The sequence below is a fragment of the Idiomarina abyssalis genome, assembly GCF_900116625.1.
Taxonomy (GTDB): domain Bacteria; phylum Pseudomonadota; class Gammaproteobacteria; order Enterobacterales; family Alteromonadaceae; genus Idiomarina; species Idiomarina abyssalis.
In genome coordinates, this window is sequence record NZ_FPBE01000004.1 from 1 (window position 1) to 115,343 (window position 115,343).

The following is a 115,343-nucleotide window of genomic DNA, read 5'->3' on the forward strand; positions in this document are numbered from 1 at the left end:
GTCGCCAGCTTCGCTAACACCTTATTGCTGCGCAGCTTTTTATTAAAAACTTCCTGCTCATTTTCATCCAGCGCCAAAACCTGAATAAAATCCTTTGCCAAATCCAGGGCAATTCTGTTTACAATAGCCATTGGTCCTCTCCACTCCGTTCTATAGAATCTTCGAAACTCTATATTGGCACATTGCGATGCCGCTTAGGAGGGAGGGGACCATCTCATCAGGCTACATCATCTCATTCTCTGAATTATTGCATCCGTACTTTCGTCAAAGGACTCATCGCTTTCGCCATCCAGTACGCTCAGTAAATCCATGGCAATTTCCTTACCTCTCTCCACACCCGGCTGATCAAAGCTGTTCAGGTTCCAGATAACCCCCTGAGTAAACACTTTATGTTCGTAAGTGGCTATTAAGGCACCAAAACTTTCCGGTGTCAGTTCATCCATTATTAATAAGTTAGACGGATGCCCGCCCGGGTAATTGTCACGTGGTGAAGTTTTATTCTCGCTACCTTCCCACATTAAACGACGGTGCGCCAAACAGTTGGCTACTGCCAGCCGCTGCTGCTCTGCCAGGCCGTCCTGCACCGCTTTCTCAAAACCCGGGGCTTCGCGTTTTAGTACCGCGACAAAGTCCGCGGTAAATTCATCGTAGCCCTGGTGCAAGTGCTGAAAAAACGCATGCTGCCCGTTTGGCCCAAAACCGCCCCAAATAATAGGCCCGGTTGGGTAATCAATAGCTTTATTATCGGCCGTTGACTGCTTACCGTTACTTTCCATATCCAGTTGTTGCAGGTAGTTAGGCAACATACGTAAGCGGCCGTCATACGGCAAAATAGCCAGGTTGTTTATGCCCAGTTGTTCGCGGTTATACACCCCATAAAGCGCCAACAACACCGGCAAGTTGTCTTCCAATGGTTCTTCTAAAAAGTGTTCATCCAGGGCTTTTGCACCTTCCAGCATGCGCTCAAAAGGTCGCATACCTGTGGTTAAAGCAATGCTTAAACCTAATGCCGACCACAATGAAAATCGCCCGCCAACCCCTTCACCAAAAGTGAATTGTTGAGCCGGTGGTATGCCATAGTCAGTCATAGCCTGTCCATTAGCCGACACACCAATTACATGCTTTTCCAGCCATTGTTCCTGAGTGAGCGCAGGCTCTATCCACTTGCGTACGGTGTCTACATTGGCAAAGGTATCAACCGTGCTAAATGACTTAGAGGAAACAATAAATAAGGTCGTTTCCGGATCAACAATAGGCAGAACAGCATATAGCTGGCCGCCGTCCATAGAGGACACAAAATGCACCTGTAAGTCATGCAAAGCGGCATCATTCGCGAATTCGCGCAAGGCAAAGGCCCCCATTTGAGGGCCTAAATCAGAACCGCCCACACCAATGTTCACCACATCGGTAATGGGTTTCCCGGTACTGCCTAACCAACGGCCGGAACGTAGCTTTTGGACGGTATCGACAAAGCGGGTTTTGCGGTTGCTTTGTTTGGCTACAGCATGAACAGAGCGGCTGAGTACATGGGTAACCGGGCGATCTTCACTGAGGTTTCGGTATTCACCACAGCACAATTGCTGACGGTATTCATCAAAGTTCTTAGGTAAGCGCTCGCCAACAGCGTCAATAAGCTCATCGACTGAAAGTTTTTGATAACTGGTATCTAAGGCTAAAAAAGGTCCGTTTTTAATCATTGTTTCATCCATTTCCCATCACGCAACATCGGTCTCATCATCACTGCAGGTACGGTGTTTATTCCAAATTACGTCACAAATATGGTCATCAAGCGGTGCATACCCAGTTGGAGCATCCAGTAGTAACTGGCGTAGCTCATCAATAGCAAAACGCTGGCAGGCGTCGTCTAATAGCCCCAGCAACTTCTCCATTTCATCCCAACTTAAAGCCTGTTCATTGGCACGCAAAATACGGGGGTGGTCGCTGGCTTCTACGTTGTCACCAATTAACAGCTCTTCATAGAGCTTCTCGCCGGGGCGTAAGCCGGTAAACTCAATAGCAATGTCACCGTGCGGATTTTTCTCAGTCTTCTCTTCAAGGCCGGAAAGCCGAATCATTTTACGGGCTAAATCCACAATTTTGACTGAGTCGCCCATATCCAGCACAAATACCGAGCCTGAGTGGCCCATAGTTCCAGCCTGAATCACTAGCTGCGCGGCTTCTGGTATGGTCATAAAAAAGCGGGTAATGTCGGGGTGAGTCACGGTTACCGGGCCACCATGTTCTATTTGTTCTTTAAACAACGGAACCACCGAGCCTGAAGAGCCCAGAACATTACCGAAGCGCACCATAGAAAACCGTGTTTTAGGCTGCCGCTGAGCCAACCCTTGAAGAACCAACTCTGACAGGCGCTTAGTTGTACCCATTACATTGGTAGGTCGAACAGCTTTGTCAGTAGATATTAATACAAACTGCTTAACACCGGCTGAAATAGCTGCTTCTGCCGTATGCCAGGTGCCAAACACGTTATTGCGCACACCTTCGACCATATTGTACTCAACCAAGGGTACGTGTTTATAGGCTGCTGCGTGGTAAACGGTGTCGACAGCAAAGGTTTTCAGAACCGTTTCTATGCGGTTGCGTCGCTGTACTGTGCCTATTACCGGAATGATTTCGGCACCTATGCCCTGCTGTCGGCATGTTTGAGTTAACTCACGTTCAATGGCGTATAAAGCAAACTCTGACAGCTCATACAAAACCAGGGCTTTAGGTCGCTGTTTTAATATCTGTCGGCAAAGTTCCGAGCCAATAGAACCACCGGCACCGGTTACCAGTACAGTTTGCCCTGTAATGTGCTTTTCCATTAACTGCGGTGCGGGAGTCACCGGGTCACGCCCCAGTAAGTCTTCGACTTTAACGTCCTGCAACTGATCAATGGACAAGTCCCCATTTACCATGTCGGCCATACCCGGCACAGTTTGCACTTTTACGGGTAAAGTTTCTAAGGCGTCTAGTATTTGACGTCTGCGCGAACGCAAGGTACTGGGTAACGCCAGCAGAATACGGTGAATGTCTAAATCACGAATAGCGCACTCTATATCCTTTGGCGCAATAACTTTTAACCCCAGCACAGAGGTGCCCTGCAAACCACTGTCGTCGTCCACAAACAATACGGGGTGAAATTCGTCACCGTTTGACAGCGCCTGGGCCAACTGGCGGCCAGCAGAACCTGCTCCGTAAATGGCTACTCGGTCTTTTTGGCGGCTCATAACCCGTTGATAGGCTTCACGAACAATCAAACGGCTGCCACCAGTTAACAAGAACGCTATCAATACGTAGTTCACTACGGCGGAAACCGGCAAAGCAATACCCATCCATAGCGCGCCTAAAACCAGCAAAGCACCGCTTAATATGACCGTAAAAAACACCAGGCTCAGCACTTTAAAGCCAACATAACGCACTACCGCGCGATAAAGCCCGAAGCGAATAAAGGCCAGCAAGGTGATACCCATTACCAAACCAGCCAGAATTAACCATTGAGACCACCGCAGCGGCATAATGGCATCAAAACTCAGTAGGTACGCGGCAAGCATGGCTACGGTAATTGACGCCACGTCAATTACCAGGCCAATGCCACGTTTTACATTACGCGGTAACTGCATTAACACTTTTAATGCTTTCAAAAAGTGCTCCCTTCCTTTAAAAGCCTGAAAAGATCATACCACATTAACGGTTATAAAAAGGTGATCTGTCATCGGTATAGTCGTATAAGCGAGCCCTTCGATGCAACTGTTGGCCACCATTACGTGACAATGGAATCCAACTGAAACCAACACGCTCACGGGTATTCCGTACACTCATTAAGTCAAACGGAATACTAATGAAGAAGCCTTTAGTAAAGCTGCCTTCGCCGTATTCCTCGGAAGACACATCGGTAAATGCCGCAAAAGCTCCGGCTACCACACCACTGTCAAACCGCTTCTGTAAGGTTACGTTAACACCTTGGTCACCCGCTAGGAATTGCCCAAAATCTAACTGTAGTAAGGTATCTGACAACCAAGGCATTTGATAATAAGCACTGACAAAACCAGTCGTCACCTCATAGTCTAAGAAACCGCTACCACCGGTAAAGTTTCGCTGACGCACCCGGTTAACGTGGGCGCCGAACGCCCATGGGCTGTCTATGGGTCGATACAGTACTTCGGCACCGGCACCACCAAACATCCGCTCAAGGTAACCAGCATAGGCCATAGCAAACCAATCCTGCCCCAAACGTTTATGATAAGTTACCTGAGCAGAGTCTAGCCAAACATCGTTTTGAACGTAGCGGCGCACCTGCGTACGCACTTCTGGTAGCTGAGAAGGGCCACCACCCAGGAAGTTAAACTCGTCGTAGTTATTCGCGAGGTTGATCCCAGCTTCAGCAAACACTTCCAAATTTTCTGTTAGCCAACGCTTACCAAAAGCATAAACGCCTAACTGGTAGGTATGAAAGTTTTCAGGGCTACCAAAGTCCTGCTGGAAAAAAGGCTTTAAGCCATAACTATTGCTAAAGTGGTAATCTGGGTTGAGCTTCCATTTTTCGCTGTCTTTATCTGGTTTTCCTTCCGGATAAACGCGAGTGAACAGCTCTTCGGTTTCCTCAACGGTTTTACTCGGGTCCTCGTTACGAATGCGGCGTTTAAAATCTTGCGCCTGAACTTGAGTGTTAACGTTAGGCTCAAACAGCACCTGGTCCACAATATTGTATGTCTTTACTGAGTCCGGCAGTTCAGCAGACAAAACCCTGGCGGCGCGATCATAAGCCTCATTACTATTACGGAAACGATGGTGGTATGCATACATCGTCACTTCATCATCTGTTGCTGCAAAGCGCGCTCCACTAAAGGCACCCTGCTTACGCAGCTCACTGCGAAGCGCTGTCCAACTTACATCGCTTAACTTGTCTGCTTTTGGCTTTTGTGGCGGAGTTTTATCCGGCATAGTTTTAACCTGATTCAACTCGTTAAAGTTTGTTCTCAGACTAAAGTTAAACATTAGAGTATCGCCACGCTCGTAACTTAGCTGCACATCGAAGTACTCGGTTACCTGGTAGTTCGCACCAAAATTCCAACGACTGTCCGGTTTAATGGGGACACCAGCCTGGTCATCACTGTAGTCATTACCTTCATACTCGGCTTTTAAACTCAGAGGCTCCCAAGGAGTCTGGTACTCTATACCACCAAAAAACGAAGTAGTACCAGTGAACCATTGATCATACTCGAGTTTTCCGCCTCGTCCGCTAAAACGAGGCTCTCTGCGACAGTAATCATCAGCTAATTCACAAAATGGGTTTGTTATATTATCGTACGTTCCTAAACGACCAAACCCTAACCCCAAGCTAATATCAACGGGACCAAAGCGCTTGCTGCCAACAATATACTCCGCATCGAACAGCCCTGTCCCGGCTAAGTCACGGAAACCAAGGCTAACTTCAGGTAACCAATAGCTTTCTTTCCAAAGCCTAGCTTTTACATCAAAGCCCTTGTCCGTCAATATATTATCCCCACTAAAGCCCGGAAACTCACTATATAAGCGATTAGGGAAGCGTGTATAAAATGCTGTGGCTTCCAGCCAAGGTAAAAGTTGCAAATTAACAGTGTAACGGCGGTACTCTTCTATATCACTGTAGGTAATGGCTAGTTGGCCCTCTTTTGCCATACGAGCTGTCGGGTTTTGCATTAAACCGACTGAACCGTAGTTGTTATAACTCGGCTGCAAATCTAGACGCGACCAGTGTCTTTCCGGCGTAGGGGCAAAACGCACTTTATGTAAAGGTGCATTCGTTTCAGCACTTACAGATTCGTTTGTCACAAAGTGCGTTAATAAATCACGAACGTTCTTATCTAAATTTTTGAACTTAGGAGGCAACTGATTCTTTTCAAAACCCAACCACAAAATGTCACCCGGTAATAGCTCTGTATTATCCTGTTTATAATAACTCCAGTTACTTTCTTTTTGCTCCGCAACAGATACCTTTACCGCTGTTTCTTTATTATATGATTCAAGTAAAGACACTTGCTCGTCAATGCTATCTAACCAGTTGGCTACTGTTTTCCCGGTATGAAACTGATAACTCCCGGGCTTTGAAACTAAACCAAATACGTAAATTGAATTAGGCCTTTCAGAGACCACTAACTCGTAGTTGCCCTCTGGTAGCAAAGGGTTATCTGCCAAGCGTTGCCTTGCCTGCTCTATGCTTATTTCTCCCCAAGGCTGCTTACCAAGTTGCCAACCTCTTATTTGTCCTGACAGCATAGCAGCGGCCTCTGCTTTGCTCGCTTCTCTTCGACTTTGCCAATAACGCTCAAGTTCAGCCAGTTGTGCCAGCACCTCTCTTTTCTGCTGGCTTACATCATCCTGTTCATCTGTTTTAACTAGCCGAACCGCTGGCCAATAAACATTCTCCAGAAGCCCCTGTTCTTGCAGGTCAGATAACGCCTGCTGCAAACGAACTGGGCCTTCAAATGCAATCTTTTGTGTTTCGGCCTTAACTGGCACTATAGACATCAAAAACAAAGTTAATGCGGAAAAAACTAGCAAGGTATTTGTCATGGATTGGCTCATTCAGCTTCGTTATTAGAATAGTCACGACCTATCCAGGTCACCTGAGTTAATGTTAATGGCTCTCTATCGGCAAATAATTGCTGCTGGCTTTTTACCACGTGGCCATCTTCTTCAACCCAAAAGCGATTGGTAAAAGCCTGGCCCGTTAATTCGTAATGACCCTTTTCTTCTACCAAAGTAACTCTAACTTTGCCAAAAGGAAGTTCAAGTACTTGTTTTTCTTTTACATAAAACTTAGAGGCCACTTTCCGGCTTACCGATTGACCATCTAGTTGGTAATCATATTCACGCTGCCAAGTGGTTTGGCAGTTAGCAGGTTCAGTAACAATACACTTCAGTGGGTCTTTGCTGAGTTTCGATATTGCCAATAAATTATGTTTTAAGTCTTGTGTCCGAATAACTCGCCCATCTCTCAAAACTAGCGTCTCTTTTTCGGCCGTAATAAAGTGCCAGTCATCTGGCTTATCCACAAACCCAAGTACCACTAGTATTCTTGGTTCACCCTGCCATTGCACATATAAAGAAGTATAAGGAAATGTCTTTATTCTTTTCGGTGACAGCTCAGCGTCTTGGGCTTCAGAAAAGGCATACTCAACCGTTTTGCGTACTTCGTCGGTCACCGCAGTACAGCCATAGATCATGGCAACAAAAAAGGTCAGCAGGCAGTAACGAATTAACATTTGTGAATCTCTTGTTTAGCCAAAGTTTATTTTTGGTGGATAAAAAAATACCGCCCAACGGCGGTATTTTATCACTATTCATCTTATCGGTGTTACTGAAGCGCTTCACTAACACCCCTAGGTGTTACATACCTGTAGTAGTAACAGTCGATGTAGTAGTAGATGTTGATGTAGTAGTTGGCGGTGTTTCATCATCATCATCATCGTCATCATCGTCATCATCATTGATAGCGTTAGATGAACTGTCAGAGATAACAGCTACAGTAGCTGCCGCTGCAACACCAGCAAATACCCATGCTTCAGTTGATAAGCCGCCTGCGCCGCTTTCAGAAGCGTTCGCGCCAGCAGCACCTTGCTGTGCCATTACTGGCGTTACTGCTAAGCCTAACGCTGCAGCAATTGCTAATGCTAAAGTTTTCATAATATTCACCTCACTCCAGAGATATAGATACATGTATCGCTGTGACTGAAAACATTCCAGTTAACAGCAACTTTCATAGTATGCCGCCACGCATTAAAATGCAAACGGCATTTACATGACTTTTCACTTAAAGGCCGTTAATAGCCGCAATAGCCACAGCTGAGTTATAGATAATTCCAGTCACCTGTGACCAAAGCTCCAGATTCTCAGTATAAGTTGTATCCATAGGCACAATAATAGTATCACCAGGACCTAGCTGAGAATTACTGCTAAAGCTAAACCAACTGCTGCCGCCTTCATAACGCTCTATAGCGCCATTGGCTTTAACAATATAAATCCGCCCCTCGTCAGCTTTTTCTTTGGTACCACCACTACGACTAATATACTCGTCAACGGTAAGTTCCGGATCAAATCGGTACGAAGTAGCCATCTGCACTTCGCCCATTATACTAATGGAGTCTTTTCGGGATGGTACATGCAAAGTATCGCCGTCTTTCAGCTGCACATTATTGGCTCCGTTACCAGCCAGCAGCTTGGGTAAGTCCATAATTAAACGGCCAACGGGCTCTGCCGATAGTAAATCAGCCAGTAAGGTCCGAACTTCGCTGTAGGAAACTCTGCTATCACCCGTACCGGTTAGCATATTACTGACTACTTCTCGCTGCAGTTCCTGCGCCAGAATCTTCTTACGTTCCTGTTCTTGCTTGCGCAGTTCTTCACGAGTGAACACAGCGCCTTCTATAAAAGCATGGTCAGTAAAACCACCGGCTCGCTCAATAAGCTGCGTTAAAGTTTCGCCACGCTTTATGGCATAAGTGCCCGGGAAGCGAACTTCACCTTTTAAAGTTACCTCATAAGTATTCTGCCACTCTGGAATACTCAACACGTTTAAACGGTCACGACCTTGTAACGGCACATCCGCCTCCCCATTTAAAACGTCTTTCAAAGCAACGGAAAGATAATCAGTCTGGGCGGTATCTTTGTTAAATTCAAAACGAGTCACCTCGGCACGTTTAAGGTAAGCCGAGTCTTTAACTCCACCAGCTGCATCTAATAAACGGCTGACACTGGCATTTTCCACTAAAGGATACACCCCCGGGTGGTTAACCTCACCCGCTACGTACACCAGTGGCGTATTACCATTACTGGTGCGCTGGCGTTCAATGCGCTGCATAATAGGCTCTAACAGCTTATCGCGAGAATAAAGCGCTAAATCTTCATCAGCAATATCCACATCGTCTTCGTCAGGCGAGCCAAACAAATCAGCTAAAGGTGTCCTCTGCCGCTCTTCCTCTAAGCGCTTACGCTCGTCTTCTTCACTGGCTGTCTTCGACTGCACTAAATCTTTCAAAAAGGCCTGCCGATATTCAGCTAACATTTCTTGCCTTTCGTCGGCCTGGCGTTCTTGCTCTGTTAAAGTAAAGCGCGACAGTTGTTGCTCTTCTTGTTCTTCGGTTTGATAGCGACTAAAAATAACAATTTGATCACGCTCTTCTAGTACGAGATTCTCTTCTGTTATACCGCTAATAGCCTCCGCCACGTTAAACTGGTACAAGCTTAGATCACGTTGGGGGCCAGTTTCACGTACTACCAATCCGTAGGCTAAATCTGCCTGCTCTAAAAGGTCATGACGACTGTCCCGCAAAACATCATTAAGTCGTATGCCTTCATACCACTCATAATGCCCAGGCCGAGTAACCGCGCCAACCAATAGTAAGCTGTTATCTAAAGAATCCGAAACCTCACGCAATGTTAAAACATCACCGCCTTGTAGCTCTTTGTTTAGGTGCCTTTCAGAAGTTAAGTCCACCGTGCTAATTAGCCGTTTACCTTTAACAATACGTTGCAGTTGTGCAGACGATAAATAGGCGCTGTCTTCACTTCCGCCTGCGAAACGAATTGCATCTTTTAGAGTTTCATCGCCTTTTAGCTCATACAGTGCGGGGCGTTTTACTTCACCTTTAACAGTAACCATATCGCCACGGGTAGGTATAAAGACCACATCGCCACTTTGCAGCATTTTGTCGTCCGAAGCGTCGCCTTTTAGTAACAGGTCGTATAGATCGAAGTCTGAAACCACCTCACCCGCACGCATCAAACGAATAGAGCGTAACGAGGCAATATCAGAAAAGCCGCCAGCCAAGTATAAAGCCTGGCTAATGGTCGACAGAGAGCTAATAGTATAAGAGCCCGGTTTATAAGCCTCGCCAGCAATAAACACCTGAATAGAACGCAGCTCACCCATAGAAACAGCGGCGTTAAAGCCAATTAAACGTTCCTTAACCTGGCTTTGAATAAGCTCTTGCATAAGCGTGTAGCTTAAACCGGCAACATTTAGCTCACCTAAGTCCGGAATAACGACTTTACCTTCGCGATCTATCGTTAAGTCATAACTACGGTTTTCCTTGCCAAAAAGCTGCACTTTAATGGTATCGCCCACACCCATAATATAACTGGAAGGCACAGGGGCATAACCGGTAGGAGAAAATGACTTTGGTTCACCAGCAAAAAGTTCATATCCAAAGGGCTTTAGCTCATCTTTATCACGTGTAAATTGCTCTTCCAGGTCTTCTGGTATTATCGGGTCACCGTTATCGTCAAAACGCGTACCTCTAGGGAAAACGACGCTTTCTTGCTCTTGCTTTTGGTCTGATGAGCTAGATGACTGATTATTAATTTGATCCAGCATACTTGGGTCAATACCAAACTGCCTCGCCAAAGCTTCCTGCTGTGATCGAGGTAAGCTTTTTAACTGCTCAATTTGGGACTGGCTAGGCATAGATTGCGCGTTAACGCTATCTATTGAGCCTAAAGTAGATGCAACTAGGACCAAAAGTGCCCCATAAGACACAATACTAGACATGAAAGATTTCAACGAGTGCAACGTATTTCCCCTTTTACGTGTAACGCTCTAAATAACATCGTATGGTATAAGTTGGCTTGGTAAAAAGCTATGTTAACTTACAATACATTGACCATACTTTAATCGTTTCCAAATAAGTCCCGTGTGTAGACCTTGCTAGCAACATCTTGAAGCTCCGGCGCCATGCGATTCGAGACAATCACTTCCGCTTCAGCTTTGAATGCTTCAAAGTCATTCACAACACGCGAATTATAAAACTTATCTTCTTCTAATACTGGCTCGTACACTATGACTTCAATCCCCTTGGCTTTAATACGTTTCATAACGCCCTGAATTGCTGAAGCACGGAAGTTGTCAGAATCTTGTTTCATCACTAAGCGGTATATACCCACCACTTTAGGTTTGCGAGCAATAATGCTGTCGGCAATAAAATCTTTTCGGGTGCGGTTAGCGTCTACCACGGCTCGCATTATATTTTGTGGTACATGTCCGTAGTTCGCTAACAGCTGTTTAGTGTCTTTCGGTAAGCAGTAACCGCCATAACCAAAGCTTGGATTATTATAATGACAACCAATACGTGAATCTAAGCCGACACCTTCAATAATCTGTCGCGTATCCAACCCATGCACTTCTGAGTAAGTATCTAACTCATTAAAGTAAGCAACACGCATCGCCAAGTAAGTGTTAGCAAATAGCTTAATAGCCTCAGCTTCGGTACTGTCAGTACACAGAGTTGGAACGTCTTCTTTAATCGCGCCCTTCTTCAATAAGTTCGCAAAAGTTTCAGCGCGCTTTGAGCGCTCACCCACAATAATGCGAGAAGGATACAGGTTGTCATAATAGAGCTTTACCTTCACGCAAAAATTCCGGTGAGAAAATGATGTTATCGGTACCCATTTTTTCTTTCAGCATTTGGGTATAGCCAACCGGTATGGTCGACTTAATCACCATAACCGCGTCCGGATTAATTTGCTTAACTTGAGCAATAACCGCCTCTACGCTACTGGTATTGAAATAGTTGGTTTCTGGATCGTAGTCGGTTGGCGTAGCGATGACTACATAATCAGCATTTGTATAGGCTCCTTCCGGGTTTAGGGTTGCCTTTAATCGCAGATGTCTATTGCTCAAAAATTCAGTGATTTCCTTATCTTCAATAGGAGATAGTCCAGCATTAATCAAATCTACTTTGTCACTAACAATATCAACTGCTGCCACTTCATTATGCTGTGCAAGTAACACTGCATTTGATAACCCCACATACCCTGTTCCTACTACGGCTATTTTCATACCGACATCCTACTTATTTTTGTGCCTGAGAAAGCACGTCTTTAATGACGGAACAAGTTTTTTCTACTTCTTTTTTAGTTAAGGTTGGATGCACTAAAAACATTAGACTGGTTTCACCAAGCTCTTTAGCAACTGGTAATCTCTCACTTGGGCGAAAACCAGTACCATCAAAAGCCCTTTCTAAATAAACTTCGGAACATGAGCCTTGCATGCAGGGAAGGCCTCGCTCAACTATTTCATTAACTATACGGTCGCGTGTCCAACCTTTTGCTAAATTCTTAGGTTCTACAAAGCAGTAATGCTTATAACAAGCATGCTCTATATACTCAGGCACGGTTGGAGTTCTAACACAGTTGAATTCACTACATACAGCGGTAATGGCTGCAGCATTGTTTTGACGCTTTTCCATCCACCAATGCATTCGAGTAAGCTGAATACGCCCTATAGCAGCCTGAACTTCAGTCATACGCCAATTCGTACCAAAACTTTCATGCAGCCAGCGAAACCCTGCCGGATGCTCTCTCTCGTAAACTGCTTCGTAACTCTTTCCGTGATCTTTGTATGACCACATTTTCCGCCATAACTTCTCATCATTAGTGGTGACCATTCCACCCTCACCACCAGTTGTCATAATCTTGTCTTGGCAAAATGACCAGGCACCAATATGTCCAATACTTCCAACTGAACGCTCTTTATATTTAGCTCCATGCGCTTGAGCACAGTCTTCAATCACATAAAACCCGTGCAGCTGAGCTAACTCCATTATCGGATCCATATCCGCTGATCGGCCAGCCAAGTGTACCACAATAACGGCTTTTGTTTTTTCTGTTATCGCACCTTTTATATTTTCAGCTTCAATATTCTGACTATCACGATCAACATCGACAAACACTGGCTTCGCCCCAGCTATTACTACCGATGATACCGACGCCAAAAAGGTACGAGGCGTCACTATAACTTCGTCACCATCACCAACACCTAATGCAATTAATGCTAAATCTAACGCTTGCGTACCATTACCTAGCGCAACGGAGTATTTACAGTCGGTATATTCAGCAAACTCTTTTTCAAAGTTTCGACCCTCTTGGCCAGTCCAATAATTTACTTTATTCGATAAAATAATATTTTTCGCAGCTTCAGCTTCTTCTTTCGAGAAATTAGGCCAAGGCGAAAAAGGTGTATTTAACATAAATTACCCGTTTTATTTATTAGTAGGCTTCGCAGGGATACCTATTACCGTTTGATTATCAGCAACTTTATGTATAACGACAGCTCCCGCCCCAACTGTCGCGTACTCACCTATCAAGACGGATTGAATAACTGAAGCTCCAATCCCAATCCAGCTGTGGCTTCCAATAGTGACCCCCCCAGCAATCGACGCATTTGGACATACGTGGACAAAATCACCAAGACAACAATCATGTTCTATTACAGCGCCACTATTAATGATTGCTCCAGAACCAATTTGAACGCCGGCGTTAATTATCGCACCGGGCATTACAACAGTTCCCTCACCTAGATGAACATCACTACCTATAACGGATGCCGGATGTACAATAGCTGACGAGACTTTAACTAGTTGCTTCTGAATTTTTTCTCTTGTTTGCGCATTGCCAATAGCAACAATAACAGAATCATAAAGCCCCGAATCTTGGATAGCGTCACCTGTGTTACCAACAACTTTAAATTGACCAAGTCTTTTTATATCAGGTGCTTTATCATCATAGAAAGAAATTGAGCCAACTCCAGCAGCGATTGCTACATCAGCAACAACTTTGCCGTGCCCGCTAGCCCCTATAATAGCAAGACGCTTCATTTATTATCAGAACCCTTAAATTTTTCAGCAGTAATATGATCGGAAGCAGAAATACCCTCCCGTATAAAAACTTTTTTAACCGTCATGAAAAGAATTTTGATATCCAGCCAAAATGATCGATTATCAACATACCAAACATCGAGTTTAAACTTATCTTCCCAAGAAAGTGTATTGCGTCCATTTACTTGTGCCAAACCGGTTATTCCTGGCCTAACTTCATGACGACGAAACTGTTTTTCAGAATAAAGTGGTAAATATTCCATCAACAGGGGGCGCGGTCCAACAAGGCTCATGTCACCTTTTAATACGTTCCATAACTCCGGCAATTCATCTAGGCTAGTTGAACGTAAAAGTCGGCCAAAAGAAGTCATTCTTTCTGAGTCAGGTAATGGATTACCATGTTTATCAAAAGCATCCCGCATAGTTCGAAATTTAATCATTTCGAAAGGGTGAGCGGAAAGCCCTGGTCTAATTTGTTTAAATAAAACGGGCGCTCCTAACTTACGCGCAACTTGCCAATATATTATTAGAATTATTGGTGACAATATAATCATGCAAGTAGATGAGATGAGAATGTCAAATAATCTCTTTAGCATAGTTGTGTTTACTTATTTCTAGTCTTAAGCATAATTGCCTGGAGAAATTGCTTCAGCCTTATAGCCTTCTTCCTGCGACGCTACTTTTAGAATATCCATCAGCTGTTTTGCTAGTATATCCCGAGCAAAATATTCTTCAGCAAGTTTTCGAGCTGCTTGCCCTGTTTCTTCTAGCCAACGTAAGTCATGCATTTTAACATCTAATATTTTAGCTACTTCCTTAATTGGCACTCCCCACATAGCTAAACCACACTCCTTTTTATTCACTATATCGTGCATCCATCCACCATGGTTCAGAAAAACAGGCCTTCCAGATGCCAACGTATCAAAAAACTTATTTGCGGAGTTAGCCCTTGCTTCGGGTAAATCTATAACAAGATTCGATGCCATTGTCGCAGCACTAAACAGTGAGGCGATCTCTTTTTTCGGGAGGGGAGGTTCAATAAAAAGGTTTACTTCGTAAACATTTGAACTTTTAGCTGCACTTATAACACCTTCTCGTTCACTCCCATCACCAACCAAAATAATTTTAATATCCGACCCAATGCCCAACAATGCTTTAGCAAGCTCAACCATATAGACAACACCATTAACTTGCCCAAAAGTGCCGGCATAGACAAGTAATGGCGCGTCGCCTAACCATTCGCGTTTAGAGCGAAAACGAGCGGCTCGCTCAATATCATAAGAGAATTCTATGTTATCGCTACCGTTCGGAATTACACCAATTCTATTGGCGGGATACCCAGTTCGCATTACACCTTCTTTCATTCCTGGGGACAAAGCCACGACTGCTTCAGAACTATGGTAGGCCCAATATTCCAGCTTCTTAGCAAAATACCGAAGCACCGGATGTTTTAGCGCCCCTATTGCGATAGGCATTTCAGGCCAAAGATCTCTCACTTCAAACACTAGTGGAATATTTTTCTTTCGCGCAGCAGGTATAGCAGGTAAAGCTATAGTTAGCGGGGTGCTGGTTGCAAAGATAAGATCCGCGTCTATTTCTAAAGCCTTCTTACGTGCAGCCAACGCAAATGTAAAAAAAGCTTTAATTCTATTTACAAAACCCATGCTATTTGAGTAGCGAACAGGGTACCAATGAACTTGAATACCTTCTTCATCCGTTTGAAACCATTCCTTTCTCGGAGGCTTCTCTTCTCGAAAACTTGTAATTATATGAACGCTATGGCCCGCTTTTACCATTCGGCGAGCCATTTCATAAGAACGAGTTCCCCCAGGCATATCAGGGGTATTGAAATACTGGTGGAGATATATAATTATCATTATTAGTTAAGCTTTTACTACATTACTATTATTTCCACGGAATCGACCCCGAGTATCGATAATTAGGGATGCATTTTCCGCGATTAAATCGTAATCGAACTTATCGTGATCAGTTGTTAACAACACAGCATCATATTCAGAAAGAGTTTTTGCTGTAATGTCCTTAGAAGTTAAGGAGTAATTGTAAGCTTTTAACGGACCAAAAGTTGAGACATAAGGATCGGAGTAATGAACCTCAGCTCCTTTCTTTCGGATTAGATCCAAAATTTCTACTGAAGGCGACTCTCTCATATCATCAACATTTTTCTTGTACGCAATCCCAAGTACCAATATTTTACTCTTACTTAATGCTTTTCCTAGGTTATTCAACCCATCCATCAATTTGCCTATAACAAACTCAGGCATAGCTCTATTCACTTCTCCTGATAGCTCAATAAAGCGCGTGTTTAATCCATACTCTCGTGCCTTCCATGTAAGGTAGTACGGATCGATTGGTATGCAGTGTCCGCCTAAGCCTGGTCCCGGATAGTATGCGGTAAAGCCAAAAGGCTTTGTCGCCGCAGCATCGATAACTTCAAAAATGTCAATTCCCATTTTATCCGCAACAACTTTCATTTCATTCACCAGACCAATATTAACTGCTCGGTGGATATTTTCTAAAAGCTTTGTTAATTCAGCTACTTTTGTTGAACTGACCTGAACAACTTGGTCAATAGCCTGTTCGTATAGTGTAACCCCAAGACTCTGACATTGTGCCGTAACGCCACCAACAATTTTCGGTATCGTGCGTGTTTCAAAATTAGGATTACCAGGATCCTCTCTCTCAGGCGAATATATTAGAAAAATAGACTTTCCTACAATTAAGCCATTCTCTTCAAGCCGCGGCTGCAATATCTCTTCTGTCGTTCCTGGATAGGTTGTACTTTCTAATGAAACTATTTGGCCCTCGCGCAAATATGGCTTCATCATATCTGCTGTTTCTATAATAAAGTTCATGTCCGGTTCGCGATAGCGGTTCAATGGTGTAGGAACACATAGTATTAAAGCATCACATTCCCTTACACGGGAAAAATCGACACTCGCTTCAAACCCCGAATTTACTGCTTTTCTGACTCTTTCATTATCTATATGCTCAATACTACTTGAACCACTATTCAACTGTTCAACTTTATTAACATCTATATCAAAACCAATTACGTTGTAGCCAAGTTCGCTATATCTAAGCAATAATGGCTGGCCTACATAACCAAGACCTAATATACCAATGACGGCGCTTTTCGATTCAATTTTTTTTCTTAATTGATTAATGGATTTTGACATTTAGCTACTCTTCCCTTGTAAAATTTCAAGATACCTGTCGGCGATACTTTCCCAACTAAATTTATAAACCAACCTTTCAACATCCAACTTCGAGACTCCACTGGGATAATCTATTACCAAACTCTTTATCGAAGATGAAATACTAGTTATCGAGTGAGGGGAAACTCCTCTAATAAATGGCTCATTAAATAAACCATCAATCCCTTCACCTCTTGAATGAACTATACAGCACCCTTGGCTTAGGGCTTCTATATAAACTAAGCCAAAAGTTTCACTAAAAGAAGGCATCAAGAAGACTCTCGACCGCCGCATATACTTTCCAATTAGCTTCCTATCATTTATTCGGGGAAGAACTTCGATCCAATTAGGAAGCACACTCAACCCGGTCACACTAAGAAATTGTTCTACCTCCCCTCCAATTGCGATAAGACCAATTTCTAAACCTTCATCTCGTAATTCTTTAATTGCGAGAACACTACTTCTAAGGTTTTTGTTTTTAACAAAAGAGCCCACATAACAAGCCTGAGGCTTTCTCATTGAGTCTGGTGAATGTTTGCCAATTCGGAACCACTCACGATTAATTCCGTTATATATTATGGAGCAGGAGAGTATTTTATTAAAAGTGGAAGGGTATATATCTCTAACTCTTTTCTCATATATTTTATTAACGAAAACAACCCATTTTGACTTAGACACTAAACAGTTCACTAACCACCGATAATGCGGAAGTTTAGGAATGAAAAAGTTAACATCAGTATTTCTAACCGCTACTATAAATGGCGTACCGGTAAAAAAATTATAGAAAAGAGCTACTAGGCCATCAGACCAGAGGTTATGCGCAATTATAAAGCTAGGTTTTACTTTTCTCTTTTTTACTAAAAAACAAAATATTAAAAATGAATACAATACTTTAAAAAGAGGGAAATAACGGATAAACCTGTTAAATACTCTTGGAGATGCTACAATTACTGAATCATGGTTCTCCACCAACTTATTACATTTGAAACCCCTCTGTAAAGGACAGTAAACGAATTGGGACTCAATCCCCTTTCTCGCTATTGCAGCAGCCAACTCTGAATGAACTGTTGACCCTAAGTAATTATTGCTAATATGAGTAAGCATAGCTTTCTAATCATTCTTAATAAAATTAATAAACTGGTGGAAAATGAAAGTCATTGAATGGCTTGGTGGATTATTGACATATAAGAGTATTCACCTACAGGCACAACAATGACCTTAAAAACATATGGAGTCAAGGCATACAGCGCTAAGATTAAAACCTCAGCTTTTCTCCTTTTACCGAAAAAATATTTAATTAAATAATAAAATGGGACAATGCTGAAAATAGCAAAATAGTGATACCCTCGAAAGAAGTTATCCCAGTATAAAAAAAGAAAATAAAAGTTAGCCGAAATAGACCAAAAGAAAACAAGCACACTCTCATATTTACCTAAAATATTAACCTTATTCCTTAAATAGATATAAATAAAGACAAAGTGAACAGGCATATAATACATTTTTGATAAAATATTTAATAAAGATGCACCGCTCATCTCCATCTCCAAATAATGAGAGTAAAATGGCAAGAAGACAGAGACAATAAACTCAATAAAATAGAATGGGACGCCTAAAATAAATAAAGATGTCGATATAATATATAGCGGCAACATTTTTTCACTTAGGCTTTTATATAAAGAAGCTGGAATTAATAAGAAAATTGCAAATGGGATAATAGTTTGATGCCATAAAACGCCCATTAAGTAAAGCGACACTGATATTTTATTACGGCCTTCAAATCTATATAGAAGAGCATTTACAAAAAGATATACAGAAATATATGTCCTAATTCCATTTAGTTGGTTATGGTACATTCCTGTTATAAAAAGGAATGTAAATATAAGAACAGCTAGATCTTTACCACCCCCAAGCTTTCTAAAGAAGTTAACTATCAAAACAGACATAAGAAGACTAGTAAAGAAAAATAAGGATTGACTTGGAAATCCAATACTTGTTAAAAAATAAACTAAGTAATAAAAAAAATACTCACCTTTATAACTATATTTTGAAAGCTCTTCCGGATTTTCAACAATGCTTATATAACTGAAGTAATCAGTACCAACACCAAACTGAAGGCTTGGTAGAAATGCTAACCACATAATAAGCAATACATATATGAGTAGCCTTTCAACCTTATTACTACAGAGAGATATACTTTTTGAGTAAATTAGTGCAATTATATGTGAAACTAAGAAGTACAAAGCATTTTACCTTAAAACGGCAACAAAACTTACCGATAAATACTATCCGACAATATCTCTCAAAAAAGACTTAAATCCATTAGATCTATTATAATCACCTTTGACAAGTAGCTTAGATGCAAAAAAAACTCTAGCTAGCCCCCCTTTTTTTATAATTCTTAACCTCTCCTTTTGGTGATCAATCTCTAGCAAAACAGAAATTTTCATATTCTGGAGTTTATTAATATTATTACTTTCAGCATTTAATAATGCTCTATCAACACCATAATAAACTAGATATTGTTGGTTTAGTTTATCTTCGTAGTCTTTTCTATTATCTTCAGTGAGGATACGACTTATATTAACTTTAAAGGATTGAATACGTGAGACTGGTGTAATGCTATTTGCAATAAATTGAGATTCATTAGAGTCATGTCTACGGTAATATTGTAAAGTTTTTCTAACTACTATTTTTTTCGCTAATCCCTCTGCGAAAGTTATCAACCAGTTATCGTGCCCTTTTGTTTTATCAGGAATAGGTAAACATAAATCCAATAATTCGCGACGAACAGCGCAGCAACAACCCATTACATATTTATTAACTCCGATACCAGCTGATTCCATTTGTCCAAGTTTGGTTAACCCCACCGGGTTGAGTTTTCCGTCTGTAAGTTCAGCATCATTCATAACAGCCAAAGCATCAGGATTCTTCTCTGCAACTTTCGTCATAAATTCGATTTTTTCAGGAAACCAAACATCGTCTTGATCACTCAAAAAAATTAAATCACCCGATGTATTCGTCAATGCAGCATTGAAATTGCCGCAATATCCAAGATTTGCGTTATTACGATAAAACTCGACGTTAAACGGTGCTGTTTTAGCAAACTCGCGTACAATAATTTCTGTATGATCGGTAGAACAATCATCTGTGATTATTACCTCATCAGGTTGACGGGTTTGCTTCACGAAACTTTCAAGTTGTTCGCTTAAGTATTTAGCACCGTTATAGGTAGCCATTGCGATGGAGATTTTCATAATTTTTTAAAGTATTTAATGACTTGAATAGCGGTCAAAACTTAGCTATTAGTGAAGAAAAAAGCACTTGTAAGATCCAAATAAAAGACTCAGGATAAAATATAATCTTTTTAGAAAAGTCTAATAAACTTCTCCAATTACGTTCTTTCAAAGCAGCAATAATTGCGTTTGCAATGAATTTGGAGTTAATTTTCCTTGGATTGGAACAATATCGTTCGGCCACTTGACGAACCCGCTCATAATGCACGATAAGATTTCTAGATGTATTATCACCATGGAGATTGCGAATAAAACATATACTGGGTTCGAAATCAAAGTCGCCGCCACATTCAACCAAAACATTGAAAACCTTTATATTGAAGACCCAGTCATCAGCGATTAAGTCAACATCGAAAGGTTGAATTCGCTTTAAAAAATCTGCTTTGGCGAGCACTCCCTGAATGAACAAAATAGGAGTCTGCGATGTAAGGTGCTTGTATACCTCCTCAGCATTCCCACTTCTCATCAAATCAACGGTTTCTGCTGAATGGCAACGCTGACCAAGCTCACCATCTATGCAGTTAACGCCATCCGAATAGCTAATTTTTAGATTTGGATTACCAGCAAACTTTTTCAGTTGCAAATCAAAGCGATTCTGCGAGAAAGAATCATCACCAGCCAAAAATGCAATAAACTCTCCATTAGCCAGATTAATCATTGATAATAGATTCTTTGCAATTGCCGTCACGCCCTCATGCTTTTTTGCCAAAACTTTTATTGGAACAGAGGAAGTCTCAACAAAGCGCTCAATTACATCAACGGTTCCATCTGATGAGCCATCGTCAGTTACTATAACCTCCAGTTCGTAGTTATTGGACTGCTGTTCTACAACACTTTGCATCGCTTGTTGTATGAACTGAGCCTGATTGAAGGTGAGAATAAGTACACTAATTTTTGGTTTGGTAGTCAACAAATTCTATGTCCTTACTTTTTCATCCATGAAGAGAGATCTCTATCCAAGACAGTCTCTAATATTTTTATTTCTCCCTGAAACATTTCTCTTAATCTGCCTACTTCATCATCCGGAATTATCACCGGCTCAGATAGTGCCCCTTCGAATTTTTCTCTCAAAGAAACCTTAAATCTCTCAGGCAACCACCTCAATAGCAAACGCCCCGCTCTTCGTGCCTTCTGTACAATCAGAGGATACTTCAGCTTCTTAGCATCGGTTGAAGCGTTTACAACCTCGAAGCCGAACTCTGGCAACTTTGTGCTATTCACCTCTAGAAAACTACACAGGTTTTCCAGAAGCTTCCTAGGGCTTTTTTTCAGCTCATCATAAAGGCACACGTGTACGTTGTTGAAGTTTCTCAGATAAAATTCCACCTGTTCTGAATACTTCGACACATCCTTATAAAACAAGTCTGGAAGTAACTCATTCTGCTTCACCCGATCAGCTTCAGCTTTGAGTGATTCTGAGAAGCTTAAAAATTCCGGGTCCAATTGTTTTTTGCATACGAATCGATACTGGGAAACAATCCGACTTACAGGTTCTCTAAGGATGATGATGATCTTTACGTTTCTCCAGTTTGTGTGGTAGAGCTGGAGATTTCGAAGAACATGATCATGGAAATACAAATAAGACGGGCAAGCCTCGCCCGTTACCTGACCTTCGCAGGCACCCTCGAAGTACTCCAGATACTCCTCCAATCGAGTTGGTATGTTAGTTTCTCCGGCATGTCTAATTATTGAACGATTCGTATTCGTTGCTATATGCCAAAAGTAGAGCTCTTTTCGTTTTTTCGGCATGTAGATATCCGGATGCTTACTCAAATAGCTGTGTAATGAGGATGTCCCTGATTTTGCAGCACCCACAATTAAAAAATCAGGAGTTTTTGTTACATCGTTAGTCATAGAACAATCCATTAAGCAGAAACTTTACGTTTCCAAGGAAGGTAAATCATGTTTATGCCGAGCTTTCGGTAGACAACATAAACGCCGATAAAATTACCGAAACACATATTGAAGAAGTAACCGATGGCAACACCAAAGACGCCAAATTGTCGGATCGCGAGAAAGGAGATCACAATAGTTAGTACAGCATTAACAAAAAGAATATTTTTTCTGACTTTATGCCCCCCCGTCATGTCCAGAAGATTGCCCGAGGCTCCAGTGGATGCATTCACAAAGTTGGCCGCAGCCAGTATTACTAATACTGGCCAAGCAGTTACAAATTCGGGACCAAAAATTAGCAGTAAGGGGTAGCTCAGAAATGCAATGGCCAGGGATGCTGAGCCACTCGCCCAAAAAATCATCTTCGAGCTCTCTTTTATTGACGCTTCAAGCTTGGCTCGATTTTCAGAGAAGTCCCGCGAATACATGGGGGCAGAAACAGTGACCACCGACGCAAAAATAAAGTTTGCTAGGTTCGCTATTTGCAATGAAACGTTGTATTTCGCAACTTCCGCAGGACTCTCGAAGTAAGCGAGTATATATATCAGTGCCTGGGTAGACGCATAAATCAGCAATGCAGATTGATACATAGGCAATGACTGACCAAGACTTTGTTTCAAGTTCAACATTTCCACGAATGATGAGGAGGTTTCTTCACCACCACTATATTTTTCTTGAAACTTTTTCAATACAAAAAAGGAGACAAGCACGAATCCCGAGAGAGTCGCAACAATAAAAGACCGGAATACAAAATCGACATCTTTTCCGAAAATAACTATCAATAAGCCTAAGACCAAAAAATTGATAACTCTAACGTGAATACTTCGCAGGTACTCACTCAGTGAAATCAATCCAATGCCGCGAAAAAGCTCACAAGCAAGGTTCGTTAACACTTGAAATGGCACAAGGATACTGGCTAGAAGAATGTATTGCGTCGCTTCTGGCCCACCAAAAAATTGCAACGCAATATCCTCAGCAAAAACAACCAAAACAATTGAGCTTGCTAGAGCCGCCGCAATAGCTAGGCTAACCCACTGCTTGCAAAGCTTATGCAAAGCTCTCCAGCCTTCTTCAGACGTTTTCAGCCGCGAAGCGTATTTCAGTATGAGTTGATTAAAGCCCAAAGCAGAGAGCAAGCCACAGGTTCCAATAATCTGAATAGTCAGTTGATATTGACCCAACGCTGTAGCCCCAAATACACGAGCAACCATCAATACAAATGCATAACCGATCAAGACCCCAAGAATTCTCAGACCGGCTACACTTGCGACACCGCGGAGAAGTTCTGAGGAATATTCTCCCAAAATTTTATGCATATTTAACACGACCCGACTGATTCATTTCCAGTCATTACATAACATAGTGATCTTATTATATTCATGGGCGAGTAACGTTGGTCCCATAGGCAAGCTGAGTACTGTTTGATGAATGCTCTCAGTCAAAGGATGATGCTGAGATTGCCAGGCATGATAAGCCTTCTGCTGATGCGGTGGCACTGGGTAATGAATCAATGTCTGGACACCTTGTTCCATTAAATACTTTTGTAACTGGTCCCGTTTGGCAGAACGCACAACAAACAAATGCCAAACATGCCTTTCACGACTATCCACTGATGGTAACTGGATACCAGGATTGTCAATATGCGTTAGGTAATATTCCGCTACTTCCCGGCGGCTTTCTATCTCCTTGTCCAAATGGCGCAGTTTTACCCTGAGCATAGCAGCCTGTATTTCATCCAGCCTACTGTTCACACCCTGATAAAGATTCTCGTATTTCTTATGGCTGCCGTAGTTACCCAATGCCCGGATCGTTTTGGCCAGTTCTTCGTCATCGGTGGTTACGGCGCCAGCATCTCCCAATGCGCCTAGGTTTTTGCCAGGGTAGAAGCTGAATCCGGCCGCATGACCCCAACTACCAGCTTTGCGACCTGCTATGCTAGCTCCGTGCGCTTGAGCAGCGTCTTCCAGTACCAACAAACCGTACCTATCCGCCAATTCCATGAGCTCTGGCATTGGAGATATCTGTCCATAGAGATGAACAGCAACAATGGCTTTAGTTTTTGGTGTAATAGCTGCCTCAGTCTTTTCAGGGCATAGGTTAAAAGTGAGCTCGTTCGGCTCAATAAGCACTGGCTTTAATTGGTTCTCGGTAATAGCCAATATACTTGCTATATAGGTATTGGCAGGCACGATGACTTCATCGCCATCCTTGAGTTTACCCATTTCTTTCCAGGCCCGGAGGGTGAGTGTTAGTGCATCGAGGCCGTTGGCGACGCCTATGCAGTGCTCACTGCCGCAGTAGTTAGCAAACTCTTCTTCGAAGGCTTTAACTTCGGAGCCGTGAATATACCAACCCGAGTCGATTACTCTCGTGGCAGCAGCTACAAGCTCATCACGATATTCACTATTTACCGCCTTTAAATCTAAAAAGTTAATCAATTTTATTTTACCTTCGTTAATCCTTGCGTCATCCATTCTTTAATAACTTCTTCAGGATAACCTCGTTGAAACCTAGTTATCCAAGGATAAGCTTTTTCCTTTGGATTATCAGGCATTCGCAAAACCCGGACATCACAAATGGACTTAGCAGGGTTTCCAACTGCTAATTTCCATTCCTGAATATCATTTTTTACAACAGAGCCTGCACCTATAACTGAGTTTGCTGAAAGCGTCACTCCTGGGAATAATAATGACTTTGAAGCTACTACGCAGTAGTCCTCTATAGTTGGCCCTTCTAGAATTTCACTTGGTGGCATTGGGTCATTCGTTAAAAGCACCTCGGGGAATAACCAAACAAAAGAGCCAATTTTTGATTTCTTTCCAACATGAACATCAGCATGAAGCTTGGTATATGCACCTATGCTACAGTCGCCTTGAACATCAGTTCTTGAACCTAATTGAACACCTTCAGAGATCAAAGAGTTTTCGCGAATACATACGTGATGGCCAGTTTGCAAGCCAGTTCCAATTTCTGAGCCTGAATATATGACAGCATGACTTCTAATAACAGAGTTAGCTCCAACAACTAAAAGAGCATTTTTAGCGAGCTGCGTTTGAAGACCAATTTCACAAAATGCACCAATTTTAGTATCTCGCTTAATATGGACATTTTCATGAACTATCGAATAAGGACCAATTTCCACACCTTCATCAATTTGAGCTGATGAAGATATTAAAGCGGTTGGATGTATCATCAGGCAGTATTTCCCGCATCAACTGTCAAAATTGAGCCTGTAATAGCCGCCGCTTCTTTTGATAATAAATATTTAACTGTAGACGCAACCTCAGATGTTTCGGCAAGTCTCTTCAATGCCGAACGTCTACGTATCTGATCAAGTTGTGTATCGTTTATCCCTTCAGACATGCTCGTTTCCATATAGCCTGGTGCAACAGCATTAACAGTTATATTAATTTTCCCTAGCTCTCGAGCTAGGCTTTTGGTAAATCCATTTAAAGCAGCTTTACTTGCGGCATAGACAGATAGTCCATTAAATCCTGTAGACGCGATAATAGAAGAGATATTAACTATTCGGCCTAATCGGTTACGTAGCATTGCTCTAGAAATATATTTTGTCAGAATCAATGTCCCGGTGACATTGATTGAAATGACATCTTCTATTTGGGATTCATGCATCGTTCCCAGAACACCGTCGTGAGCAATTGCTGCATTATTTATAAGAGCATAGGGCGCACCGTATTTTTCTACGAAACGTTTTGACCACCCGTGAATTTCTTGTCTCTTACTTAAGTCCAAAGGCTCAAAAAACACTTTGTCACTATTCGCTATCAGTTCTTCTAGTTCAGGAGTATTTGATCTAGCTGCTGCGACAACAGAATAATCATCGTCTATAAGAGACTTTACAATAGCAAGTCCAAGACCTCGATTTCCCCCAGTAACTAACGCTACTTTTGGCTTATTGCTTTCCATAACAAATTCTACCTTCTAATTTTTCCAGTTGACCCGACCGGTAACTCATCTACCAACTTCACAAACGCGGGAACCTTAAATGAGGGAAGTACTTTGCTACAATGCTCTTTCACTTTCTTCTTTAAGCTTTGTGGCTCTGAATAGTCTGGTTCAACAACCACTAACGCCTCAACTAAAGAGCCGGCTATAGAACTGAACTTTGCCCTTACAGCAACTTGGGAAACCCCCAGCACTTCCTGAATTACAGCTTCAACATCCTCTGGAATAACTTTATTACCGCCTATGTTAATGGCTCCGTTCAGTCGACCTTTAAAAAAAACTCTGTCATTCTCAATTTCAACTAGGTCGCCGGTATCAATCCAACCATTATCATCTACTATAGGTGCGCCATCACCTAAATACTTTTGATTCAAATGCGTGTTTTTAAGGCAAAGTGTTCCATCATCCGAAACTCTCATTTCAACATTGCGTATTCCGGATTGCAGCCAAGAAGACGGAAAACCTGCTTTCTTATCTGTAACTGAAAACCCTACACCCGCCTCTGTTGAAGCAAAAATATGAGTAATTGAAGAACCAGGAAAACGCTGAACAAGCGAATTTAGAATGCGTTGATCTGCGATTTCTCCACCCAACGTAATTTGTTTTAAGTCCAGCCGATTTGACGAGCTCGACATTAGTATTTTACGCCACAAAGAGGGAGTTGCCGATAAAGCACTCGTTCCATGTTCTGCCAGATACTCGATTTTTTTCTCAAAATCTAATTCGGGGGATGGAATAATCAAGCGTGCTTTTGCAAATATGGCTTGCAATACTACTTGCAAGCCAGCGAATCGAGCAGGATCGTACAGGAGCCCCCAATAAATGTCCTCGTACCTGCGCCCTTTGGCCGTCGTTCGAGTTAAAGACTCAATTGTATGCGCCACTATTTTAGGCGTTCCCGTTGTACCTGAAGTTGCTAATAACCAATTAGTCTTTGCTTCAACTAATTGGCTATTATTCTTAGCCACGCTTGTTACTTTTTCGAAGTGGAGAACAGCTGTAGTCCAATAACTGGTATCAACTAATCCATCAGTCAGTATGAAATCTAGCTCCAGTTTTTTTTCGGCATTTTTTATAAAGTTCTCACAAGCATCGAATGGAACCAATAAAACTGATTCGGCTATCCCATCAAGCTGAATAGCCGCTCTCACTAAACTTGCTGGATGACAATGCAACCCCAAACGCTTTCCTTTAAACGCCTGAGTCCAAGCCTCATTATCTATTTCAGGCTGTTTTATATCGGTTACTAGCGGGAAGCTACCATTGACTTGTTGCTGTAACATCAAGCCTAACCCTCTTGTTTTGTAAACTTCTCGTATATTGCAACAAACTCCCCAAGAGTGGTCGGATATACTGGTTCATCCATCATTACAAATGGGTCAATACCTAAGTTGTCTTCTAAGTCAGCCACTAGAATAGCAAAACCTAAAGAGTCTAAGCCACTTTGAAGGAGTATACTTTCATCTGTTAATTCGTTCGATATTTCTAAATCATTTTGCTCAGCGACCCTATGAATTGAATCAATAATAACTTCTCGTACATCGCTCATAATTTATTCCCATTTAATTTTTTAAACTCTTCATAATCTCGAATATAATCTGACTCATCATAGTGTTCGCTTGCCAGGACCAGAAGCACACAATCATCACTAAAGTCATGCATCTCTCGCCAAGTCATATCTTCTATAACTAGACCTCTAGTAGGAGAATCTAACCATACCTCTTCACGTTTTTTTCCATCATCCAGAACCATGCGACATTTTCCGGCGACACATATCGCTACTTGTTTTAATTTTTTGTGAGCGTGGTATCCCCTGCTGACTTTCTTCTCTGTATGGTAGATGTAGTAAACTCGCTTAATATCAAAAGGAACGGCCTTATCCATACCAACTTCAACAGCGACCAAACTACCTCGATCATCTCCAAGACTCTGAAAATTAATCCATTTCACTAAACTCATAAGGCGTCACCTTCGTACTTTTCTGCATCTGAGAAAAGTACCGCTAGGCCATCTTTATCTGAAACAATAGGTGATGTTTCTCTATCTAGCGGCCACGTTACCTTCAGCGAATTATCTGCCCAATGGATTGAGCGTTCATACTCTGGAGCATAAAAATCTGTGCATTTGTACTGAAAATCGGCAGTATCGCTTACCACTAAAAAGCCATGTGCAAAACCTGGTGGTACCCACAGCATTCGATTATTTTTTTCTGATAAATATTCGCCAACCCATTGGCCGAAGGTTGGCGAGTTTTGACGAAGGTCAACGGCGACATCAAATACTTCGCCACGAGTCACGCGAACCAACTTTCCTTGTGGTTGCTTAATTTGGTAGTGCAAGCCTCGAAGTGTATTTTTAACGGAGCGGCTATGATTATCTTGAACAAATTGAGTATCAATTCCGGCTTCACGAAACGCTTTTTCGTTCCACGTTTCCATAAAAAAGCCACGCTCATCACCAAAAACCTTAGGTTCTAAGATTTTTACATCTGGAATTTTTGTTTCAATAACTTTCATTAGGTTCGCCTATTTTTTCGTGGCAAGCTTTTTAAGGTAAGCACCATAGCTGTTCTTTTTTAGATTCTCAGCTTCTTCAAGTAGCTTATCTTTTTCTATAAAGCCCATACGATAAGCGATTTCTTCTAGGCACGCTATTTTCAAGCCTTGTCGTTTTTCGAGCGTTTCTATAAAGCTCGATGCTTCATGCAGTGAGTCAAAGGTACCTGTGTCGAGCCATGCATAACCTCGACCGAGCAATTCAACATTTAAGTCGCCACGCTCCAAGTAGGCTTGGTTAATACTAGTTATTTCTAGTTCACCTCTGTCAGAAGGTTGAACGTTCTTTGCTATTTCTATGACATCGTTATCATAAAAATAGAGGCCAGTAACAGCAAAATCAGACTTAGGATTTTGTGGTTTTTCCTCAATAGAAATAGCTCGTTGAGTGTCATCGAATTCAACAACACCAAAACGTTCAGGGTCCGTTACTTGGTAACCAAATACTGTAGCCCCGTTATCGCGTTGAGCGGCACTTTGTAGTAGCTTGCTCAAACCCTGACCGTAATAAATATTGTCGCCGAGTACTAAGCAAACACTGTCATTACCGATAAATTCTTCACCAATAATAAACGCTTGGGCTAAGCCATCTGGACTTGGTTGCACTGCATATTCCAGGTTAACGCCCCACTGACTGCCATCGCCTAAAAGGCGTTTGAAACCATCTTGGTCTTCAGGTGTTGTAATGAGAAGAATGTCTTTAATCCCTGCCAGCATCAATACTGATAATGGGTAGTAGATCATTGGCTTGTCGTAAACTGGTAGTAGTTGTTTTGAAATACCACGAGTTATTGGGTATAAACGCGTACCGGAACCTCCGGCTAAGACAATACCTTTCATTTTTTCTCCAAATATTCTTCTAACGTATCGGCTAACTCATCTTCCCAACTGGGAATAGTTATATTGAGGGCACTTTCTAGCTTTGAAACATTCATTCTTGAGTTTAACGGGCGCTTAGCAGGCGTTGGATACTCTCTAGTGGGAATAGCGTTAATCTTTTCCAAAACTGAGTCAAAATCAAACAACTTCGCTTTAGTAAATATGCTTTCTGCAAATTGGTGCCAACTGACATGACCTTTTGCGGCGAGGTTATAAACACCGGTTTTTAGGTTACTGTGCAATGCAAGTACCGTTGTCTGTGCTATAAGCCTTGCTGTTGTTGGTGAGCCGATTTGGTCATCAATAATACTAAGCTCACGTTTAGACTCAGCTAAACGCAGCATTGTTTTCATAAAGTTATTTCGCCGCGCACTATAAACCCAACTTGTTCTAAATATCAGATAGTCCGAACCACTATTCTCTATTGCTTGATCACTTTCCAGCTTGGTTACACCGTAATAGTTTATCGGGCTTGTTTTGCTTTCTTCTGACCACGCTTGAGTTCCTGTACCAGGGTAAACATAATCACTACTGTAATGGACTAGCTTGCATTGATTTTCTTTAGCGTAAGTCGCCAATAAAGCGGGAAGTACAGTATTTAACCTAAGCGTCAAGTTTTTATTAGTCTCTGCGCCATCTACATCTGTCCATGCAGCGGCATTCACTATGACGTCAGGTTTTGTTTTATTGACAAAATCATTCACAGCATCCAGTTTTTCCAAATCTAGCTCGTGTCGGTTTGGCGCCACTATGTCTCCAAGCAGAGACAATGATCTTTTTAACTCAAATCCGACTTGGCCTGATTTACCAAGCAATAAAATTTTCATTATTAAGAACTCGCCCCTAACCGTTCTCGCTGATAACTGCCGTCCTGCACTCGCTGACACCACTCTTGATTGTCTAAATACCATTGCACGGTTTTACGAATACCCGACTCAAAGGTTTCTTCGGGCACCCAGCCTAAATCGTTTTTAATTTTGGTGGAGTCAATGGCGTAGCGCATGTCATGCCCGGGGCGGTCTTCGACATACGTTATTAACTCTTTATATGAACGGCTATTGGGGACTAACTCATCAAGTATGTTGCAAATAGTGGCGACCACTTCAATGTTTTGCTTTTCGTTATGCCCACCAATGTTGTAGGTTTCCCCGACTTGGCCTTCTGCTGCCACTTTGACTAATGCTCGAGCGTGGTCCTCCACATACAGCCAATCTCGTATTTGGTTGCCTTTGCCATAAACCGGTAAGGGCTTACCGTCTAAGGCATTTAAAATCATTAATGGAATAAGTTTTTCAGGAAAATGATACGGGCCGTAATTGTTAGAGCAATTGGTAATAACGGTTGGTAAGCCGTAGGTTCGGTGCCAAGCTCTGACTATATGATCACTGCTGGCTTTTGAAGCGCTGTATGGTGAGCTGGGCTTATAGGCCGTGGTTTCGGTGAACAGTGGTAGTTCACCGTCATGAGTATCTGGATGAGGTAAGTCACCGTAAACTTCATCAGTCGATATATGATGAAACTTGAAGTTAGCCTTTTGATTCTCTGGCAAGTTTTGCCAGTAAGATCTTGCCTGCTCTAACAGAGTATACGTACCAATAATGTTGGTTTGCATGAATTCACCGGGGCCATCAATGGAGCGGTCCACGTGAGACTCTGCCGCTAAGTGCATGACTACATCAGGCTGGTGCTGTTCGAATACACGTTTGACTTCGTTTGCGTCGCAAATATCAACTTTCTCGAATGCGTATCTGCCACTATCAGTGACTGATACCAAGCTTTCTAAGTTGCCTGCGTAGGTTAACTTATCGACATTAACAACACTATGACTCGTGTCATTTATTAAATGACGTATAACGGCTGAGCCTATAAAGCCTGCACCGCCTGTAACTAGTATTTTCATAAATTTCTTTTATTCATTATTAAAATTGAGTTGATGTATTAACTATCGTACCTGACGTGTAACGTCAGGCTACATCTTCTTTTTCTTTTCTAAATATGTTTCTGACTAAAACAAAGCCGATGCTTAAAAAGCCACCAAGGAATGTACCAATAATGCATATTAAAGCGCGCGATGGTTTGGCTTTTTGCTCTGGCACCACAGCTGGGTCTAAGGTTTGGAAAATATATTCAGGCCGCACATTCGCCAGCATAATGGTTTGTGTTTGCTTTTCTATCAGCTGATAAAACACTTGCTGCATGTCACTTAATGAAGTGCTTTGCAGTTCTTTATCTAAATACTCGAGGCTTCGCTGCGCTTCCTGAATGTCTCTTTCACGCATGTGGTTATTAATTTCTTCAATAAGCCACACTACCCATTGCTCGGCAATTTCCGGTGACTGATGGTTCACCGCTATAGTTACTAAGCCTGTCGCTTCGTCTTTACTGACTTCCAGCACTTGTTCTCTGAACACTTTGACGTATTCCCAGCTAGATGGCGCTGGCTGCTTATGCGGTTCTACTTCTCGCACCCACTCTTTTGTTTCTGGGTTATAAACCTCATTGTTAAAGACAATACCATTTCCCCGATTCCATTCTTCCACAGCCATAAGCTCAGGCAGAATGTCATACTTTTCGACAAAGCCTTTGATAAAAGAACGGGACTTAAGAATTTCTAACGCGATGGTGGTTTTATCAGTACCTTGCGAGCCTATGTTAACACCTGCCAAGCTCGCCAGGCCACCTAATTGGCCGGCCATTTGTGAGAGTCCGCCACCACTGGCTTCTTCGGTCGGTGCCAAAGTTGCCTCTGACTTATAGATATTCGGCAGGCTTAATGAATAAATAACCGAGCCCACGGCGAACACAAAAGTAATGGCAATAATCCACCACTTACCCTGCCAGATAATGCCAAACAGCTCGCGGAGATCTATTTCGTCTTCCTGATAATCCGGATGGCGTTGTGGTTCGTAATTAGGGGGAGTTAACGGTGCTTTAGGAGTGTCTTTATTCATCTTTAGGCCTTAAGGCACGCTACCGCCCATGGGTGTGCGGCTCCCATAGACCGATAGCTCTGTTATTTTGTTGTTAGTTTTTGTGTCACTAAATTTAGATCAAGCGCGTATGATACCGCATGCAGCCCTTGTCCTACAAAGGCTTTATTGCAAAGTTTTGACGATATTTTGAGCGGTTGGTTCAGTAGGTGAGGCTAGTGCACGGCCCAATATTTATATCAGGCCGTGGATGGGTATTGCTTAAGCTTCTTTTGCTACCTGATCAGCAAACTCATCATTATCTTCAATCCTTTTATCTTCCGGTCCTTTTATTTCCATTGCCTGCGCTCGTTGTTTTAGAATTTTCTTTTCAGACACAACAAACCGTTTTAGAAGCTGCCGAATTAACGGTTGATAGCCTAGGTTATGATGTTCGGCAATCGTTTTTAAATCAGTTATCAACTCTTCTTCCATGCGGATAGATATAGGACGCAGACGCGCTGACTGATTTATAGCCTCTTCAATTGCTTGGTCAAACTCCACACGTTCTACATAACTTTCTTCTTGACCTAGCTCACCGCTATCCCATTTTTCATCTTGTTCAATTGCTTTTTTGATATCTTCTTTTTTCATACTACTCTCCAATTCATTCAGGAAAACACGCTAGCTGCCATGCTAGCTCCCGTATTTTTCATATATTCTTTGTTCTGACAGATTAGCCCTATAGGCAGTCTTTATATAAAAAACTCCATCAAGATGAATGAAGCAAACCTTTAGCTTTATCCCGTTATCTGTTTCAGACACAAACCAATGTGTAGGTGGAATTGTTCCATGTTTTTCTCTTTGATCCTTTAAGAAACAACCTTGCCTGTTGGCAAATGCTTCTCTAACCATATTTTCTGAGACATTATGTTTATTTTTAAGCTTTTCCCTAATTTTATCAGTTATTTCCAGCACAATTCCTCCCTTAAAAGGCTGCAATACAATTGTATATACACAGTATACGTATATCGGAGCATAGTTACAAATACTTGAATATTCAAATCCAGTTTTTATCACCCTTTTGTCCTATGGCGGTTTTCATAAGGTTTGTGTAATCTCAATTTTTAGCCTGGCGTTTATATCTGGAGCAATACCTCACCTGACATGAATGTCAGGCATAGAAAATAGCAACACAAGGAACCAAAAACATGGACGTCATTCACCACGGCGCTTTTGAAGGGGTTACCGGCTCTTGCCACGAGCTTTTGTTAGACAGTGACCACTCGCTACTTATTGACTGCGGCTTGTTTCAGGGAGCAGAAACATCTGGCTCGGGTGCCGACGCCAGCACTCAGGAAATAGACTTTGATATCAGCAAGGTGCAGGCATTGGTTGTAACCCATTGCCACATTGACCACGTTGGTCGCATACCCTGGTTGCTTATTGCGGGCTTCAACGGCCCCATTTATTGCACCAAAGCCACCGCGCTGTTACTGCCGCTAGTTATTGAAGACGCCTTAAAGGTTGGTTTAACCCGTAATGCAGAAATTATTGACGCGGTAATTGCCCGGCTACGGCGCCAGCTAAACCCGGTTGCTTATGACCAATGGCTTGAGCTACCCGCCGAGTTTGCTGATGAGCCTTTTAAACTGCGGTTTCGTCAGGCGGGCCATATACTGGGCTCTTCTTATGTTGAAATTGAAAATGTGAATACTCACTACCGCGTAGTGTTCTCTGGTGACTTAGGTTGTAAAAACACGCCTCTGCTTCCCGACCCTACGCCACTAGAGCGTGCGGACTTTCTGTTGCTGGAAAGTACCTACGGCGACAAAAACCATGAATCCCGCGCTGACCGTGCGCAACGGTTAAAATCGGTAGTTGAGCGCTGTGTTGAAAATAAAGGCACCATTTTAATTCCGGCCTTTAGTATTGGCCGTACCCAGGAACTTTTATACGAACTGGAAGACATTATTCATACAGCGCGTGAAGAAGAAGCGAAAACCGGCACGGAAAACCCCGTTTGGCATAAAATGACGGTAATTCTCGATTCCCCACTGGCAGCGCAGTTTACTAAGCAGTACCGCGCCATGAAGGACTTATGGGACGAGGACGCCCACAAACGCTTAGATGAAGACCGTCACCCACTTAATTTTGACCGCCTGCTAACGGTGGACGAGCACAGCGAACACGAGCGCATTGTGAATTACCTGCAAAGCAGTGGTGACCCCTGCATTGTCATTGCTGCCAGCGGTATGTGTACTGGCGGGCGTATGCTCAACTATTTAAAAGCTTTACTACCCGACCCGCGCACCGATGTGCTTTTTGTGGGGTATCAGGCGGCAGGTACACCGGGGCGTGATATTCAAACTTACGGCCCTAAAGGCGGCTATGTAGAATTAGACCATCAGCGCATTTGGATTAAAGCCGGTATTTATACCTTAGGCGGTTATTCCGCTCACGCCGACCAGCAGGAGCTGCTGGACTTTATTGACGCCATCGAAGAACCGGTTAAGCGCATACGGTTAATTCATGGGGAGCCCGATGCACGTGCGGCGTTAGCCGGTAAGATTCGGGAGCGCTACGGCACTAATCAGAGGTGTTAACCAACCTACCGAGGAATTCGGCAAAAGGTTTTATATTTTGTTTAACGCTGGCGGCTTCCAGTGCATGCATATAATCGCTACGCTTTTCAACAGGAACGACAGTCCATGGGTAGCCGCCGGATGCCAGCATTAGGTTCATAATAAAACGCCCTATTCGGCCGTTACCGTCGAAGTAAGGGTGAATAAACACAAAGATGAAATGACCTAAAACAGCACGTACGGCAACGCTTTCTTCTTCGATAAGTAAGTCAAAAAGCGTGGGCATCATATCTCGCACCGCTTCTTTATCTGGCGGTGTATGCATCGAGTTTCGTATAAAAACGGGGCCTGAGCGATAGCCAGCAAGGTCTTGCTGGCTGACAATGCCGGCAGCTACGCTCGGCGAAAAAAGTGCCAGATACCAGTCTCCGTGCACTCTTTCCAGAGCTTCGCCCGGGTTAGCTCCGTTTAACACTGATGTTATTGTTTCTTTAACTTTCTGAAAAGCATTCCAGTAACCTTTTGCCGCCATTGCATCTAAATGCTTTTTCGATTCACCCGATATGTTGGGATCCCACTTTCCAGAATGGATAAGCTCAATAAGCTCTTCCGTTACCCGGTAGCCTTCAATGGATAATGAGTGATAAGCATCGCTGACAAATTGTTCGTCTATTTTTTCCAAAATATTATTAATATCGGCAGGTTTTGAGCTCGGTTCCGGGAACAGATTAATAACGTCGTTACGCATTTCTGACCACATAAGGCGAATGCGATTAGAGTAAGGAGAAAGTTGACGCCGTCCAAAATCTATTAAGATTTTGTCGGTAAACGGATCGGTTTCGCTGACTCGATAATCATTAGCTGCCATGCCATTAATAATACTATCAGCAATAATGGCACGACCAATATTCCGGAACGCGCCCGCCAGGCGACCCGCAATTGCCGAGTGCCCTCCGACAATAAGTACCTTAAGAATATCTGAAGCATCGGAGACCATAGATAGCGCGGTACGCATTTGTATGGGATGCTGGGTGTAATTTTTAGGTGAGCTGTACACCAGTGCCGCCGCCAGTGTGTAGACCCTCAAGCCATTTAATGTCGTCAGATGCGCTTGCTCAGGCAACTTTAACTGGACTTCCAGAATCGATGTCTTATGGGGTAATTCTATGCTGTTATTCGTTGCTTTTGGCGATCTCACCAACAGCTGAGTCGGTATTGTTCTGTCACCAATATGAAGCGCGAGCGACTGCTCCGGAGATAACGCCCATTGCTGACCAAAACGATTGTCTAAATATTCTGCGCAAAAACTCCAGAAGCAAGTATACCAGGGCGTGCTATCTCCTGGCTTCTCATCGGGCTGCGAGGCTGCATACCAACCACGCATAATAGAACGCAGAAACCCGTATTTTATTAGAGTTTCTCGTTCAGTTCTGGATAGCTGATTTGAGCGTATAACTTGATGCCCATTGTCTTGAATAGACTTGAGAGTCGTTAATGCTTGAGCTAATTTAGATGAAGACTCATTCATGAGTTCTAGCCATTTTTATTTAAATCTAGTTTTTAGTGTTTTTTCAATTCTAGTATTTGGTGCTTTTAAAATCTAGTTTTTAGTGTTTTTTATTTAATGCGTAGCTTGACGTCACGCCCACCGAATAGGCTGTCGCCCATGCTGCTGCAAATAATCGTTAGCTTTACGAAAATGGTTCGCGTCGAAAAAGCCGCGATGCGCGGACAAAGGCGACGGGTGTGGTGCTGTGAGTATGCAATGTTTGTTGCCGTCAATAAGCGGTATTTTCTTCTGCGCGTGCGAGCCCCAGAGCAAAAACACCACATGATCGGTTGCGTCCGACACTTTGCTGATAACGGTATCGGTGAAGGTTTCCCAGCCCCAACTGGCGTGACTGTGCGCATTACCCTGCTCTACCGTAAGTACCGTATTCAGCAACAACACACCCTGCTCGGCCCAGCTGGTTAAATCACCATGCTGTGGCAATACCGTGTCGGGGTAATCTATGGCTATGGCTTTAAACATGTTGCGCAGCGACGGCGGAAACTTAACGCCTTCGGGCACTGAAAAGCTTAAACCGTGTGCCTGCCCCGGTCCGTGGTAGGGGTCCTGCCCTAAAATAACCACTTTAATGTTCTCGGGTTCGGTCAGCTTGAGTGCGTTGAATACATCTTCTTTTGGTGGGTACACCACGCTTTGCTGGCGGGCCTGCTCGACGCGTTGCCACAGTTCTTTAAAGTAAGGCTTTTGTTTTTCTTCAGCTAGAAGATCAGTCCAGGGCATTGTGGTGTTTCCGTTGTTATTGTGTTTGTATGATAAAACGATATGATCCTGATTCTCAACTAAAGATGCGCAAGGTTACCTATGTCTGAGCAAAGTCAGTTACCTAAAGTCAGTGTTTATTTAATTACGTTAAACGAAGGTCGCCACCTGGACGAAGTATTAGCCAGTGTAAAAGGCGCTGATGAAATTGTGCTGGTAGATTCGGGCTCAACCGATGACACACTCAGCATTGCCGAAAAGCACGGTGCCCGCATTATTCATCAGGACTGGCTAGGTTACGCCAGACAAAAGGCTTTTGCTTTAGAGCAGTGCCGTAACGACTGGGTGATTAACTTAGACGGTGACGAAGTGTTGCCAGAAGGCGCTTTTGAGCAAATACAGCAGCGTATTGCAAAAGGCGATATTAATGGTATTTACCTGGCGCACGACGACATTTTTATGGGGCACTCACTGCCTTACCATCGGCATCATCGCTTTCGCCGGGTGTACCGTAAGTCGAAGTCTCAGTGGAATACATCTACCAAGGTACACGAGCACATTGAAGTAGAGCCGCCACTGGCGCACTTGCCTATTGACGTTAAACACTACGGTTATGATTCGGCTCATGGCTATATGGACAAGCTGAACAAATACTCGTTGCTAAAGGCAAAACAGCGGGAAGAGCGCGGCAGGCACTGCAGCCTGGCGCGTGTACTGCTGATATTCCCGCTGATGTTTATTAAGTTTTACTTTATTCGCCGCATGTTTTTAGCCGGGTGGCGCGGCTTTATTAAAGCCAACATCGACGCGTTTCATTTTTTCCTGACCGAAGCTAAATTGTACGAGCGCGCTTACCGCCGGAAGCGCGGTGACGATGTCGAAAAATCAGAGCGCTAATATGCCGTGTTTACCTATTTATTTAATTAATCTAGACCGCTCCGGCCACCGTCTTGACGATGTGAAAAAAGCCATGGCGGAACTGAACCTGGACTTTGAACGAGTATCGGCGGTGGATGGCCGCGCGGTTTCTAACAGCGAAGTGAACGCGGTGTACAGCCACCAGTTGAACACCGAGCGCTACAATTACGACCTGACCATGGGCGAAATTGCCTGTTACATGAGCCACCGCAAAGCCTGGAAAACCTTTCTGGAAAGCGAACACGACGCTGCGATTATTCTGGAAGATGACATTGTGCTGGATCCGCTGTTTGCTCAGTTGCAAAAGCCGTTGGCGGCGTTGGCTGACAGCCGTTTTGCTCAATGGGATTTAATTAAACTGGCGCAGCCGTTCAGGCCAAAGGAGTCGCAGCCACTGGAAACCTTTGGTGAGTTTCAATTGGTGGATTACGAGAAACCACCGATGGGTGCCTGTGCGTATCTGGTAAGTCGTCAGGGGGCTAAGAAATTGTTGTCGCGGGTGCCGTTTTTCCGCCCGGTAGATGTGGATATGCAATGGCAATGGGAAACCGGGGCTCATGTGCTGGGCTTACTGCCTTACACCGTGGACAACAGCCACACCCATGAAAGCGATATTTTTAGTGTGGCCAACCGCCACGCCTCAAAGCGCCGCGGCTGGGTTCGTCTGAAGGAACAATGGCGGTTCTTTTGGCAGAACCGCCGGTATCATAAAAACCGTTAGGCTACTTATCCCCGCGGTATTTTTCGAACCAATGCAGGATGTAGGCGACTTTGTTCATCAGGTTGCTGGGCCGCGCGTAAATACCGTGGCCTGAATCCTGAATGCGTACCATGGCGGTGTCCACACCTTCCAGTTTCAGTGCCTGATAATACTGCTCGGTTTCTGACATGGGTGTTCTGTAGTCGTTTTCACCGGTCAGCAGCATGGTTGGCGTAGTCACATTACCCACGTAGCTGATAGGCGAATACTTCATGTAATGTTCCAGGTTGTCCCATGGCATGCCCGGGAACCAGTACTGATAGAAGAAGTTGTACATATCGGCGGTTAACACAAAGCTGTACCAGTTAATGACCGGCTTAGCCACAACTGCGGCTTTAAAGCGGTCGGTATGACCTACTATCCAGGCGGTGAGTACACCACCGCCACTACCACCGGTGACAAACAGCTCGTCTTCGTTAATAAAGCCTTTGTCGATAACCGCGTCTACGCCGTCCATTAAGTCGTTGTAGTCGTGACTTGGGTAGTTGTGATGAATTTCGTTAGCAAAGTCCGAGCCGTAGCTGGTACTGCCGCGCGGGTTGGTGTACAGCACCACGTAGCCGGCTGCAGCAAACAACTGAACTTCGGCGGCAAAACGCGGACCGTAATTGGTATGCGGACCACCGTGAATTTCCAGCATAAGCGGGTATTCTTTGTCTTTATCGAACCCTGGTGGGTAGGCTATCCAACCCTGCAGGTCGATACCATCAACGCTGGATTTGTAGTTAATTTCTTCCACTTTGGCTAATTGCTTATGGCCTAATGCGTCTTCGTTCAAGCGCGTTAGCTGCTGAACGTCGCCGCTGTCCCACAATGCCAGCTCGGCCGGACGCATGGGGTTAGAGATGGTAAAGGCAATACGGTCACCTTTAGCAACACTGAAGTCACCACCGCCATAAGGGCGGCTGTAAGACAAACCACCGACACGATCAGTCAGTTTGGTGTGCTCACCGTTTAAGGTGGTGCGCGCTAGCTGGCCAACGCCTTTATCGTCGTAGGTAAAGTAAAGACCCTGGCTGTCGGTGTCCCATTCAAAGCCGGTAACACCGCGATCTAAATCGTCAGTCAGAACCTGTACATTTGAGCCGTCCAGGTTCATCACGTACAGCTTGCTTGCCTGAAAACTCATTTTGGTGTCGTCATAACCGGTAAAAGCAATTTTTTCACCGTTTGGCGAGACTTTTGGTGAGCCATCGGGCCCGTCACGGTCGGTAACCGCTGAAACTTTTTTGCTGCTTAAGGTCAGACGGTAAATTTCGCTGTTAACCGGCTGGCGGAATGCGTCGTCACGACGGTTTGCCGAAAAGAAAATGTGCTTGCTGTCCGGTGACCAGGCCAGCTGTCCGCCGTGGTTAAATTCGTCGTCGGTGAGCTGACGTGGCGAACCACCGGTTGCCGGAATAACGTAAATTTGCTGATGGCCGTCTTTTGCGTAGCCACCCCCGTCGAAGCGGTAATTGTCTTTGTCGACGTACTTAGGCGCTTCGGTCCAGTTAGCGCCTTCGGGTTTGCCCGGTAAGCTGACCGGAGCCGGCTTTGATTTTGGTGTGAACATGGAAAAAGCAATTTGGCTGCCGTCGGGTGACCAGCTTAAGCCTGACGGTGCTTGAGTCAGCTGTGTAACAACCGCGCTGTCGCCGGAGTCTACCCAGTAGATATGCACTTGCGGTGAACCGGTTTCGGTAGAGACATAGGCTAAGCGATCACCACTGGGTGACCACACCGGCTGGCTTTCGCTGCCCTGCTCACCGGTTAACGGACGAATGTCGCCGTCGGGCAGGCTGGCCCATAAACGCCCTACTTTTCGGTCGTTGTTAATGTCCATGGACTGACGCACAAACACTGTCCATTCACCGCTGGGGTGAATGGTCGGCGAGGATGCGTATTCCAGCGTGAACACGTCTTCTAACTCGAACTTTTCCTGGGCTGCTGCTGTGCCTGACAAGGCCAGTGCGGCTGCCGCAATTATCCATTTTTTCATTGTTGTTCCCCCGGAAAATAAAAAACCGCCTCGGTAGAGACGGTTTTATCGTGATTCACGGTGTGAATCAATGTATTAGAACGCGTAAGAGAAGCTGACTGACGCATAGTCACGGTCAGTGGTCGCATCGTAGTCACCGCCGGTGAAGGTGGTGTAACCCAGGCTCACTTTGTAAGTAGACAGGTAGTCAGCTACTAAGTTAACGCCCAGCGACTTACGGTCTTCAATAAAGTTGCTGTTTGGTGAGTAACCGCTAACGTCGTGGTTAAACTGAGCCACAGGCGTTAAGCTCCAGCCCTGCCAAACGTCCTGATACTCAAACTGGAAGCGGGTACGGTAGCCCCAAGAGTTTGAAGTCACAAAACCGTCGCAGTTCATGTCTGCTGGTGCGCCAGTGTCTTCCGCGCTTAAGCATTTACCAAATAAAGGTAAACGGCCGTAGCGTTGTTCGTTCAGACCCGGTAAGTCGTGTACCTGGTTGGTGGCAATTTCACCCACAAAGGTCATGCGGTCCGAGCCCCACAGACGGTCAACAAAGCGCACAAAACTGACCTGTGCCTGGCTGACGTCCATACGGTCGTAGCCGTGAGCTAACTCACCCAGTTCAGCGTTGTTAACGCGGTCAGCAAAAGTGCTTGGCACGTTTGGACGCAAACCGGCGGTTAAAATTTCGGTGGTGTTAATTTGTACCGGCACACCGTCGCGGTAGCTGTACTCACCGGCTACAGACCAAAGGCCTAAATTGGTGCTGAAACTTAAACCAATGACACTGGTGTCTTCTGGGTACTCAATAACCAGACGAGGTCCGTCTATCGGGTAGCCATTAGGCGTTGACCAGGTATAGCCTGGTTGTTGCCCCGCTGCGCCTGCCGCTTGCTGGAATGGACGCGGGTCCACTGTCCAGTTGTACGCCGAAATAATTGGCGTGTTGTTATGCAGGTTCAGGTAGTAAACACCAAATTCTGTGTCTAAGTCCATTGAGTAGTAACGCAGGTTAGCACCCCACTGGCCGCTGTCTGAAGCTTCCAGCGTAGGGTTGCTGCCAATATAAGCACCTGCTTGTACTGACTCGAAGTCACTTAAGTAGCTGTTTGGGTCGCCTGGTACTAACTGTGGGTTCAGTGTCACTTTACCGCAGCCAGGGCCGCCGATGATATCGACACTTGAGAAATAAGTACCACAGCCGTCCAGTTTAGTGTTGTCCCACTCGTACTGGTAGAAAGCTTCTAAGTTTAAGGTATTGGTTAAGCCAATGCTGGTGCTCAACATGCCAACGGGTAACAGAGCTTCTTTAATTTCTGCGCCCGGACGACGTGCCGCGTTTACATCCAGCGGGTTAATGTCGTTAATACCGTTAAAGACGAAGGTACTTTCACCCCAGCTTAATACCTGACGCCCTAAACGAACGCTGGCTGGCATATCGCCTAAATCAAAGTTAGCGTAGACAAAGGCATCCAGTAATTCAACGCCTTTACCCTGTGAGTAGTCGTCGAATACGCTGTCGTTCAGTTTGGTGTCCGGGTAGTAGTTGTTACCCGGGTGACCGTGCGCCATGTTCTCTTCAGACACAACGTAGTCGTACCAATAGTTGAAACGCACAAAGGCACCGTGGCTTCCGCCGTCAATGCTTAAGTCGTGTACGCCTTTGACTACGGATGATACTAAATCACCTTTGTCAAAGTTCAGGTTACCGTCGTCACCCACGCTTGACTGTGCAGTTCCGCCTTCGCGGTTGCCCGGATGCATCAGGTGGTTAGCCTGATCTTCCATACGCCATGCAGCGCCGTAAGACAGAATAGAGTCGAATTTAATTTCGTAATCGCCGACTTCGAAGTCAGCAGCCTGGCCTGATGCCGCAAAGCTCAGTGCAATGGCCGTAGCCAGAGGAAGTTTTTTTAGCATAGTTGTTCTTCTTTTCATTGTGAGCCACCTAATCCTTTAAACTTGTTTGGCGGTTATGTCTGAATCATGTCCGATGAGTTAAAAATATGCAAGTGTATGAACACGAAAATATAACAAGTTGTTGGAAAAAATGCGGGGAAATGTCGCTACTGACGCTAAAAATGGAGCGCCAGTAGCGAATTTAGAATCTTACAAAGGTTCAGCAAATATTACAGTTTGCTGTTTAATTCAGGTAATACGTCGAACAAATCGGCCACTAAACCGTAGTCCGCTACCTGGAAGATTGGGGCTTCTTCGTCTTTGTTGATGGCAACAATGACTTTAGAGTCTTTCATACCGGCTAAGTGCTGGATAGCACCACTAATACCTACCGCAATATAAAGCTGCGGAGCAACAATTTTACCGGTTTGACCCACCTGCATGTCGTTTGGTACGAAACCAGCGTCTACCGCGGCGCGTGATGCACCCACTGCAGCGCCCAGTTTGTCGGCTACGTCTTCCAGCAGGTGGAAGTTTTCGCCGTTCTGCATACCACGACCACCAGAAATAACGATTTCTGCTGAGGTCAGGTCAGGACGTTCTGATTCTGCCAGTTGCTCTTCAACAAACTCCGATTTGTCGTTGTTAAATACGGAATCGATGTTTTCGACTTCGCCGCTACCACCTTCTTCTGCGACAGCATCGAACGCTGTTGCACGAACGGTAATGACTTTAATTTTGTCTTCTGACTGCACAGTGGCAATGGCATTACCTGCATAGATAGGACGCTTAAAGGTGTCGTCGCTTTCTACCGAGATAATGTCAGATACCTGTGCCACGTCTAATAACGCAGCAACGCGCGGCATGAAGTTTTTGCCGGTGGTTGTTGCCGGAGCCAGAATGTGACTGTAGTTTTTGCCTAAGTCAGCAACCAGTTCACTGATGTTTTCGGCCAGCTGATGCTCGTAAGCGTCGTTATCTGCCAGCATGACTTTTTTCACGCCGTCGGCTTTTGCCACATTTTCAGCAACGGTTGAGCACCCTTTACCGGCAACCAGTACCTCGATGTCGCCACCGATTTTCTGTGCAGCGGCTAACGTTTTCAGCGTTGAAGGGTCAACCGCGTTATTGTCGTGTTCTGCTACCACTAAGATGCTCATAATACTTTCGCCTCGTTTTTCAGTTTGTCGACCAGCTCATCTACGTCAGCTACTTTCACACCGGCGCTACGTTCAGCAGGTGTTTCAACTTTCAGCAGCTTAATCGTGCGCTTAACTTCCACACCCAGCTCGTCCGGGCTTGTGGTTTCCAGCGGCTTACGCTTGGCTTTCATGATATTTGGCAACGACGCGTAACGCGGTTCGTTCAGGCGCAGGTCGGTAGTGACAATAGCCGGCAGGTTCAATTTAATGGTCTGCAGACCACCGTCAATTTCACGGGTGACGTTCACAAAACCGTCGCCTACTTCCACCTTAGACGCGAAAGTACCTTGTGGCATACCGGTTAAGGCGCCCAGCATCTGGCCGGTCTGGTTGTTGTCTGAGTCGATAGACTGTTTACCCAGAATAACCATGTCCGGTCCTTCTTTCTCTACCACACCTTTTAGAATTTTGGCGGCAGATAAAGAGTCCGGCATGTCGTCGGTTTCAACCTGAATAGCACGGTCAGCACCTAACGCCAGCGCAGTACGTAACTGCTCCTGTACCGCTTTAGGGCCAATAGAAACTACAACGACTTCGTCTGCTGTGCCTGCTTCTTTTAAGCGTACAGCTTCTTCTACGGCAATTTCGCAGAATGGGTTAAGTGCCATTTTGACGTTCGCCAAATCGACATCGGACTGATCTGGTTTAACACGCACCTTGACGTTGTAGTCAATGACGCGCTTAACCGCGACAAGTATCTTCATGTTGTCTTCCTTTTTCTGGAATGTTCTGAATGTTGGTCTTTATTGTGCTGTCATTATCCTAGACTGGCGTCGATCTCACAAGTTATGGGAGAATAAAACTCTATTGCCGTAAGGGAGAGTTTACATGACCAGCTGGGAACAGCTTTTTCGTCACTTAGTTCAACAAGCCAAAAGTCTACCAGAATATCCGGCAGAATGTCGTGATGACGATCATCTGGTGGGTGGCTGCGAGGCAAAGGTGTGGCTGTGGCTGGATACTTCTGATGTAGAGGCGGTAGTGATTCGCTTTGATTCGGAGTCACGCATTGTGCGCGGGCTACTGGCGCTGCTGCAACAACGACTGGACGGCTGCTCGGTAGCGGAAATAGCCGCCTTTGACATTGACGCCTTTTACCGCGCCGAAGGCCTGGACAACGCCCTAAGCCCCTCGCGCAGCAACGGCCTGTATCAGGTCGCCAAAACCCTGAAGCTAAGGGTTATTGAGGCGTGAGTGAGCGCTGAGGTTATAGGAGCTACGGCGGAGGACGCCCGTAAATACATCCCTGTAGGGCTTGGGCAGCGCCATCCTTGGCGCTGCACACCTCCGCAGTAGCTCCCATAACCGTCGGTCGCGCTAATCGCCAAACTACACTTTTTTCAGCAAAACAGCGGTGGCTTGCATTGCAAAGCTACAGGTAACAACCATGGCGGCGCCAAAGCCAGAGCTGCAGTCCATGCGCATGGAGCCGGAGCCTGGTTTTTGCAGTGTGACTTCACCTTCCAGCTCACCGGAAATAACCGGATAGCGCAGTTGCTCTTCAGAATACACGCAGTCGACGCCCCATTTGCGCTTGGGGTTCTTGGAAAAGCCGTAGTCGCGACGCAGTTGTGAGCGCACTTTGGCAAGTAATGGATCCTGCTTGGCTTTGGCTAAGTCACCGACGCGGATCATGCCCGGGTCTATCTGCCCACCGGCACCGCCGCACACCACCAGGCGTAGCTTCCGGCGTTTACACCAGGCTACTAAGGCGGCTTTGGTGTTAACGCTGTCTATGGCGTCCAGCACAGCATCGGCGCCGGTTAAATACTCTTCGAAGTTCTCGGGCAGCAAAAAATCATCAATAACCTTAACTTCGCAGTTTGGGTTAATAGATTTTACTCGTTGTGCAAGCACCTCAGTCTTGAGCTGGCCAATGGTGTCATCGGTAGCCGGTAACTGACGGTTAATATTGGTGGTACAGACATCGTCTAAGTCAATGAGTGTGAGCTTGCCAATGCCGGTGCGCGCCAGTGCTTCCACCGCCCAGGAGCCAACGCCGCCAAGCCCGGCGACCACTATGTGTAACTGCTGAAAATGGTTAAGCGCTTGTTGTCCGTAAACACGGCTCACACCACCAAAACGCGGATCGGGTACTTCACTCATGACTGGGTTGTTCACTCACATCGTAGATAATAATGCCCACCTGATGAACTTCACCACGCGGGTTCTTAAGCGGAATTAGGGTCACGTTTTGGTACATCCATTCGCTCTGCCCACTTATGGGCCGGCTGTGGCGAAAACGAAACACGTAAGGACGTTGCTGCCAGGTAATAAACACCCGCGAGTTTAATTGCCGCACGCGGTCCATTTTACGCTGAAACCAGATCTCATCGATACCCGGGCAGCAGCGGAATAAATTCTTGTCGCGCACTTCGCTGGGTCGCAGACCGCTGTGGTTCTGCATAAACTCATTCCACATCTGAATATTGTTGTCGTTATCGACCACCACAATGCCTACATCAATGGCGCCCAGAATACTCAGCTTGCTGTGCAGCTCGTCCATATCGTCTATCATTGGTCATCCTCTTCGCTTTGCAGCCAGTGCGCCAGCTGCTGGTCGAGAATTTTCACAGCGTCGGCCGGGAACAGCAGTAAAAGGTCAAACGCCAGTTTGTGCTCCGGTAACTGATAGCCAATTTCTATGGCCAGAATTTTCTGCCAGCGCTGTTCGCCGTGCTTCAGTAGCTCCTGCATAGGCTGGTTTTCGCCCAGTAATACCGGCTGCGACGCCGCAAACTCCACATGCAACTGCTGACCTAAACCGTTCAAACACGCAGAGGATAAAATAGAGGCCACGTCCATTAACGACTCAATACGTTGCTGCTTCACCGAACCGCTTTCGCCCAGTTTTGCACCTAACAGCTTACCAATGTCGTCAATAGCCGCTTCATTAAAGAGCGTTAAAGCCTCGCCTAAAATACCGCTGCCGGAAAACCCCTGACTCACCGCCGCCACTTGCTGTTTGGCGTCTATAGACTCGATGGCCATGTGCAGTTCAGAAGGCGCTATGAAGTTGACGTTAGGTACCGGCAGCTCAATAAAGGTATCCAGCACCCGGGCTAAGTGATCACCCGCCTGGCCCATGGCAACGTTTGAAACCTCGCGGTATACATCCAGCGGATTAGACGGAGCCTGGGTTTGTTGGTCGGCGACTTTTAGTTGTCCACCGGCCGGCTGGTAAAGGCCGAACTGCTGCAACAGAGTTTGTACGTCCTCGGCTTTCATCGGCTTTTTCACAAAGGCCATGGCACCTAATGACTGCACGCGCTTTTGCGCCTCAGGCTGTATGTCACCCGACACCACAATAACCAGAGTTTCTAACTGCTCGTCTTTGATGGCCTGCAGAGTTTCGTAGCCGTCTTTTACCGGCATATTCAAATCCAGAAACAGGATTTCAGCACGCCCTTCACGCACACAAGTAAGCGCTTGCTCACCTTGCTCCGCCTGGTGCACCTCAGCGTCCCAGTCATCCGGCAGCGTGCGCAATAGCTGTTTCCGCGCCATTTTCGAGTCATCGCACAGGGTGACTTTTAGCGTCATAGATTGAAATTCCCGGCCTTTAAAAACATGCCCCTAGTTTAACCTATGGTGCAGTCTGACGCCATGTATGTGAACCTCAGACTACAGCAGTTTGATTCCGAAAAAGATCGATAAACAATAAAATTACGGTAGATTGATTCCGATTTATAAGCTATTCTTACCAAATTACAGCAACAAACTGCCGGATATTAATGAAAAACGTAACACTTCAGCTATTTAACGAAGAAAAATGGTGGGACGCTGCCAACATCAGCTTTGCCGGTGAACAGATGGCAAGTGGTGTTACCTTAGCTTATCTTCCACAATACATTAAGGACGTGCACAGCTACGGCATGACAGACTGCTGGGCTTGTAGTGTTAATGCCCCCGTCACGATGACACCTATCGATTACGAAAGCTGGCCTGCATTACTTGACGATTTGCTGCCGGTAGGGAAGTCTCGGGACTGGTGGCTTAATTACCTCAATGTCAGTAGACGTAGCGAGTTTGAGCAGAATTATGCGTTATTAACCCACGCCTGCATGTCCCCCATTGGTAACCTGCGTATTAAAGAAGCCACTTCGCAACTGAACGCTCATAACACGCAGCGCTTTTCCATTAATGATGTTGCACAGTTACAACACGGTTTTCTGGAGTACGCAAATGAACAGGGGGCAGCTGTAGGTGGTGCTACGGGGGCTGGTGGTGTTGCTCCCAAACTGCTGCTTATGGTTGAAAATAACGAGGTCTATATTGATGGTGACTTTGCCGGTAAACGGCTTTCTGCAACCCCCTACCTGACCAAGTTTGCCCGGAATACTCGCTCTGCCAGAGACAATAATATTCTCCGCGCGGAAGGTGTCTTTTATCAGGTGCTGAGCAAGATACTGGAAGGTACCAGCATTGAGACAATTAATGTGTCTGGCATGATGACGCTGGAGCATGAATCTCAAGTAAGCCTTTGGCTTCCACGGTTTGACGTTCAAGTTGACAACTCAATAGCAACCAGGGTTGGCGTTGAAAGTATCTATTCGATGATTAATGCGGGACCCGGCAGTTACCAGGATCACTTTTTTGTCATGGAGAACATCTGGAATAAAATAAAAGCCACCACCCAGATGTCGAGCCAGGAGTTTGCTAAACAGTATCTGGCAAGAGATTTATTGAATTTAGCTTTCGGAAATTCAGACAACCACGGGCGTAATATCTCATTTTTAAAATTAGAGGGTGATATTCAATTTGCCCCTATCTACGACTTTGCGCCGATGAAAGCAGACCCTGAAATGGTCACCCGCTTATTTAAGTGGGGAAAAGATTGTGAAGAAGGCGGCATAGTTCGCTTTGATAACGTGGTTAAAGAGCTTACAGAGTATTGCAAACCTGATGAGTTGATGGCGTTCCTGAACAGCTTAGCGAAAAAGTTAATTGGTGTTCCTGTTTTATTAGAGCAGCATGGTTGTCCTCGCGAAATACTGGAGTTCCCTGCCATTGGTTTTAACAACCTTGAAAGTAAATTAGCAAGTTTCGGTGTACACAATGGATAATTTATCAATAGAAGATCGCAGAGCGATAATAAAAGATATAGAAGAGGCATTGGCTAGTGGCGATATCTCTCTCGGAGCTGCAATTAAGAGAATCAGAACGGAATTATATGGGATGAATCAGGCTCATTACGCAAAGTTTCTTGGGGTGGCCGATAGAACATTGCGCGACATTGAAAAAGGCAAGACCGATCCGCGTTTATCTATCATCGAAAAACTGCTTGCTCCCGCCGGACTTCGGCTCAGTGCCAAGGCTGTTAACCATAAGCTGTAGCCTGATGCCATTGCATCAGGTACGATATAAAACATTACGCACAACACAATTTTATATAAAAAATGAAACAATACTTAGAGCTGTGCCAACGCATTGTCGACGAAGGTGTTTGGGTTAAAAACGAACGTACAGGCATTAACTGCCTAACGATTATAAACGCCGACTTAGAGTACGACGTTGCCAACAACCAATTCCCACTCATTACCACCCGAAAGAGCTATTACAAGTCAGCTATTGCTGAGCTTTTAGGGTATCTGCGTGGCTACGACAGCGCGGCTCAGTTTCGTGATATTGGCTGCAAAACCTGGGACGCCAATGCCAATGAAAACCAAGCCTGGCTGAATAACCCGAACCGCCAAGGTGAAGATGACATGGGCCGCGTTTACGGAGTACAGGGGCGTTCATGGCAAAAGCCGGACGGCAGCCACTTAGATCAGTTGAAAAAAGTAGTTAATAACCTGTCAAAAGGCATCGATGACCGCGGCGAAATAGTCACCTTCTATAACCCCGGCGAATTTGAATTGGGTTGTTTGCGCCCCTGTATGCATACCCACAACTTTTCGCTGTTAGGCGACACGCTTTACCTAACCTCGTACCAACGCAGCTGCGACGTACCGCTGGGGCTTAATTTTAACCAAATTCAGTGCTTTGTTTTGCTGGCTTTGGTGGCACAGATTACCGGGCACAAACCAGGCAAGGCGTATCACAAGATAGTGAACGCTCACATTTATGAAAACCAGTTGGAGTTAATGCGTGATGTTCAGCTGAAACGGGAGCCTTTTCCGTCGCCGCAGCTACATATTAACCCCGAAATTAAGTCTCTTGAAGATATTGAAACCTGGGTCAGCAAAGACGACTTCACCGTCAGTGGCTATCAGTGCCACGAACCAATAAAGTACCCATTTGCTGTATAGATTAGAACAGAGCAGGGGCTGATAAACGGCTGTTGGGGCGCATGTAAGCGTTATGAGTGTTCAGGGGCGCTATGCCAGAGTGTCGAAGGCCATGGATGGCCTTCGTCAAGCGTTCATGGATGAACTTGCAGCGTCTCTGGCATAGCGCCCCTTAACGCTCAAGCGAAACATGAGACCCAACAACCGTGTCCCCCAAGCCCCGTTTTAAGCGCGGGGCTTGGCACGAACCATCAGAATGATACCCAGGATGATCATTGGCAGAGTTAGCCATTGCCCCATGGACATGCCTAAAGACAGCAGGCCTAGGTGAGCGTCCGGTTCGCGGAAAAACTCTACAATAAAGCGGGCGACACCGTAGCCGAGCAGGAACAAACCGCTGACTGCACCGACACCGCGCGGTTTGCGCTGGAACCACAAAATAAGCAAAAACAACAGCAGGCCTTCAAGCAGGGCTTCGTATAACTGCGACGGATGTCTCGGCACTGGCCCACCGCTGGGGAAGTACATTGCCCACGGCACTTCTGCTGCCCGGCCCCAAAGCTCGCCGTTAATAAAGTTACCAATGCGTCCGAAGAACAGCCCCATAGGCACTAACGGAGCGACAAAGTCGCCCACCTGCAGGAATGAACGTTGTTTTTTGCGGGCATAAAGGTACATAGCGGCAATAACACCCAGTAAACCGCCGTGGAAGGACATGCCGCCTTCGTGTATGTAAAACAAGTACAGTGGGTTATCAACAAAGCGTTCGAACTGATAAAAGAATGTATAACCGACACGGCCACCAACAATAACGCCAATAAAGCCCCAGAACAGCAAGTCGCTGAATTGTTCTTTGCTCCAGTTTGGGTCTTTTTCGGTTTGACGCATGCCCCAGAAATAGGCAAAGGCAAAAGCGGCTAAGTACGCCAGGCCGTACCAGCGAATGTCGATAAACCCAATACTGAAAATAACAGGATCAATGGCGGGAAACTGCCAATAGTCATTTGACGGCACTGCTTGTACTCCCTGCTTTATGGTTAATTAAAAATAAGTTGTATGGCAACCAGAATAAGAAAGGCTGCAAATACGCGCTGCAGCTGTTTTACCGGTAATTTGTGCGCCAGTTTAGCACCCAGCGGAGCGAATAACACCGAGGCCACAGAAATGCCTACCCAGGCCGGTATGTTGATTAACCCGAAGGCGCCGGTTTCACGGCCTGACAACCAGCCGTTTAGAATAAACATAATGACCGAGCTGCAGCCTATGATAAAACTGCCCAGCGACGAAATGGCAATAGCCTGGCGTACCGGCAGCCGCATACGGCTTAAAAAGGGTACGGTGAGCGCGCCGCCACCAATACCCACCAAGCCAGAAATGGTACCAATAATGTAACTGCCTAAAGCCACTAAACGCTTAGATACCGAGGTTAGCGGCTCGCCGGTTTTCTGCGGGAATAGCATACGAATGGCCAGCGCAATTAATACAATGGAAAAAATGCGCTTTAACCAGTCGGGGTCAATAATGGTCACCAAAAACGCGCCGGTCATAGCGCCTAAAGACAAGCCCGGCAGCACCCGAATGAGCCAGAAGTTTTCCATTAACCCGTGCTTTGCATGAGCGCGGGAAGCACTGGCAGTGGTCATACAAATGGTTGCCAGGCTGGTAGCAATGGCGCTGGGCACAACAAGCTCGGGTGGTACACCAATAAGCGGCAGCAGGTAAATAAGCAGAGGCACAATGATTAAACCGCCACCAATGCCGAGCATACCGGCTAACAAGCCAGCGACTGCGCCACCGCCAATACACCAGAGCCAGGTCGTCAGTAGCATAATTATTTACCCGCCCTGACAAAGCCGCCAAGTCCGATGCTTTCCATCTTGTCGGCTATCATTTTACGAATTTGGTCCGGATTACGCGCCTGTAATGCTTTTGCCAGCATCACATTCAGCGTGCTGGAGCGCACATTACGCAAGATCCAGCGTACCCGGTCCACGTTGTAACTGTTCATACTGAGCTGCCGGTAGCCCATAGCAACCAGCAGTAGCGCACCCCCCGGGTCACCGGCCAGTTCGCCGCAGACACTTACGGGCTTGCCAATTTCTTCGCAGCGCCGGGCTATTTCATCCAGGCTGGCTAATACCGCCGGATGATACGCGTCATAAAGGTTAGCAACCCGACGGTTGTTTCTATCCACTGCCAGCAAGTACTGGGTTAAGTCGTTGCTGCCGACTGAGAAGAAGTCGACTTTACTCGCCATGGCCGGCAACTGATAAATAGCCGCCGGTACTTCTATCATGACACCCAGCTGCGGCTGGAACAGATTCACACCCACTTCGCAGCCCTGCTCTTCGGCCACTTCAAAATATGCCTGCTTGATAAGCCGCGAGGCTTCGTCCACTTCGCTGGTACTGGTTATCATGGGCAGTAATATGCGCAAATTGCTTTTGCCGATACTGGCGCGCAACATGGCGCGAATTTGAATCAGGAAAATTTCTGGATGGTCCAGCGTTAACCGTATGCCACGCCAGCCCAGAAAGGGGTTGTCTTCTTTTAGCGGAAAGTAAGGCAACGGCTTGTCGCCGCCTACATCCAGTGTGCGCATAACCACCGGCTGGTCAGGAAACTGTTCCAGCACTTCCTGATACATTTCGGTTTGCTCGTCCTCGGTGGGTAGCTGGTCCCGCATCATGAACGGAATTTCAGAGCGATACAGGCCTACACCGTCTATGTTCAGCGTTTTTAAGTAGTCGTGGGTAACGTCCAGCCCCAGGTTCAGGTGCAGACTAATGCGTTGACCGTCCTGAGTTTCCGCCGGTAAGTGACTGTGCTCGGCAACAATGTCGCGCAGCTCTTGCTCTTCTTCCGCCAGTTGATGGAACTCGGCTAAAACTTGCGCGGGTGGATCAATGTAAATTTCACCGGTGTAGCCGTCTACTGCCAGCAGTTTGTCGGAGAAAAAGTGCAGTTCTATGTCATCAACACCCAGCACGGCAGGAATGTTCATGCTGCGCGCCATAATAGCGGCGTGCGAGTTACTGGAACCGTTTAACGAAATAATGCCGGCAATTTGCTCACGCGGCAGCTCCGCCAACATGGACGCCGTGACTTCGTCCGCCACCAAAATGAAACTGTCCGGCAGGGGTTTACGTCTGCGTTGCCGGTTTTGCAGATGCATCAGCACCCGTTGGCCTATGTCGCGTACGTCGGTTGCGCGTTCCTGTAAGTAAGAGTCTTCTAACGCCTCGAACTGCGCCACAAACTGCTCAACCACGTATTTTAATGCGGTTTGCGCGCGCCAGCCTTCTTTGATCATGTTTTCAACGGCGTCGCCCATACTGGCGGCGTCTAACATGCCCTGATACACATCGAATATGGCCAGGGTGTCGTCCGGCACTTGCCCAGCCATACGCATGGACAGCTCTTTTAAGTCGGCACGGGTACGGGCTACGGCCTGGCGAAACTTACGAATTTCATGAATGGGTTTGTCCGAACGACGCGGCGTTACTTCGTCTAGCCTTGCTTCGGGTCGTGAGACATAAGCCTCACCCACAGCAACACCTGCTGAGCCGGGCAGACCACGCAGACTGTGTATCCAGGGTGAGTGTTCACTGACCAGCAAACCTTTGGCATCGGCGTGGGCGATAACCGCGGCCAGCTGTGCCGCCAGGGTAACGATAAAGGCTTCTTCTTCGCGGCTGAAGCTGCGGGCCACACTTTGATGAACCACAACAATACCCAGCACTTTACGGCGGTGGATAATGGGCGCGGCTAACAAGCCCCGGTAAATACTTTCGTTGGTGTCGCTGAGCTTTTTGTTGGCGGGATGATTGCTGGCATCGGCAATGTTCAGGGGCTCTTCCCGTTGCGCCGCTAAACTGATGATACCTTCACCAAAGTCGACCCGAACAGGCTTGCCGTCTTCAGCGCGCAGACCGTCGCTGGCGGCCATAACAAACTGCTTTTGGTCGTTGTCGGCCAAAAACACACTGCAACTGTCGGTTTCTAAGGCTTCGCGCACCTGCCCCACCATGGTGTTTAACGCCATGCTGAAATCAGGTGCTTTGTTTACGCCCTCTACTATCCTTTGCAGTGTGACCAGCATCATGTTTATCGTTTGCGCCTGTGCTGACGCCCTCCCGAAGCACGAAATGGCATAGCGTGTGAGGCAAACTCTTTCATCACCCGACGATAAACATCGCGCTTGAAGGATACGACCTGCCGCACCGGATACCAATAACTGACCCAGCGCCAGCCATCAAATTCAGGATGACCTGAATGTAAAACATCTACGTCTTCTTCACGACATTTTAGTCGTAACAAAAACCACTTTTGCTTTTGTCCAACACACATGGGCCGTTGTTCACGTCGAATCAAGCGCTTTGGTAAGCGATAACGCAACCATTGACGGCTGGTGTACAGAATTTCAACCTGCTCCGGCTTTAACCCGACCTCTTCATAGAGTTCGCGGTACATTGCCTGCTCAGGGGTCTCGCCTTCATGAATTCCGCCTTGCGGAAACTGCCAGCTCTGCTGGTTGATTCGACGAGCCCAAAATACCTGCCCATGCCCGTTACAGATGACGATTCCTACGTTTGCCCGGAATCCTTCTGCATCTATCACGCGAGCATCCTCAATTATTCTCTGTTACAGTGGATTCTTCCATAAAGCCCGGTTGCGGGCAAATGCTGATTCACTATTTACGAAGAATTAAGTCATGACCCACAAGCCACAACGCCCTCAATCTATCGACGAACTGTTCCAGCGCGCCGCCGCTTTAGCCGGCCGTTCTTTTGCTGAACTGGCTGCAGAAACCGGGTTACAGGTACCTAAAGATTTGCGCCGCGACAAAGGCTGGGTTGGGCAACTGTTAGAGCTGCAACTGGGTGCTACTGCGGGCTCTAAGCCCACGCAGGACTTCCCCGAACTTGGTGTGGAGCTCAAAACCCTGCCGGTAACACCCGCAGGTGAGCCTTTAGAAACTACCTTTGTGTGCACGGCTCCGCTGGTGAATATTCAGGGCGTCCAATGGGCCACTTCTAACGTACGAAATAAATTACAACAGGTGTTGTGGCTGCCCATTGATGGACGACGCGATGTCCCTTTGGCGGAACGCGTGGTGGGCAGTGCTTTTTTATGGATACCCAGCGCCGGGGAAGAAGCCCTGCTGCGCAACGACTGGGAAGAGCACATGGACCGCATAGCGCTGGGACAGGTTGAGAGTATTACCGCGCGCCAGGGTGAAGCCATGCAAATTCGTCCAAAAGCGGCAGACGGTTCAGCGCTGACCGAAGCTATTGGCCCGGAGGGGACTATCATTGAAGTACGCCCCCGGGGTTTTTATTTGAAAAAAGAGTTCACCCGCAGAATATTGCAGCGGATGTTTGCATAAACAATGACGTAGCCTGACATTGATGTCAGGTGAGATGATCGTCAGCTTAGGAGGAACTATGCAATTTGATGTCAGCCCTCAGGCCCGACGCAACGCTCTGACCTTTTGTGGCTTAGCGCTTTTACTCTTTGCCTTGCTGGTATTTTTACATCTGATCCGCAACGACATTCCGGTTGGTTTATCGGTGGTATTGGGAGCGGCGTCCGGCATTCTGATGCTGCTGGGCATCGGCAAATTGATAGAACCTCCGGTGTCGTTGGTAATAACCCCCGAGGGCATTCGCTATTTGCACCGCCGTGGTCAGTGGGAGATCCGCTGGGAGAACATTATTCGCTATGACGTACCGAGGGTGAACCGGGTTATGGAGCTAGAAGACGCGCCATTTATTGGCTTCCGGCTTTACCACGTGGAGGAGGTTCTGGACGACATTTCACCACGCTTAGCCTCTGCCCTGCTGTTTGAACAACGCCAGTTGCTGACCATGGCGCTGCGGCACCAGGCTCCGGATCGGGAAGATTACACGCCCTACTTCGATATTCCGGACAGCTACATAAGCCCTAGCGGTAAGGTTTACAAAGGGCTTATTGGGGTCTTTGGTAAACGCATGGAACAAATGCGCGAGCTGCTTGGCTACGACTTATACGTAAGCTCTGCGGCACTTGACCGCGACATTTACGACTTTAAAGCGCATTTGCAAAAGTTACAGGCAACACGGGATGGGAGTGAGTAGCCGGACGTTTACGTCAGGCGACAAACGTCCAATTACGGGAAATTAACGTCCTGAATCGCTTCCAGCATAGGCTTTTGAAAGTAATACCCCTGCATTAGAGTAATTCCGCTGTCGCGCAGGTATTTGTATTCGTCGTCGGTTTCAATGCCCTCGGCAATAAGCTGAATGCCAAGCTCTTCACCAATTTGTTGAATAGAGCGAACCAGGGTTTGTTTGACTTTATTCTGGCAGATATCACGAATCAGTTTCATGTCAATTTTCAGAATGTCGGGCTGAAAGTCGGACAACAAATTCAGTCCGGCATAACCGGCGCCAAAATCGTCAATGGCCGTTTTGAAACCTTCTTTGCGATAAGCCTCAAATACTTCTACTAAAAACTGCTGACTGACTACTTGCTCCTGCTCAGTGACCTCAAAAATGATGTTATTACGGTCAAAGTTGGTTCTCGTCGCCGTTTCCAGGGTTTTTGCCAGACAGGTTTCGGGCTCATAAATGGCATTAGGCATAAAGTTAATGCTTAAATTACCCGGCAATTTAATGCGCGAAGCCGTTTCAATAGCTTTCACCCGACAACTTTGGTCAAAGGTGTATTTATTGTCTTCAGTCACCTGCCCCAGTATGCGGCCCGCGCCTTCACCGTTTTCGCCACGAACCAACGCCTCGTAAGCGAACACCGTTTTACTGGAGATGTCTACAATTGGCTGAAACGCCATTTTAATGCCAAACCCAAGAGGTTTGCGGCAGTTACAGGTTGGGCAAGCAGACATAGACTATCCTCAAAGAAGTTGTATAGCTCATACCAGACTAAAGTATCAGGTTTGAGAAAAAACGTAAAAACTGTGACTATCGATCAATAAAAATTGCGTTTTTATCAGAATACTGTATTAAGCATTCAACAGTTATTACAAGGTAGCACAATGACAACAATTGGCTGGCAAGAGTGGGGCGTACTTCCTGAACTCCATATTAACCCAATTCATATGAAAGTTGATACTGGCGCGAAAACGTCGTGTTTGCACGCATTTAAATTAGAGCCATTTGAGCGTGACAATCAAGAGTGGCTGCGCATTTATATGCACCCGGAGCAAGACTCTCTGCGCGAACAAATTTGCGAGGCTCCTGTATTTGATAAACGTGAAGTGACCGATTCCGGCGGCCACACCGAGACCCGGTATGTGATCCGAACACGTTTACAACTGGGTACATTTGACGAGCTGGTAGAACTAACGTTAACTAACAGAGACACCATGAAATTTCGGATGTTATTAGGCCGACAAGCCATGCGCGGACATTTCATCGTCGACCCGCAGGCCTCTCACTTACTAGGAGAACAACCATGAGAATTGCGATTTTATCGCGTAACTCAGCGCTTTATTCAACACGCCGTTTGGTGGAAGCCGCTGAACAGCGTGGCCATGAGGTTGATGTACTTAACCCACTGCGGTGTTACATGGACATCAACGCACGCGAGTCGTCGATTCACAAACACGGTAAAGAACTGCCCGTTTATGACTGCGTGATCCCCCGTATTGGTGCGTCTGTTACTTTTTACGGCACAGCGGTTCTGCGCCAGTTCGAGATGATTGGCAGTTACCCATTAAATGAGTCAGTCGCCATTTCCCGTAGCCGCGACAAATTACGCTCGCTGCAGCTTTTATCGCGCAAAGGTATTGGCCTGCCTACCACAGGCTTTGCCAGTCAGCCGCAGGACATTCCGGACTTAATTGACATGGTCGGCGGTGCGCCGCTGGTTATCAAATTGCTGGAAGGTACTCAGGGTATTGGTGTGGTTCTGGCTGAAACTCGTCAGGCTGCGGAAAGCGTGATTGAGGCCTTTATGGGCTTGCGTTCGCACTTTATGGTGCAGGAATACATTAAAGAAGCCGGCGGCGCTGATATTCGCTGTCTGGTTATTGGTGACAAAGTTATTGCGGCTATGAAGCGTCAGGCGAAAGCTGGTGAATTTCGCTCTAACCTGCACCGCGGCGGCAGTGCTTCGCTGGTAAAACTGACACCGGCAGAACGGGCAACGGCCGTTAAAGCAGCTAAGACTATGGGTCTGAATGTGGCCGGTGTGGATATCCTGCGCTCTAACCACGGGCCATTAGTCATGGAAGTGAATTCATCACCCGGCCTTGAAGGCATAGAACAAGCAACGGATAAAGACGTTGCCGGGCAAATTATCAGCTTCCTTGAGAAAAATGCCAAAGCTCATAAAACCCGGACCAAAGGACGCGGCTAGAATGAAGCGGTTTGAAATTGGCGGACAATGTGTAGAGCCCGGCTCGCATCAGCACATTACGCTACCGGCACTGCGTTTATACAACGACGCGCCGCTGGATTTACGTATTGATGTGTTTCATGGCACTAAGCCTGGCCCGGTATTACTGGTTAGCGCTGCCATTCACGGCGATGAACTGAATGGCATTGAAGTTTGCCGGCGTTTGATCAATACCGTAGACGCACGTGAGCTTGCCGGTACGCTGGTGGTTGTGCCTATTGTGAACTTATTTGGCTTTATTCAGCAGTCGCGTTACCTGCCGGATCGACGCGACTTAAATCGTTGCTTCCCGGGCTCGGAGCGCGGTGCAATGGGCAGCCGTATGGCCTATTTATTCAGCGAAGAGCTGGTAAAAAAGTCCACTCACATAGTGGATTTACATACCGGCGCCATTAACCGCAGCAACCTGCCACAAATTCGCGTTGATGTTGAAAACGAGAAAGCCCTGGCAATGGCAAAAGCCTTTAGCACCCCGGTCATTCTTCATTCGAAAGAGCGCGATGGTTCATTACGGTCTTTCGCCAACGAGCTGAACATTCCGTTGATTTTATACGAAGCCGGCGAAGCGTTGCGCTTTGACGAAGCGTCGATAAGTGCCGGTGTTATTGGCGTACAGAACGTTATGAAGCACCTGAAGATAATGAAGGGCCGACGCCGAGGGCGCCGCGTTACCCCTGTTATTGCCCGCCGTTCCACCTGGGTTCGTGCAGAGCGGGATGGTCTTATCATTCCAAAAGTTGAGCTGGGTCAAACCATTCAGAAGCAGCAAGTATTAGCGTTAAGCGTGAGCCCTCACGGTGGCGAAGGCGATGAGGTTGAATCTCCGGTGCGCGGTATTATTATAGGCTGCAGCAATATTCCGGTAGCCAATGAAGGCGAAGCCTTATTCAACGTAGCGCAATTTGATAAAGATACCATGTCGGATGCGACCGAAAGTGTGGGATCCTTTACTGAGGTGTATGAAAACAAGCCGTATGAGCAGTAATTTAGCAGACATTGATTTTAGTCAGGGCCTGCGCCATTGCGATGGTCAGGACAGTTTATACCGGGAAGTGCTGGTCTGTTATCTGGACCAGTTCCGTCCTCTGCTTGACGCGAAAACACTACTAACAGACTCTGAGGCAGCGCGCTTACAACTCCATACGTTAAAAAGTTTGAGTGCAACGATAGGCGCCGCACCTTTAAGCAAATTGGCGGCACAACTTTTTGCTAAATGGCAGCAACAAGATGAACAGCAACGCGCAGAAGCGATTAGACAAGTTAACACCAACCTGGCTTTAGTTAATGGTCAAATAGAGAACTATTGCAACAACGTTAATTTGGCCGATTAAAATTAATACAAAAGTTACTTAATATTCGTTAAAATGGCCCGATAAAAATAACAACAGCGATTAAAAAACAGGCGCCTTATGTCCAGTCCGGTCAGTTTCCGGGTTTCTGAAAGAGATGTTTACATCATTATTGATGCCGGTACACGTCCTTCAGAAGTCAAAGCAGAGCAGTTACAGAAAGCGTGGCAGGCTTCTGACTATTCGGCTGCAAAATTGCTGGACCCTCAAATGATGGCGCAAACCGCCACAAAATATGCCCAGCACTTCAGTAAAGACAGCAACAGCAGCATTTCTTTTCAGGTTATTATTGCCGAAATTTTTGACGCCGACCTGAACTTGCAGGTCAGCGACGATGACATGAAAGTAACCGCCAGCGGTATTGTTGGCTTTGGCGGTAAGGCGCTAACTCAGGAAGCAATAATAGCGAAGCTGAAAGAGAAAAAGGTAACTTCCGGTATTCAGCGCAAAGCCATTGATGCTTTGGTTGAACACACCAACGAAGCCCCTCCGGGTGCGGAATTATCAGTAACCGTGGCCAAAGGCAAATACCCCATAAACGGCAGTAATGCCAAGTTCAAGCCGCTGGCAGATGATGCCCGCAAGCGCGTACTCAGACCACAGCTTCGCGAAGACGGTACCGCCGACATGCGCGACTTAGGCGCTCAGGTTACTGTTGACCCGGAACAGCCGTTACTGCAAAAGATCCCTCCCAGCAAAGGCCGGCCAGGTTTTACCGTTTTTGGCCAGGAGTTAGAGGCCCATGACGGCGAGGATCGCGACTTTAAACCCGGGGAAGGTACCCGTGTCAGTGAAACCGACAGCAATTTAATTGTTGCCGACCGTACCGGCATGCCCAGCTTTAACGATAACAGCGTGCAAGTTGACGATGTCATGCAGCTAAATAATGTCGATGTCTCCACCGGGCATGTGAAATTTAAAGGCAGCGTCATTGTTAGTGGTAACGTCAGCGAAGGCATGAAAGTCACCTGCTCGGGTGATATCACCGTAGGCGGTTATGTCGACTCAGCTGAACTATACGCGGACGGCAATATCACAGTGCGCAAAGGCTGCATTGGTCGCCTGCTGAATTCCGGCGAAACCGCAGAGCATGACGAAGACGCCGATGACTGGATACCCGATGTTTCCACTAAACTGGTTGCGGGTGGCTCCATTTGGTGCGCCTACGCCCAATATTCCTGTTTAGACTCGCAAAATGGCGTACATACCGACAAGCAGCTGACTCATTGTCATGTCATAACCAAAGGCCAGTTGGCTATTGGTGGTGAGGGCCGCAACGCCCGCGGTAAATTGATAGGCGGCACCATTGAAACCTGCGACCACATTTATTGTGGGCAGCTCGGTGCGCCGGCCGGAACCAAAACACGAATATACTGGTCATTGCCTCCGGTTGACCCGCAGTCGCTGGAACATTTAAAGAACATGCGCGCCGTGTTGGCTAAAACTCTGGCACGAATAAAAGTAGTGCAACAGGGGCTGGACCGTTGCCAGACGCTGGAAGACGGCCCTAAAAAGCTTGAGTACGAGACCAAATTAAAAGGTGAGGTGCGTAAGCTCAAAGCGCGCATTGTTACTACCCGCACCAGTATCGACTCTGTACTGGAAGCTTTTGAGAACCATCCGGTACTGCGTACTATGGTCAGTAAAGAAGTGTTCCCCGGCATTTTGTTTATTTTTAAAGAAAAAAGCCTGCGCATAAAAGAACATCGCAATGGTACAATGTTCTTACTTCAGGACAAACAACTACGAGTAGACAGTCTGGTCTAAGCGGTAACTACTATGTCATCTGCAATTCTTTCTATGCTTGGGAGGCAATCCTCCCAACCCTGGACCCGTGGTTCGTTGCTAGTGATTCACCCCGGCGGTGCAGAGCTGGCGGGGCTGGGCAATAGTTCGGCCTGGTGTTTTCATGCCGGCCATGCCGATGCCTGGAAAGCGGCCGAACACAACGCTTTTTGTCAGGCACAGGCACCCGATTTAACCGCTTACGACGGCGTGTTAATGCTGGTAGCCAAAGAAAAAGAACTTAATCATTATTTATTAGAACAACTGGCGTTATTGCCGGCCAATACCCCTGTTTGGTTTGCTGGTGAAAAGCGCTCCGGTATTCAGCCGTTAATGAAAAAGTTACCTGACTGGTTAGAAACGCCTCAGAAGCTGGCCTCAGCTAACCACTGTTTACTGTTTGCCAGCGCAAGAAACCATCAGGCTCATGAACCTGCACCTTTGGCCAGTTATGCTAAGACTTTGACTTATGAACTGGATAACCAGCCGAAGTCTTTTGTCACTTTGCCGGGTGTTTTCAGCCGTGAGCATATTGACCCTGCCACCCTACTGCTGTTGCAGCATATTAAAGATTTGCCCAAGGGGCGAGGCCTGGACTTCGCCTGTGGAGCCGGTGTTATTGCACAGCAAGTTTCGCCACTGACCACTGAACTTATGGCTTGTGACGTGAGTCCTATTGCCATTGCTGCCAGCCGAATGACGCTGGAAAAAGGGGCAGTAAATGCGGAATTGCGTTTAGCCGACGGGATACCAAAGGACGCCGGACAGTTCGATTTCATTATTAGTAACCCGCCGTTTCATACCGGGCAGAAAACCGATTATGAAATTGCCCGGAAATTTATCAAAGATGCAAAGCAACACCTTAATAAACAAGGCGTTTTGAGAATTGTGGCAAACCGTTTTCTGCCCTGGCCCGAGGTTATTGAATCGGCTTTTACGCACTGTGATACCATTGCCGATGATGGTCGCTACCGTGTTTACCATGCAACTTATCGATAAATAACCGATTTTTTTGTTTAACCAATGCCTTTTTTGTTAACGCTTTGCTAACATCAATATACAAATAATTTTTTTCAGAGACTGAGCCGTAGACTGAATGCATACTATTTCACTGAAGCGCATACTGATTTATATCGTGTTGTTGGTCACCAGCTTCGCGCTTCTTGTCGGTTTTACCGTCAATATTATTAGCCAGGTTGCTCAGTACGAGAAGTCGCTGCATGAGCAGTCGCTTTCGTACGCCCGCATAGTTGCCGGCAATGCCGCCAGCAGTCTGGTGTTTAATGACAATGCAACCGAAAAGCAACGGCTAAACTCACTGCAAAACACCGACTTTATTCAGCACGTTCATGTCTACAAACTGGATGAAACCAGTAACGAGTTGACCTTTTTCTCCAGCTACAACAAACAGGGCCTGGCCCCTATTCCGGCGCGCTTTTCAAAACTTGACCGACTGACCACGCCGCAAATTCAGGACAACTACATTGAAGTGTCGCAGCCTGTGGTACTAGACGGTGAGGTTATAGGTTATGTTTATCTACGAGGCTCACTGGAGCAGGCCCGTTTATTTATGTGGCGCTCTATTGGCATAGCCGCTGTGGTATTTGTGCTGACACTGCTGCTTTGTTGGTTAGTGACTCTGCGTTTAAGAAAAACCATTGTGACACCGCTCGACTCTGTTGTGGACGTCATTTCTCAGGTAGCGCGGGACAAGAACTACTCCCTGCGCCTGGCGCCCTCACAGCTGGTAGAATTCGACATGATGGCTCACGCCTTTAATACCATGCTGGACAGGGTACAGCAGCATATCAGTCGTCAGCGCCGTGCCGAAGAAGAAGCCAGTCAGTTAAATACCGAGCTGGAACGGCAGGTAACACAGCGCACTCAGGCGCTGAAAGAATCGAACAGTGAGCTGTTAAAAACGCTGGAGCAGTTGCACCAGTATCAGGGACAACTGGTTGAGTCGGAGAAAATGGCGTCGCTGGGTGACATGGTTGCCGGCATTGCGCACGAAGTTAATACGCCCATTGGTTTGTCAGTAACGGCTTCAACCTTATTGCAGGACAAACTGACCGTTATGCAGGAAAAGTTTGACGAGAAACGCATTTCAACGTCTGAATTTGAGCGCTTTTTAAGTGATTGCGATGAAAACCTGCAAATTATTTATCGCAATTTAGGCCGCGCTGCTGACCTAGTCACCAGCTTTAAACAAGTGGCCGTTGACCAGTCATCGGAAGTGGATCGCGACATTCATATTCCGTCTTTTATGAACGATGTTCTTATTTCGGTTAAACCGCGACGCCTTGACCCAGAAAAATTCCCAATTCGAATTTCTTGCCCGGACAACCTCACGGTACGCGCTAAAGCCGGGCCGCTGAACCAGGTGCTGATAAACCTTATTGTGAACTCCATGGTCCACGCTTTTGACGGCTACGACCACGGGCAAATTGATATTACTTTTAGCATGCAGAACGACACCGAGCTGGAAATGGTTTACGCCGATAACGGTAAAGGCGTACCCAGTGATATCAGCCGTAAAATATTCGACCCCTTTGTCACCACCAAGCGAGGTTCCGGAGGCAGTGGTTTGGGTCTGCATTTAGTTTATAACCTGGTGACTCAGGTATTAGGCGGTAACATTCACTTCTTTAGTGAGGAAAAGAACGGAGTGGAGTTTATTGTTCGTTTTCCCGTCACTTTAGTCAGCAATGCTTGAAAAATCTCAAACAAAAGTCATAATGTAACGTCATAACTTTTATAAATATAAGTTCAACACCGTACGCACAGCGACGAACTTTCCGGGAAAATCAACGCTTATGAATGCCAGAATATTGATTGTTGAAGACGAAGTTGTTACTCGCCAGACTCTTACCCGTCTATTCCAACAAGAAGGCTACGAAGTTTTTGATGCTGCTGATGGCCTGCAAATGGAAAACATCATGCGTCAGGAACGTGTTGATGTAGTAATCATGGACGTTAACCTGCCAGGCAAAAATGGTCTGGAACTTGCCGAGTCATTACGCGAAAGCGACAACATTGGCTTAATTTTCTTAACCGGCCGCGACAGCGAAGACGACCGCTTATTGGCTCTGGAACTGGGTGCTGATGATTACCTCATTAAGCCTTACAATCCGAAAGAGCTGACTATTCGCGTACGCAATCTCTGCCGTCGCATTGAAGCTTCACGTTCAAGCAATCCGGTTGAAAACAACAGTGTTGAGTTCCAGTTCCACGGTTGGCGTTTAAACAGCGACAGTCGCTGCCTGTACTCACCGGAAAACCAGATGTTCCGTCTGCCGAAAAGTGAATACCGCGCGTTAGAGCTGTTTTTGTCAAACCCGGGCCGTATTCTTGACCGCGAAACACTGGTTAAACGTATGCTGGACCGCGAACTTCGTCCAAATGACCGTACAGTTGACGTTGCCATTCGCCGTATTCGTCGTCATTTCGAGTCACACCCGGAAACGCCAAACCTGATTACCACCATCCATGGTGAAGGTTATCGTTTTATTGGTGAGGTTGATCAGCAAGCTCAGTGATGCTTCGCTAACCAGGCGTCAATTTGCTGCCGGTGCGGAATGACCGCATCGGCCCATTCTATTAACAGGCGTTCTGCCACTGGCCATTCCCAGTCTTCTTTCTCTACCCTTTCCATGTTTTTTGACAGAGCCGTTAAACCGACCGAACTACAGGCACCTTTCACTTTATGTGCCTGCTTGCGTAACTCGTCTTCGTTGCGTTCTTTAGCTGCCTGATGCAGTAGCTTAGCGTAGCTTTGAATAATACCGTCAAAGGTTGTAAGGGTTGCTTTTATGCCCTCGGCACCCAGAGTATCCAGGTATTGTTGCAACAGTTCGGTATCGATATCCGATTTTTCTGCCATCTTTGTGTGCTCCATCAATCCAAAACCCTATCCTCGGCGTATTCCTGTTTTGAGTCAACCACTGTGCACAGTGCACAGATAGAATCGATTAGGGCAATCGGTGTCACCTGGTTAAATTCTGCGATATAATGCCCACCTTTAGACTGAGCCAACTTGATCAAGATCAATCTGGCCGGACAATATTCACGAGACTTGGAGTTCACAACGAATGCCAACAGTTATGCCCGACGTAGCCAACCAAACGCAGGCCCAGACAGAGGGAGCCCTCGATTGGGTTGGCATGAGCAACATTGAAGTTCCACTTATGGTAGCCGCCGCCGGCGTACCAGAGCGCCCTGTGGCCGCTAAAGTGGAAGCTTTCGTCAACCTGAAGAACCCGAAAACCAAGGGTATCCATATGTCTCGCTTGTATTTATTGCTGGACAAACTCTCGACCGAAGGTGAACTCAGTCATGATACTTTGAAGCAGCTGCTGAATGACTTTATTGAAAGTCATAAAGACATCAGTGATCAGGCCTTTATTAAGTTTGATTTTGACTACCACTTACGCCGCAAGTCGCTGATAAGCAAGAAGCAGGGATGGAAAGCTTACCCGGTGAGTTTAACCGGTCGCTACGATGCCGGAAAACTGAAGCTGGAGCTGTCTGTTGATGTGCCTTACTCGTCAACTTGTCCATGCTCAGCTGCGTTAGCGCGTCAGTTAATCCAGGACGCCTTTAGTGCCCAGTTTGCCGGTCAGGAACAAGTTGATGCGACAACTATGCACGAATGGTTAGGTTCAACCGAAGGTATTGTCGCTACACCACACAGCCAGCGTTCAATTGCTGAAGTTAAAGTGGCATTGAGCGAGAGCGTTACTGACTTTCCTATTGTGGAACTGATTGACGCTGTTGAAGATGCGCTGAAAACGCCGGTTCAGGCTGCAGTGAAACGTGAAGATGAGCAAGAGTTTGCCCGGTTGAACGGACAAAACCTGATGTTCTGTGAAGACGCATCGCGCCGCTTACAGCATCAGTTGAACCAAATGTCGCACTTCCGTGACTTCTGGCTACGAGTGAACCACTACGAGTCGTTGCACGCACACGATGCTGTCAGTGTCACCACCAAAGGTATTCCGGGTGGTTATTCAGCCTAACCCGGCTTAAATTAATTCCATAAGCAGCCATTAGTGGCACAGCTTTTGCTTCACACCTCACAGAGCGTCAATTTTCTGATGAGGTGTGAAAATGGAAATTATCTTGTTGTTGTTTGTTGTTGTATTAATTGCGGTGGCTGTTATTGCCAGCCGAATGTCCGAAAACTACGTCCCCTACCCTTATAGACTAAAAGATACGACCCTGTGCACGGCTCAGGAAGACCAATTTTTGACACTGCTGGAAAAGTCGGTCGGCGATGATTTCCGTATTTTCACTAAAGTCCGCTTAAGCGATATTGTTACCGTGCGTTCCGGCTTGTCGGCAACTGCCCGTAAAGACGCGCACAACAAAGCCAGCCAACGTATCCTTGACTATGTACTGTGCGACATTCACACCATGCAGGTAAAAGCTGCCATTGAGCTGGAACCCGGACAGTCTTCGTTGAACCAACAAAAACGTAATTTGTTTTTGAAAAATACGTTAGCCGCTGCCGGCTTGCCGTTCCTGCGCTTTAAAGCCAAGCCTGGCTACCGGGTAGCTGAACTGCACGACTACATTCATGGAAAAATTCGTCAGGCCGAGCATGTACGCGCTGCAGTACCAACCAATAGAGACAAAGATAACCAGCCGATTGCCGCTTAACCATGTCCGTGGCAGTATAGCTGCATGAACACGGAGCTTTTAAACGACATTCTGTTATCCCCTGTGACCCTCGCTCTGCTGGCATTGCTGGCAGAGCGCTGGTTCCCCTGGCCGGAACAATGGCATCCACTTGCCGTTTTCCGGCTAATGGCTTCCTACATGAGCGGCAAGGTGAACAAACCCGGACGCCCGGTCAGCCAACAACGTATTGCCGGTTTTCTGGCCTGGTTAACCATGTCACTGCTGGTGCTGCTGCCGGCGGCTATTGTCTTTGCCGGTGCCGAAGTGGAACTTGCCATTGGCTGGCTTATTCTATTGGTCAGTTTACGTCAGCACCCCGTTACTCATGCCGTGCGTCTGGCGGACAGTCACTTACAGCGGGGTCGTAAAAATGCCGCCCGCGCCTGGCTAAGCCGCGTAACCTGGCGCGACTGTGACTTACTCAGCGAACACGGCATTGCAAAAACCAGCCTGGAATTACGTGCCGCCAGTATTTTAGAGCACCGCTTCACCCCTTTATTCTTTTGGTTTATTGGGGGCCCTTTAGCAGCGATTGGCGTACGTACTGTCTATGAATTGACTCAGATATGGCCGATTGCTCAGGCCCGTTATCGTCATTTTGGTCTGGCAACTCACTGGCTTTACACCATAAGCCACTTTTTCCCTTCGTTTTTACTGTCGCTGGCAGCGCGTTTTATGGCGTTGTTTCAGCCCAACAAGCCCAAACTGCAGTCGCTAAACCGTAACTCGTTGTTCCCGACTGTGCTGCTCAGTTGGTTGCAGAGTTTCAGTTATTGTCACCGGGTAAGCCTGGGCGGGCCTATACAAGTTCAGGGAATTCGTATTGCGCGACAGCGTTTTGACGGCCGTCCGGCAGAGTTGTTATTGCCCCGGGCGCAGCGCTGGCAAAGGCAATGGCAGATCTTTTTCATTGCTTGTCTGGTTATTGCACTTTTTGCTCTGTTCATTTATCGACCCTGACCGACTCATCGGGTATACTACGCGCCCTAATAAGGCAACCATTTAATACTATGAAAACCATTGATGTAATCGGCATTGGCAATGCGCTGGTGGATCAGGAGTTTGAGGTCACTGATGACTTCCTCCAAAAGCACAATTTGAAAAAAGGCATGATGGAGCTGATTGACGAAGACGCTCAAAATACTCTGATTGCCGAGCTCAGCGAACTGGGTGAATTAAAAAAGCAGTGTGGGGGTGGCTCAGCCGCTAACTCGCTGGTGGCTTTTGCTCAGTTTGGCGGAAAAGCCTATTATTGTTGTAAAGTTGCAGACGATGAAGCCGGTATGTTTTACCGTCAGGACTTAGAACAAGTGGGTATTGAAACCAGCCTTAAAAAGCAGCAGAACCCGGGTATCACCGGTCGTTGCCTGGTCATGGTTACCCCGGATGCTGAACGCACTATGCGTACACACCTGGGCATTACCGCTGACTTGTCCACGGTTGAAATTGATGACCATGCGATTGCAGCAGCAAATTACCTTTATATTGAAGGTTATTTAATTACCTCGGAAATTGCCCGTGGTGCTATTCAGCATGCTAAAAAAGTGGCGCGCGATAACAACACCAAACTGGTTATGACCTGCTCTGACCCGGCAATGGTGAAATTTTTCCGCGACGGCATTGATGAAATTCTTGAGGGTGGCGTCGATTTAATGTTCTGTAACCGTGAGGAAGCAGAATTATTAACCGGTAAGGACGATCCTCAGGCGGCTTTAAGCGTATTACTAAAGCAGGCCGACACGGTTGCAATTACTCTGGGCAAAGATGGCGCCTTAATTGCTAACCGTGAGCGTCAGGTTCATGTTCCTGGGGTGCCGGTTAAAGCTATTGATACCAACGGTGCCGGCGATATGTTCGCTGGTGCTATGCTGTATGGTTTAACCCGTAATATGTCGTTAGAAGACGCAGGCCGTCTGGCCAGCCACGCGGCCGCTGAACTGGTTACCGAATTTGGTGCTCGACTGGATAAAGAGCGCCAACAGCAGTTAATTGAGCGTGTTATGAAGGCTCAAACCGCCTGAACTCATTACAAGTTCACCGACAAGATCACTGAAAAAGAGAGTCGCTATGAGTGTAGAAAATTCGCAAGACTACAAAGTTGCAGATATTAGCCTGGCAGAATGGGGTCGCAAGGAAATTGCGATTGCTGAGTCCGAAATGCCGGCGCTGATGACTATCCGCCGTAAATACGCTGACAGCAAACCACTGGCCGGAGCCCGCATTATTGGTTGTATCCATATGACCATTCAAACAGCCGTGCTGATTGAAACCTTGCTTGAGCTGGGCGCAGAAGTACGCTGGTCGTCGTGTAATATTTTCTCTACTCAGGACCACGCTGCTGCCGCTATGGCCGCTGCCGGTGTCCCGGTATTTGCCTGGAAAGGCGAAACTGAAGAAGAGTATGACTGGTGCTTAAAGCAAACTTGCCACAAAGACGGCGAGCTGTGGGATGCCAACATGATTCTGGATGACGGCGGTGATTTAACCCTGATGATCCACGACGAATTCCCACAAATGCTGGACAAAGTACACGGCATTACCGAGGAAACCACCACCGGCGTTCACCGCCTGCTGGACATGCTGGAAAAAGGCACTTTGAAAGTTCCGGCCATTAACGTGAACGACGCCGTAACTAAGTCAAAAAACGACAACAAGTACGGTTGCCGCCACTCGCTGAACGACGCCATTAAGCGTTCAACTGACCACTTATTGTCAGGTAAAAAGGCTCTGGTTGTTGGTTACGGTGATGTGGGTAAAGGTTCTGCCGCAAGTCTGCGTCAGGAAGGCATGATTGTTAAGATCAGCGAAATTGACCCAATTTGTGCTATGCAGGCTTGCATGGATGGCTTTGAAGTGGTTTCTCCTTACATTGACGGTAACAACAAAGGTAATGGCGAGAACATTAACAAAGACTTGTTGGGCAATACCGACCTGATTGTCACCACAACCGGTAATATGGACGTGTGTGACCGTTATATGCTGGCGGCACTTAAGCCTACCGCTCTGGTTTGCAACATTGGCCACTTTGACAACGAAATTGACACGGCCTTTATGCGCAAAAACTGGCGCTGGGAAGAAATTAAGCCACAGGTACACAAAATTTATCGCTCAGACGATGATAACGACTACCTGATTCTGCTGGCCGAAGGCCGCTTGGTGAACCTGGGCAACGCAACCGGTCACCCAAGTCGTATTATGGATGGCTCTTTTGCTAACCAGGTACTGGCGCAGATTCACTTGTTTGGACAAAAGTTTGCCGACATGGACAACAAGCAGCAGGAAGAATACCTGCGCGTAGAAGTTCTGCCGAAGCAATTGGACGAAGAAGTTGCACGTTACATGGTGCAGGGTTTTGGTGGCGTTATTACCAAGCTGACAGCGGATCAGGCCAACTACATTCACGTTGATGCAGAAGGTCCGTTTAAGACAGACGAGTACCGCTACTAATGAGCGATATCATTTATCGTGAAATAACGGCTGCCGATATGGCGGCCGTTATTGATCTGGCCAACGAAGTTCATGGTGACAACTACCTGAACGAAGACAGTTTTCAGCAGTATTTAGCCGGCGGTACCGTTGGTAACGTACAGTTGAACTGGATAGCTCTGCGCGGCGATACGCCTTTAGGTATACGAATTACCCTGGCGCCCGGACAATGGCCCATTGATGATTTTTGCACCCCTGACGCCTGGCCAATTCCGGCCGACAAACTGTGCTACTTTAAATGCGCCGCCGTATCGGAAAAGGCACGTGGCTTAGGCATAGGCAAAGAGTTGCTGTATCGCAGCATAGCTTCAGCCAAAGAGCTGGGCTGCCAGGGTGGCTTAGCGCATATTTGGATGCAAAGCCCCAAAAACAGCGCCTATGAATATTTCACCCGCTGCGGCGGTGAAATGATTAAACAACACGAAAAACGCTGGTACAAAGCCTCAGTAGAAGACGGCTACTATTGCCCTGTGTGCGACGGCACCTGCTACTGCGACGCCGGCGAAATGCTGCTGAAGTTCGATACGTAAGTCGAGCGCTGAGGTTGCATGGGCTATTGTGGAGGACGCCCGTGAATACATCCCTGTAGGGCTTGGGCAGCGCCATCCATGGCGCTGCACACCTCCACAATAGCCCATTGCAACCGTCGGGCGCGCTCTCTACCCGGCATCTCACGTAATCGCAGCAATTTATCGTAAACATGGATATGCTAGAAGGACAGGTCATTCACTTGAGAGCGTTACGAGTGTTGAAGGCCTCTGTGGCGGAGTGTCGAAGGCCATGGATGGCCTTCGTCAAGCCCTCATGGATGAGCTCGTCGCGTCTCCGCCACAGAGGCCTTCAATGCTCAAGCGAAGCAAGTGAATGACCTGTCCTTCTCTGCTTTAATAGGTGGTGATTATGTATGATCCTTTGGTTAATGAGCCTCCGGGGCCTCATGATGCTCCTGAGCCTAGTTATTGGCAGCAGCATACGCAGGCCAATTTTCCGGAGTGTGTTGATGCGCCGGAGGAAGTGGAGTTTGCTGTTGTTGGAGCTGGGTATACTGGTTTAAATGCAGCCCGGGTTCTGGCTGAAAACGGGCACTCTGTTGCGGTGTTTGAGGCTAACCAATTAGCCTGGGGGTGTTCCTCCCGTAATGCCGGTTTTGTGATGAAAAGTACCGGTAGACTGGGCTTGTCAGCCTGGGCGGAACGCCTGGGCAACGAAGTTGCGCAAGGCATTGCCGCCGAACACCAGAAAGCGCTGAAGCTGGTTGAGGAAACGGTACAGGGGTGCCCTCAGCATTGTCAGCGCCAAAACGGTGGTTATCTGAAAATAGCGCATAAACCCGGCGCCATTGATCCGTTAAAGAAACAGTATGACCAGCTCAAACAATTTAACCAGCCGGTGGAATGGCTGACGCAAGAGCAATTGAGCAACCTGGTTTCCAGCCCGCAGGCTCATGCGGCTTTACGCTTCACCGACTGCTTTGCTCTGAACCCTATGTTATTAGCTGCCGCCACCGCCCGACGGGCCGTTGCAGCCGGTGCGCAGTTAGTTGAGCACTGCCCGGTAACAAAGGCGGTGTCGCTTGGCGGCAAAGGCGTGTATTTGCAAACCGCTAAAGGCGCTGTACGCGCCCGTAAGCTGTTAGTTTGTTCTAACGGCTATACCTCAGGGCAATTACTGCCGGAGCTTGCCAGTCGCTCGCTACCGGTACTGTCGAGCATTATTACCACCCCACCTCTGAGTAAAGAGCAAGTTGAGAACATTAAACTGTCACCCCAGTACGCCATAATGGATACTCGCATACTGAAATACTACTTCCGCTTACTGCCGGATAACCGCTTATTGTTTGGTGGCCGCGGTGCCATACAGGGGAAAAATGCCGCTGATCCGGTTTATGCTAAACGTCTGCTAACGGCTCTGCACCAAACCTTTCCGCAACTGCGGGATATCAAAAAATGGGAACACTTCTGGAGTGGCTGGGTCAGTGTGTCACTGGACGATTACCCGCGGATAGGCAAAGTAAAAGACAATATCTACGCCAGCATGGGTTACTGCGGCGCCGGTGTTAGTTTCACCGCCTTAGCAGGCAAGCGACTGGCAGAAGCCGCCATGGAACAGCCCCTGCCCGAGCTACCGTACTACCAGTCACAACTAAAGCCCTTCCCACTACCGCGCTTCCGCCGCCTGGGCCAATGGCTCTACTACCACTACGGCCGCCTGCGCGACTGAGACGGGACAGGCTGCTCACTTGTTTCGCTTGAGCATTGAAGGTCGCTGTGGCGGAGACGCGACGAGCTCATCCATGAGGGCTTGACGAAGGCCATCCATGGCCTTCGACACTCCGCCACAGAAGCCTTCAACACTCGTAACGCTCACAAGTGAACAGCCTGCCCCTTTAGCCTCTCTCAACGGCTCAGATTAGCTTTTTATCTAAGGTGGAAGATAGCGAGCGCACCCAACGGTTACACAGGGCTATTGTGGAGGTGTGCAGCGCCATGGATGGCGCTGCCCAAGCCCTACAGGGATGTATTCACGGGCGTCCTCCACAATAGCCCTTGTAACCTCAGCGCTCGCTATTCTCCTCAGCTACAGGCCGAAGACGATTTTTTCGCTTTTGAGCATTCGGGCTATGTATTTCATCAGTAGCAGTGCGGCTGCCAGGGTCGCGATTGCGCTGATGACAGTTCCCATGACGTTGACATTTTCGCCGCGTATCAGCGACAAAAATGCCTGATGCTGACCGGTTAGCGGGAGATAGTACAGGATTGGGTTTTTAAGGCGTGCGAATTCCACACCAAAAGAAGCTGCCATTGGAATGATCAACAAAAAGCTGATGTAGGTTTGTGCTTCTTTGAAGTTCTTGGCCCGGAAGGATACGAACAACTGCAACGCGGTAGCAAAGAGAGCTAACGGCACCAGTAAAATGAACATCAACGCCATCATACCGACACTGAAATTCACATTCATGCCAATTTCGTGCAATGGCACGTAGGCAAAAATAATGGGAATGAGTACCAGTGACAATATTGCCCCAAACAATGAGAAGGTTGTTGCAGTCAGTGCTTTACCGGTCACGATATCCCAGGTACTTAGTGGCTGACTCAGCAGAAACTCCAGTGAGTTACGCTCGCGTTCACCTGCACTAATGTCTATGGCGACGTTCATGCCGGACCAGAACACGGACAGAATAATAAAGACCAGCACACTGCCCATGATCAGAGCCGCCTTTGAGCCACGGGTTGCCAGGTCCTGTTTCTGCAGTTGTACCGGCTGAATCACGCGTGGGTCGACGCCGCGCAGTGTTAAACGGTATGCGGCTATTTGGCTTGAATAAGCCTGCACTGCCTGCTCTACTCGTTTAATATCGGTTTGCTGCTTTTGTGCGGACCAGTCTGCCCGTAAAGTCACTTCTACCGGTTCTGCTTTACGAACGCTTTCCTGCCAGTTTTCAGGCAAAGTAAGGACTATAGGCGTTTCGGTTTTTGCCCATTCACCCTGCTTCTGGACGACGCCTCGTTCATTAAGAAAGTCAACCAGTTGTGGTGCGTTTTCTTCACCTTCAATAGTAATTTCAATGTCGGCTTTATCGGTCAGTTGCGTAATCAGAAAAAAGAATGCCACGGCCATTAACAGTGGTCCGAAAAAAGCATAAGACATAGCTGCCAGAACGGAACGCTTGTCTCGAATTGCATCACGAAATTCTTTTTTCCATACAGAGGTTAATGCACTCATCAGGCTGCTATCCCCTCGTCAGTACCAATTATCTTCACGAAGGCATCTTCCAGTTGTGGCTCGCCTGTCATGTCGCACAGCTCTTGTGGGGTTCCTTCTGCGGCAACTTTGCCGTTTGCCATAACCACCACCCGGTCACAAAGTGCAGCAACTTCCTGCATTACGTGGCTGGAAAACAGAATGCATGTACCCTGCGCACGCTGCTCACGCAGCACGTCTCGTAAAATACGGGTACTCATTACGTCCAGTCCGCGGCTGGGCTCATCAAGAATCAAGTGCTTAGGGCTATGCACCAGTGCCTGTGCCAACGCTACTTTCATTCTCTGGCCTTGCGAAAAACCGGCTGTACGTCTGTCGGCCAACTCTTTGATGTCGAGCTTTTCTATTACTTGTTCGACAGCTTGCTTTTGCTTGCTACCGGTAAGACCGTGAAGCCCGGCGAAGTAAGCCACTTGCTCACGTACCGTCAAACGCTCATAGAGGCCGAATTTGTCGGGGAATATACCCAGGTTGCGGCGGGCATCTATTGGGTTCTGATTAGCATCGACACCTTCAATTTCAGCTTTACCGGTATCGGCCTGCAGTAATCCGTAAATAATACGCAAACAAGTGGTTTTACCGGCGCCATTAGGGCCAAGGAGCCCGGTAATTTCACCGTCTTTTGCCTGAAACGAGAGCGAATCCAGCGCTTGCACATTTTTAAATGTTTTTGTCAGTGCATCTACGTTTATCATCCCTTATAGCCCCGCTGCATTTTGGTTCAGTACGAAAGGCTTAAGACTCTGCTTAGCTAAGCAACTGCCATCTATATTTTCGATTGAGGCCTGCTCAATAAAGTCCGCAACAAGCTGATTAGCGCATGTATGGCTGGCAATGGTATGGCCCGCGTTTGGCGCAACTAAATGCTTGCTGTTGGGTAAGGTCCGGTGCGCAATTTCACCCCACTCAGGCGGTGTTACCGGATCTAACTCACCAGATAATAACAATACCGGTTTGTCGCTAACGACAGGATCAGACCAGTAACCCGGTACACTCGATGAGCGCCAACCGGCACACATATCAACAAAGGCATCACCGGTGCGACTGCCAATAAATTGATTGTCGCCGTCTTGCTCAAGCAATTCTGGCGTGGCTCGTGGTAGGTCTTCAGAACAGACGACCGACAACATTAACCCCAAATAGATACTGCTTTGAGACATGGTGCCGCCCATGAGTCCAAGAATGGCGTGGTAGTCGCCTGCTGCAGCAGAATGGATAGCATAAGGTAAAAGCTGACGAGTATTCGGGTGGTATAAAGCCACTCGCATAATGGAGCTGAAGCGCCCTGGTGTCAGTTTAATTTCCAGAGGCTCGAAGGACAAAGGATCGCGTGTTTCCAATAAGATATCCTGAGCTTCAAGTTCAGCCATCACCTCATAGTATTCTTGTTCAAGGTTTGGAAACTTCTCGCGGCAAGCGGTTTGCTCGGTGCAGTCTTCTAACATGGCATCAAATGCGTCAGCACCATGTTGACCAAAAGGACCAATAACAACCTGAGGTGGTGCTATTGCATCTAAAGTAGCGGTACGAACTGAGCCTGGAGCTTCACGCAAATAAGTCAGCCCTACCCGGGTGCCGTATGATCCGCCATACAAGTTTAATTGCTCAATTCCTAAGTGTTCACGTACCCGTTCGAAGTCTTTTACCGCATTAACGGTGTGATATTGGGTTGTATCAGTATTAGGGTATTGCTTCAGGCATTCACGGCTCAACTCTGCAAGGTCTTGCTCATCGTCAGCACGAATGAGTTCATCTGGCCGCTCGATATCGCATTTCAACGGATGACTTTTCCCTGTGCCACGTTGATCGATTAAGAGAATATCCCGCTTCTGGCGCACTCCCTCAAACATTCGGGCTATCATTGGCGCAAGCTCTGTCGCCGCCTGCCCGGGCCCGCCTGCGAGAATAAGCATTGGGTCAGCCTTGGCGCCTTCCTGAACTGCCGGCAGTACGGCGTAATAAATACCGATATGCTTGCCTTCAGGCTGGTCATAATTTTCCGGAACTGACACCGTTCCACAATGCAATTGTTCCTGCACGCCGGGAAGATAACAGCTTGCAGCTTCGGTTGTTTTTGTCTGTGCCAAACTGCTAAGCGGCGTTAACCCCAATAACAGTAACGGCAAAGCTCGTGCCATCCATTGTTTCATAACGATTCCGTTTGTTTGCGTAACGGATCTATTGTCGTAGAGAACGGGGAAGAATTACAAGGTAAGTTACTGATTGAATTGTTAGAAGATGTAAAAAAGCCCGCAAACAGCGTTTGCGGGCTCTTGAAATACGCAATAAATCTTTTAATTAAAAGCCAGCGCGTTCTTTAATTGCCTGAGCGATGGCAGTGTCGCCATGACCGTTAGACTGAGCCCACTCGTAGTCACCTGAGTTTTGCAGTTCATCTACTGACAGACGACCAACGATGAAGCTACCAATTTCTTGTGAGCCGTTCGCCATTGCGAATTGCAGTAAGCTTTGTCCATTACACTGGATGCCGCTGTAAATATCACGTACACGGACACGAGAGTCACGCAGTTTCTTACGCATACGCATAGTGTCGTCACCTTGTACGTATGTGCATAAGCTCAAAGCTAATTCATTTGCTTCTGCGCTTTTTGAGAATGTTGCGCCTGTCGCTGCAACGGCAGCCATCAAGGTGCCTAATACAATCGCTTTCATGTAAAACCCCATCACAAGATTGTTCAAAAATTCATCAGGGATGATACTACGAACTTAAGCCTGCTGCAATGGCCTAAAATTGTTGTAAGTTACTGAATTTATAACTTCTTATTAACGTTTTCTGTCGAAAATAAGGGTACTGAAGTTATGTGAATTACGCTCATCGGCGGCAAAGTTTTGCCGCTCTATCTCTTGCCAGTCAGCGACTTGGAGATAGTCAGGGAAATAGGTATCGCCCTCAACATTTAGGTCTATTTTAGTAACATATAGTCGGTCTGCGAGTGGTAAAAATTTTTCATAAATTTTTCCTCCACCAATGACCATAAGTTCATCAACCGGTCCTGCAGCCGCAATAGCTTGTTGCACACCAGATACCCAGATGACCTGACTGTCCTGATTTTCCGAACGATCCGTTCGACGGCTTAGAACGATATTTTTGCGTCCGGGTAAAGGTCGGCCAATTGATTCAAAGGTTCGTCGACCCATAACAATTGGCTTACCCAAAGTAATTTTTTTGAAATACTGCAACTCATCCGGAAGATGCCATGGCATTTTATTGTCTTTGCCGATAACCCGGTTATCTGCCATTGCAACCACAAGTGAGATTTTCATTCAGCAATTCCCGTTATTTCTGATAAATCACTTCGACGTCGTGATCGTCATCATCGTCGTCTTCGTCATCCTGCTCTTCTTCCAGCACTTCTTCGTGGTAGGTATCCCACATAAACTCAACCGGATCGGCTTCTTCCTGTTGTTCCGTGCTAGGTGCAGGTAAGGTCTCAAGGTACGAGATAACCTCACGACAAAGAGCATCACTGCCGCGTCCTTCTAACGCCGCAATTTGGAATACCGGGCCGTCCCAGTCCAAAGCTTTAACCAGCTCATCGACTTTTTCCTGAACTTCTTCGTCCAGCAGTAAGTCGACTTTATTGATGACCAGCCAGCGCGGTTTTTCTGCCAGTTTAGGACTGTATTTTTCCAGTTCATTGATGATGATACGTGCCTGCTCTGCAGGGTCGGTTTCATCAAATGGTGCTAAGTCCACCAAATGCAGAAGTAAACGACAACGCTCCAGGTGTTTCAGGAAGCGAATACCCAGGCCAGCACCTTCAGCAGCACCTTCGATAAGACCCGGGATATCGGCAATAACGAAACTTTGATGCGGTGCCGGACGCACAACACCCAAATTAGGTATTAACGTGGTAAAGGGGTAGTCCGCTACTTTAGGACGCGCCGCTGAAACCGAACGAATAAAGGTCGATTTACCGGCGTTTGGCATACCCAGTAAACCCACGTCGGCCAGCAACATGAGTTCAAGTTTTAACGAGCGTACTTCACCCGGAGTACCATCGGTTTTCTGTCGGGGAGCACGGTTCACACTGCTTTTAAAACGTGTATTACCTAAACCATGGAAGCCGCCTTTGGCGACCATTAGCCGCTGACCATGTTGCGTCAAATCGCCAAGAACTTCGCCGGTGTCGACATCGGTAGCGCGAGTGCCCGGAGGAACCGGCAGCACAATATCGCTACCGCGTTTGCCCGTACAGTTTTTACCCATACCATTTTGCCCACGCTCCGCTTTATGGAAGCGCTCAAAACGATAATCGATAAGGGTATTCAGGTTTTCATCGGCTTGCAGGTAGACATCGCCACCATCGCCGCCGTCACCACCGTCGGGACCACCTTTGGGAATGTACTTCTCGCGACGGAAACTGATACAACCATTACCGCCGTCACCCGCATCTACGCGGACTTCTACTTCATCAACGAATTTCATCGCAATTTGCTACTTATCACTTAGAGAATACTGTGCAAAATTCTAGCACATATGAAAAAGCCCCGCCGTAAGGCAGGGCTTTCAGAACCGAAACTTTTCAGTTTATGTTCACGTTATTAGTCAGTAATAACGCTCACAAATTTACGGTTTTTGCTGCCCTTCACTTCAAAAGACACTTTGCCTTCTGAGGTTGCAAACAATGTATGGTCTTTACCAATACCTACGTTCGCTCCCGCGTGGAACTTAGTACCACGTTGGCGAACCAGGATGTTGCCTGCTAATACAGACTCACCACCGAAGCGCTTAACACCGAGACGTTTACTCTCTGAGTCGCGACCGTTTTTAGTAGAACCACCAGCCTTTTTATGTGCCATGTCGTTACTCCTTAATTAGCTGTTGATACCAGTGATTTTCACTTCCGTGAACCACTGACGATGGCCTTGTTGACGACGAGAGTGCTTACGACGACGGAACTTAACGATTTTAATTTTATCGCCACGACCGTGATCAATCACTTCCGCTTTCACTTTACCACCGGATACGAACGGAGCACCGATGTTTACATCGTTGCCGTCAGAAACCATCAAAACCTGGTCGAATTCAACTACATCACCGGTAGCTGCTTCCAGTTTTTCCAGGCGGACGATTTGGCCTTCAGACACACGGTGCTGCTTACCGCCACTTTGGAATACTGCGTACATATTATTCTCCACAACCCTATTGGGCATCCAAATTCAAATCAGGGCGCGAATTGTACGTAATCCCGCCAGCGATCGCAACCCTTTATTTGAACTTAAAGGCTACGCCATTTGCCGCGCTTTGAGTTTCCGCGCCGCTTTAAATAGTGTACCATCCCTTTTCCGTTAAATTTTGTAAATAAACAGATATCTATGATGGATATGCAGTCCATTAACGCATTAGCCAAAGACGATATGCTTGGCGTAAATGCTTTAATAGGTGAACAACTTCAATCGGACGTTGCCCTAATTAACCAGTTAGGCCTCTACATTGTCAACAGTGGTGGTAAACGCTTACGCCCACTGCTTGCCATATTAGCTTGCCGGGCTCTGGGTTATGAAGGTAACGATCACCGCAAACTTGCGACAATTATCGAGTTTATTCATACCGCGACCCTGCTGCACGACGATGTCGTCGATGAGTCGGAACTTCGCCGCGGACGCAAAACCGCTAATGCAGTGTTCGGTAACGAAGCCAGCGTATTAGTTGGTGACTTCCTTTATACCCGCGCTTTTCAGTTAATGGTCGATTTAGACTCCCTGCGGATTCTGCGGATTTTAGCGGATGCCACCAACGTTATTTCTGAAGGTGAAGTACTGCAGTTAATGAACTGCAACGACCCGGATACCTCAGAAGCCAGCTACTTCAATGTCATTTACGGCAAAACCGCCAAGCTGTTTGAAGCTGCTACCGAGTTAGCCGGTGTACTAACCGAACAGGATGCAAAGGTGACTCAGCAACTGGCCGATTACGGTCGTTACCTGGGTACTGCGTTTCAGTTGGTTGACGATTTACTGGATTACACCGCGGACAGTGAATCGATGGGCAAGAATGCCGGTGATGACTTAGCGGAAGGTAAGCCAACGCTGCCGTTGTTATACGCCATGTGGCACGGCAACGAAGTAGAACAAAAGCTAATTCGCGAAGCCATTGAACAAGGCGACGGACGTGAGCACTTACAAACCGTGCTAACCGCCATGGAGCGAACCGGAGCTTTGCAATACACTCGAGACAAAGCCTTAGAGGCCGCCGAACAAGCGCGTGAGTCCTTAAACGAACTCCCGGACTCCGACTACAAACAAGCCCTGCTCACCCTAACCCACCTGGCAGTCGACCGGGTGGCGTAGCAGGCTTGGAGAAAGGAAATGCCTTGGGGGAGCGGGTTCTGTTTCGGAGGACGCCCGCAAGTACTTCCCTGTAGGGCTTGGGTAGCGCCATCCATGGCGCTACACACCTCCGAAACAGAACCCTTCCCGCTTTAGGCATTTCCAATAAGCATCCATGGCCTTCGACACTCCGCCACGGAAACCTTCAACACTCGTAACGCTCGCAATCCAACAGCCTCCCCATCAACTATTTCCGTAGCCTGATAACTCACAACCAACACTCTGTTTCAGTTGAGATATTTAAATATTGAGCCTGTGTAAAATATCAGTGAGACACTCTTCAGCAAGCCGTGTGGAAGTATTGGGGTTGGTCAGTATTGGCGATATGCCATTGTGGGTTATCTGGAGAAAGTGTGCAGCGCCAAGGATGGCGCTGCCCAAGCCTTACAGGGACGTACTTGCAGGCGTCTTTCGGAAGATAACCTGCAATGGCCAGCCAATGCTGACCTGCCCCAATATTTTCAGAAGCGGATTGCTGAAAGCTTAGCTGGCGAAGTCGATGCCTTTTTGGATGTCGCCTTTCAGGCCGTCCAGCATTTCGTCCATGCATTTTTGTTCAAAGGCACTTAGCTTGCCGTAAGACAGAATTTCTTCGGCGCCATTTTTGCCTAAGCGTACTGGCTGTGCGAAGAACTTAGCGTTGTCGCCAGGGCCTTCTACGTAAGTGCACTCAATAGTGTCCTGACCTTGCAGGCCTTTCAGCAATGACAATGCAAAGCGTGCTGCTGCCTGACCCATAGACAGGGTTGCTGAACCGCCGCCGGCTTTTGCTTCAACGACTTCAGTACCTGCGTTCTGGATACGGTGAGTTAAGTCTTTGATTTCTTGCTCAGTAAACTCAACGCCTTCAACCTGAGACAGCAATGGCAGAATGGTTGTGCCGCTGTGGCCACCAATAACTGGCACGTTTACGTTTTCAGGGTTCAGACCACGTAGCTCGCCAACGAATGCTTCTGAACGGATAACGTCCAGAGTCGTTACACCAAACAGTTTGCGCTTGTCGTAGCAGCCTGCTTTTTTCAGGACTTCGGCAGCAATTGGTACTGTGGTGTTTACCGGGTTGGTGATGATTCCAACACAAGCGTCAGGGCAGTTGTCTGCAACGCCTTGTACTAAGTTTTTAACGATGCCGGCGTTCATGTTGAACAGGTCAGAGCGATCCATACCTGGCTTACGAGGTACGCCGGCAGGAATTAATACGATGTCGCTGCCAACTAATGCTGACGCAAGATCATCTTTACCGAAGCCTGTTACTTTCACGTCGGTAGGGATATGACTTAAGTCAACCGCTACACCTGGAACTACTGGCGCAACGTCATACAGCGATAATTCTGAACCTGCTGGTAACTGGGTTTTCAGAAGTAATGACAATGCCTGGCCGATACCACCGGCCGCACCTAATACGGCTACTTTCATCTCAGACTCCGTTTTTGTTAGTCAATTTTAACTGCATAAAAATGCAGAATTTGGCGCAAAACTGTACTCCAATATCACTAAAAATACAACTTTGCGCGGTACACATTCAGCACTCGAATAGCGCATCTATATGCAGTACACTGGGGGTTATTATAGCATGTAACCAGTATAGGAATTGAACTCTCTCATGGTGCAAGACACGTTACTCGAAGCTTTTAAAACCCTTCTTCGCGAAGAGCGTTATGGCTCACAAGGAGAAATTGTTAACGCCTTGAAAGCCGAGGGCTTTGATAACATTAGCCAGTCTAAAGTCTCGCGCATGTTGAGTAAGCAAGGCGCGGTTCGTACCCGCAATGCAAAGCAGGAAATGGTTTACTGCTTACCGCCGGATTTAGCAGTACCTTCCACTAAGGCACCATTAAGCCAGCTTGTACTGGATATTCAGCACAATGATGTCATGGTGATTATCCGCACCAGCCCGGGGGCTGCTCAGTTGATTGCCCGCTTGCTTGACTCTGTCGGTAAAAAAGAAGGTGTGCTTGGTACGATAGCCGGCGACGACACTATTTTTATCGCGCCGCTCAAAGTTGCTGATATCGACTTTACTCTGAAAAAGGTCCGGGAGTTATTCGCCAGTCAGGCGGTGTTACCTTCTTCCTGATCCGCGACTTCTTTGTTGTCTTCCATAAAACGCATTGAAGGAACAAAAAAGCCGCAGTTGGATACCGCTTGCGAATAATCCAGTAACGGATCGTAGGCCCCTTGTTCGTCGGCGTAATATCGATTTTTTAGCCACTGCACCACCATTTTCGGTGTGTGACTAAAATACATAGCGAGCAGCCCCTGTTCGCGCAGATCACCCCAGGGCATATTCTGCCGCAGTAAAGGAATGGGTTGTTCATTGCCATCCACTAGACGACTTTTGGCTGCATGTGTAACGCCTTCAATTTTAGCTTCGGATAAACGTTCGCCTGAGACTTTTTCACGTCCCATGAGTTGCTCTTGTTTTTCCGGGCCCAGGTAGTCCCAGCGGCGTAAGTCGTGACGAAACTTTTGTACGAACAAATAACTGCCATCCACAAAGTCGGCATCGTCTTTTTCTTCTACTAATGCCACCTTACGTTTGCTCATGCCCCTGGGGTTGTCAGGCGCATCGATAAAACCGGTCAAGTCGCGGCCGTCGAGATAACGGAAGGAACGAATTTGCTCGACCACTTCAATGTCATAACCGAACCATTCAATTAACGTGCGTCCGGCCAGGTAGTTAGCATCGAAGCGGTCACAACGAATTTGAATGATGAGATCATAAGGGTGTCTTGGTGCTTCCCGGTCGCCGTCGGAAAGTTCGGGGAAAGCCTGCAAGTGAAGTGGCTTCTTGTGTGGGTAGAGAATGTCCCAGTAATCGGCGCCTATGCCGACAAAGCCTGTTAACATGGCTTCTGAGAAGCGGGCGTCAAGATCGCGTAAAATGGCTGGAAAGCGAGCCAGTTTACGGCGTAAACTTTCAACGTCGTCGCTCATGACATGACAAAACAACGTCAGACCATGCAGATTAGGTTCCGCGTAGACTCCTGACTGAGCTTTATCCACCCTATTCTCCCGTTTAACTGTTATTTTTGTGTGTTCGTTCTATTCGCTTTTACATTAAATAGCGCACGAGGCATTATAGAATGCCTGTATTCGTTATGACACCGCAAGGAAAAATCATGCGTAATCTGATACTTATTTTTGGTTTGCTTGGCATTACTGCCTGCACCACCACAACTGATAACCAAGTCCAGCGTAGCAGCACACAGCAACAAAGCCCGGCTGCTGAGTTTCATCAGTTGGCTGACACTATCTGGGAAGAACTGAATGAGTCCAGCGATACCGAGCTGGCCGATATGTCACCGGAAGCCTTAGAGCAACGTTACCAACAACGCTCTGAATGGCTTGAACAGCTGAACGCCGTTAACCTTAACGAGCTAAGCCGGGATGACCAGATAAACCATGCAATGATTCACTACACCTTAAAAAACAAGGTCGATGAGTACCGCTTTAATGCGCACTATATGCCATTAACCGCAGAAGGTAGTTTTCATAGCTCCTTAGCTTTTATGCCGTCATACACATCGTTTTCATCGGCGGAAGACTACCAGAATTACATAGCAAAACTGCGCTCAATTCCTCGTTACATGGAGCAGCAGACTCATTGGTTGCGTAAAGCGATTGAAGAGGGTTACACCCAGCCTGCAGCCGCTATGGCCGGTTTTGAAGAAAGTATATTGGCTTACATTGTGCAGGATGCTAAAGAGAGCGTTTATTTCTCTCCTTTTGCACAACAGCCGAGCTTTGTTGATAGCGAACAATGGGAGCAACTTAAAGGCGATGCATTAACCGCTATTGATGATCAGGTAATGCCAGCTTACGACGACTACTTTACCTTTATGGTTACCGAGTACTTGCCAAGTGCACGTGACAGCATTGGTGCCAGCGAGCTACCCAATGGGGACGACTTTTATCAGAACCGTATTAAGCATTACACCACGCTGGATATGACCGCTGACGAAATTCATGAAATTGGTCTGCAGGAAGTTGCGCGCATTCGCGGTGAAATGCTGGAAGCCATTGAAGCAACCGGCTTTGATGGTGACTTTGACGAGTTTGTTGAGTTTTTACGTACCGACGACCAGTTCTATCCGGAAACAGCAGAAGAGTTACTCCAGTACGCCGCCTGGATAGCGAAGAAAATGGACGGTGAACTGCCTAAGCTGTTCAAAACCCTGCCGCGTAAGCCTTATGGCATAGCTCCGGTTCCGGCTGAGATAGCACCGAAATACACAACCGGCCGCTACTCCGGAACCAACCGCGATGATCGCGCTGGTTTTTATTGGGTGAATACCTACGCGTTAGACCGCCGTCCTCTCTACCAGATGGAAGCACTGACACTGCACGAAGCGGTACCGGGTCATCATTTACAAAACGCGATTGCGGGTGAGTTAGAAGACTTACCGGAATACCGTCAGCAGACCTACATTTCAGCTTTCGGTGAAGGCTGGGGTCTTTACTCTGAGTATTTAGGTCTGGAAGCCGGGTTCTATGAAGACCCTTACAGTAACTTTGGTCGTTTAAGCTATGAAATGTGGCGTGCCGCACGTCTAGTGGTGGATACCGGTATGCACGCTAAAGGCTGGAGCCGTGAGCGGGCAATGGACTTTATGGCCAACAACACAGCATTGTCACTGCATAACGTGAAAACCGAAATTGACCGTTACATTACCTGGCCTGCCCAAGCGCTTTCATACAAGCTTGGCGAACTTACCATTAAGCGTTTACGCAACGAAGCAGAACAGCAGTTGGGTGATAAGTTCGACATTCGTGAATTCCACGATGCAGTACTGGAAAACGGCAGCGTGCCACTGAAAGTACTCGAGCAACACATCAACGACTGGATTGCTGAACAGAAATAGAACAGACCCCCCGCTATCAGGTAGGGGCAGGTTTTTCACTTATTTCGCTTGAGCATTGAGTACTTCTGTGACGGAGACGCTACGAGCTCATCCATGAGGGCTTGACGAAGGCCATCCATGGCCTTCGACACTCCGCCACAGAAGTACTCAACACTCATAACGCTCACAAGTGAAAAACCTGCCCTATCGACTTACGAACACACCGCTGACCAACACAGAACAATGACGTATCAGTTTTATTGCGCAGAGATCTCACTACAAAATCGTTATCTGGTAAACCAGCTCTTGGGTATTCTGTTTCTGTCGCAGAAAGGCCATGACGTAACTCGTTTTATCTTTCTCATCCAGACGAAATAAGATCTTATAATTATCTACTAGCATTACTCGATAGTCAGTGATACCTAACGTCTCAAGTTCATGAGAAATGGGGAATTGCAAAGGGTTATCGCCGAGTTTATTGGTGGCGAAATCAAGAAGTTGATGACCTAATCTAATAGCTTCTTCCTGGCCCAGAAAAGATTTCATATAGCGGGTTAAAACAGCCAGAGTCTTATAACTGAGCTCCGTAAAATGAACATCGTAGTTCATAACTGAGGACTAAAGCTCAAACTTCTTTGTACTGAGTTCACGCTCTAGCCTTTCTCTTGCTTCGCTAAGAGATAGAAGATTCTGATTTCGAATATCCCGTTCAGCCAGATTCATCAATTTAAGTGTCGCGATAGCTTCGTCTCTCTGTCGAGCGCTGGCTTCTGACTCAATACGGTATACCGGATTTCCACCCTGAGTGACAACAATAGGCTCTTCGACATTCAGTGACGCCGCATTTTGCTTAATGTAACTAATGGTTTTTATCTGCATAGCTCTCTCCCGACTGAACAGTCTAAATATAGACTATAAAAAGACCACCCGCAAGTCAGGATATCTCACCTGATGTGAACATCAGGCTACTGAATATCGGACACAAAAAAACCGCCGAAGCGGTTTTATAAGTTGCTAATGAGTGCGATCAACGGTTGCGAGGACTCTTAACGAGGTGTGCAGCGCCATGGATGGCGCTGCCCAAGCCCTACAGGGAAGTACTTGCGGGCGTCCTCGTAAAGAGTCCTTGCAACCTAAGCACTCATTAAGCCACGTTGATGGTTGGGATGATGTTTTCCTTGGCCGCTTTTTCTGCGTCGCGGAAGGCATCCATCTGGTCGAAGTTCAGGTATTTGTAGACTTCGCCAGCCATCGAATTGATGTCCTGTGCATACTCCAGGTATTCTTCCGGAGTTGGCAGGCGACCAACGATAGCACCAACCGCTGCCAATTCTGCAGAGGTCAGGTAAACGTTTGCGCCATCACCCAGGCGGTTCGGGAAGTTACGGGTTGAGGTAGACAGTACCGTTGCGCCCGGCTCTACCCGTGCCTGGTTACCCATGCACAGTGAACAGCCCGGCATTTCAGTACGAACGCCATTACGCTCATAAATGTCGTAATAACCTTCGGCTTCCAGCTGGGTTTTGTCCATTTTCGTTGGTGGGGCAATCCACAAACGGGTATTTAATGGGTCAGAGTTTTTCTCTAACAATTTGCCTGCTGCACGGAAGTGACCAATGTTGGTCATGCACGAACCGATGAAGACTTCGTCGACGTTGTCGCCGGCAACTTCGCTTAAGAACTTCGCGTCGTCCGGGTCATTCGGGCAACAAACGATAGGCTCTTTAATGTCGTTCAGGTCAATTTCGATAACTGTCGAGTAATCAGCGTCTTTGTCCGCACGCGTCAGCTCTGGGTTTTCTAACCATTCTTCCATCTTACGGGCACGACGTTCCAGCGTACGCGCGTCGCCGTAGCCTTCGTTAATCATCCAACGCAGCATGGTGATGTTAGAACGCAGGTACTCGGCAACCGACTCTTCTGACAAGTCGATAGTACAACCGGCCGCTGAACGCTCAGCAGAAGCGTCAGACAATTCAAATGCCTGCTCTACGGTTAAGTGATCAAGACCTTCAATTTCTAAGATACGACCCGAGAAGATGTTTTTCTTGCCGCGCTTATCAACGGTCAGATGACCTTCTTTGATAGCAAACGCAGGAATGGCATGAACCAGGTCACGTAAAGTAATACCCGGCTGCATTTCACCTTTGAAACGCACCAATACCGATTCAGGCATATCCAGTGGCATTACGCCGGTAGCTGCGGCGAACGCAACCAGACCAGAGCCTGCCGGGAATGAAATACCCAGCGGGAAACGGGTGTGCGAGTCACCACCGGTACCAACGGTATCTGGCAACAACATACGGTTCAGCCAGCTGTGGATGATACCGTCACCCGGACGTAAGCTTACGCCGCCACGGTTCATAATAAAGTCAGGCAAGGTGTGCTGAGTTTCAACGTCAACCGGCTTAGGATAAGCAGCGGTGTGACAGAAAGACTGCATAACCAGGTCTGAGTTAAAGCCAAGGCAGGCCAGGTCTTTTAACTCGTCACGAGTCATAGGACCGGTAGTGTCCTGAGAACCAACGGTAGTCATCTTAGGTTCACAGTATGCGCCCGGGCGAACACCTTCCATGCCACAAGCTTTACCGACCAGTTTCTGCGCCAGCGAGAAACCTTTACCGCTGTCTGCCGGTTGCTCTGGCTTACGGAATAAGTCAGATGGACCCATGCCCAGAGATTCACGTGCTTTTTCTGTCAGGCCACGGCCAATAATCAGGTTAATACGACCACCGGCACGGACTTCATCTAAAATAACGCGAGACGCATAATCGTACTCAGCGATAACGTCGCCGGCTTCGTTCTCGATTTTGCCTTCGTATGGGTAGATAGTGATAACATCGCCCATGTTCATTTTTTCAACGTCGGCTTCAAACACCAACGCACCTGCATCTTTCATGGTGTTGAAGAAAATTGGTGCGACTTTAGAGCCAATGCAGATACCGCCAGCACGCTTGTTTGGTGTGCCAGGCATGTCTTCGCCAATGTTCCACAATACTGAGTTGGTCGCTGATTTACGTGAAGAACCAGTACCCACTACGTCACCAACGAAGGCAACCGGGTGACCTTTTTCTTTTAATTCTTCAATTTGCTTGCCTGCATCGGTAATGCCTTCGCGTGGCATTTTGTACATAGCTTTGGCGTGCAAAGGAATGTCCGGACGAGACCAGGCATCGGGTGCAGGAGACAAGTCATCGGTATTCGTTTCGCCAGTCACTTTAAAGACGGTTGCTTTAATTGATTTAGGCAGTTCGTCGCTGTCGGTGAACCATTCGGCATTTGCCCAGGACTCAACCACTTCTTTCGCCAACGCATTACCGGCTTTCATTTTCTCTTCCACGTCGTGGAAGGCGTCGAACATTAAGATGGTTTCTTTCAGCTCTTTAGCGGCCAGTTCAGCCAGCTGAGAGTCGTCCAGCAGCTCCACCAAAGTGACGATGTTGTAGCCACCGTGCATATTACCCAGCAGTTTCACTGCGTATTCTTTGCTGACAACCGGGCTTTCAATTTCACCTTTAACAACGGCGCTTAAAAAACCTGCTTTAACATAGGCTGCTTCATCCACACCCGGCGGTACACGCTCGGCTAACAGCTCAACCAGGAAGTCTTCCTCGCCTGCTGGGGGATTTTTCAGTAATTCCACTAAATCGGCTACTTGCTCGGCGTTTAATGGCTTCGGAGGGATGCCTTCTGCGGCGCGCTCTTCCACGTGCTGACGATATTCTTTAAGCACTGATATTACCTCTCATTTGCTTGCATGAATTCTAGACGGTTCACTAGTGCGGCGCATTATACGGATTTTGCTGTTAAATTCCCATGATGCAGGGCTATAAATCAGATAATTCAGGGTATAAACGGGATGAATGCGCCCGGGTTACGGGCGCGGTACTCTTTGGACTATGGCGTACATAACCGGAACAACAAACAGGGTCAGTACGGTAGCAAAACCCAACCCAAACATGATGACCGTTGCCATGCTGGCAAAGAAGTCATCAAACAGCAGCGGTATCATGCCTAAAATGGTGGTAGCTGCCGCCATTCCAACCGGACGAACACGACTGACAGCGGCATCGCTTAAGGCTTGAACCGCCTCTTTACCGGCATCCAGCTCTGTATTGACCTGCTCCAGCAACACCACGCCGTTTTTAATCAGCATGCCGGACAAGCTCAGAAAACCGAGTAATGCCATAAAACCAAAAGGTTTATCCAGCAACAACAACCCGACAGTTACGCCAATAATAGACAGCGGGACTGTTGTCCAAAGCACCGCCGCCTGGCGGATACTGTTAAATAACAGCACGGTAATGATAAACATAACCAAGAAACCCATTGGCAGTGCGCCAAACAGTGCTTTTTCAGCCTTGCCCGAAGCTTCGTGTTCTCCGCCCCAGGTAAGCTCATAGCCCAGCGGCAACTCAATAGCTTCCAGTTCAGGTCGGACACGCTCAAATACCTGGGCCGCCGTTTCATCGGTCAGTAGATCATGGTCAGCCATAACAGTAAGCGTTCGCTTACGGTCTCGTCGCAATATGAGCGGGTCTTCCCAGGTTACATCTATCGAGCGCGCTACTTGCGCCAGCGGTACAAACCGGTCAAACACCGGGCTGTAAATTTGCAACTCCTGCCAGTTGTCCAGATCAACACGTTCGGCAGCCGGGGCACGCTGTACTATTGGCAGCAAGTCAGTTCCATCGCGGTAAACACCGATTTGTCGGCCAACAAAGTTAGCTAACAGCAGATTGTTAACGTCTTCTTTAGTGATACCGGCGCGACGACCCGCCGCTTCGTCGTATTGTGGTCGCAGCAGCTTGGTTGGGTGGCGCCAGTCGGAGCGAATATTCACCGCCCCTTTGTCCTCGGCCAAAATGCTCTGCGCTTTCTTACTTAATTGGCGCAATACGTCAATATCAGGTCCAGAGAAACGAGCTTCAATTTTTGCCGGAGTAGCCGGACCAATTTCAACCCGTATCAGTTTGTCCTCAACATCCGGATGCTCTTCACGAATACGCTGGCGAATGTCCTTCATTAACGCATCCATGCTGTCTTTGTCCTCTACCCGCACCAGCAACTGTGCGTAGCTCTCGTAACTTTTTTCCACCAGATAGGTCAGGGTAAAACGGGGCGCACCCTGGCCTATGGTGGTGGAGACCGAGGTCACTTCGCTTTTATCCAGCAGGTAGTCTTCCAGGCGCTTTGAATCCTGTTCGGTATGACGAATATCGGTGCCCTGTGGATACCAGAGATCCACATAGAAAAGTGGCGTTGTCGAAGGCGGAAAGAACGCCTGTTTCACTTGTCCGAACCCGGCCACAGCCGCGACCAGCATTGCCAACATCACCGCCATGCTGATAATGCGATGTCTCAGACAAACTGCCAGCATTTTCTTATAACCACGGTATACCGGGTGAGAGAAAACATCGTCCTGATCATCGCCATTACCAATGTCCTTCGCGGAGTATAAACGGTCGGCTAAAAACGGAATGAGCGTCAGAGCTGTTACCCAGCTCAGTAGTAAAGAAATGAGCAGCACCCAGAATAAGCTTCCGGCAAACTCACCGGTAGCGTCTGATGACAAACCAATTGGGGCGAAGGCAATAATACCAATAATGGTTGCACCCAGTAGCGGCCACTGATTTTGCTTCACCACACTAACCGCGGCTTCTACTTTACTCATGCCCCGCCGCATACCAACCATAATGCCATCGGCAATGACAATGGCGTTGTCCACCAGCATACCCAGAGCAATTATGAGCGCTCCCAGCGATACCCGTTGCAGGTTAATGTCGCCCAGTCGCATGAAAATAAAGGTGCCAAGAACCGTTAACAATAATACGGTGCCAATAAGTAACCCACTGCGAAAACCCATGGTCAGCAGCAAGGCAATAATGACAATAGCAACGGCTTCAACCAGGTTAAGCAGAAAGTCATTTACCGAGTTTTCGACCTGATGCGGTTGATCATAAATACGGTCTACCGACATTCCTATTGGTTTGGCATAATCCAGTTCATCCAGCCGTTTCTGGATACGCTCACCAACTTCAACCACGTTGACGTTGTCCGCAAAAGACAGCGCCAGCCACAGCGACGCCTGCCCGTTATAACGAACCACATGATCCGGAATCTCTTTGGTCTCCCGGTAGATGTTCGCTACATCATGCAAGTAGATGCGCTGCTCGGCCCCCGGGTTACTGATAACCAGCTTTTCCATATCTTCAACGTCGGCAAATTCGCCACTGGTGGCAATGCGCAAAGCTTCCTGGTCAACGGTTACCCGTCCGGCATTTGCTACGGCATTTTGCGTTTGCAGTAAACCGGCAATGCGGCTGGGTGGAATACCAAAGTTAGCCAGCCGTGAACGAGAGACTTCAACCACCACCTGTTCCTGTTGCTCGCCGGCCAGCATGACCTTTCCAACCCCGTCAATCAGCACCAGTTCGCGACGCAGAAAGTCCGCGTAATGCTCAATATCTTTATAGGAATAGTCTGGCCCGGTAATGGCCATCATCACGCCGTACACGTCGGCAAAGTCGTCACGAATAATAGGCTCGCCGGTTCCGGGGGGAAGCTGAGTTTTGGCGTCGTTAATTTTGCGCCGCAGTTCATCCCAAATTTGACGCAGGTGCTCGGCCCGGTAGATGCTTTTCATCTCGACCGTTATTTGCGATAAACCTGGCTTAGAAATGGACCGTACATGGTCGACGTAGCTGAGTTCCTGAATAGCGTTTTCCAGCCGGTACGTTACCTCTTCTTCCACCTGCTGCGCCGAGGCTCCGGAGTAAGGCGTAATGACCATAGCCTGCTTAATGGTGAACTTAGGGTCTTCCAGCCTACCAAGCTGAGTAAGAGCAACCAGACCACCAATTAACAGAACCAGGAAGAACATCCAACTGGTGGTTTTCCGCTCCATACTGTACTTCGCAATATTCATTACAGCCCCCGTTCGCGTTGCCATTCACGAACTTGCTGATTTTCCTTCAGCTGATGGACACCGGCCACCACTATGATTTCACCAGCTTCGAGCCCATCCAGTACAGTGAGCCCATCGTTGGTCATTGGCCCGACATTCACCTTGCGCTTTTGTACACGCATGTCGTCGCTAACCACCCACACATAAGAAGCATCCCGGCTTTCGGTAAATACGGCTTTAGCCGGCACAACAATACCAATTTGAGAAGAGCGCAACACCTCATTAATATCGACAATAACCGTTGCCGTCATGCCCGGCAGCACATTGATGTCCTGCGGTTTAGGTAGCGTGAACACCACCTCATAGGTGTTGGTTGCGCCGTCGGATTGCGAGTCCCACTCTTTTAAATGAGCCCGATAGGTAAAACCCGGCGCTGCGTCGAAGCGCACTTCCGGTTGATAGTCGGTCTGCTTTTTCACCTTGGCAAAAAGCTTTTCCGGCACATTAATACTGATATCAATGGCGTTGCTGATTTGCAAAGTAACAATGGGCTGCTTAGCCTGGATGTTTTCATAAGCTTCCACCGCCAGATTAGCAATGACACCGTCAAAAGGCGCGGTCAGTTCGGTATAGCGCAGGTTAGCTTTAGCGGTTTCGTAGTTTGATTTTGCAACTGCAAGCTCTGACTCAATTTGGTCAAATTGTCCTTCGGACATAACCCCTTCGCTCACCAGAACTTTATTGCGTTCGTATTGTGATAGCGCAAGTTCATACTGGGCTTTCGCCTGGTCCACCGCCAGTTGATAGTCGGTCGGGTCCAGACGGGCAATAAGCTCCCCTTGTTTTACTTCAGTACCAGGCCGCGCCGGCAGTTCAATAACTTCACCCGCTACACGAAAAGTCAGTTGAGCCACTTTCGCCGCTTCGACCACAGCCGGAAACTCTCGTAGACGAGGACCATTGGCTTCACTTACCTGCATTAACCTGGCAGGTCGCGCTTGCTGTTCTTCACTCACTTCGGCTTTTTCGCTGCAAGCCACGACAGTGGCAGCGGCAACGACAGTTAAGAATATTTTAAACCAGCGCATGACTTAAATTCCGTTTTTTCCTGGATGTTTGATGGCAATAAGTTTACCGCAAGTATAGTTACAGTTATATTGAATTAAAATTAAAAAGACCATCAGTAAAACTTAATGAATTTATCTCACCTTCACATGATGATCACCGTTGCCCGGCTTGGCAGCCTGCAGAAAACAGCTGAACAGCTCGGCCGCACACAATCGGCTGTGAGCATGGCATTAAAGAAGCTGGAAGAGAACGCGGGTTTTGCCTTATTTAACCGTGATGGTTATCGTCTGGAACTTACCGAACAGGGCCACCATTTTTTACGTCAGGCAGAAGAAGTGGTGCGCCAGCAGCAGCGCCTACAGTCCCTGGCTAACCAACTGAAACACGGTGCAGAACCTTTGCTGACACTGTGCTATGACCATACCTGTGACAGCAAACTCTGGATGCCCAGCATTCAACACATTCAGCAACAATACCCCGCTACCGAGCTGCACGTGGATGGAGAATCACAAATGCGTGCCCTTAAGCGCATTGATAACGGTACCGCCGATTTAGCCCTGTGCCCCTGGCTGCCTTTGTTTCGTCAGTACGGTGACTTTGAAACCTTACCGGTGGCGCCGTTTGAATTAACGGTGGTTATGTCAGCCGCGCTGATGAAGGAGTTTGGTCGTATACCGCAAAGCCGCCAGGATTTATTAGAGCTACCAATGCTGGTTCCGCAGAACCTGGAAATTGGCATTAACTTAGACTCGGTATTGCGGCTGCCCAGCCAGCAGCGCATAAGAGTGAATGAGGTTAACACCCAGTTTGAACTGCTGATGGCCGGTTTTGGCTGGGGTATTATTCCAAAACACATTGCCAGTAATGCACTTAAAGAAGGCAAGTTGGTTGAAGTCAGCATCCCCGGATTCGTCCAGCAGGTGCGCCTGGAAATTCATTTGGTGCGCTCCGCAAACAGAACTTTAGGCCCCGCCGCCAATGCCATATGGGAACGCTTCGCCTGACGATGGTGCCTGACCTTCACGTCAGGAGAGGCGGGGGATGGTAAGGGTGGCAGATTCCGAGCGCTGGAGGTTGCAGGAACCATTGAGGAGGACGCCCGTGAATACATCCCTGTAGGGCTTGGGCAGCGCCATCCATGGCGCTGCACACCTCCTCAATAGTTCGCAGCATCCGTCAAGCGCGCTTTACATCTGCCACCCTCATTCACCACCCATCTGACGAAATAGCATCGGGCCACATCGGATCTTATTTCCGAGCCAGGTAGAACACTGCCGGAATGACCAGCATTGAAATCAGTGGCGCCAAAACCATACCGCCGACCATCGGAGCGGCGATGCGTTGCATGACCTCGTTACCGACACCGCCGCCCAGCATTATCGGCAGTAGACCAACGATAATGGTCAGCACGGTCATGGCTTTGGGTCGTACCCGTAGCAACGCGCCTTCTTCTACCGCTGCCTTTAACTGGTTTTTATTGTAAGCCACGGCTTTCCAGGCGTTGTTCAGGTACAACAGCATAACCACACCGAACTCCGCGGCGACACCGGCAAGAGCTATCATGCCGACAATAACCGCCAGTGACAGGTTGTAATCCAGCAAGTAAATCAACCACAGGCTGCCGGTTAGAGCTAAAGGCAAAGTGCCGATGACCAGCAGTGCCTGAGGTAACGAGCGGAAAGTCATGTACAGCAACAACAGAATAACTAACAGCGTCAGCGGAATGATCTCTTTTAAATCATTTTCCACCTGTTGCATGGCTTTGTATTGCCCAGTCCAGCTCCAGTTGTAACCAACCGGAACTTCCATTTTAGCCATAGCATCACCGACTTGATTAATGTAGTCGCTAACCGTGATGCCTTTCGCGGGTTCAATAAAAACCCAACTGCTTAAGCGGGCGTCTTCGCTTTTTAACATGGCCGGGCCCTGAGTTACTTTAATATCAGCTACATCGGACAGAGTCAGCCATTGTCCGGAGGCCGATTTCACCGGCAGGGTTTGCAGCTTCTTGATATGGTCACGTTGCTCCCGGGGATAACGCAAGTTAATAGGAAAACGCTCATTGCCCTGCACCGATGTCGCAATATTCGCTCCACCAATGGCGTACTGAATATGGTCGTGAATGTCGCTTTGGCTAATACCGTAACGGGCGGCTTCACGCAGCTTCGGCTCTATTTCAATATAACGACCGCCACCAGAGCGTTCTGCAATGACCGAACCTGTCGCCTCCTCTTCAGACAACGTCTCTTCAATACGGGTAGCCAGTTTTTCTATTTCACGAAAGTCACTACCGCTGACTTTAATCGCTAACGGGGTTTTAACACCGGTAGCCAGCATTTCAATGCGGGTACGGATAGGTTGTACCCAGGCGTTGGTCACACCGGGTATCTGCACCCGCTCATCCAGCTCGGCGATGATATCGTCCACGGTTATGCCATCACGCCACTCACTTTCAGGCTTGAGGGTAATGCTGGTTTCTATCATGGTCATTGGTGCCGGATCGGTAGCCGTGTCAGCACGACCAACTTTACCAAACACACGCTCAACTTCAGGTTGTTCTGCAATGAGCTTATCGGTTTGCTGTAGCAACTCACCGGCACTTTCAACACTGATACCCGGCAATGTCGTCGGCATGTACATGAGGTCCCCCTCATGTAGCGGCGGCATCAGCTCGTAATTGAGCTCTTTATACGGGTGCCAGGCAGATGCAGTGATCAGAAGAGCCAGCACAATAATGGTTTTAGGAAACTTAAGTGTGAAAGCCAGCAGAGGTCGGTAAAGCGCAATTAAACCGCGCGACAGCCAGTTCTTTTCTTCGGCAGGTATTTTCCCACGCACCAATAACGCAATAAGCACCGGTATCAGTGTTACAGCAATAATAGCTGCCGCGGCCATGGCCAGAGTTTTGGTATAGGCTAAAGGTTCAAACAGACGCCCCTGTTGGCCTTGCAGCACAAACACCGGAACAAAACTGACGGTAATGACCAGTAGCGAGAAGAACAATGAAGGCCCCACTTCGCGACAGGCTTCATTAACAATTTTCAACCGCGCAGCACCTTTTGCGACTATCTGATGCCGTTCCTGATAGTTCTGCAGATGCTTGTGGGTGTTCTCTATCATGACAATGGCGGCATCTACCAGTGCCCCAATAGCAATAGCAATTCCCCCCAGGCTCATAATATTGGCGCTGATACCCAGCATGTTCATGATCCACACCGCGAACAGTACCGACAGCGGTAAGCTGATAATGGCCACCACCGCCGAGCGCGCATGCCAGAGAAACAAAATACACACCACAGCGACAAAGAACATTTCTTCAATGAGCTTGGTGGTGAGGTTGTCTGTCGATGCCTGGATCAGGCTTGAGCGGTCATAGGTCGGAACCACCTTAACGCCCTCGGGCAGGCCCTGCTTCAGCTCTTCCAGTTTCTCTTTAACGGCGGCTATAGTTTGTAGGGCATTTTCGCCATGGCGCATGACCACAATACCGCCCACGACTTCGCCGTCGCCATTCAGCTCGGTAATGCCGCGACGTACCTGGGGCCCAATGCGAATATCAGCCACTTCTTCCAGCAGCACCGTACCCTGCTGCTCTGAGGTGAGCGGCAACGGAATTTTGCGAATGTCTTCGACACTTTTCAAATACCCCAGGCCACGAACCATGTATTCAGCTTCGCCCATTTCAACCACAGAGCCACCTACTTCGTTATTGGCCTGCTGAATGGTTTGCTTTACCTGATTCAGGGTAAGGTTATAACGATGCAAGGCTTCCGGCTGAAGTACCACCTGATAGGTTTCGACCATACCGCCAACCGTTGCAATTTCTGCTACCCCCTGCACACTTTGCAGCTCCTGTTTTAGGAACCAGTTTTGCAGGCGGGTTAGTTCACCCAGGTTACGCTGGTTGGTCTCATCAACCAGTGCGTATTGATACACCCAGCCAATGCCGGATGCATCGGGACCTAACTCCGGCCGAACTTGGTCAGGAAGCTGGTTTTGCGCCTGATCCAAGTATTCGTTCACACGGCTTCGGGCCCAGTAAGGGTCAGTGCCGTCTTCAAAAATAACGTAAACGTACGAGTCGCCAAAGAACGAAAACCCGCGTACTGAGGTGGCTTTAGGTACGGACAGCATCACACTCGAGAGCGGATAGGTCACCTGCTCCTCCACTACCGCCGGCGCTTGTCCCGGGTAATTGGTTTTGACGATAACCTGAACTTCCGACAAGTCCGGTATTGCGTCCAGTTTGGTTTGCTGCAGCGACTGCCAGGCCCAGAAAGCCAAACCTAAGAACAGCAGTAACACCATCCACGAGTTACGTATGGAGGCTTCAATAATACGAGCTAACATAAAACCTCCTAGTGGTTATGTTGTGGCGCAGGGGCATCATCGCTGCTATCCAGACCCAGACCTTGCAAGCTGGCCTCTGAGTCCAGAAGGAACTGACCCGAAGTGACCACTAACTCATCTTCCTGCAGGCCTTCTTCAATGGCAATTTGGTTACCAACACGCAGTCCGGTCGTGACTTCGCGCACTTCAAATTCGCGCGCTCCGGATTTTACCACCACGCGGTTATTGGCGCCGGTGACAATTAAGCTGGCAACCGGCACAAGCACAGTATCTCTTACTGGCTCCAGTTCAATATGAGCCGTCGCCCAGAGTCCTTCACGCAGCCGATCAATGGAGTCATTAACCGGAATACGGACTTTGATGGTCTGGGTTACCGGATCCACTTGCGGATAAATGTAGTCAATGGTGTTCATCCAGTGGCCGCCAGGGAAGTGCTCAGAAGAAATATGGGCCATTTGCCCGGTTTTTAACTGTTTGCTGTAACGCGCCGGAACATCGGCAAAGAACCACAGTTGATTGTCCTGCGTCAGCGTCAGTAATTTAAGCCCGGGAGACACATACATGCCTTCCTGAATATCCAGACTGGTAATATAGCCCGACTCAGGTGCGTAGTAATCGACCACATATTCGGTTTCGCCACCTTGCTCAAGCGCTTTAATCTGCGCTTCGCTCATACCCAGCAAACGCAAACGTTGCTGTCCGCGGCGTTTAAAGCTTTGCTGGTTGTCACCGTTGCGGATATCCGAGAGTGAATCAAGCAGTTGCAGATAGTCGTCCTGTGCCACGACCAGGTCGGGTGCATACAGACTGTAGAGTTTATCGCCCTTTTCTACCCACTGACCTTCAACGTCAGCATGTAATTCTTCTACCCAGCCTTCGGCGCGACTGTGGATATGGCGTTGTGCAGATTCCTGCCAGCGTACCTGAGCCTGAGCCATTAACTGTGGTTGCAAGTCTTTGCGCTGAGCTTTAGCCGTAGTAACCCGAATAGCCTGCTGACTGGACTCTGGGACGGTGAAGCTTTTATCAGCTTCATGCTCAGAATGGTCCTGTTCAGGTTTTTTCTTGACCAAGTCCATACCGCAAATTGGGCATGTTCCCGGCTCGTCACGAACCACCTGGCTGTGCATAGGGCACACATATTCGGTGCTCTGCCCGAACGGGTTTTGATCTTCTGAATGATTGTGTTCCTGAGCCAAAGTTAAAAATGGGATCAGGATTAATATAGCTATCCAATAACGCATAGTATTTCCTCGAAAACAACGGTTTAAGACGTAAAAACTGGGCTTAAACTGCGTGTTTCGGCGGACGTATCAGCGTTTCAGTAATAACCGGAAGGTTTGAATAGATAGGCTCGGCAGCGTGAGTGGAGGCTGCTGGCGAAAGTTGTTTGAATGGATTCATCAGTCCCAGTTGACCAGCGCAATGTTGTTCGCACTGCTGGCAAAAACTGTCTTCCATATCACTGCAGGGGGGTTGCTTCTTCAGCGCAACAGTCGTGACTCTCACTCATTTGTTCTGATTGCATAGTAGAGTCAGACATTTGGGCAGGCATAGCATGCATCATTGGTGAGGTCATGGACCCCACCAAAAGTGTCATTGTAATTGCTATAACTGCCCAAAGTTTCTTCATGTACGCATCTTACCAGATAATAACGCGGTTTTCAGGTGCGACGTACAACTCATCACCTTCTTCAACATCAAAGGCTTCGTAGAACGCCGGAACGTTAACTACGGTGCCGTTCACACGATACTCTGCTGGTGAATGCGGGTCGCTCATGACCTGCTCACGAACGGCGTCTTCACGGTATTTACCACGCCATACCTGTGCCCAGCCGATGAACACACGCTGTTCGCCGGTAAAGCCGTCAAGAACCGGTGCTTCTTCACCTTCTAATGACATTTTGTAGGCTTCGTACGCAATGGTCAGGCCGGCCAGGTCACCAATGTTCTCACCCAGAGTCAGATCACCATTGATATTAAGACCTTCAATTGGCTCATACTCACTAAACTGGTCAGACAGTTTTTGGCCGCGCTCATCAAAGGCTTGACGGTCTGCATCGGTCCACCAGCTTTGCAGGTTACCGTCACCATCGTATTTAGAACCCTGGTCATCAAAGCCGTGGCCCATTTCATGGCCGATTACCGCACCAATACCACCGTAGTTCACCGCCATTTCTGCGTCCATATCAAAGAATGGAGGCTGCAAAATACCGGCCGGGAATACGATTTCGTTACGCACAGGACTGTAATAAGCATTAACCGTCTGCGGTGTCATACCCCAGTCTTCTTCGTCAACAGGACCGCCAATCTTGGCAATTTCTTCCTGATAGTTGAATTCAGCATAGGCTTTATAGTTTGCAACTAAGTCTGTGGCAGAAATTTCCAACTTACTGTAGTCGCGCCATTCGCTTGGGTAACCGACTTTAGGATCAAATTTTTCCAGCTTTTCTAAGGCTTTCTCTTTGGTCTCTTCAGTCATCCACTCCAGGTTACGTATTGACTGACCATAAGCGTCGCGAAGGTTCTCAATCAAACCTTCCATTTTTTCTTTCGCTTCTGGCGGGAAGTATTCTTTAACGTACACCTGGCCTAAGACTTCACCTAACACACTGTTGGTTGCATCTACAGCGCGTTTCCAGCGAGGTTCCTGTTCTGGAGTACCACGCAAAGTTGTGCCATAGAAGTCAAAGCGACGCTTGCTGATGTCTTCGCTAAGTGCAGAGGCGTACTCGTTAACCAGACGGAAACTTAAGTAGTCTTTCCAAGCCTGTATATCCACTTCACTAAACAACTTACCAAAGTCTTCAAAGTACGACGGCTGACGGATGATCATGTTTTCAACATGCGACAAGTCAGACGTCTCAATGAAGCTTTTAAAGTTAAAGTTTGCCAGCATGTCGGACACTTCATCTGCGGATTTTTTATTATAAGTTTTGTCCGCATTACGGCTTTCTACACGACTCCACTGAACTTCAGCCAGCTGAGTTTCTAAATCCAGGATACGCTGTGCCGCTTCGCCGGCGTTTTCCACACCAACCATGCTCAAAATGTCTTCTGCGTATTCGACATAAGCGTTACGGAATTCTTCAAACTTCTCATCGTCTTTTAGGTAGTAGTCACGGTCAGGCAGGCCTAAACCTGACTGAGAAACATACATAGCGTTAGTTTGTGGATCTTTCGCGTCTGGGTAGACATAAAAACCAAATGGAATTGATACACCACCACGGAACATACGTGCCATGTGCTCAGAAACAGAATCGTGGTTTTCCAGGGCCTGAATGGCCGCTAAGTCATTCTGAATAGGCTTAGCGCCCAGTTCATTCAAGGTTTCCACGTCCATGAACGCATTGAAAAAGTCACCGATTTTACGCTCATTAGTGCCCGGCTCCGGGTTTTCCGCTGCGGCTTTTTCAATGATATCGCGTAAACGTTTCTGGTTTTGCTGGCGTAAATCGAAGAATGATCCTACCGATGAACGATCAGATGGAATTTCTGTTTTATCAATCCAGGTGCCATTAACGTACTGATACAGATCGTTCTCTGGCTTTACGCTGTGATCAAAGTTTTCTAAGACAACACCAGAGCTCAGTTCTTGTTTTGCTTCTTCAGCCTGCTGGGTTTGTTGCTTAGACTCTTCCTGCTGTGGTGAACATGCACCCAGCGTTAATGCCATAGAAACGCCTAGCGCTACAGCGGTCAATTTTTTCATCGATTGTTACCCTTTCTTTGAGTGTTCATTATTTTAACCACTCTAAACTAGCGCATTGTTAAATTCAGCGCAAAAAAAAACGGCCACATTCGCGATGAATGCAGCCGTTTTACCGATGATTTATCGTAACAAAATGTTACTTCTTCTTTTTCGCCTTAGGATTCGGCATATCGGTAATGGAACCTTCATGAAGTTCTGCAGCTAAGCCGACTGATTCATGTAAGGTTGGGTGTGCATGAACGGTCAGAGCGATGTCTTCTGCATCACAGCCCATTTCAATGGCCAGGCAAATTTCGCCAAGCAGCTCACCGGCGTTGGTACCACACATAGCACCACCAATAATCCGGTTGTTCTTATCAAAAATAAGCTTAGTCATGCCTTGCTGCGCGTTTGACGCAATAGCACGGCCTGAAGCTGACCATGGGAAGGTTACTGCATCGTACTCAATACCCTGATCTTTCGCTTCTTTTTCAGTGACGCCGGCCCATGCAACTTCCGGGTTGGTGTACATGATAGAAGGAATGACTTTAGGTTCGAAGAAGTGCTTCTTACCGGCAATAACTTCTGCCGCAACATGCGATTCGTGCACCGCTTTATGCGCCAGCATTGGCTGACCAACGATATCGCCAATAGCGAAGATGTGATCAACGTTGGTACGCATTTGGCTGTCAACATTGATGAAGCCACGGTCGTCAACCTTAACGCCTGCTTTGTCCGCATCAATTTTATTACCGTTTGGCGCGCGACCTACAGCAACCAGAACCGCGTCGTATTTCACCGGATCTTTTGGCGCTTTATCACCTTCAAAGGTGACGTAAACTCCGTCTTTTTTCGCTTCAACGTTGGTTGCTTTGGTGCTTAACATCACGTTTTCGAAGCGACCTTTAATTTGCTTGTTAAAGCTCTTAATAATGTCAGCGTCCGCTGGTGGCACCAGCTGATCAGTCATTTCAACAACATCAACTTTAGAGCCTAATGACGCGTAAACCTGACCCATTTCCAGAGCGATAATACCGCCACCTAACAACAGCATTTTCTTCGGAATTTCTTTCAATTCCAGTGCGTCAGTTGAGTCCCATACGCGGTCGTCGTCGTGTGGAATGAACGGCAATTTAATGGCCTGAGAACCCGCCGCGATAATAGCATTATCAAATTTAACTTCGGTTTCGCCGTCGTCACCCTCGACTTTAATGGTGTTGCTGCCGGTAAATTTACCGTAACCGTTGACGATTTTTACCTTACGCATTTTCGACATCTGACCAAGGCCGCCGGTTAACTGACCAACCACTTTCTCTTTGTGCTTACGCAGCTTGTCCAGGTCAATCTTCGGCTCACCAAACTCAATGCCTTCTGCGGCCAGGTGTTGTGCTTCTTCAATGTGCTTGGTCATGTGCAGCAGTGCTTTTGACGGGATACAGCCAACATTAAGGCAAACACCGCCTAAGGTGCTGTAACGCTCAATCAAAACAACATCCAGACCCAAATCAGCTGCGCGGAAAGCTGCTGAATATCCACCTGGGCCCGAACCTAACACTACTACCTGTGTTGTAATTTTGTCGCTCATGTTAACCCCTTTTTTGTCACGACCAGTTGAGCCACCGGCCGCGGTCAGTCAACGCTAAATGTGGCGCTATTGTAGCGCGAATTAATTCGTATTTCCCGTCCAAATTGGTGCTTAAAGCACCAATTTGCGGATATCTCCCAGTACACCGCTTAAGTAAGCCGTAAAGCGAGCTGCTTCTGCACCGTCTATCACCCTATGGTCATAAGACAACGACAACGGCAGTGTCAGACGCGGCTCAAACTCTTTACCGTTCCATTTTGGCTTCATCTCGTTACGAGAAACACCCAATATGGCAACATCCGGGGCGTTTACTATTGGCGTAAAGGCTGTACCACCAATGCCGCCAAGACTGGAAATTGAGAAACAGCCACCCTGCATATCAGTAGCTTTCAACTTACCGTCACGTGCTTTCGTGCTAATTTCGACCAGCTCTTCTGACAGCTCGTAAATGCCTTTTTGGTCAACATCGCGAATAACCGGAACCACCAGACCGTTTGGCGTATCTACGGCAATACCAATGTGCACATACTTTTTCATGTACAGGGATTCGCCTGATTCCGACAACGAGGAGTTGAAGGTCGGGAACTCGCGCAGTGCTTTGGCACAAGCCTTAAGAATAAACACCAATGGCGTGATCTTGAAGCCAAGGTCTTTTTTCTTAGCCACTTCGTTTTCTGATTTGCGGAAGTTTTCCAGCTCGGTGATATCCGCTTCGTCAAATTGCGTAACGTGCGGTATAGTCACCCAGTTGCGATGCAGGTTCGGTCCTGACTTACGCTGAATGCGCGACAGTTGAACCTCTTCCACTTCACCAAACTTGCTGAAGTCGACCTTAGGTGGATCAATCACCTGCAGTCCACCACCGCCCTGGCCAGTTGCACCCGCAACGGCTTTCGGACGAGAGAGTTCGTATTTAACAAAATCCTGTACGTCTTCTTTCAGTATACGGTCTTTAGGTCCGCTGCCTTTGACTTGTGACAAGTCGACACCAAACTCACGCGCAACACGGCGCACCGCAGGCGACGCATGCAAAATTCCTTCTTTTCGGTCGCTACGCTGACTTGGGTGATCAGGTACCGGCGGCTGGCGTTCGCTACTTGGCTTAGTACTGCTGCCGCTGTCTTTTCCTTTGTCCTGATCTTTGTCATCAGATTTCTTATCCGACTCCTTGCCGGACTCTGACTTCTCTTCCTTGGCAGAATCGTCTTCTTCTGCTTCGGAATCGTCAGCGCCACCGGATACTTTCAGTTTCGCAATGACAGAACCCTGCGACACTTTATCGCCGACATTGACCAGCATTTCTTCAATTTCACCGTCTTCCGGGCAAGGCACATCCATAGTGGCCTTGTCGGTTTCCAGTGTAATTAAGCCGTCTTCGGCAGAGACTGAGTCGCCTTTAGAGACCAAAATCTCAATAATTTCGACGTCTTCTTCATCACCAATGTCCGGGACTTCCACATCAATGACTTTACTCTCGCCTGAGGACTTCTTCGGCTCAGAAGATTCTTTCTTCTCTTCTTTGTCCTCATCTTTCGACTCAGACGCTTTTTCTTCGTCTTTATCGTCAGACTTGTCTTCTTTTTCCTCTGACTTTTCGTCTTCTTTCTCTTCTTCGTCATCCGAAGAGTCAGAGTCGCCGGCAGCTTCAACGATAGCCAGTACATCGCCTTCGCTGATGGTATCGCCAACTTTTACCTTCAGCTCAGCAATTTTACCGCCTGAAGATGCCGGAATATCCATTGACGCTTTGTCACTCTCAACCGTCACAATACCGTCTTCTTGTTCAACGGTATCGCCTTTACTGACGAGAATTTCAATGACTTCTACTTCTTCTCCGCCCACGTCGGGGACTTTGAGTTCGATTTGATCGGCCATCTCAGTACCTCCTTACGCCAAACGTGGGTTGAGTTTGTCAGTGTCGATATCGTAGTCTTTGATAGCTTTCGCTACCACTTTCTTATCGATATCACCTTGATCCGCTAACTCTTTTAGCGCAGCAACCACAATGTATTGCGGATTAATCTCAAAATGCTTACGCAAGTTAGCGCGGCTGTCCGAGCGTCCAAAACCGTCGGTACCCAGTACACGGTACGAGGTCGGAACCCAGGCACGAACCTGATCAGCATACAACTTGATGTAGTCGGTTGCTGCTACAGCAGGTCCTTTCGCTTTCTTCATGGCTTGTGTGATATAAGCCTCTTTTTCTTTCTTCTCCGGGTTCAGCATGTTCCAGCGGTCGGTATCCAGACCGTCACGCGCCAGCTCGTTGAACGAGGTCACACTGTAAACCGTTGAGTTAATGTCGTAGTCTTCCGACAGAATTTTCGCCGCTTCGCGTACTTGCTGCAAAATAGTACCACTACCAAGCAACTGCACATCGCCTTTGGCTTTTTTCTTCGCTTTTACTTTATCCAGCTCGTAAATACCTTTTACGATGCCCTCTTCGACGCCTTCCGGCATTTCTGGCTGATGATAGTTTTCATTCATTACCGTGAGGTAATAGAAAACGTTTTCCTGATCGCCAAACATGCGCTTCAGGCCATCGTGCACGATAACCGCAATTTCATAACCATAAGTCGGGTCATAGCTAATGCAGTTTGGCACTGTGCCGAAGTGAACCAGGCTCTGTCCGTCCTGGTGTTGCAGACCTTCACCATTGAGCGTTGTTCGACCGGCGGTACCACCGACCAGGAAGCCACGCGTCTGGCTGTCGCCTGCTGCCCAGACTAAATCGCCCACGCGCTGGAAACCGAACATAGAGTAATAAATGTAGAACGGAATCATGGGTTCGTTGTTCAGCGAGTAGCTGGTACCTGCTGCCACCCAGGACGCCATAGCACCCAGTTCGTTAATGCCTTCCTGAATAACCTGACCTTTTTGGTCTTCACGATAATAGGCGACCTGATCTTTATCTTGTGGTGTGTATTTCTGGCCATGGTGAGAATAAATACCCACTTGACGGAACAGACCTTCCATACCAAAAGTACGGGCTTCGTCCGGAATAATTGGCACAATACGTTTGCCAATTTTCTTGTCTTTCAACAATGCTGTTAAAACACGGACAAAGGCCATAGTCGATGAAATTTCCCGGTCTCCTGAACCTTTCAATACCGCATCAAACGCCTTCAACGCCGGCAACTCCAGCTCCACATCCGTTTCCGGGTTTCGTACTGGCATATAGCCACCAAGCTTTTCGCGACGCTCGTTCAGATACTTCATTTCGTCGCTGTCTTCTTCAAACTTGTAGTACGGCAAGTCTTCCAGCTCGTCGTCTTTAAACGGAATGTTGAAACGGTCACGCATATGCTTAACCGCATCCAGATCCATTTTCTTAACCTGGTGCGCAATGTTCTTGCCTTCACCGGCAGCGCCCATGCCATAACCTTTAACGGTTTTCGCTAAAATGACCTGTGGGCGACCTTTGGTGTTCACCGCTTTGTGATACGCCGAGTAAACTTTTACCGGATCGTGACCACCGCGGTTTAAGCGCCAGATGTCTTCGTCTGACAAGTTGGCAACCATTTCTTCAGTTTCAGGGTACTTACCAAAGAAGTTCTCACGCGTGAACTTACCGCCTTTGGCTTTAAAGTTCTGGTAGTCACCGTCAACGGTTTCTTCCATCAACTGCTGTAATTTCCCTTCGGTATCACGATACAACAGCGGATCCCAGTAGCGGCCCCAGATAACTTTAATCACTTCCCAGCCAGCACCGTGGAAGTTACCTTCCAGTTCCTGAATAATTTTGCCGTTACCACGAACCGGGCCGTCTAAGCGCTGCAGGTTACAATTGATAACAAAGGTCAGGTTGTCGAGTTCTTCACGAGCGGCCAGACCAATAGCACCCAAGCTTTCCGGCTCATCAGTTTCACCGTCGCCTAAGAAGCAATAAACACGCTGTTTTGAGCAGTCTTTAATACCACGGTCAGTCAGGTACTTCAGGAAACGGGCTAAATAAATTGCCTGAATTGGGCCTAAGCCCATAGAAACCGTCGGGAACTGCCAGAAGTCAGGCATTAAATGTGGATGCGGATAGGAAGGTAGACCTTTACCATCCACTTCCTGACGGAAATTATTAAGTTGTTCTTCGGTTAAGCGTCCTTCAATGAAGGCGCGACCGTAAATACCGGGTGACACATGACCCTGGATAAACAGGAAGTCTCCCCCGTCACCTTCACTTGGTGCACGGAAGAAATGGTTGAAACCAACATCGTACAACATGGCAGAAGAAGCGAAACTGGCAAGGTGGCCGCCCAGCTCCTCGCCTTTTTTTGATGCCCGCAACACCATCATGGCAGCATTCCAGCGAATAGCTGAGCGAATCCGCGATTCCAGCGTCTGGTTGCCCGGCATGGTTGGTTCCTGACTAGCCGGAATGGTATTCAAATACGCAGTAGTTGGCTTGTAAGGTAAATATGCACCGTTACGACGGGCTTTGTCGACCAGTTGTTCTAACAGGTAATGCGCGCGCTCCGGGCCTTCGGCCTCAAGCACACCCTCAAGAGCGTCTAACCACTCCTGAGTTTCCTGCTGGTCGACATCTTTGTTTAGTTCTTCACTCATAGCTATTCCTTACCTTTTTATCAATTCAGGAACGTCGTAGCGAACGTTGAATACGTGACTGTTCTTTGCCTAATTCCAACAATGTCTGTTCAATATAGGCCAAATGTTGGTGACACGCATCCCGCGCTTGCTCCGGTTGACCTGCAACAATAGCGCTAACCAGTTGCTGCCGGTGTTGATTCAGTTTTTCCAGCAGGTCGTCGCGACCGGCTAATATTCCCAGGTTCTGCCGAATATTCTCGGCCAATAATTCCTGCATGCCCTGAATGACATGCAACAAAATAACATTGTGTGATGCTTCTGCAATACGGTGGTAAAACTCGACGATGGCATTAACCTGCTCATCGATAGTGCTATTTTGGCTATGGCCTAAGCCTTTTATACTATCAGAAATACGATCCAGATCGGCATCGGTTCCTCTTAACGCAGCATAAAAGGAGGATATGCCCTCCAGTGCATGACGAAACTCAAGCAAATCAAACTGCGACTCAGGGTGCTTGGCCAAGAGCTCAAACAGTGGTTCTGTTAGTTGCTCATTGATGCTGTTCACAACGTAAGTTCCACCGCCCTGGCGACGTTCTACCACACCTTTGGCTTCCAATTTTTGAATGGCTTCGCGCAGCGATGGGCGTGAAACATTAAATTGCTGAGCCAGTTGACGCTCTGCCGGCAGTTTTTGCCCGGCACTAAGCCGACCATCGACGATCATCTGTTCCAGATGCGCCACGATAGTGTCAGAAAGCTTCGTCTGTTTTATGGGTAAATCTGGCATAACGGTAAATTGGTCAGACCAAAAGATGCGGTTATTCTAAATCATTTAACGGCTGAGCCCAAATTTTTCTCAGCTGGTACTACCTCTAGCTGACCCAGCCTGTCAATGTCAGCACGGCAATAGCACAAACCCAGAATATCTGTTGTCGGCGCATCAGGCGCAACTGGCAGGCAGCATGTTCGGTTCGGTCATCCGGGTGTTGCGGGTTGTCTTCTGCTTTACTGGCAACATTAAACAGAAGCTTATCCGGATCGGCCTGTGGATTCAGGCTTTGTTGCAACCACTCGGGAAGCGCCCGTGAGAAGTGACCAACTATCAATAAACCAAAAGCTGCCAGCCTTACCGGAACCCAGTCAGCAAACCACAACAGTTGCTGCCAGAGGCTAACCGATTCTTCCTCGCGCTGCTGGGTTTCAGCGTAGCGCAGAGTGGCATAAACCAAGGCACCAAAGCTGCCAAACAACACGAAGTAAAACATCACGGCAATATATTGTCGGTAATTGATCCAGATTAAAGAGTCGCTAATTTGGTGAGGCTGATGACGCCCGGCAAATTCAGTCAGAGCCTGTTGATGTTCAATAATACTTGGCTCATCTCCTCTGTTAGCTGCTTTTAAATATTCTTTGTAGTTTTGCCGGGCCGGTTCACAGTTAAAAGCCAGCAGCAGCGCAAGAATACTGACAATAAAAGTCACCATCAGGTTGTCCAGTAGCACCACCAACAGGCCAACACCCACTGCCGGTATCAACAAACGCACAAGCTGTAAGGGCTCGCTCTCCCATTTTTCATCCTGCAGACGGGCTGAGCTCCAACGTTGCCAACGTTCCATATAGAAAGCCCAGTGCAAGAATGCAGGGCTGTGGTACAAACGCTCAACGCTTAGTGCTATCAGCAACGCAATGAGGACCATTCATGACTCCTTATAAGGCATTTAAATAGGTTTGCCAGTCAAATTCACTGCCCGGGTCGGTCTTGCGGCCCGGAGCGATATCCTGATGGCCGACAATACGACGACGGTTTAATTTTGGGTATGTAGCGATAAGCGCCTCGGTTACCTGGATTAATTGTTGATACTGTTGTTCAGTATAGGCGGTGTGATCGGTTCCTTCGAGTTCAATACCTATACTGAAATCGTTGCACCGCCGACGCCCGCAATACCTTGACTGGCCAGCATGCCACGCACGCTTATCAAAAGGAACGTATTGTTCCAGCGTGCCGTCGCGGCGGATAACACAATGCGCGGACACTCGAAGTCCCTGCAGTATAGAAAAGTCCGGGTGCGTGTCGGTTTCCAGCTCACCCATAAACAATTGACGCACGTATGGCGTACCGTATTCCCCCTCGGGCAGGCTGATGCAATGAATAACCAACAGACTGATCTCGTCTGTCTGTGGACGTTCATCGTAGTGCGGCGACGGGTATTGAACTGCCGTTGTTATTTTATGATTTTTTATCGGGTCGCTTTTCACAGGCTCAACAAAACGGTAAAGTTTGCCCCCTAGTATCCGTATTGTCTGCTAAAAGGTAAAGCCATCTATGAGTCAGCCCGAGCTGCAACTTGCCATTCAGGACGGCGTAAGCGCCGCACTAAAGGAAGATTTATCCGGCGAAGACGCCAGTTATGATATTACTGCGCAATTGATTCTGGAACAGAGTCAGTCCCGTGCCAGCATTATTACCCGGGAAGAAGCAGTAGTTTGTGGCTGTGGCTGGGTCGATCAAGTATTCCGCCAGCTTGGGCAACAAGTGGAAATTGAATGGCTGGTGAAAGACGGTGATAAGGTGGCAGCGAATACGGAACTGTGTCGCCTGAAAGGACCAAGTCGCATTTTGCTGACCGGAGAGCGCACTGCACTTAATTTTTTGCAGACCTTGTCTGCAACCGCCACCACCACATACCAGTACAGTCAACTTCTGAATGACTACAAAACGCAGCTGCTGGATACGCGTAAGACCTTGCCGGGTATGCGATTAGCACAGAAATACGCGGTGCGTTGCGGCGGCGGTGTGAACCATCGTATCGGTTTATTTGACGCCTACCTGATTAAAGAGAATCACATTTTTGCCTGCGGTGGCATAGCTCAGGCCGTTAAAGCAGCAAAACAACTGAATCCGGGTAAAACGGTGGAAGTTGAAGTTGAAAACCTGGATGAATTCTCGCAGGCGTTAGCTGCAGAAGCCGACATCATTATGCTGGATAACTTCAGTATCGCTGATATCGAGCAGGCCGTGCAGCAGAACCAAAATAACGCTTCACACCAGGCTAAATTAGAAGTTTCCGGTAATGTCACCGATGAACGCTTGCAAGAATTAGCGGCTACCGGTGTGGATTTTATTTCTTCCGGCGCTTTGACTAAAAACATTCAAGCTATTGATTTATCAATGAGAATTTCCCAAGATAGTGAATGACTTACAGAGAAATAGAATTTACTAATTGGCCAGGGTAAGCCACAGTTTCACTGTTTTTAACAGGGAGCTGTCTCATGCAGGATGCACATTCTTACCGTTTACCCGGAGCCGGTTTTAGCTTAATTGAAATGATGGTCGTGGTGGCCATCATTGCCATTCTCTCCGCTATTGCGGTTCCGTCATATACCTACTATACGCAGCAGGCTAAAGTCAGTAAGGCGCTGGCTCATGCTCAACCATTGCAACTGGGTATTGCCCTATGCTGGCAAATTGAGGGACAGTTAAACCAGTGCAATCAGGCCGGAAGCCAGGGCATTCCTGCACTTCCGGCACCACTACCTGATGAACTCAGTGATTTGAGCCTGACACAGGCGGCGGCAGTACGACTGACCCTGAACTCTGTCAGTATTAATAACCAACCTCTGCAAATTGAACTGACACCCAATGCGGCTAATACGCACTTAGACTGGGGTATCGCCTGCTCAGACTATGGTGAGTCTCGCAGTGTCGTGCAAAACTGTGAACGTCAGGTAAGTTACTAATGTCTGTTATCGGTCGCTGTTCACTGGCTCATCTGAAGCAGGTATCAGGTAGTACAGACGATCCGTTTCTTAAGCAACACGGGTTGCAGCCTTTTGCCAGTACTCAACACTGGGAGCTATTAATACAACAACCCGGTTTTCCACCGGTAGATGCCGTGCTGTTGAGCTTTTACAGCAATAAAAAAGTGATGGTACTTCGCGGGGAAGGTCAACTTCCGGGAGTCCGGCTAAGTCATGACTCCGTCGTCGATTATGTTGACCAACTGTTGCAGTACTGCGCGGCGGAAGGCCTGTCAGATATTCATATACAACCTCAGGAAAGTGGCATTACTGTGCGAGGGCGCATAGCCGGCGAGCTCTCTCGCTTAGATGTGCTGCCCGCAGACTTTGGGCAGCAGGTTTACTCCCGAATTAAGGTACTGGCTAATCTCGATCTCACTGAACTACGTCAGCCGCAAGACGGTCGTTTGTCGGTGCGTGCTGAGAATAGCCGCCAACATGAGTTTCGCTTAAGTTGTTGCCCTGTCATTGGCGGTGAAAAGCTGGTGCTGAGATGCCTGCAGCCAACGCAGAGTATTACGCCCCTGCAGCAAACAGGGTTACTGGACGCGCAATACCGATGGTTTGCCCATTGCCTGAGTCAGCCACAAGGGTTAATTTTGGTTACCGGCCCGACCGGTAGTGGCAAAACCTCGACCTTATACAGCGCCATAAGTCAGTTAGACGCAGAGCGATGCAATATCTGCAGTGTTGAGGACCCGGTTGAAGTTCCCCTGCCCGGTTGCAGCCAAGTGATGGTCAATCATAAACAAGGGCTCACCTTTGCGTCTGTTCTCCGCGCCCTGCTAAGGCAGGACCCGGATGTCATACTGATTGGAGAGATTCGGGATTCTGAAACAGCAAAAATTGCAGTGCAGGCAGCGCAGACCGGGCACCTGGTTCTGACCTCGATGCATACGAACAGCTGTCTCGACAGCTTGAAACGCTTACAGTCTCTTGGCATCAACCCACTGGACATTCGCAGTTCACTCAGTCTTATTGTCAGTCAACGGCTATTTCCGGTACCCGCAACTGCTGAAAATAAGCGTCAAGCAGTGTTTGAGGTCGTCCCCTGGCAGGAGCAGGCGGAGAAATTCATCAACCTTAAGACAAATACAGCGGATCTGCGTCGTTATCTGGAATCATTGCAGCTGCCTGATTTCTCTCAAGCTTTGCAAAACTACATAGACGCAGGTCAGATCAACCGCAAAGAAAAAGAACGGTTCACCTATGATGCCGATTAATCACTGCTGGTACTGGCAAGTGGGTAAGCAGTGCGGGTTTATTCATGCCGATTCGGCACTCCAGGCAAAGCAACTGTTAGCGCAGCACAAAATAAACAGTGCGGCAGTAAAACCTTTGTCGGCCCACAAGCTAAAAGGCTATAAACCCCGTTTATCGCTTTGGTATGAGTTGCTGCAGCAAGTATCTGACCTACTCAGCAGCGGGTTACCGCTTGCTGAAGCATTACGACACAGTGTCTACGAGAGCCCATCCAGAGGATTGCGCTGGATGGTTGAAGACTGCATCCGTTGTATTGAGCGCGGTCTTGCTTTTAGCCGGGCGTTGCAGCTCTATAAAAACTGCTTGCCGGAAGAAGACATCATCGCCATAGCCTGGGCGGAGCAAACCGGCCAGCTTGCTCACACCCTGCACCAGTTGCATCAGGTTGCCAAACGCCAAATGCTGCTCAAAAAGCAAATGAGCAAGGCGCTTCGCTATCCGGTTATAGTACTTTTAGTTGCGGGCGCCGTTTGCTTCATGATGATGGGTTGGGTACTGCCAAGTTTCGCACCGTTATTTAGTGAAGGGGAACTCCCGTGGCTGACCCGGATGTTACTTAACGCTTCGGATTTTCTGCGAGAACAAGCCGTGTCGATTCTTGGAATTGTTCTGTTCTTCTCAGCATCGTTGTATATGGTCAGGAAAAAGGCGCCTTTATTCTGGCAACGAGCCCTGTCTCAACTGCCTTTTATCGGGAAATTGTTGGAGGACATTAAACTCCAACAGCTTTTTCACCGTCTGGCTGTTGCCCTGAAGGCTGGTATTGAAACGCGTCAGGCTCTTAACAGCACCGCGCATTCCCTGACCTGGCTACCTCACCGCCATGCTTTACGCTCTGTTCAACAAAGTGTCGAACAGGGAAAAGGCTGGGTAGACAGTTTCAGAGCAAGCCCTTTAAGTGAGCCTCGTACACTGAGCTTTCTCAAAGTTGCCGAACAAAACGGCAACGTCGATCAGGCCTTTGCCACGCTTGCCGATATTCGCCAACAACGCTTTGAACAAAACTGTGAGCGCTTGATTGGTCTGGCAGAACCCTTGCTGATGGTGGTTTTAGGCGGCATTATAGGCACTCTGCTGGTCGCAATGTATTTGCCGCTGTTTTCTATGGGGCAGCAATTTTAACCACGAAGGAACACAAGTATGGAACACTTGCTCGCTGCTGAGTCGATACCAACTCTGGTGTTGGCGCTGATACTTGGCGCTGTTATTGGCAGCTTTTTGAATGTTGTTATTAGCCGGCTACCCATTCAGCTACAGCGACAGTGGCAGCGTGAATGTGCTGAAATGAACGGCACTCCATTAAAAGAGCTGGACCATTTTTCTATTGCGGTTCCCGGCTCACACTGCCCTGAGTGTAAAGCCTCCATAGCCTGGTACGACAATATACCGCTGCTGAGCTATTTGGTCTTACGTGCCCGTTGTCGCCACTGCCAGACTCATATTCCGCTAACCTACTGGCTGGTTGAGCTTATCAGCTGTCTGGCCTTTGGACTGGTCGCCTGGCACTTTGATTTTAGTCTTCCGGCTCTGGTTTATGTGACCGTATTTTCGCTGCTCATCTGCCTGTTTGTTATTGACTGGAACCATCAGCTATTGCCCGATCAGTTAACCTATCCGCTACTTTGGATTGCCTTGCTCTGGTCATTGTCACCTACCAGTGAACTCTCACCTGACTCCGCCATTATAGGCGCGGTAGCAGGATACCTGAGTTTATGGAGCATTTACTGGGCGTTCAAACTTGTTACCGGGAAGGAAGGAATGGGTTACGGCGATTTTAAGCTGCTGGCGGCCATTACCGCTTTTACCGGTGCAACTTTGTTGCCGGTTACCATTCTTGCCAGCTCAGTTTGCGGTGCCATAGTGGGCTTAGTCATGATTCGCGGCAAAGGCCGGTCACAGCCAATACCCTTTGGCCCGTTTTTAATTGGCGGCGGCATACTCAGCTACTTCTTTGGAACAGATTTACTCTTTAGTTACTGGCGCTGGTTAGGAGGCGTTTAAAATGACCTATGTTGTCGGTGTAACCGGAGGTATTGGTAGCGGCAAATCTGCAGCTACCGCTGAATTCGAAAAGCTGGGTATTACCATTGTCGATGCCGATGTCGTTGCTCGCCAGGTTGTTATGCCGGGAACTCCCTGCCTGCAGGCAATTGCGGAGCACTTTGGAAACCAGTTATTGACTGAAGGGGGTGAGCTTAACCGCAAGGCGTTACGCCAAAGAGTCTTTTCTAACCCTCAGGAAAAGGAATGGCTGAATAAATTACTCCACCCCGCGATAAGAGAAGAGATCATCAGTCAGCTTGAACA

At 47.5% G+C, this 115,343-nt stretch carries 103 protein-coding genes and 1 pseudogene (1 of these 104 running past the window's edge); 34 read left to right on the plus strand and 70 right to left on the minus strand.

Annotation, left to right across the window (positions count from 1 at the left end):
* Positions 1 to 227 precede the first annotated feature (227 nt).
* The 31 genes and pseudogenes from pgi to BM359_RS08590 form a co-directional block, all read right to left on the minus strand.
* Positions 228 to 1,697: a glucose-6-phosphate isomerase gene (pgi, locus tag BM359_RS08440; protein WP_054491115.1), complete on the minus strand. Its 1,470-nt coding sequence runs from the start codon at positions 1,695 to 1,697 to the stop codon at positions 228 to 230.
* 18 nt (positions 1,698 to 1,715) lie between these two features.
* Positions 1,716 to 3,620 carry a nucleoside-diphosphate sugar epimerase/dehydratase gene (locus BM359_RS08445; protein WP_054491179.1) on the minus strand — a complete coding sequence of 635 codons (1,905 nt, stop codon included), beginning with the start codon at positions 3,618 to 3,620 and terminating at the stop codon, positions 1,716 to 1,718.
* Positions 3,621 to 3,684: 64 nt separating this feature from the next.
* Complete coding sequence (locus BM359_RS08450) at positions 3,685 to 6,564, minus strand: YjbH domain-containing protein (RefSeq protein WP_054491116.1); 2,880 nt, start codon at positions 6,562 to 6,564, stop codon at positions 3,685 to 3,687.
* A complete protein-coding gene (locus BM359_RS08455) occupies positions 6,561 to 7,244 on the minus strand; it encodes a YjbF family lipoprotein (RefSeq protein WP_054491117.1) in 684 nt (227 codons plus the stop codon). Before BM359_RS08455 ends, BM359_RS08450 begins: the two co-directional genes overlap by 4 nt.
* Before the next feature lie 124 nt (positions 7,245 to 7,368).
* On the minus strand, positions 7,369 to 7,665 hold the full coding sequence (locus BM359_RS13140) for a hypothetical protein (RefSeq protein WP_054491118.1): 297 nt from the start codon (positions 7,663 to 7,665) through the stop codon (positions 7,369 to 7,371).
* 127 nt (positions 7,666 to 7,792) lie between these two features.
* Entirely contained in the window at positions 7,793 to 10,498 is a 2,706-nt protein-coding gene (locus BM359_RS08465; protein ID WP_234972483.1) for an SLBB domain-containing protein, read from the minus strand.
* A 149-nt stretch (positions 10,499 to 10,647) separates the two neighbouring features.
* Positions 10,648 to 11,815, minus strand: a pseudogene (locus BM359_RS08470) (nucleotide sugar dehydrogenase).
* 13 nt (positions 11,816 to 11,828) lie between these two features.
* On the minus strand, positions 11,829 to 13,004 hold the full coding sequence (locus BM359_RS08475; RefSeq protein WP_054491120.1) for a DegT/DnrJ/EryC1/StrS family aminotransferase: 1,176 nt from the start codon (positions 13,002 to 13,004) through the stop codon (positions 11,829 to 11,831).
* Between the two features lie 12 nt (positions 13,005 to 13,016).
* Positions 13,017 to 13,631 (minus strand): acetyltransferase, encoded by a 615-nt coding sequence (locus BM359_RS08480; protein ID WP_054491121.1) that lies wholly within the window; start codon positions 13,629 to 13,631, stop codon positions 13,017 to 13,019.
* A complete protein-coding gene (locus BM359_RS08485; RefSeq protein ID WP_054491122.1) occupies positions 13,628 to 14,227 on the minus strand; it encodes a sugar transferase in 600 nt (199 codons plus the stop codon). Before BM359_RS08485 ends, BM359_RS08480 begins: the two co-directional genes overlap by 4 nt.
* A gap of 24 nt (positions 14,228 to 14,251) precedes the next feature.
* Entirely contained in the window at positions 14,252 to 15,508 is a 1,257-nt protein-coding gene (locus BM359_RS08490) for a glycosyltransferase family 4 protein (RefSeq protein WP_054491123.1), read from the minus strand.
* A gap of 6 nt (positions 15,509 to 15,514) precedes the next feature.
* Complete coding sequence (locus BM359_RS08495; protein WP_054491124.1) at positions 15,515 to 16,828, minus strand: nucleotide sugar dehydrogenase; 1,314 nt, start codon at positions 16,826 to 16,828, stop codon at positions 15,515 to 15,517.
* Positions 16,829 to 17,950: a glycosyltransferase gene (locus tag BM359_RS08500; protein WP_054491125.1), complete on the minus strand. Its 1,122-nt coding sequence runs from the start codon at positions 17,948 to 17,950 to the stop codon at positions 16,829 to 16,831.
* Between the two features lie 50 nt (positions 17,951 to 18,000).
* The gene (locus tag BM359_RS08505) at positions 18,001 to 19,086 is read right to left on the minus strand and encodes an EpsG family protein (RefSeq protein ID WP_327077529.1); all 1,086 of its coding nucleotides are present in this window, start codon (positions 19,084 to 19,086) and stop codon (positions 18,001 to 18,003) included.
* 42 nt (positions 19,087 to 19,128) lie between these two features.
* Positions 19,129 to 20,082: a glycosyltransferase family 2 protein gene (locus BM359_RS08510; protein WP_054491180.1), complete on the minus strand. Its 954-nt coding sequence runs from the start codon at positions 20,080 to 20,082 to the stop codon at positions 19,129 to 19,131.
* A 52-nt stretch (positions 20,083 to 20,134) separates the two neighbouring features.
* Complete coding sequence (locus BM359_RS08515; protein ID WP_054491127.1) at positions 20,135 to 21,052, minus strand: glycosyltransferase; 918 nt, start codon at positions 21,050 to 21,052, stop codon at positions 20,135 to 20,137.
* A gap of 11 nt (positions 21,053 to 21,063) precedes the next feature.
* On the minus strand, positions 21,064 to 21,993 hold the full coding sequence (locus tag BM359_RS08520; RefSeq protein ID WP_054491128.1) for a sulfotransferase domain-containing protein: 930 nt from the start codon (positions 21,991 to 21,993) through the stop codon (positions 21,064 to 21,066).
* 11 nt (positions 21,994 to 22,004) lie between these two features.
* On the minus strand, positions 22,005 to 23,348 hold the full coding sequence (locus BM359_RS08525; protein ID WP_054491129.1) for an oligosaccharide flippase family protein: 1,344 nt from the start codon (positions 23,346 to 23,348) through the stop codon (positions 22,005 to 22,007).
* A gap of 21 nt (positions 23,349 to 23,369) precedes the next feature.
* Complete coding sequence (locus tag BM359_RS08530) at positions 23,370 to 24,470, minus strand: DegT/DnrJ/EryC1/StrS family aminotransferase (RefSeq protein ID WP_054491181.1); 1,101 nt, start codon at positions 24,468 to 24,470, stop codon at positions 23,370 to 23,372.
* A gap of 2 nt (positions 24,471 to 24,472) precedes the next feature.
* Positions 24,473 to 25,225, minus strand: coding sequence for an acyltransferase (locus BM359_RS08535; protein WP_054491130.1), 753 nt, complete (start codon positions 25,223 to 25,225; stop codon positions 24,473 to 24,475).
* Entirely contained in the window at positions 25,225 to 25,959 is a 735-nt protein-coding gene (locus BM359_RS08540) for an SDR family NAD(P)-dependent oxidoreductase (protein WP_054491131.1), read from the minus strand. Before BM359_RS08540 ends, BM359_RS08535 begins: the two co-directional genes overlap by 1 nt.
* Before the next feature lie 8 nt (positions 25,960 to 25,967).
* Positions 25,968 to 27,281, minus strand: coding sequence for an ANL family adenylate-forming protein (locus BM359_RS08545; RefSeq protein WP_054491132.1), 1,314 nt, complete (start codon positions 27,279 to 27,281; stop codon positions 25,968 to 25,970).
* Positions 27,282 to 27,286: 5 nt separating this feature from the next.
* Positions 27,287 to 27,547, minus strand: coding sequence for a phosphopantetheine-binding protein (locus tag BM359_RS08550; protein WP_054491133.1), 261 nt, complete (start codon positions 27,545 to 27,547; stop codon positions 27,287 to 27,289).
* A complete protein-coding gene (locus tag BM359_RS08555) occupies positions 27,544 to 27,957 on the minus strand; it encodes a sugar 3,4-ketoisomerase (protein WP_054491134.1) in 414 nt (137 codons plus the stop codon). The genes BM359_RS08550 and BM359_RS08555 overlap by 4 nt, the downstream gene beginning before the upstream one ends.
* Positions 27,954 to 28,514: a dTDP-4-dehydrorhamnose 3,5-epimerase gene (gene rfbC / locus BM359_RS08560; RefSeq protein ID WP_054491135.1), complete on the minus strand. Its 561-nt coding sequence runs from the start codon at positions 28,512 to 28,514 to the stop codon at positions 27,954 to 27,956. The genes BM359_RS08555 and rfbC overlap by 4 nt, the downstream gene beginning before the upstream one ends.
* Before the next feature lie 9 nt (positions 28,515 to 28,523).
* Positions 28,524 to 29,393, minus strand: a complete 870-nt coding sequence (gene rfbA, locus BM359_RS08565; RefSeq protein ID WP_054491136.1) for a glucose-1-phosphate thymidylyltransferase RfbA — start codon at positions 29,391 to 29,393, stop codon at positions 28,524 to 28,526.
* On the minus strand, positions 29,390 to 30,259 hold the full coding sequence (gene rfbD / locus BM359_RS08570) for a dTDP-4-dehydrorhamnose reductase (protein WP_054491137.1): 870 nt from the start codon (positions 30,257 to 30,259) through the stop codon (positions 29,390 to 29,392). Before rfbD ends, rfbA begins: the two co-directional genes overlap by 4 nt.
* A gap of 2 nt (positions 30,260 to 30,261) precedes the next feature.
* Positions 30,262 to 31,332 carry a dTDP-glucose 4,6-dehydratase gene (gene rfbB / locus BM359_RS08575; protein ID WP_054491138.1) on the minus strand — a complete coding sequence of 357 codons (1,071 nt, stop codon included), beginning with the start codon at positions 31,330 to 31,332 and terminating at the stop codon, positions 30,262 to 30,264.
* 64 nt (positions 31,333 to 31,396) lie between these two features.
* The gene (locus BM359_RS08580) at positions 31,397 to 32,383 is read right to left on the minus strand and encodes a Wzz/FepE/Etk N-terminal domain-containing protein (RefSeq protein WP_054491139.1); all 987 of its coding nucleotides are present in this window, start codon (positions 32,381 to 32,383) and stop codon (positions 31,397 to 31,399) included.
* 240 nt (positions 32,384 to 32,623) lie between these two features.
* Positions 32,624 to 32,995 (minus strand): hypothetical protein, encoded by a 372-nt coding sequence (locus BM359_RS08585; RefSeq protein ID WP_054491140.1) that lies wholly within the window; start codon positions 32,993 to 32,995, stop codon positions 32,624 to 32,626.
* A gap of 42 nt (positions 32,996 to 33,037) precedes the next feature.
* Positions 33,038 to 33,421 (minus strand): ADP-ribosyl-(dinitrogen reductase) hydrolase, encoded by a 384-nt coding sequence (locus BM359_RS08590; protein WP_233399172.1) that lies wholly within the window; start codon positions 33,419 to 33,421, stop codon positions 33,038 to 33,040.
* 131 nt (positions 33,422 to 33,552) lie between these two features.
* Here BM359_RS08590 and BM359_RS08595 point away from each other — a divergent pair, with 131 nt between their 5' ends.
* On the plus strand, positions 33,553 to 34,947 hold the full coding sequence (locus BM359_RS08595) for an MBL fold metallo-hydrolase RNA specificity domain-containing protein (RefSeq protein WP_054491142.1): 1,395 nt from the start codon (positions 33,553 to 33,555) through the stop codon (positions 34,945 to 34,947).
* On the opposite strand, the gene BM359_RS08600 is transcribed toward BM359_RS08595, so the two are convergent.
* Together BM359_RS08600 and ung are read right to left on the minus strand one after the other, a co-directional pair.
* Positions 34,931 to 36,454: a Fic family protein gene (locus BM359_RS08600; RefSeq protein WP_054491143.1), complete on the minus strand. Its 1,524-nt coding sequence runs from the start codon at positions 36,452 to 36,454 to the stop codon at positions 34,931 to 34,933. The genes BM359_RS08595 and BM359_RS08600 overlap by 17 nt on opposite strands.
* A gap of 111 nt (positions 36,455 to 36,565) precedes the next feature.
* The gene (gene ung, locus BM359_RS08605; RefSeq protein ID WP_054491144.1) at positions 36,566 to 37,216 is read right to left on the minus strand and encodes a uracil-DNA glycosylase; all 651 of its coding nucleotides are present in this window, start codon (positions 37,214 to 37,216) and stop codon (positions 36,566 to 36,568) included.
* 81 nt (positions 37,217 to 37,297) lie between these two features.
* On the opposite strand from ung, the gene BM359_RS08610 reads away from it, so the two are divergent.
* Positions 37,298 to 38,092, plus strand: coding sequence for a glycosyltransferase family 2 protein (locus BM359_RS08610; RefSeq protein WP_054491145.1), 795 nt, complete (start codon positions 37,298 to 37,300; stop codon positions 38,090 to 38,092).
* The gene (locus BM359_RS08615; protein WP_083414772.1) at positions 38,070 to 38,834 is read left to right on the plus strand and encodes a glycosyltransferase family 25 protein; all 765 of its coding nucleotides are present in this window, start codon (positions 38,070 to 38,072) and stop codon (positions 38,832 to 38,834) included. Before BM359_RS08610 ends, BM359_RS08615 begins: the two co-directional genes overlap by 23 nt.
* Position 38,835: 1 nt before the next feature.
* Here the strand turns inward: BM359_RS08615 and BM359_RS08620 are convergent, their stop codons facing one another.
* The 4 genes from BM359_RS08620 to BM359_RS08635 form a co-directional block, all read right to left on the minus strand.
* Positions 38,836 to 40,854: an alpha/beta hydrolase family protein gene (locus BM359_RS08620; protein WP_054491147.1), complete on the minus strand. Its 2,019-nt coding sequence runs from the start codon at positions 40,852 to 40,854 to the stop codon at positions 38,836 to 38,838.
* Between the two features lie 75 nt (positions 40,855 to 40,929).
* Positions 40,930 to 42,774: a DUF1302 domain-containing protein gene (locus BM359_RS08625; RefSeq protein WP_234972484.1), complete on the minus strand. Its 1,845-nt coding sequence runs from the start codon at positions 42,772 to 42,774 to the stop codon at positions 40,930 to 40,932.
* Between the two features lie 191 nt (positions 42,775 to 42,965).
* Positions 42,966 to 43,895, minus strand: coding sequence for an electron transfer flavoprotein subunit alpha/FixB family protein (locus BM359_RS08630; RefSeq protein ID WP_054491149.1), 930 nt, complete (start codon positions 43,893 to 43,895; stop codon positions 42,966 to 42,968).
* The gene (locus BM359_RS08635; RefSeq protein WP_054491150.1) at positions 43,892 to 44,641 is read right to left on the minus strand and encodes an electron transfer flavoprotein subunit beta/FixA family protein; all 750 of its coding nucleotides are present in this window, start codon (positions 44,639 to 44,641) and stop codon (positions 43,892 to 43,894) included. Before BM359_RS08635 ends, BM359_RS08630 begins: the two co-directional genes overlap by 4 nt.
* Before the next feature lie 124 nt (positions 44,642 to 44,765).
* On the opposite strand from BM359_RS08635, the gene BM359_RS08640 reads away from it, so the two are divergent.
* Positions 44,766 to 45,131 carry a SufE family protein gene (locus BM359_RS08640; RefSeq protein WP_054491151.1) on the plus strand — a complete coding sequence of 122 codons (366 nt, stop codon included), beginning with the start codon at positions 44,766 to 44,768 and terminating at the stop codon, positions 45,129 to 45,131.
* A 135-nt stretch (positions 45,132 to 45,266) separates the two neighbouring features.
* Here the strand turns inward: BM359_RS08640 and tcdA are convergent, their stop codons facing one another.
* The 3 genes from tcdA to BM359_RS08655 are packed head-to-tail and all read right to left on the minus strand — an operon-like array spanning position 45,267 to position 47,480.
* On the minus strand, positions 45,267 to 46,043 hold the full coding sequence (tcdA, locus tag BM359_RS08645) for a tRNA cyclic N6-threonylcarbamoyladenosine(37) synthase TcdA (protein WP_054491152.1): 777 nt from the start codon (positions 46,041 to 46,043) through the stop codon (positions 45,267 to 45,269).
* A complete protein-coding gene (locus BM359_RS08650; protein ID WP_054491153.1) occupies positions 46,036 to 46,455 on the minus strand; it encodes a PAS domain-containing protein in 420 nt (139 codons plus the stop codon). The genes tcdA and BM359_RS08650 overlap by 8 nt, the downstream gene beginning before the upstream one ends.
* On the minus strand, positions 46,452 to 47,480 hold the full coding sequence (locus tag BM359_RS08655) for a response regulator (RefSeq protein ID WP_054491154.1): 1,029 nt from the start codon (positions 47,478 to 47,480) through the stop codon (positions 46,452 to 46,454). The genes BM359_RS08650 and BM359_RS08655 overlap by 4 nt, the downstream gene beginning before the upstream one ends.
* A 191-nt stretch (positions 47,481 to 47,671) precedes the next feature.
* Between BM359_RS08655 and BM359_RS08660 the strand changes: the two genes are divergently transcribed.
* The 3 genes from BM359_RS08660 (at position 47,672) to BM359_RS08670 (ending at position 50,188) form a co-directional block, all read left to right on the plus strand.
* Positions 47,672 to 49,003, plus strand: a complete 1,332-nt coding sequence (locus BM359_RS08660) for a HipA domain-containing protein (protein WP_054491155.1) — start codon at positions 47,672 to 47,674, stop codon at positions 49,001 to 49,003.
* Positions 48,996 to 49,274 (plus strand): helix-turn-helix transcriptional regulator, encoded by a 279-nt coding sequence (locus tag BM359_RS08665; RefSeq protein ID WP_054491156.1) that lies wholly within the window; start codon positions 48,996 to 48,998, stop codon positions 49,272 to 49,274. The genes BM359_RS08660 and BM359_RS08665 overlap by 8 nt, the downstream gene beginning before the upstream one ends.
* A gap of 62 nt (positions 49,275 to 49,336) precedes the next feature.
* Complete coding sequence (locus BM359_RS08670) at positions 49,337 to 50,188, plus strand: thymidylate synthase (protein WP_054491157.1); 852 nt, start codon at positions 49,337 to 49,339, stop codon at positions 50,186 to 50,188.
* Positions 50,189 to 50,392: 204 nt separating this feature from the next.
* On the opposite strand, the gene lgt is transcribed toward BM359_RS08670, so the two are convergent.
* Genes lgt through rppH form a run of 4 tightly spaced genes read right to left on the minus strand, consistent with a single transcriptional unit; the run spans position 50,393 to position 54,787 of the window.
* On the minus strand, positions 50,393 to 51,181 hold the full coding sequence (lgt, locus tag BM359_RS08675) for a prolipoprotein diacylglyceryl transferase (RefSeq protein ID WP_054491158.1): 789 nt from the start codon (positions 51,179 to 51,181) through the stop codon (positions 50,393 to 50,395).
* A 23-nt stretch (positions 51,182 to 51,204) separates the two neighbouring features.
* Positions 51,205 to 51,996, minus strand: a complete 792-nt coding sequence (locus BM359_RS08680) for a sulfite exporter TauE/SafE family protein (protein WP_054491159.1) — start codon at positions 51,994 to 51,996, stop codon at positions 51,205 to 51,207.
* Positions 51,997 to 51,998: 2 nt separating this feature from the next.
* Positions 51,999 to 54,269: a phosphoenolpyruvate--protein phosphotransferase gene (gene ptsP, locus BM359_RS08685; protein ID WP_054491182.1), complete on the minus strand. Its 2,271-nt coding sequence runs from the start codon at positions 54,267 to 54,269 to the stop codon at positions 51,999 to 52,001.
* Between the two features lie 5 nt (positions 54,270 to 54,274).
* On the minus strand, positions 54,275 to 54,787 hold the full coding sequence (gene rppH, locus BM359_RS08690) for an RNA pyrophosphohydrolase (protein ID WP_054491160.1): 513 nt from the start codon (positions 54,785 to 54,787) through the stop codon (positions 54,275 to 54,277).
* Positions 54,788 to 54,881: 94 nt separating this feature from the next.
* Between rppH and mutH the strand changes: the two genes are divergently transcribed.
* Both mutH and BM359_RS08700 read left to right on the plus strand, forming a co-directional pair.
* Positions 54,882 to 55,556, plus strand: coding sequence for a DNA mismatch repair endonuclease MutH (gene mutH / locus BM359_RS08695; protein ID WP_054491161.1), 675 nt, complete (start codon positions 54,882 to 54,884; stop codon positions 55,554 to 55,556).
* A gap of 58 nt (positions 55,557 to 55,614) precedes the next feature.
* Positions 55,615 to 56,286 (plus strand): DUF2982 domain-containing protein, encoded by a 672-nt coding sequence (locus BM359_RS08700; protein ID WP_054491162.1) that lies wholly within the window; start codon positions 55,615 to 55,617, stop codon positions 56,284 to 56,286.
* A gap of 32 nt (positions 56,287 to 56,318) precedes the next feature.
* On the opposite strand, the gene BM359_RS08705 is transcribed toward BM359_RS08700, so the two are convergent.
* Positions 56,319 to 57,053 carry an EAL domain-containing protein gene (locus BM359_RS08705; protein WP_054491163.1) on the minus strand — a complete coding sequence of 245 codons (735 nt, stop codon included), beginning with the start codon at positions 57,051 to 57,053 and terminating at the stop codon, positions 56,319 to 56,321.
* Between the two features lie 150 nt (positions 57,054 to 57,203).
* Between BM359_RS08705 and BM359_RS08710 the strand changes: the two genes are divergently transcribed.
* From BM359_RS08710 to arcA, 8 genes are all read left to right on the plus strand, one after another.
* A complete protein-coding gene (locus BM359_RS08710) occupies positions 57,204 to 57,626 on the plus strand; it encodes an ATP-dependent zinc protease family protein (protein ID WP_054491164.1) in 423 nt (140 codons plus the stop codon).
* Positions 57,623 to 58,528, plus strand: a complete 906-nt coding sequence (rimK, locus tag BM359_RS08715) for a 30S ribosomal protein S6--L-glutamate ligase (RefSeq protein ID WP_054491165.1) — start codon at positions 57,623 to 57,625, stop codon at positions 58,526 to 58,528. The genes BM359_RS08710 and rimK overlap by 4 nt, the downstream gene beginning before the upstream one ends.
* A 1-nt stretch (position 58,529) precedes the next feature.
* A complete protein-coding gene (locus tag BM359_RS08720; protein WP_054491166.1) occupies positions 58,530 to 59,552 on the plus strand; it encodes a succinylglutamate desuccinylase/aspartoacylase family protein in 1,023 nt (340 codons plus the stop codon).
* Positions 59,542 to 59,898, plus strand: coding sequence for an Hpt domain-containing protein (locus BM359_RS08725; protein WP_054491167.1), 357 nt, complete (start codon positions 59,542 to 59,544; stop codon positions 59,896 to 59,898). The genes BM359_RS08720 and BM359_RS08725 overlap by 11 nt, the downstream gene beginning before the upstream one ends.
* A 78-nt stretch (positions 59,899 to 59,976) precedes the next feature.
* Complete coding sequence (locus BM359_RS08730) at positions 59,977 to 61,683, plus strand: DUF342 domain-containing protein (RefSeq protein ID WP_054491168.1); 1,707 nt, start codon at positions 59,977 to 59,979, stop codon at positions 61,681 to 61,683.
* A gap of 12 nt (positions 61,684 to 61,695) precedes the next feature.
* Positions 61,696 to 62,700 (plus strand): class I SAM-dependent methyltransferase, encoded by a 1,005-nt coding sequence (locus tag BM359_RS08735; protein WP_054491169.1) that lies wholly within the window; start codon positions 61,696 to 61,698, stop codon positions 62,698 to 62,700.
* A 97-nt stretch (positions 62,701 to 62,797) separates the two neighbouring features.
* Positions 62,798 to 64,417 carry an ATP-binding protein gene (locus BM359_RS08740; protein WP_054491170.1) on the plus strand — a complete coding sequence of 540 codons (1,620 nt, stop codon included), beginning with the start codon at positions 62,798 to 62,800 and terminating at the stop codon, positions 64,415 to 64,417.
* Positions 64,418 to 64,517: 100 nt separating this feature from the next.
* A complete protein-coding gene (gene arcA, locus BM359_RS08745) occupies positions 64,518 to 65,240 on the plus strand; it encodes a two-component system response regulator ArcA (protein ID WP_054491171.1) in 723 nt (240 codons plus the stop codon).
* Here the strand turns inward: arcA and BM359_RS08750 are convergent.
* Entirely contained in the window at positions 65,234 to 65,584 is a 351-nt protein-coding gene (locus tag BM359_RS08750; RefSeq protein ID WP_054491172.1) for an Hpt domain-containing protein, read from the minus strand. The genes arcA and BM359_RS08750 overlap by 7 nt on opposite strands.
* A 208-nt stretch (positions 65,585 to 65,792) precedes the next feature.
* On the opposite strand from BM359_RS08750, the gene folE2 reads away from it, so the two are divergent.
* The 7 genes from folE2 (at position 65,793) to BM359_RS08785 (ending at position 73,089) form a co-directional block, all read left to right on the plus strand.
* On the plus strand, positions 65,793 to 66,719 hold the full coding sequence (gene folE2, locus BM359_RS08755; protein ID WP_054491173.1) for a GTP cyclohydrolase FolE2: 927 nt from the start codon (positions 65,793 to 65,795) through the stop codon (positions 66,717 to 66,719).
* 91 nt (positions 66,720 to 66,810) lie between these two features.
* Complete coding sequence (locus BM359_RS08760; protein WP_054491174.1) at positions 66,811 to 67,362, plus strand: DUF2726 domain-containing protein; 552 nt, start codon at positions 66,811 to 66,813, stop codon at positions 67,360 to 67,362.
* 24 nt (positions 67,363 to 67,386) lie between these two features.
* On the plus strand, positions 67,387 to 68,343 hold the full coding sequence (locus BM359_RS08765) for a cobalamin biosynthesis protein CobD/CbiB (protein WP_054491175.1): 957 nt from the start codon (positions 67,387 to 67,389) through the stop codon (positions 68,341 to 68,343).
* A 50-nt stretch (positions 68,344 to 68,393) separates the two neighbouring features.
* The gene (locus BM359_RS08770) at positions 68,394 to 69,404 is read left to right on the plus strand and encodes an adenosine kinase (protein ID WP_054491176.1); all 1,011 of its coding nucleotides are present in this window, start codon (positions 68,394 to 68,396) and stop codon (positions 69,402 to 69,404) included.
* Between the two features lie 46 nt (positions 69,405 to 69,450).
* Entirely contained in the window at positions 69,451 to 70,830 is a 1,380-nt protein-coding gene (gene ahcY / locus BM359_RS08775; protein WP_054491177.1) for an adenosylhomocysteinase, read from the plus strand.
* Positions 70,830 to 71,399, plus strand: coding sequence for a GNAT family N-acetyltransferase (locus tag BM359_RS08780; protein ID WP_054491178.1), 570 nt, complete (start codon positions 70,830 to 70,832; stop codon positions 71,397 to 71,399). Before ahcY ends, BM359_RS08780 begins: the two co-directional genes overlap by 1 nt.
* Positions 71,400 to 71,769: 370 nt before the next feature.
* The gene (locus tag BM359_RS08785) at positions 71,770 to 73,089 is read left to right on the plus strand and encodes an NAD(P)/FAD-dependent oxidoreductase (RefSeq protein ID WP_054491343.1); all 1,320 of its coding nucleotides are present in this window, start codon (positions 71,770 to 71,772) and stop codon (positions 73,087 to 73,089) included.
* Positions 73,090 to 73,446: 357 nt separating this feature from the next.
* Here BM359_RS08785 and BM359_RS08790 read toward each other — a convergent pair whose 3' ends face one another.
* The 8 genes from BM359_RS08790 to rplU form a co-directional block, all read right to left on the minus strand.
* Complete coding sequence (locus BM359_RS08790; protein ID WP_054489958.1) at positions 73,447 to 74,592, minus strand: ABC transporter permease; 1,146 nt, start codon at positions 74,590 to 74,592, stop codon at positions 73,447 to 73,449.
* A complete protein-coding gene (locus BM359_RS08795) occupies positions 74,592 to 75,326 on the minus strand; it encodes an ATP-binding cassette domain-containing protein (RefSeq protein ID WP_054489956.1) in 735 nt (244 codons plus the stop codon). Before BM359_RS08795 ends, BM359_RS08790 begins: the two co-directional genes overlap by 1 nt.
* Positions 75,327 to 75,329: 3 nt before the next feature.
* Positions 75,330 to 76,781 carry an alpha/beta hydrolase gene (locus BM359_RS08800; RefSeq protein ID WP_054489954.1) on the minus strand — a complete coding sequence of 484 codons (1,452 nt, stop codon included), beginning with the start codon at positions 76,779 to 76,781 and terminating at the stop codon, positions 75,330 to 75,332.
* 148 nt (positions 76,782 to 76,929) lie between these two features.
* Positions 76,930 to 77,304, minus strand: a complete 375-nt coding sequence (locus BM359_RS08805) for a DUF3718 domain-containing protein (protein ID WP_054489952.1) — start codon at positions 77,302 to 77,304, stop codon at positions 76,930 to 76,932.
* A gap of 111 nt (positions 77,305 to 77,415) precedes the next feature.
* Positions 77,416 to 77,916, minus strand: coding sequence for a type 3 dihydrofolate reductase (gene folA, locus BM359_RS08810; protein WP_054489951.1), 501 nt, complete (start codon positions 77,914 to 77,916; stop codon positions 77,416 to 77,418).
* 13 nt (positions 77,917 to 77,929) lie between these two features.
* Positions 77,930 to 79,081 carry an Obg family GTPase CgtA gene (cgtA, locus tag BM359_RS08815; protein ID WP_054489949.1) on the minus strand — a complete coding sequence of 384 codons (1,152 nt, stop codon included), beginning with the start codon at positions 79,079 to 79,081 and terminating at the stop codon, positions 77,930 to 77,932.
* Positions 79,082 to 79,197: 116 nt separating this feature from the next.
* Entirely contained in the window at positions 79,198 to 79,455 is a 258-nt protein-coding gene (rpmA, locus tag BM359_RS08820) for a 50S ribosomal protein L27 (protein ID WP_054489947.1), read from the minus strand.
* Between the two features lie 15 nt (positions 79,456 to 79,470).
* Complete coding sequence (gene rplU, locus BM359_RS08825) at positions 79,471 to 79,782, minus strand: 50S ribosomal protein L21 (protein WP_011233736.1); 312 nt, start codon at positions 79,780 to 79,782, stop codon at positions 79,471 to 79,473.
* Between the two features lie 192 nt (positions 79,783 to 79,974).
* On the opposite strand from rplU, the gene ispB reads away from it, so the two are divergent.
* Complete coding sequence (ispB, locus tag BM359_RS08830) at positions 79,975 to 80,946, plus strand: octaprenyl diphosphate synthase (protein WP_054489976.1); 972 nt, start codon at positions 79,975 to 79,977, stop codon at positions 80,944 to 80,946.
* A 522-nt stretch (positions 80,947 to 81,468) separates the two neighbouring features.
* On the opposite strand, the gene mdh is transcribed toward ispB, so the two are convergent.
* Positions 81,469 to 82,401, minus strand: a complete 933-nt coding sequence (mdh, locus tag BM359_RS08835; RefSeq protein ID WP_054489946.1) for a malate dehydrogenase — start codon at positions 82,399 to 82,401, stop codon at positions 81,469 to 81,471.
* Between the two features lie 187 nt (positions 82,402 to 82,588).
* On the opposite strand from mdh, the gene argR reads away from it, so the two are divergent.
* The gene (argR, locus tag BM359_RS08840) at positions 82,589 to 83,062 is read left to right on the plus strand and encodes a transcriptional regulator ArgR (RefSeq protein WP_054489943.1); all 474 of its coding nucleotides are present in this window, start codon (positions 82,589 to 82,591) and stop codon (positions 83,060 to 83,062) included.
* Here argR and BM359_RS08845 read toward each other — a convergent pair.
* On the minus strand, positions 83,038 to 83,991 hold the full coding sequence (locus BM359_RS08845) for a Dyp-type peroxidase (RefSeq protein ID WP_054489941.1): 954 nt from the start codon (positions 83,989 to 83,991) through the stop codon (positions 83,038 to 83,040). The genes argR and BM359_RS08845 overlap by 25 nt on opposite strands.
* Before the next feature lie 116 nt (positions 83,992 to 84,107).
* Between BM359_RS08845 and BM359_RS08850 the strand changes: the two genes are divergently transcribed.
* Entirely contained in the window at positions 84,108 to 85,850 is a 1,743-nt protein-coding gene (locus tag BM359_RS08850) for a DUF885 domain-containing protein (protein WP_054489939.1), read from the plus strand.
* 255 nt (positions 85,851 to 86,105) lie between these two features.
* Here the strand turns inward: BM359_RS08850 and BM359_RS08855 are convergent, their stop codons facing one another.
* The 5 genes from BM359_RS08855 to BM359_RS08875 form a co-directional block, all read right to left on the minus strand.
* Complete coding sequence (locus tag BM359_RS08855) at positions 86,106 to 86,438, minus strand: hypothetical protein (protein WP_054489937.1); 333 nt, start codon at positions 86,436 to 86,438, stop codon at positions 86,106 to 86,108.
* 9 nt (positions 86,439 to 86,447) lie between these two features.
* Entirely contained in the window at positions 86,448 to 86,708 is a 261-nt protein-coding gene (locus BM359_RS08860) for a protein kinase family protein (RefSeq protein ID WP_054489935.1), read from the minus strand.
* A gap of 265 nt (positions 86,709 to 86,973) precedes the next feature.
* A complete protein-coding gene (acnB, locus tag BM359_RS08865; RefSeq protein WP_054489933.1) occupies positions 86,974 to 89,562 on the minus strand; it encodes a bifunctional aconitate hydratase 2/2-methylisocitrate dehydratase in 2,589 nt (862 codons plus the stop codon).
* Positions 89,563 to 89,703: 141 nt separating this feature from the next.
* The gene (locus BM359_RS08870; protein ID WP_054489931.1) at positions 89,704 to 92,757 is read right to left on the minus strand and encodes an efflux RND transporter permease subunit; all 3,054 of its coding nucleotides are present in this window, start codon (positions 92,755 to 92,757) and stop codon (positions 89,704 to 89,706) included.
* Positions 92,757 to 93,824 (minus strand): efflux RND transporter periplasmic adaptor subunit, encoded by a 1,068-nt coding sequence (locus BM359_RS08875; protein ID WP_054489929.1) that lies wholly within the window; start codon positions 93,822 to 93,824, stop codon positions 92,757 to 92,759. Before BM359_RS08875 ends, BM359_RS08870 begins: the two co-directional genes overlap by 1 nt.
* Before the next feature lie 105 nt (positions 93,825 to 93,929).
* Between BM359_RS08875 and BM359_RS08880 the strand changes: the two genes are divergently transcribed.
* Entirely contained in the window at positions 93,930 to 94,808 is an 879-nt protein-coding gene (locus tag BM359_RS08880) for a LysR family transcriptional regulator (RefSeq protein ID WP_054489927.1), read from the plus strand.
* A 244-nt stretch (positions 94,809 to 95,052) separates the two neighbouring features.
* On the opposite strand, the gene BM359_RS08885 is transcribed toward BM359_RS08880, so the two are convergent.
* The 9 genes from BM359_RS08885 to ampD all read right to left on the minus strand — a co-directional run bounded on the left by BM359_RS08885 (position 95,053) and on the right by ampD (position 110,231).
* Positions 95,053 to 98,154, minus strand: coding sequence for an efflux RND transporter permease subunit (locus BM359_RS08885; protein WP_054489925.1), 3,102 nt, complete (start codon positions 98,152 to 98,154; stop codon positions 95,053 to 95,055).
* Between the two features lie 8 nt (positions 98,155 to 98,162).
* Entirely contained in the window at positions 98,163 to 99,398 is a 1,236-nt protein-coding gene (locus BM359_RS08890) for an efflux RND transporter periplasmic adaptor subunit (protein ID WP_074930846.1), read from the minus strand.
* A gap of 398 nt (positions 99,399 to 99,796) precedes the next feature.
* On the minus strand, positions 99,797 to 101,866 hold the full coding sequence (locus BM359_RS08895) for a M13 family metallopeptidase (protein ID WP_054489923.1): 2,070 nt from the start codon (positions 101,864 to 101,866) through the stop codon (positions 99,797 to 99,799).
* A 136-nt stretch (positions 101,867 to 102,002) separates the two neighbouring features.
* Positions 102,003 to 103,430 (minus strand): dihydrolipoyl dehydrogenase, encoded by a 1,428-nt coding sequence (lpdA, locus tag BM359_RS08900; protein WP_054489921.1) that lies wholly within the window; start codon positions 103,428 to 103,430, stop codon positions 102,003 to 102,005.
* 111 nt (positions 103,431 to 103,541) lie between these two features.
* Positions 103,542 to 105,305 (minus strand): dihydrolipoyllysine-residue acetyltransferase, encoded by a 1,764-nt coding sequence (gene aceF, locus BM359_RS08905; RefSeq protein WP_054489919.1) that lies wholly within the window; start codon positions 105,303 to 105,305, stop codon positions 103,542 to 103,544.
* 12 nt (positions 105,306 to 105,317) lie between these two features.
* Positions 105,318 to 107,990, minus strand: coding sequence for a pyruvate dehydrogenase (acetyl-transferring), homodimeric type (aceE, locus tag BM359_RS08910; RefSeq protein ID WP_054489917.1), 2,673 nt, complete (start codon positions 107,988 to 107,990; stop codon positions 105,318 to 105,320).
* A 25-nt stretch (positions 107,991 to 108,015) separates the two neighbouring features.
* On the minus strand, positions 108,016 to 108,762 hold the full coding sequence (gene pdhR / locus BM359_RS08915) for a pyruvate dehydrogenase complex transcriptional repressor PdhR (RefSeq protein WP_054489915.1): 747 nt from the start codon (positions 108,760 to 108,762) through the stop codon (positions 108,016 to 108,018).
* Between the two features lie 85 nt (positions 108,763 to 108,847).
* Positions 108,848 to 109,672, minus strand: a complete 825-nt coding sequence (ampE, locus tag BM359_RS08920; RefSeq protein ID WP_054489913.1) for a beta-lactamase regulator AmpE — start codon at positions 109,670 to 109,672, stop codon at positions 108,848 to 108,850.
* Positions 109,673 to 109,682: 10 nt separating this feature from the next.
* Positions 109,683 to 110,231 carry a 1,6-anhydro-N-acetylmuramyl-L-alanine amidase AmpD gene (gene ampD, locus BM359_RS08925; protein WP_054489911.1) on the minus strand — a complete coding sequence of 183 codons (549 nt, stop codon included), beginning with the start codon at positions 110,229 to 110,231 and terminating at the stop codon, positions 109,683 to 109,685.
* Between the two features lie 67 nt (positions 110,232 to 110,298).
* Between ampD and nadC the strand changes: the two genes are divergently transcribed.
* The 6 genes from nadC to coaE all read left to right on the plus strand — a co-directional run.
* Positions 110,299 to 111,171: a carboxylating nicotinate-nucleotide diphosphorylase gene (nadC, locus tag BM359_RS08930; protein ID WP_054489909.1), complete on the plus strand. Its 873-nt coding sequence runs from the start codon at positions 110,299 to 110,301 to the stop codon at positions 111,169 to 111,171.
* Between the two features lie 74 nt (positions 111,172 to 111,245).
* Positions 111,246 to 111,713, plus strand: a complete 468-nt coding sequence (locus tag BM359_RS08935) for a pilin (RefSeq protein ID WP_054489906.1) — start codon at positions 111,246 to 111,248, stop codon at positions 111,711 to 111,713.
* A complete protein-coding gene (locus BM359_RS08940; protein WP_054489904.1) occupies positions 111,713 to 112,996 on the plus strand; it encodes a GspE/PulE family protein in 1,284 nt (427 codons plus the stop codon). The genes BM359_RS08935 and BM359_RS08940 overlap by 1 nt, the downstream gene beginning before the upstream one ends.
* Entirely contained in the window at positions 112,983 to 114,158 is a 1,176-nt protein-coding gene (locus BM359_RS08945; RefSeq protein ID WP_054489902.1) for a type II secretion system F family protein, read from the plus strand. The genes BM359_RS08940 and BM359_RS08945 overlap by 14 nt, the downstream gene beginning before the upstream one ends.
* A gap of 18 nt (positions 114,159 to 114,176) precedes the next feature.
* The gene (locus BM359_RS08950; RefSeq protein WP_054489900.1) at positions 114,177 to 115,037 is read left to right on the plus strand and encodes a prepilin peptidase; all 861 of its coding nucleotides are present in this window, start codon (positions 114,177 to 114,179) and stop codon (positions 115,035 to 115,037) included.
* A 1-nt stretch (position 115,038) separates the two neighbouring features.
* A protein-coding gene (coaE, locus tag BM359_RS08955) for a dephospho-CoA kinase (RefSeq protein ID WP_054489898.1) crosses the window boundary here: on the plus strand, positions 115,039 to 115,343 show its 5' portion. 304 nt of this gene lie beyond the right edge of the window; 305 of the gene's 609 nt are visible here — the first part of the coding sequence; its start codon is at positions 115,039 to 115,041; the stop codon falls past the right edge of the window.

Coding starts and splice junctions, on each gene's coding strand:
- pgi (WP_054491115.1), bottom strand. CDS start 1,697: ATGATTAAAAACGGACCTTTTTTAGCCTTAGATACCAGTTATCAAAAA.
- BM359_RS08445 (WP_054491179.1), bottom strand. CDS start 3,620: ATGCAGTTACCGCGTAATGTAAAACGTGGCATTGGCCTGGTAATTGAC.
- BM359_RS08450 (WP_054491116.1), bottom strand. CDS start 6,564: ATGAGCCAATCCATGACAAATACCTTGCTAGTTTTTTCCGCATTAACT.
- BM359_RS08455 (WP_054491117.1), bottom strand. CDS start 7,244: ATGTTAATTCGTTACTGCCTGCTGACCTTTTTTGTTGCCATGATCTAT.
- BM359_RS13140 (WP_054491118.1), bottom strand. CDS start 7,665: ATGAAAACTTTAGCATTAGCAATTGCTGCAGCGTTAGGCTTAGCAGTA.
- BM359_RS08475 (WP_054491120.1), bottom strand. CDS start 13,004: ATGTTAAATACACCTTTTTCGCCTTGGCCTAATTTCTCGAAAGAAGAA.
- BM359_RS08480 (WP_054491121.1), bottom strand. CDS start 13,631: ATGAAGCGTCTTGCTATTATAGGGGCTAGCGGGCACGGCAAAGTTGTT.
- BM359_RS08485 (WP_054491122.1), bottom strand. CDS start 14,227: ATGCTAAAGAGATTATTTGACATTCTCATCTCATCTACTTGCATGATT.
- BM359_RS08490 (WP_054491123.1), bottom strand. CDS start 15,508: ATGATAATTATATATCTCCACCAGTATTTCAATACCCCTGATATGCCT.
- BM359_RS08495 (WP_054491124.1), bottom strand. CDS start 16,828: ATGTCAAAATCCATTAATCAATTAAGAAAAAAAATTGAATCGAAAAGC.
- BM359_RS08500 (WP_054491125.1), bottom strand. CDS start 17,950: ATGCTTACTCATATTAGCAATAATTACTTAGGGTCAACAGTTCATTCA.
- BM359_RS08510 (WP_054491180.1), bottom strand. CDS start 20,082: ATGGCTACCTATAACGGTGCTAAATACTTAAGCGAACAACTTGAAAGT.
- BM359_RS08520 (WP_054491128.1), bottom strand. CDS start 21,993: ATGACTAACGATGTAACAAAAACTCCTGATTTTTTAATTGTGGGTGCT.
- BM359_RS08525 (WP_054491129.1), bottom strand. CDS start 23,348: ATGCATAAAATTTTGGGAGAATATTCCTCAGAACTTCTCCGCGGTGTC.
- BM359_RS08535 (WP_054491130.1), bottom strand. CDS start 25,225: ATGATACATCCAACCGCTTTAATATCTTCATCAGCTCAAATTGATGAA.
- BM359_RS08540 (WP_054491131.1), bottom strand. CDS start 25,959: ATGGAAAGCAATAAGCCAAAAGTAGCGTTAGTTACTGGGGGAAATCGA.
- BM359_RS08545 (WP_054491132.1), bottom strand. CDS start 27,281: ATGTTACAGCAACAAGTCAATGGTAGCTTCCCGCTAGTAACCGATATA.
- BM359_RS08550 (WP_054491133.1), bottom strand. CDS start 27,547: ATGAGCGATGTACGAGAAGTTATTATTGATTCAATTCATAGGGTCGCT.
- BM359_RS08555 (WP_054491134.1), bottom strand. CDS start 27,957: ATGAGTTTAGTGAAATGGATTAATTTTCAGAGTCTTGGAGATGATCGA.
- rfbC (WP_054491135.1), bottom strand. CDS start 28,514: ATGAAAGTTATTGAAACAAAAATTCCAGATGTAAAAATCTTAGAACCT.
- rfbA (WP_054491136.1), bottom strand. CDS start 29,393: ATGAAAGGTATTGTCTTAGCCGGAGGTTCCGGTACGCGTTTATACCCA.
- rfbD (WP_054491137.1), bottom strand. CDS start 30,259: ATGAAAATTTTATTGCTTGGTAAATCAGGCCAAGTCGGATTTGAGTTA.
- rfbB (WP_054491138.1), bottom strand. CDS start 31,332: ATGAAAATACTAGTTACAGGCGGTGCAGGCTTTATAGGCTCAGCCGTT.
- BM359_RS08580 (WP_054491139.1), bottom strand. CDS start 32,383: ATGAATAAAGACACTCCTAAAGCACCGTTAACTCCCCCTAATTACGAA.
- BM359_RS08585 (WP_054491140.1), bottom strand. CDS start 32,995: ATGAAAAAAGAAGATATCAAAAAAGCAATTGAACAAGATGAAAAATGG.
- BM359_RS08595 (WP_054491142.1), top strand. CDS start 33,553: ATGGACGTCATTCACCACGGCGCTTTTGAAGGGGTTACCGGCTCTTGC.
- BM359_RS08600 (WP_054491143.1), bottom strand. CDS start 36,454: ATGAATGAGTCTTCATCTAAATTAGCTCAAGCATTAACGACTCTCAAG.
- ung (WP_054491144.1), bottom strand. CDS start 37,216: ATGCCCTGGACTGATCTTCTAGCTGAAGAAAAACAAAAGCCTTACTTT.
- BM359_RS08610 (WP_054491145.1), top strand. CDS start 37,298: ATGTCTGAGCAAAGTCAGTTACCTAAAGTCAGTGTTTATTTAATTACG.
- BM359_RS08615 (WP_083414772.1), top strand. CDS start 38,070: ATGTCGAAAAATCAGAGCGCTAATATGCCGTGTTTACCTATTTATTTA.
- BM359_RS08620 (WP_054491147.1), bottom strand. CDS start 40,854: ATGAAAAAATGGATAATTGCGGCAGCCGCACTGGCCTTGTCAGGCACA.
- BM359_RS08625 (WP_234972484.1), bottom strand. CDS start 42,774: ATGAAAAGAAGAACAACTATGCTAAAAAAACTTCCTCTGGCTACGGCC.
- BM359_RS08630 (WP_054491149.1), bottom strand. CDS start 43,895: ATGAGCATCTTAGTGGTAGCAGAACACGACAATAACGCGGTTGACCCT.
- BM359_RS08635 (WP_054491150.1), bottom strand. CDS start 44,641: ATGAAGATACTTGTCGCGGTTAAGCGCGTCATTGACTACAACGTCAAG.
- BM359_RS08640 (WP_054491151.1), top strand. CDS start 44,766: ATGACCAGCTGGGAACAGCTTTTTCGTCACTTAGTTCAACAAGCCAAA.
- tcdA (WP_054491152.1), bottom strand. CDS start 46,043: ATGAGTGAAGTACCCGATCCGCGTTTTGGTGGTGTGAGCCGTGTTTAC.
- BM359_RS08650 (WP_054491153.1), bottom strand. CDS start 46,455: ATGATAGACGATATGGACGAGCTGCACAGCAAGCTGAGTATTCTGGGC.
- BM359_RS08655 (WP_054491154.1), bottom strand. CDS start 47,480: ATGACGCTAAAAGTCACCCTGTGCGATGACTCGAAAATGGCGCGGAAA.
- BM359_RS08660 (WP_054491155.1), top strand. CDS start 47,672: ATGAAAAACGTAACACTTCAGCTATTTAACGAAGAAAAATGGTGGGAC.
- BM359_RS08665 (WP_054491156.1), top strand. CDS start 48,996: ATGGATAATTTATCAATAGAAGATCGCAGAGCGATAATAAAAGATATA.
- BM359_RS08670 (WP_054491157.1), top strand. CDS start 49,337: ATGAAACAATACTTAGAGCTGTGCCAACGCATTGTCGACGAAGGTGTT.
- BM359_RS08680 (WP_054491159.1), bottom strand. CDS start 51,996: ATGCTACTGACGACCTGGCTCTGGTGTATTGGCGGTGGCGCAGTCGCT.
- ptsP (WP_054491182.1), bottom strand. CDS start 54,269: ATGCTGGTCACACTGCAAAGGATAGTAGAGGGCGTAAACAAAGCACCT.
- mutH (WP_054491161.1), top strand. CDS start 54,882: ATGACCCACAAGCCACAACGCCCTCAATCTATCGACGAACTGTTCCAG.
- BM359_RS08700 (WP_054491162.1), top strand. CDS start 55,615: ATGCAATTTGATGTCAGCCCTCAGGCCCGACGCAACGCTCTGACCTTT.
- BM359_RS08705 (WP_054491163.1), bottom strand. CDS start 57,053: ATGTCTGCTTGCCCAACCTGTAACTGCCGCAAACCTCTTGGGTTTGGC.
- BM359_RS08710 (WP_054491164.1), top strand. CDS start 57,204: ATGACAACAATTGGCTGGCAAGAGTGGGGCGTACTTCCTGAACTCCAT.
- rimK (WP_054491165.1), top strand. CDS start 57,623: ATGAGAATTGCGATTTTATCGCGTAACTCAGCGCTTTATTCAACACGC.
- BM359_RS08720 (WP_054491166.1), top strand. CDS start 58,530: ATGAAGCGGTTTGAAATTGGCGGACAATGTGTAGAGCCCGGCTCGCAT.
- BM359_RS08725 (WP_054491167.1), top strand. CDS start 59,542: ATGAGCAGTAATTTAGCAGACATTGATTTTAGTCAGGGCCTGCGCCAT.
- BM359_RS08730 (WP_054491168.1), top strand. CDS start 59,977: ATGTCCAGTCCGGTCAGTTTCCGGGTTTCTGAAAGAGATGTTTACATC.
- BM359_RS08735 (WP_054491169.1), top strand. CDS start 61,696: ATGTCATCTGCAATTCTTTCTATGCTTGGGAGGCAATCCTCCCAACCC.
- BM359_RS08740 (WP_054491170.1), top strand. CDS start 62,798: ATGCATACTATTTCACTGAAGCGCATACTGATTTATATCGTGTTGTTG.
- arcA (WP_054491171.1), top strand. CDS start 64,518: ATGAATGCCAGAATATTGATTGTTGAAGACGAAGTTGTTACTCGCCAG.
- BM359_RS08750 (WP_054491172.1), bottom strand. CDS start 65,584: ATGGCAGAAAAATCGGATATCGATACCGAACTGTTGCAACAATACCTG.
- folE2 (WP_054491173.1), top strand. CDS start 65,793: ATGCCAACAGTTATGCCCGACGTAGCCAACCAAACGCAGGCCCAGACA.
- BM359_RS08760 (WP_054491174.1), top strand. CDS start 66,811: ATGGAAATTATCTTGTTGTTGTTTGTTGTTGTATTAATTGCGGTGGCT.
- BM359_RS08765 (WP_054491175.1), top strand. CDS start 67,387: ATGAACACGGAGCTTTTAAACGACATTCTGTTATCCCCTGTGACCCTC.
- BM359_RS08770 (WP_054491176.1), top strand. CDS start 68,394: ATGAAAACCATTGATGTAATCGGCATTGGCAATGCGCTGGTGGATCAG.
- ahcY (WP_054491177.1), top strand. CDS start 69,451: ATGAGTGTAGAAAATTCGCAAGACTACAAAGTTGCAGATATTAGCCTG.
- BM359_RS08780 (WP_054491178.1), top strand. CDS start 70,830: ATGAGCGATATCATTTATCGTGAAATAACGGCTGCCGATATGGCGGCC.
- BM359_RS08785 (WP_054491343.1), top strand. CDS start 71,770: ATGTATGATCCTTTGGTTAATGAGCCTCCGGGGCCTCATGATGCTCCT.
- BM359_RS08790 (WP_054489958.1), bottom strand. CDS start 74,592: ATGAGTGCATTAACCTCTGTATGGAAAAAAGAATTTCGTGATGCAATT.
- BM359_RS08795 (WP_054489956.1), bottom strand. CDS start 75,326: ATGATAAACGTAGATGCACTGACAAAAACATTTAAAAATGTGCAAGCG.
- BM359_RS08800 (WP_054489954.1), bottom strand. CDS start 76,781: ATGAAACAATGGATGGCACGAGCTTTGCCGTTACTGTTATTGGGGTTA.
- BM359_RS08805 (WP_054489952.1), bottom strand. CDS start 77,304: ATGAAAGCGATTGTATTAGGCACCTTGATGGCTGCCGTTGCAGCGACA.
- folA (WP_054489951.1), bottom strand. CDS start 77,916: ATGAAAATCTCACTTGTGGTTGCAATGGCAGATAACCGGGTTATCGGC.
- cgtA (WP_054489949.1), bottom strand. CDS start 79,081: ATGAAATTCGTTGATGAAGTAGAAGTCCGCGTAGATGCGGGTGACGGC.
- rpmA (WP_054489947.1), bottom strand. CDS start 79,455: ATGGCACATAAAAAGGCTGGTGGTTCTACTAAAAACGGTCGCGACTCA.
- rplU (WP_011233736.1), bottom strand. CDS start 79,782: ATGTACGCAGTATTCCAAAGTGGCGGTAAGCAGCACCGTGTGTCTGAA.
- ispB (WP_054489976.1), top strand. CDS start 79,975: ATGGATATGCAGTCCATTAACGCATTAGCCAAAGACGATATGCTTGGC.
- mdh (WP_054489946.1), bottom strand. CDS start 82,401: ATGAAAGTAGCCGTATTAGGTGCGGCCGGTGGTATCGGCCAGGCATTG.
- argR (WP_054489943.1), top strand. CDS start 82,589: ATGGTGCAAGACACGTTACTCGAAGCTTTTAAAACCCTTCTTCGCGAA.
- BM359_RS08850 (WP_054489939.1), top strand. CDS start 84,108: ATGCGTAATCTGATACTTATTTTTGGTTTGCTTGGCATTACTGCCTGC.
- BM359_RS08855 (WP_054489937.1), bottom strand. CDS start 86,438: ATGAACTACGATGTTCATTTTACGGAGCTCAGTTATAAGACTCTGGCT.
- BM359_RS08860 (WP_054489935.1), bottom strand. CDS start 86,708: ATGCAGATAAAAACCATTAGTTACATTAAGCAAAATGCGGCGTCACTG.
- BM359_RS08870 (WP_054489931.1), bottom strand. CDS start 92,757: ATGAATATTGCGAAGTACAGTATGGAGCGGAAAACCACCAGTTGGATG.
- BM359_RS08875 (WP_054489929.1), bottom strand. CDS start 93,824: ATGCGCTGGTTTAAAATATTCTTAACTGTCGTTGCCGCTGCCACTGTC.
- BM359_RS08880 (WP_054489927.1), top strand. CDS start 93,930: ATGAATTTATCTCACCTTCACATGATGATCACCGTTGCCCGGCTTGGC.
- BM359_RS08885 (WP_054489925.1), bottom strand. CDS start 98,154: ATGTTAGCTCGTATTATTGAAGCCTCCATACGTAACTCGTGGATGGTG.
- BM359_RS08890 (WP_074930846.1), bottom strand. CDS start 99,398: ATGCGTTATTGGATAGCTATATTAATCCTGATCCCATTTTTAACTTTG.
- BM359_RS08895 (WP_054489923.1), bottom strand. CDS start 101,866: ATGAAAAAATTGACCGCTGTAGCGCTAGGCGTTTCTATGGCATTAACG.
- lpdA (WP_054489921.1), bottom strand. CDS start 103,430: ATGAGCGACAAAATTACAACACAGGTAGTAGTGTTAGGTTCGGGCCCA.
- aceF (WP_054489919.1), bottom strand. CDS start 105,305: ATGGCCGATCAAATCGAACTCAAAGTCCCCGACGTGGGCGGAGAAGAA.
- aceE (WP_054489917.1), bottom strand. CDS start 107,990: ATGAGTGAAGAACTAAACAAAGATGTCGACCAGCAGGAAACTCAGGAG.
- pdhR (WP_054489915.1), bottom strand. CDS start 108,762: ATGCCAGATTTACCCATAAAACAGACGAAGCTTTCTGACACTATCGTG.
- ampE (WP_054489913.1), bottom strand. CDS start 109,672: ATGGTCCTCATTGCGTTGCTGATAGCACTAAGCGTTGAGCGTTTGTAC.
- nadC (WP_054489909.1), top strand. CDS start 110,299: ATGAGTCAGCCCGAGCTGCAACTTGCCATTCAGGACGGCGTAAGCGCC.
- BM359_RS08935 (WP_054489906.1), top strand. CDS start 111,246: ATGCAGGATGCACATTCTTACCGTTTACCCGGAGCCGGTTTTAGCTTA.
- BM359_RS08940 (WP_054489904.1), top strand. CDS start 111,713: ATGTCTGTTATCGGTCGCTGTTCACTGGCTCATCTGAAGCAGGTATCA.
- BM359_RS08945 (WP_054489902.1), top strand. CDS start 112,983: ATGATGCCGATTAATCACTGCTGGTACTGGCAAGTGGGTAAGCAGTGC.
- BM359_RS08950 (WP_054489900.1), top strand. CDS start 114,177: ATGGAACACTTGCTCGCTGCTGAGTCGATACCAACTCTGGTGTTGGCG.